Source organism: Pontibacter amylolyticus (genome assembly GCF_014638845.1).
Classification (GTDB): Bacteria; Bacteroidota; Bacteroidia; order Cytophagales; family Hymenobacteraceae; genus Pontibacter; species Pontibacter amylolyticus.
The window spans coordinates 402,357-506,535 of sequence record NZ_BMFP01000004.1; the positions used below are offsets into that span (position 1 = coordinate 402,357).

At 52.7% G+C, this 104,179-nt stretch carries 88 protein-coding genes (1 of these 88 running past the window's edge); 51 read left to right on the forward strand and 37 right to left on the reverse strand.

What is annotated here, in order from left to right:
* From trmD to IEV97_RS12385, 7 genes are all read right to left on the reverse strand, one after another.
* A protein-coding gene (gene trmD, locus IEV97_RS12355) for a tRNA (guanosine(37)-N1)-methyltransferase TrmD (protein WP_188501781.1) crosses the window boundary here: on the reverse strand, nucleotides 1–440 show its 5' portion. 238 nt of this gene lie to the left of the window's left edge; 440 of the gene's 678 nt are visible here — the first part of the coding sequence; it begins with the start codon at nucleotides 438–440; its stop codon lies off the left edge, out of view.
* A gap of 12 nt (nucleotides 441–452) precedes the next feature.
* Entirely contained in the window at nucleotides 453–1,016 is a 564-nt protein-coding gene (gene rimM / locus IEV97_RS12360) for a ribosome maturation factor RimM (protein WP_188501782.1), read from the reverse strand.
* A 12-nt stretch (nucleotides 1,017–1,028) separates the two neighbouring features.
* Entirely contained in the window at nucleotides 1,029–1,577 is a 549-nt protein-coding gene (locus IEV97_RS12365) for a 30S ribosomal protein S16 (RefSeq protein ID WP_188501783.1), read from the reverse strand.
* 284 nt (nucleotides 1,578–1,861) lie between these two features.
* A complete protein-coding gene (locus IEV97_RS12370; protein WP_188501784.1) occupies nucleotides 1,862–2,632 on the reverse strand; it encodes an acyl-CoA desaturase in 771 nt (256 codons plus the stop codon).
* Between the two features lie 346 nt (nucleotides 2,633–2,978).
* Complete coding sequence (locus IEV97_RS12375; protein ID WP_229733925.1) at nucleotides 2,979–3,656, reverse strand: RluA family pseudouridine synthase; 678 nt, start codon at nucleotides 3,654–3,656, stop codon at nucleotides 2,979–2,981.
* A 157-nt stretch (nucleotides 3,657–3,813) separates the two neighbouring features.
* The gene (gene panB / locus IEV97_RS12380; protein WP_188501785.1) at nucleotides 3,814–4,632 is read right to left on the reverse strand and encodes a 3-methyl-2-oxobutanoate hydroxymethyltransferase; all 819 of its coding nucleotides are present in this window, start codon (nucleotides 4,630–4,632) and stop codon (nucleotides 3,814–3,816) included.
* An 83-nt stretch (nucleotides 4,633–4,715) separates the two neighbouring features.
* A complete protein-coding gene (locus IEV97_RS12385; protein WP_188501786.1) occupies nucleotides 4,716–7,424 on the reverse strand; it encodes a putative LPS assembly protein LptD in 2,709 nt (902 codons plus the stop codon).
* Between the two features lie 72 nt (nucleotides 7,425–7,496).
* Between IEV97_RS12385 and IEV97_RS12390 the strand changes: the two genes are divergently transcribed.
* The 4 genes from IEV97_RS12390 to IEV97_RS12405 all read left to right on the forward strand — a co-directional run bounded on the left by IEV97_RS12390 (nucleotide 7,497) and on the right by IEV97_RS12405 (nucleotide 12,237).
* Nucleotides 7,497–8,279, forward strand: coding sequence for an N-acetylmuramoyl-L-alanine amidase family protein (locus tag IEV97_RS12390; RefSeq protein WP_188501787.1), 783 nt, complete (start codon nucleotides 7,497–7,499; stop codon nucleotides 8,277–8,279).
* Nucleotides 8,280–8,301: 22 nt separating this feature from the next.
* The gene (locus IEV97_RS12395) at nucleotides 8,302–9,357 is read left to right on the forward strand and encodes an MlaD family protein (protein ID WP_188501788.1); all 1,056 of its coding nucleotides are present in this window, start codon (nucleotides 8,302–8,304) and stop codon (nucleotides 9,355–9,357) included.
* Nucleotides 9,358–9,447: 90 nt separating this feature from the next.
* Entirely contained in the window at nucleotides 9,448–11,076 is a 1,629-nt protein-coding gene (locus IEV97_RS12400; RefSeq protein WP_188501789.1) for an acyl-CoA carboxylase subunit beta, read from the forward strand.
* A 312-nt stretch (nucleotides 11,077–11,388) separates the two neighbouring features.
* Complete coding sequence (locus IEV97_RS12405) at nucleotides 11,389–12,237, forward strand: transglutaminase-like domain-containing protein (RefSeq protein WP_188501790.1); 849 nt, start codon at nucleotides 11,389–11,391, stop codon at nucleotides 12,235–12,237.
* Between the two features lie 136 nt (nucleotides 12,238–12,373).
* Here IEV97_RS12405 and IEV97_RS12410 read toward each other — a convergent pair whose 3' ends face one another.
* The gene (locus IEV97_RS12410) at nucleotides 12,374–12,961 is read right to left on the reverse strand and encodes a thioredoxin family protein (RefSeq protein ID WP_188501791.1); all 588 of its coding nucleotides are present in this window, start codon (nucleotides 12,959–12,961) and stop codon (nucleotides 12,374–12,376) included.
* Nucleotides 12,962–12,991: 30 nt separating this feature from the next.
* Nucleotides 12,992–13,630, reverse strand: coding sequence for a 4'-phosphopantetheinyl transferase superfamily protein (locus IEV97_RS12415; RefSeq protein WP_188501792.1), 639 nt, complete (start codon nucleotides 13,628–13,630; stop codon nucleotides 12,992–12,994).
* Nucleotides 13,631–13,714: 84 nt separating this feature from the next.
* On the opposite strand from IEV97_RS12415, the gene IEV97_RS12420 reads away from it, so the two are divergent.
* From IEV97_RS12420 to folB, 3 genes are read left to right on the forward strand one after another with little or no spacing between them, the layout of a single operon-like run.
* On the forward strand, nucleotides 13,715–14,683 hold the full coding sequence (locus tag IEV97_RS12420; RefSeq protein ID WP_188501793.1) for a WD40 repeat domain-containing protein: 969 nt from the start codon (nucleotides 13,715–13,717) through the stop codon (nucleotides 14,681–14,683).
* Nucleotides 14,643–15,623 (forward strand): DivIVA domain-containing protein, encoded by a 981-nt coding sequence (locus IEV97_RS12425; RefSeq protein WP_188501794.1) that lies wholly within the window; start codon nucleotides 14,643–14,645, stop codon nucleotides 15,621–15,623. Before IEV97_RS12420 ends, IEV97_RS12425 begins: the two co-directional genes overlap by 41 nt.
* 10 nt (nucleotides 15,624–15,633) lie before the next feature.
* Nucleotides 15,634–15,990, forward strand: coding sequence for a dihydroneopterin aldolase (gene folB, locus IEV97_RS12430; RefSeq protein WP_188501795.1), 357 nt, complete (start codon nucleotides 15,634–15,636; stop codon nucleotides 15,988–15,990).
* A 52-nt stretch (nucleotides 15,991–16,042) separates the two neighbouring features.
* Here folB and meaB read toward each other — a convergent pair whose 3' ends face one another.
* From meaB to IEV97_RS12480, 10 genes are all read right to left on the reverse strand, one after another.
* On the reverse strand, nucleotides 16,043–17,023 hold the full coding sequence (gene meaB / locus IEV97_RS12435) for a methylmalonyl Co-A mutase-associated GTPase MeaB (protein ID WP_188501796.1): 981 nt from the start codon (nucleotides 17,021–17,023) through the stop codon (nucleotides 16,043–16,045).
* Nucleotides 17,024–17,283: 260 nt separating this feature from the next.
* Complete coding sequence (locus IEV97_RS12440; RefSeq protein ID WP_188501797.1) at nucleotides 17,284–18,435, reverse strand: WD40 repeat domain-containing protein; 1,152 nt, start codon at nucleotides 18,433–18,435, stop codon at nucleotides 17,284–17,286.
* A 152-nt stretch (nucleotides 18,436–18,587) separates the two neighbouring features.
* Complete coding sequence (gene treF / locus IEV97_RS12445; protein WP_229733926.1) at nucleotides 18,588–20,168, reverse strand: alpha,alpha-trehalase TreF; 1,581 nt, start codon at nucleotides 20,166–20,168, stop codon at nucleotides 18,588–18,590.
* Nucleotides 20,169–20,514: 346 nt separating this feature from the next.
* Entirely contained in the window at nucleotides 20,515–21,063 is a 549-nt protein-coding gene (locus tag IEV97_RS12450) for a hypothetical protein (protein WP_188501799.1), read from the reverse strand.
* Nucleotides 21,064–21,204: 141 nt separating this feature from the next.
* A complete protein-coding gene (locus tag IEV97_RS12455) occupies nucleotides 21,205–21,612 on the reverse strand; it encodes a hypothetical protein (RefSeq protein WP_188501800.1) in 408 nt (135 codons plus the stop codon).
* 171 nt (nucleotides 21,613–21,783) lie between these two features.
* A complete protein-coding gene (gene scpA, locus IEV97_RS12460; RefSeq protein WP_188501801.1) occupies nucleotides 21,784–23,928 on the reverse strand; it encodes a methylmalonyl-CoA mutase in 2,145 nt (714 codons plus the stop codon).
* A 100-nt stretch (nucleotides 23,929–24,028) separates the two neighbouring features.
* Complete coding sequence (locus tag IEV97_RS12465) at nucleotides 24,029–24,520, reverse strand: GNAT family N-acetyltransferase (RefSeq protein WP_188501802.1); 492 nt, start codon at nucleotides 24,518–24,520, stop codon at nucleotides 24,029–24,031.
* Nucleotides 24,521–24,784: 264 nt separating this feature from the next.
* The gene (locus IEV97_RS12470; RefSeq protein ID WP_188501803.1) at nucleotides 24,785–25,255 is read right to left on the reverse strand and encodes a YybH family protein; all 471 of its coding nucleotides are present in this window, start codon (nucleotides 25,253–25,255) and stop codon (nucleotides 24,785–24,787) included.
* A complete protein-coding gene (locus tag IEV97_RS12475) occupies nucleotides 25,239–27,077 on the reverse strand; it encodes a methylmalonyl-CoA mutase family protein (RefSeq protein WP_188501804.1) in 1,839 nt (612 codons plus the stop codon). Before IEV97_RS12475 ends, IEV97_RS12470 begins: the two co-directional genes overlap by 17 nt.
* 91 nt (nucleotides 27,078–27,168) lie before the next feature.
* On the reverse strand, nucleotides 27,169–27,549 hold the full coding sequence (locus IEV97_RS12480) for a YkvA family protein (RefSeq protein WP_188501805.1): 381 nt from the start codon (nucleotides 27,547–27,549) through the stop codon (nucleotides 27,169–27,171).
* Between the two features lie 65 nt (nucleotides 27,550–27,614).
* On the opposite strand from IEV97_RS12480, the gene IEV97_RS12485 reads away from it, so the two are divergent.
* Nucleotides 27,615–28,946 (forward strand): amidohydrolase, encoded by a 1,332-nt coding sequence (locus tag IEV97_RS12485; protein WP_188501806.1) that lies wholly within the window; start codon nucleotides 27,615–27,617, stop codon nucleotides 28,944–28,946.
* Between the two features lie 57 nt (nucleotides 28,947–29,003).
* Here the strand turns inward: IEV97_RS12485 and IEV97_RS12490 are convergent, their stop codons facing one another.
* Both IEV97_RS12490 and IEV97_RS12495 read right to left on the reverse strand, forming a co-directional pair.
* A complete protein-coding gene (locus IEV97_RS12490; protein WP_188501807.1) occupies nucleotides 29,004–30,404 on the reverse strand; it encodes a T9SS type A sorting domain-containing protein in 1,401 nt (466 codons plus the stop codon).
* Between the two features lie 124 nt (nucleotides 30,405–30,528).
* Entirely contained in the window at nucleotides 30,529–32,271 is a 1,743-nt protein-coding gene (locus IEV97_RS12495) for a T9SS type A sorting domain-containing protein (protein WP_188501808.1), read from the reverse strand.
* Between the two features lie 161 nt (nucleotides 32,272–32,432).
* On the opposite strand from IEV97_RS12495, the gene IEV97_RS12500 reads away from it, so the two are divergent.
* The 3 genes from IEV97_RS12500 to dnaA all read left to right on the forward strand — a co-directional run bounded on the left by IEV97_RS12500 (nucleotide 32,433) and on the right by dnaA (nucleotide 35,667).
* A complete protein-coding gene (locus tag IEV97_RS12500) occupies nucleotides 32,433–33,188 on the forward strand; it encodes a 5'-nucleotidase C-terminal domain-containing protein (RefSeq protein WP_188501809.1) in 756 nt (251 codons plus the stop codon).
* Nucleotides 33,189–33,201: 13 nt separating this feature from the next.
* Nucleotides 33,202–34,137, forward strand: coding sequence for a bifunctional metallophosphatase/5'-nucleotidase (locus IEV97_RS12505; protein ID WP_188501810.1), 936 nt, complete (start codon nucleotides 33,202–33,204; stop codon nucleotides 34,135–34,137).
* Nucleotides 34,138–34,242: 105 nt separating this feature from the next.
* Entirely contained in the window at nucleotides 34,243–35,667 is a 1,425-nt protein-coding gene (dnaA, locus tag IEV97_RS12510) for a chromosomal replication initiator protein DnaA (RefSeq protein WP_188501906.1), read from the forward strand.
* Between the two features lie 343 nt (nucleotides 35,668–36,010).
* Here dnaA and IEV97_RS12515 read toward each other — a convergent pair whose 3' ends face one another.
* Together IEV97_RS12515 and IEV97_RS12520 are read right to left on the reverse strand one after the other, a co-directional pair.
* The gene (locus IEV97_RS12515; protein WP_229733927.1) at nucleotides 36,011–36,511 is read right to left on the reverse strand and encodes a hypothetical protein; all 501 of its coding nucleotides are present in this window, start codon (nucleotides 36,509–36,511) and stop codon (nucleotides 36,011–36,013) included.
* A 61-nt stretch (nucleotides 36,512–36,572) separates the two neighbouring features.
* Nucleotides 36,573–37,007, reverse strand: a complete 435-nt coding sequence (locus IEV97_RS12520) for an OsmC family peroxiredoxin (protein WP_188501811.1) — start codon at nucleotides 37,005–37,007, stop codon at nucleotides 36,573–36,575.
* A gap of 165 nt (nucleotides 37,008–37,172) precedes the next feature.
* Here IEV97_RS12520 and IEV97_RS12525 point away from each other — a divergent pair, with 165 nt between their 5' ends.
* The 4 genes from IEV97_RS12525 to IEV97_RS12540 all read left to right on the forward strand — a co-directional run bounded on the left by IEV97_RS12525 (nucleotide 37,173) and on the right by IEV97_RS12540 (nucleotide 42,512).
* Nucleotides 37,173–38,690, forward strand: coding sequence for a GH3 auxin-responsive promoter family protein (locus IEV97_RS12525; RefSeq protein WP_188501812.1), 1,518 nt, complete (start codon nucleotides 37,173–37,175; stop codon nucleotides 38,688–38,690).
* A complete protein-coding gene (locus IEV97_RS12530) occupies nucleotides 38,690–39,850 on the forward strand; it encodes a 1-deoxy-D-xylulose-5-phosphate reductoisomerase (RefSeq protein WP_188501813.1) in 1,161 nt (386 codons plus the stop codon). The genes IEV97_RS12525 and IEV97_RS12530 overlap by 1 nt, the downstream gene beginning before the upstream one ends.
* 62 nt (nucleotides 39,851–39,912) lie before the next feature.
* Nucleotides 39,913–41,226 (forward strand): RIP metalloprotease RseP, encoded by a 1,314-nt coding sequence (gene rseP, locus IEV97_RS12535; protein ID WP_188501814.1) that lies wholly within the window; start codon nucleotides 39,913–39,915, stop codon nucleotides 41,224–41,226.
* A 14-nt stretch (nucleotides 41,227–41,240) separates the two neighbouring features.
* Complete coding sequence (locus IEV97_RS12540; RefSeq protein ID WP_188501815.1) at nucleotides 41,241–42,512, forward strand: LysM peptidoglycan-binding domain-containing protein; 1,272 nt, start codon at nucleotides 41,241–41,243, stop codon at nucleotides 42,510–42,512.
* Between the two features lie 13 nt (nucleotides 42,513–42,525).
* On the opposite strand, the gene IEV97_RS12545 is transcribed toward IEV97_RS12540, so the two are convergent.
* Together IEV97_RS12545 and IEV97_RS12550 are read right to left on the reverse strand one after the other, a co-directional pair.
* Nucleotides 42,526–43,266: a DUF4184 family protein gene (locus tag IEV97_RS12545; protein WP_188501816.1), complete on the reverse strand. Its 741-nt coding sequence runs from the start codon at nucleotides 43,264–43,266 to the stop codon at nucleotides 42,526–42,528.
* A gap of 80 nt (nucleotides 43,267–43,346) precedes the next feature.
* Nucleotides 43,347–45,332, reverse strand: coding sequence for an OmpA family protein (locus IEV97_RS12550; RefSeq protein WP_188501817.1), 1,986 nt, complete (start codon nucleotides 45,330–45,332; stop codon nucleotides 43,347–43,349).
* 225 nt (nucleotides 45,333–45,557) lie between these two features.
* Here IEV97_RS12550 and lon point away from each other — a divergent pair, with 225 nt between their 5' ends.
* The 29 genes from lon to prfB all read left to right on the forward strand — a co-directional run bounded on the left by lon (nucleotide 45,558) and on the right by prfB (nucleotide 78,301).
* Nucleotides 45,558–48,047: an endopeptidase La gene (lon, locus tag IEV97_RS12555; RefSeq protein WP_188501818.1), complete on the forward strand. Its 2,490-nt coding sequence runs from the start codon at nucleotides 45,558–45,560 to the stop codon at nucleotides 48,045–48,047.
* Nucleotides 48,048–48,212: 165 nt separating this feature from the next.
* Nucleotides 48,213–48,380 carry a hypothetical protein gene (locus IEV97_RS12560; RefSeq protein WP_188501819.1) on the forward strand — a complete coding sequence of 56 codons (168 nt, stop codon included), beginning with the start codon at nucleotides 48,213–48,215 and terminating at the stop codon, nucleotides 48,378–48,380.
* A gap of 74 nt (nucleotides 48,381–48,454) precedes the next feature.
* Nucleotides 48,455–49,852: an ATP-dependent protease ATPase subunit HslU gene (gene hslU / locus IEV97_RS12565; RefSeq protein ID WP_188501820.1), complete on the forward strand. Its 1,398-nt coding sequence runs from the start codon at nucleotides 48,455–48,457 to the stop codon at nucleotides 49,850–49,852.
* Nucleotides 49,853–50,161: 309 nt separating this feature from the next.
* A complete protein-coding gene (locus IEV97_RS12570) occupies nucleotides 50,162–50,896 on the forward strand; it encodes an SDR family NAD(P)-dependent oxidoreductase (RefSeq protein ID WP_188501821.1) in 735 nt (244 codons plus the stop codon).
* Between the two features lie 258 nt (nucleotides 50,897–51,154).
* The gene (locus IEV97_RS12575) at nucleotides 51,155–51,574 is read left to right on the forward strand and encodes an IS1/IS1595 family N-terminal zinc-binding domain-containing protein (protein WP_188501822.1); all 420 of its coding nucleotides are present in this window, start codon (nucleotides 51,155–51,157) and stop codon (nucleotides 51,572–51,574) included.
* 772 nt (nucleotides 51,575–52,346) lie between these two features.
* Nucleotides 52,347–53,687, forward strand: a complete 1,341-nt coding sequence (locus IEV97_RS12580) for a hypothetical protein (protein ID WP_188501823.1) — start codon at nucleotides 52,347–52,349, stop codon at nucleotides 53,685–53,687.
* 30 nt (nucleotides 53,688–53,717) lie between these two features.
* A complete protein-coding gene (locus tag IEV97_RS12585) occupies nucleotides 53,718–53,981 on the forward strand; it encodes a DUF4212 domain-containing protein (protein ID WP_188501824.1) in 264 nt (87 codons plus the stop codon).
* 26 nt (nucleotides 53,982–54,007) lie between these two features.
* On the forward strand, nucleotides 54,008–55,696 hold the full coding sequence (locus IEV97_RS12590; RefSeq protein WP_188501825.1) for a sodium:solute symporter family protein: 1,689 nt from the start codon (nucleotides 54,008–54,010) through the stop codon (nucleotides 55,694–55,696).
* A 396-nt stretch (nucleotides 55,697–56,092) separates the two neighbouring features.
* The gene (locus tag IEV97_RS12595) at nucleotides 56,093–56,305 is read left to right on the forward strand and encodes a hypothetical protein (RefSeq protein ID WP_188501826.1); all 213 of its coding nucleotides are present in this window, start codon (nucleotides 56,093–56,095) and stop codon (nucleotides 56,303–56,305) included.
* 3 nt (nucleotides 56,306–56,308) lie between these two features.
* Nucleotides 56,309–59,035 (forward strand): ATP-binding protein, encoded by a 2,727-nt coding sequence (locus IEV97_RS12600; protein WP_188501827.1) that lies wholly within the window; start codon nucleotides 56,309–56,311, stop codon nucleotides 59,033–59,035.
* Nucleotides 59,036–59,039: 4 nt separating this feature from the next.
* On the forward strand, nucleotides 59,040–59,420 hold the full coding sequence (locus IEV97_RS12605) for a response regulator transcription factor (RefSeq protein WP_188501828.1): 381 nt from the start codon (nucleotides 59,040–59,042) through the stop codon (nucleotides 59,418–59,420).
* Nucleotides 59,421–59,444: 24 nt separating this feature from the next.
* Nucleotides 59,445–61,370 (forward strand): propionyl-CoA synthetase, encoded by a 1,926-nt coding sequence (locus IEV97_RS12610; protein ID WP_188501829.1) that lies wholly within the window; start codon nucleotides 59,445–59,447, stop codon nucleotides 61,368–61,370.
* 144 nt (nucleotides 61,371–61,514) lie between these two features.
* Nucleotides 61,515–63,413 (forward strand): acetate--CoA ligase, encoded by a 1,899-nt coding sequence (acs, locus tag IEV97_RS12615; RefSeq protein WP_188501830.1) that lies wholly within the window; start codon nucleotides 61,515–61,517, stop codon nucleotides 63,411–63,413.
* 177 nt (nucleotides 63,414–63,590) lie between these two features.
* Nucleotides 63,591–64,160 carry a hypothetical protein gene (locus IEV97_RS12620; RefSeq protein WP_188501831.1) on the forward strand — a complete coding sequence of 190 codons (570 nt, stop codon included), beginning with the start codon at nucleotides 63,591–63,593 and terminating at the stop codon, nucleotides 64,158–64,160.
* A gap of 113 nt (nucleotides 64,161–64,273) precedes the next feature.
* On the forward strand, nucleotides 64,274–66,211 hold the full coding sequence (locus tag IEV97_RS12625) for a DUF294 nucleotidyltransferase-like domain-containing protein (protein ID WP_188501832.1): 1,938 nt from the start codon (nucleotides 64,274–64,276) through the stop codon (nucleotides 66,209–66,211).
* Nucleotides 66,211–66,906, forward strand: coding sequence for a 3'-5' exonuclease (locus tag IEV97_RS12630; protein ID WP_188501833.1), 696 nt, complete (start codon nucleotides 66,211–66,213; stop codon nucleotides 66,904–66,906). Before IEV97_RS12625 ends, IEV97_RS12630 begins: the two co-directional genes overlap by 1 nt.
* A gap of 73 nt (nucleotides 66,907–66,979) precedes the next feature.
* Nucleotides 66,980–67,711 (forward strand): TraB/GumN family protein, encoded by a 732-nt coding sequence (locus tag IEV97_RS12635; protein ID WP_188501834.1) that lies wholly within the window; start codon nucleotides 66,980–66,982, stop codon nucleotides 67,709–67,711.
* Between the two features lie 65 nt (nucleotides 67,712–67,776).
* Nucleotides 67,777–68,598: an aspartyl protease family protein gene (locus IEV97_RS12640; RefSeq protein ID WP_188501835.1), complete on the forward strand. Its 822-nt coding sequence runs from the start codon at nucleotides 67,777–67,779 to the stop codon at nucleotides 68,596–68,598.
* Between the two features lie 74 nt (nucleotides 68,599–68,672).
* Entirely contained in the window at nucleotides 68,673–68,876 is a 204-nt protein-coding gene (locus tag IEV97_RS12645; protein ID WP_188501836.1) for a hypothetical protein, read from the forward strand.
* 13 nt (nucleotides 68,877–68,889) lie between these two features.
* Nucleotides 68,890–69,486 (forward strand): hypothetical protein, encoded by a 597-nt coding sequence (locus IEV97_RS12650; protein ID WP_188501837.1) that lies wholly within the window; start codon nucleotides 68,890–68,892, stop codon nucleotides 69,484–69,486.
* A gap of 152 nt (nucleotides 69,487–69,638) precedes the next feature.
* Nucleotides 69,639–70,019: a RidA family protein gene (locus IEV97_RS12655; protein WP_188501838.1), complete on the forward strand. Its 381-nt coding sequence runs from the start codon at nucleotides 69,639–69,641 to the stop codon at nucleotides 70,017–70,019.
* Between the two features lies 1 nt (nucleotide 70,020).
* The gene (locus IEV97_RS12660; RefSeq protein WP_188501839.1) at nucleotides 70,021–70,581 is read left to right on the forward strand and encodes an NUDIX domain-containing protein; all 561 of its coding nucleotides are present in this window, start codon (nucleotides 70,021–70,023) and stop codon (nucleotides 70,579–70,581) included.
* Between the two features lie 68 nt (nucleotides 70,582–70,649).
* Nucleotides 70,650–71,423, forward strand: coding sequence for a lysophospholipid acyltransferase family protein (locus tag IEV97_RS12665; protein WP_229733928.1), 774 nt, complete (start codon nucleotides 70,650–70,652; stop codon nucleotides 71,421–71,423).
* A complete protein-coding gene (gene gatC / locus IEV97_RS12670; RefSeq protein ID WP_188501840.1) occupies nucleotides 71,398–71,685 on the forward strand; it encodes an Asp-tRNA(Asn)/Glu-tRNA(Gln) amidotransferase subunit GatC in 288 nt (95 codons plus the stop codon). The genes IEV97_RS12665 and gatC overlap by 26 nt, the downstream gene beginning before the upstream one ends.
* Before the next feature lie 15 nt (nucleotides 71,686–71,700).
* Nucleotides 71,701–74,745, forward strand: a complete 3,045-nt coding sequence (locus IEV97_RS12675) for a tetratricopeptide repeat protein (protein WP_188501841.1) — start codon at nucleotides 71,701–71,703, stop codon at nucleotides 74,743–74,745.
* Nucleotides 74,746–74,755: 10 nt separating this feature from the next.
* Nucleotides 74,756–75,484 (forward strand): ABC transporter ATP-binding protein, encoded by a 729-nt coding sequence (locus tag IEV97_RS12680; protein ID WP_188501842.1) that lies wholly within the window; start codon nucleotides 74,756–74,758, stop codon nucleotides 75,482–75,484.
* Complete coding sequence (locus IEV97_RS12685; protein ID WP_188501843.1) at nucleotides 75,481–76,032, forward strand: cob(I)yrinic acid a,c-diamide adenosyltransferase; 552 nt, start codon at nucleotides 75,481–75,483, stop codon at nucleotides 76,030–76,032. Before IEV97_RS12680 ends, IEV97_RS12685 begins: the two co-directional genes overlap by 4 nt.
* Nucleotides 76,033–76,064: 32 nt before the next feature.
* Nucleotides 76,065–77,138 (forward strand): branched-chain amino acid aminotransferase, encoded by a 1,074-nt coding sequence (locus IEV97_RS12690; protein ID WP_188501844.1) that lies wholly within the window; start codon nucleotides 76,065–76,067, stop codon nucleotides 77,136–77,138.
* Nucleotides 77,139–77,223: 85 nt separating this feature from the next.
* A protein-coding gene (gene prfB / locus IEV97_RS12695) for a peptide chain release factor 2 (RefSeq protein WP_188501845.1) occupies nucleotides 77,224–78,301 on the forward strand; the annotation gives its coding sequence in 2 pieces (ribosomal slippage) (nucleotides 77,224–77,283 and nucleotides 77,285–78,301; 1,077 coding nt in all).
* Nucleotides 78,302–78,374: 73 nt separating this feature from the next.
* Here the strand turns inward: prfB and IEV97_RS12700 are convergent.
* The 3 genes from IEV97_RS12700 to IEV97_RS12710 are packed head-to-tail and all read right to left on the reverse strand — an operon-like array spanning nucleotide 78,375 to nucleotide 83,663.
* Nucleotides 78,375–79,010, reverse strand: a complete 636-nt coding sequence (locus tag IEV97_RS12700; RefSeq protein WP_188501846.1) for a hypothetical protein — start codon at nucleotides 79,008–79,010, stop codon at nucleotides 78,375–78,377.
* 27 nt (nucleotides 79,011–79,037) lie between these two features.
* A complete protein-coding gene (locus IEV97_RS12705; RefSeq protein ID WP_188501847.1) occupies nucleotides 79,038–80,537 on the reverse strand; it encodes a SusD/RagB family nutrient-binding outer membrane lipoprotein in 1,500 nt (499 codons plus the stop codon).
* 18 nt (nucleotides 80,538–80,555) lie between these two features.
* Nucleotides 80,556–83,663 (reverse strand): SusC/RagA family TonB-linked outer membrane protein, encoded by a 3,108-nt coding sequence (locus tag IEV97_RS12710; RefSeq protein WP_188501848.1) that lies wholly within the window; start codon nucleotides 83,661–83,663, stop codon nucleotides 80,556–80,558.
* A gap of 1,143 nt (nucleotides 83,664–84,806) precedes the next feature.
* On the opposite strand from IEV97_RS12710, the gene IEV97_RS12715 reads away from it, so the two are divergent.
* The 3 genes from IEV97_RS12715 to rnhB all read left to right on the forward strand — a co-directional run bounded on the left by IEV97_RS12715 (nucleotide 84,807) and on the right by rnhB (nucleotide 90,320).
* Entirely contained in the window at nucleotides 84,807–87,911 is a 3,105-nt protein-coding gene (locus IEV97_RS12715; RefSeq protein ID WP_188501849.1) for a SusC/RagA family TonB-linked outer membrane protein, read from the forward strand.
* Between the two features lie 22 nt (nucleotides 87,912–87,933).
* Nucleotides 87,934–89,541 carry a RagB/SusD family nutrient uptake outer membrane protein gene (locus IEV97_RS12720; protein ID WP_229733929.1) on the forward strand — a complete coding sequence of 536 codons (1,608 nt, stop codon included), beginning with the start codon at nucleotides 87,934–87,936 and terminating at the stop codon, nucleotides 89,539–89,541.
* A gap of 164 nt (nucleotides 89,542–89,705) precedes the next feature.
* Complete coding sequence (gene rnhB / locus IEV97_RS12725; protein ID WP_188501850.1) at nucleotides 89,706–90,320, forward strand: ribonuclease HII; 615 nt, start codon at nucleotides 89,706–89,708, stop codon at nucleotides 90,318–90,320.
* A gap of 3 nt (nucleotides 90,321–90,323) precedes the next feature.
* Here the strand turns inward: rnhB and IEV97_RS12730 are convergent, their stop codons facing one another.
* Together IEV97_RS12730 and IEV97_RS12735 are read right to left on the reverse strand one after the other, a co-directional pair.
* Entirely contained in the window at nucleotides 90,324–90,758 is a 435-nt protein-coding gene (locus tag IEV97_RS12730; RefSeq protein WP_188501851.1) for a response regulator, read from the reverse strand.
* A gap of 46 nt (nucleotides 90,759–90,804) precedes the next feature.
* Entirely contained in the window at nucleotides 90,805–92,274 is a 1,470-nt protein-coding gene (locus IEV97_RS12735) for a sensor histidine kinase (RefSeq protein ID WP_188501852.1), read from the reverse strand.
* Between the two features lie 402 nt (nucleotides 92,275–92,676).
* On the opposite strand from IEV97_RS12735, the gene gcvT reads away from it, so the two are divergent.
* Nucleotides 92,677–93,765 (forward strand): glycine cleavage system aminomethyltransferase GcvT, encoded by a 1,089-nt coding sequence (gene gcvT, locus IEV97_RS12740; protein WP_188501853.1) that lies wholly within the window; start codon nucleotides 92,677–92,679, stop codon nucleotides 93,763–93,765.
* A gap of 93 nt (nucleotides 93,766–93,858) precedes the next feature.
* Complete coding sequence (locus IEV97_RS12745) at nucleotides 93,859–94,590, forward strand: 2-phosphosulfolactate phosphatase (RefSeq protein ID WP_188501854.1); 732 nt, start codon at nucleotides 93,859–93,861, stop codon at nucleotides 94,588–94,590.
* Between the two features lie 224 nt (nucleotides 94,591–94,814).
* Here the strand turns inward: IEV97_RS12745 and IEV97_RS12750 are convergent, their stop codons facing one another.
* From IEV97_RS12750 to IEV97_RS12765, 4 genes are all read right to left on the reverse strand, one after another.
* Nucleotides 94,815–95,141 carry a nucleotide pyrophosphohydrolase gene (locus IEV97_RS12750; RefSeq protein ID WP_188501855.1) on the reverse strand — a complete coding sequence of 109 codons (327 nt, stop codon included), beginning with the start codon at nucleotides 95,139–95,141 and terminating at the stop codon, nucleotides 94,815–94,817.
* Nucleotides 95,142–95,158: 17 nt separating this feature from the next.
* Entirely contained in the window at nucleotides 95,159–96,085 is a 927-nt protein-coding gene (locus IEV97_RS12755; protein WP_188501856.1) for a hypothetical protein, read from the reverse strand.
* Nucleotides 96,086–96,179: 94 nt separating this feature from the next.
* Entirely contained in the window at nucleotides 96,180–96,632 is a 453-nt protein-coding gene (gene dtd, locus IEV97_RS12760) for a D-aminoacyl-tRNA deacylase (protein ID WP_188501857.1), read from the reverse strand.
* Between the two features lie 79 nt (nucleotides 96,633–96,711).
* Entirely contained in the window at nucleotides 96,712–97,362 is a 651-nt protein-coding gene (locus tag IEV97_RS12765) for a hypothetical protein (protein WP_188501858.1), read from the reverse strand.
* Between the two features lie 138 nt (nucleotides 97,363–97,500).
* Here IEV97_RS12765 and IEV97_RS12770 point away from each other — a divergent pair, with 138 nt between their 5' ends.
* Nucleotides 97,501–98,400 carry an ATP-grasp domain-containing protein gene (locus tag IEV97_RS12770; protein ID WP_229733930.1) on the forward strand — a complete coding sequence of 300 codons (900 nt, stop codon included), beginning with the start codon at nucleotides 97,501–97,503 and terminating at the stop codon, nucleotides 98,398–98,400.
* Nucleotide 98,401: 1 nt separating this feature from the next.
* Here the strand turns inward: IEV97_RS12770 and IEV97_RS12775 are convergent, their stop codons facing one another.
* Nucleotides 98,402–99,271 carry a universal stress protein gene (locus IEV97_RS12775; RefSeq protein WP_188501859.1) on the reverse strand — a complete coding sequence of 290 codons (870 nt, stop codon included), beginning with the start codon at nucleotides 99,269–99,271 and terminating at the stop codon, nucleotides 98,402–98,404.
* 175 nt (nucleotides 99,272–99,446) lie between these two features.
* Here IEV97_RS12775 and IEV97_RS12780 point away from each other — a divergent pair, with 175 nt between their 5' ends.
* On the forward strand, nucleotides 99,447–102,161 hold the full coding sequence (locus IEV97_RS12780) for a PQQ-like beta-propeller repeat protein (RefSeq protein ID WP_188501860.1): 2,715 nt from the start codon (nucleotides 99,447–99,449) through the stop codon (nucleotides 102,159–102,161).
* 103 nt (nucleotides 102,162–102,264) lie between these two features.
* Here IEV97_RS12780 and IEV97_RS12785 read toward each other — a convergent pair whose 3' ends face one another.
* Nucleotides 102,265–102,555 (reverse strand): GIY-YIG nuclease family protein, encoded by a 291-nt coding sequence (locus IEV97_RS12785; RefSeq protein WP_188501861.1) that lies wholly within the window; start codon nucleotides 102,553–102,555, stop codon nucleotides 102,265–102,267.
* 163 nt (nucleotides 102,556–102,718) lie between these two features.
* The gene (corA, locus tag IEV97_RS12790; RefSeq protein ID WP_188501862.1) at nucleotides 102,719–103,846 is read right to left on the reverse strand and encodes a magnesium/cobalt transporter CorA; all 1,128 of its coding nucleotides are present in this window, start codon (nucleotides 103,844–103,846) and stop codon (nucleotides 102,719–102,721) included.
* Nucleotides 103,847–104,179: the final 333 nt, after the last annotated feature.

Below are 104,179 nucleotides of genomic sequence, written 5' to 3' on the forward strand. Positions count from 1 at the left end.
AGTACAGCCGCACCTAGTTCGCCACCAGATAATACATAGTCGCCTATGCTGATTTCATGGGTCACGTAATGTTGCCGCACCCGCTCATCCACGCCCTTGTAATGGCCGCACAGGATGATCACATTGCGGAGGAGGGAGAACTGGTTGACTATTTTCTGGTTGAGCGTCTGTCCGTCAGGCGTCATGTAGATGACAGCGTCGTACTCCCGCTCCGCCTTCAGATCAGACAGCATCCTGTCAATCGGTTCGATCATCATCACCATACCTGCTCCTCCGCCAAAAGCATAGTCGTCTATCTGGCCATGCTTGTTGATGGCGTACTTACGAAGATCGTGTATGTGGATGTCTACCAGACCTTTTTGTTGGGCTCTTTTAACGATAGAATGGCTAAAAGGACTGTCCAGCAGGTCGGGCTGGCAACTGATGATGTCAAATCGCATGATAACAGGGGGCTACTCGTCGCGGTCGTCGGCGTCGTCAGGGGTGCCGGGCTGGGTGTACACCTCCAGCAGGCCTTCCGGCAGGTTCACGTGCAGTACCTTGGCTTCGTGGTCGGCGCGTACAAACACTTCGTCCAGCACAGGTACCAGCATCTCCTGCCCGTTGTAGTCCATGGCCATCAGCTGTTGCTGCGGCATGTCGTAAAAGTCTTTCACGGTGCCAAGCGGGCCGTGGTTCTGGTCCACCACCTGGTAGCCGATCACCTCATGGAAATAGAACTGTCCCTCTTCCAGCTCCGGGAGCTCGTCGAGCGGCAGGTATAGGCTGACGCTGCGGAGTTTCTCGGCTTGCTCGATCGTTTTGATATCCTCAAAGGTGATAATAAAACGGCCTTTCTGCACAGGCTCCATCTTGTCAATAAAAAAAGGAATCAGCCTTCCCTGTTGTTCAAGAAAGACTGATTCCAAATCATCATAATCTTCGGGGTAGTCCACGTCAAAAAACGCAACCACTTGTCCCTTGATGCCATGGGTCTTGACGATGTGTCCTAACAGAAAGCAGTCATCAATATGCATGGCCGATTAAATTTATGCTTGCTCTTCAGTAGACTCGCCTTCAGCAGCTGGTGCTTCAGGAGCTTCTTCCGCTTCAGCAGCAGGCGTAGCAGCAGCAACTTTGGCAGCTTCACGCTGACGGATAGCCTCTGCACGAGCTTCTTTCACTTTTGTTTCAGCATCAAGAGCAGCCTTACGCTTCGCCTCTTTCTCAGAGCCAAGGGTAGTACGCTTGCTTTCGATCTTCGCTTCTTTCTCTTTCTTCCACTCCTCGAAACGAGCGTCAGCTGTTTCCTGGGTGATAGCGCCTTTCACAACACCGATCTGCAGGTGCTTCTTGTACAGAATACCTCTGTAAGAAAGCATCGCCTTCACTGTGTCAGTTGGCTGAGCACCGTTCATCAACCACTGGAACGCCTTCTCCTCGCTGAAATCGATAGAAGCAGGGTTTGTGTTTGGGTTGTAGGTACCCAGTTTCTCGATAAACTTACCATCACGTGGTGATCGAGCGTCAGCTACTACGATGTCGTAGATAGCAGATTTTTTGCGGCCTCTACGGGCCAGTCTGATTTTAACAGCCATTGTTTATATAAATATGTAAGTCGGCGAAACCCGTCCGCCAGTTTTTAGAACCGCAAAGGTAATGATTTCGTGCCGATTAATGCAAGATATTTTGGGAATTGATTTCAGGAGCCGCATAACAACTCTCATCTCGACAGCATGGAGAGATCTGGGGAATTTCAGGATTACCGTAATATTTCAGATTTCTCACTTTGTTCGAAATGACAAAGGAATATTGATATTACAAGCACCGGTCAGGTAACACCAAACAAAAAGCCCTCCGTTTCCGAAGGGCTTTTTTATGATTAAGCGTTGGCTTTTGTTCTGGGTGGTCTGGCTGCCTTTACCTTCACGGGCTTCAGCTTGATGATGCTCAGCTTGTCCAGCGTCCAGATCACCGGCCAGGTTGGGTCCACTTCCCACCACTTCACACCGAAGTTCACGCGGTTAGGCAGTTTGTGGTGGTTGTTCTGGAACAGTTCGCCGCCTGTCAGGAAGTCGAAGAAAAGCGAGTTGCGCGACTTGTCGTTGTTGTCGAAGTTCTGGTAGCCGTACTTGTGACCGCTCCAGTTCACGATCGCACCGTGCACCGGGCCCATCAGGAAGTGTAGTGGCAATAGCAGGAACATCCACCACTGCGTAGCGAAAGCGATGTAGAACAGCACATAAGCCACGCCCCAGCCAATACGAGAAACCTTCGAATCCCCGATCTTCTCGAGTGCTGGCCAGTGTGGGTAGTCGCCATCAAAGCGGCGCTCGGGCTCCACGCGATGGTTGAGTACGTCATTGTAAATGTTCTTGGTTTTCCACATCATCGCAAATGCGTTGTTGGAGTAATGTGGCGAATGCGGGTCACGCTCCGTGTCGGAGAAGGCGTGGTGCATGCGGTGCAAAATAGCATAAGCGCGTGGTGACAGGAAGGAAGAGCCCTGCGCGATGTAGGTCAGCAGGTAAAAGGCCTTCTCCCAGAACGGGTTCATGGTGAACATCTTGTGCGCCGCATAGCGGTGCAGGAAGAACGTTTGCACAAACAAAGAGAGGTACCAGTGCAATACGAAGAAAATAAGTATGGCCATTAAGCAATTAGTATGTTGAAGTGATTAATTCTGATTCAGGTATAGCGGCGCTTAAAGCAGTCACTACGCCTCCGCAAAATTACGATCTGATTCTATAGAAAGAATAAAAACCGGCATAAAAGTTCAGAAAGATGATAAATGTCAGCTTTTAATAATGACGAATGAGGGATGAATAGTGAAAAATGAGGAATGAATAAGTAATAACGAATAATGAATAACGGTATAGCGCGATGGGTTGAGAACAATGATCAAGGAGTGCCAGACGTGGGAGGCCAGGCTTATAAGCTGAAGCAAGGTGTAAGCTGATCGTATACCTGTACCTTAATCATTACTAATTATTCATTCGTCATTGCTCATTAACAAAAGGTTTCCAGATCGGAGCAGCGGGAAGTGGGGCGGTCACGGTAATCATGGTCTTCAGGGTGGGATGCTCGAACTGCAGGCTTCGGGCGTGCAGCGCGATGCTCTTGTCCGGCAACGGTTTGCTGGCGCCATACCTTAGGTCGCCGGCAATGGGGCAGTTCATAGAGGCCAGTTGCACCCGGATCTGGTGCGGACGACCCGTCACTGGATTTACCTCCAGCAGGTAGAGGTTGTCATACTGCCCGACCAGACGGTAGCTCAGCTCGGAGCGGAGTCCGTTTTGGTTTTCGCGGGCGTAGGCTTTGGTCACGTTGCGGCTGCTGTCCTTGATGAGCCAGTGCACCAGGGTCTGCTCAGGTATAGCAGGTCGGTTAAGCACCACGGCCCAGTACGTTTTTACGGTCTTCTTGCTTCGGAAAAGCTCGTTGAGGCGCGTGAGGGCTTTGGAGGTTTTGGCAAGCACCACCACCCCGCTCACCGGTCGATCCAGGCGGTGCACTATCCCGATGTATACATTGCCCGGCTTGTTATACTTCTCTTTGATGTAGGCCTTTGCCACGTCAGCCATACACTCGTCGCCGGTTTCATCGCCGTGCACAAGCAGCCCCGCCGGCTTATTCACCACCAGCACATGGTTATCCTCAAAAAGAACGTCTAGCAATTTAGTTGAGAGTTAAAAGTGAAGAGTTATGAGTTAAAAGTGTTTTATCCAGAGGTGTCCAGTATCAAAGCTGGTATTAGCGTTAAGACTATAGCCGCGGACTCTAACGTACGCATACCTTTCACTCTTAACTTTTAACTCATAACTATAACTCAAATTAATACGCTTCCTTCTCGTTCGGAAAATCTTTGCTCTTCACGTCCTTCACGTAGTTCTGCACGGCGTCGGTCATGATGGTATGCAGGTCGGCGTAGCGACGCAGGAAGCGGGGTTTGAACTCCTTGTTGATGCCCAGCATATCGTGCACCACCAGCACCTGTCCGTCCACGTGCGGACCCGCGCCTATACCTATGATCGGAATTTCGAGCTTTTCGGCAACACGCTTGGCCAACTCCGAAGGAATCTTCTCCAGCACGATCGAGAAGCAGCCCAACTCCTGCAGCAGGAGGGCGTCGTCGATCAGCTTCTGCGCTTCGGCCTCTTCTTTGGCCCGCACGGTATAGGTGCCGAATTTATAAATAGACTGCGGGGTCAGGCCTAGGTGGCCCATCACCGGTACACCAGCACTCAGGATGCGCATAATAGATTCCTTTATCTCAGCACCACCCTCCAGCTTGATGCCATGTGCGCCCGATTCCTTCATGATGCGGATGGTAGAACGCAGCGCTTCGGAAGAATTGCCCTGGTAAGAGCCAAACGGCAGATCCACCACCACAAAAGCGCGGTTCACACCACGGATCACCGAAGAAGCGTGGTAGATCATCTGGTCCAGTGTGATGGGGAGCGTTGTCTCGTGGCCGGCCATTACGTTGGAGGCGGAGTCACCGACAAGCAGCACGTCTACGCCGGCTGCGTCCAGAATGGTGGCCATGGAGTAGTCGTACGCGGTGAGCATGGAGATCTTCTCGCCGCGCTCTTTCATATTCTGCAGCTGGTGCGTGGTAACTTTTTTTACGTCGCTTTTATGAACAGACATAGGATGCTGGTTTGAGTTTGATTCAAAAGTATGAAATTCAAAACAAAACAGCCACCCGATTTGGCAAGTGGCTGTCACAGGGGTTATCGGTTGAAGCCAGACCTGTTCCGGGAGAGCTTCAGGTCGCGCAGCAGGGCAGAGCGAGCATTGATCGTCACGTTATAGCCGCGCATCAAACCGAATGGTCGCCAGCCGATGCTCATCTCCCAGCAGTGCAAGTCGCGGTAAATGTCGAGGCTGGCGTTGGAAATGTTCTGGTTGGTAAAGTCATACCCGGCCATGTAGCCAAACTTCCACTTTTCGGTTAGGTTCAGGGTGCCTTGCATGCCAATGTTCTGCGTAACCTCACCCCGGTTCTGCTGTGTGCCTCCGGTATAGTAGATCGTATAGTCCAGGTTTAGCGTCCAGGGAATGTTGAAGTCCACGTAGTCCGGCAGGAACTGGTCGTTCGGGTTCAGCATACCCGGCAGGTTAGTCGGTGGTGGCGTGTTCGTAGACCGCGCTTCAGGGTTGAAGTTGGCCCGCACGCTCAGGTTGGCATTGGTCAGCCTGGCGAGCTTAAAACCGGGACCCTCCAGCATATAGCGGTCTATAGAACGGTTACCATCCGGACTGGCTTGGTATGGGTTGAGAGTAGATGTAAAGTTCACATCAAACACCTTGAACAGGCGTGTGTTCATGCTGATGTTAATGGGGGAGAGTCGCAGCGAGTCGGCAGCCAGGTTGTAGTTAGTGCTTATGTTCAGGTTATCGATTAGGCTCACTTTCTCCGATTTGGCGTCTGTGGAGTCGCTGCGGGAGCGCACTTTCATCTCTACCCGGTTATTGATCTGGATGCCCAGACTGCTTTGCAGACCTCCTGACGGTACGTTGCCGTTAAAGCGCGGCAGCGTCTGGAAGATCGGCTGGTTCGTCAGCGAGTCTATTGCCACCTGGGTGGTTTGGGAGAAGCCGAAGCGGCTCTCGTCGCCGAAGTTAGGACGGTAACCGTAGCTGATGCTCGGAATCATGGTATGGCGGATGGCCTCCACCCGCTTGCTCTTCGGGAACTGCACGGTACCGTACACGGTCGTGTTGAGGGAGGCGCCAGCACCGTACTCGTACACCCTGCCAAAACTCGCCGTGTCGATGCGCACTGCCTGCTGCTCCTCGTCGTAGGTATAGGTCAGTTTGTTGTCGAACCACGACTCCCGGTAGGTAACGTTCGGCGTCAGGTTGAAAAAGCGGAGCACCTTGTAGTTGCCCAGCCCGATGTTAAAGTTGTGGTCGGCACTCTTCCGGCCGTTGCGCCAGAGCTCCCCCAGGTTGTCAAAGTTAAGCGCAAAAGAAGTGTCTCTTTCTGTGCCGCCCACCACAGGTATGTTGCCCAGTCTGCGGGCAGGCACCTGGTTCGACACCTCGTTGCGGACCCGCACGTTGTAGCCGAAGGTGAAGTTTTCATACCACTGGCCGGTCGGCACGTTCTTCGAGAAAAGCTCGTACAAGCTCGTCTGTGTCATCGCGAAGTTAAGGTCAGGTAGCGTGAAGCGCATGATCGTTGGAGCAGGCCTTCTGTTCTCACCTTCTCCCACAAAGCCACCGTTGTTCTGGCCCTGGCTCAACGTAGCGGTATAGCTGAAAGGCGAGTTCTGTATGTTCTTCTGGTAAGTGATGGTTGAGTTGAAGGTCGGGGCCAGGTACGCGTTCGAGCTGTTGAAATTCACGCGGTTGTGCTGACTGCTACCGGCCCGCACGTTGGCTGAGAAGCGACCACGTCCCGGCTTCTGCACCGGGCTATGCGACCAGTTGATAAAAGCCGTGCGCTGGGTAGGCGGCAGACCGGCCAGGCTGTTCGTGGAACGGTTCGGGTCAGCCACATCCGCTTCGTCATTTTTAAAGAAGTCGTAGCTGATGTTGAGATTGCCACGGTATGAGTAGCGTTTGATATACGTGTTGTCCACGGTCACCTTATACCCGCCCAGCGAGTAGATGTCGCCGGTGATGCGGGTGCCAATGTAGTCGTTGAGGGCCAGGTAGTAGCCCCCGTTGCTCAGGTAAAAGCCCCGGGCACGCGACTCGCCGAAGGTCGGCACGATCACGCCCGATGAGCGTTTGTTCTTTGGAGTCGGGAAGAGGCCGAACAGAAATCCGAGCGGCGTAGGTATATCGGCGATCACGAGGTTAAACGGCCCCGACATGATCTTGTCGTTAGGTATAGCCTTGATCTTGCCGGCGCTGATGTAGAAGTGCGGATGCTCCAGGTTACAGGTCGTGTATTTGTTGTGCAGACCGAAAATTTCGTTTGCCTCATTTTTTTTCACCACCTCGGAATGTATATAGCCCTCGCCTTGTTGCGTTACTACTTCTGAGATCCTGCCGCGCTTGGTTTTGTAATTATAGGCAATGCGCTTGGCAGCGTAACTTTCCGCGCCGTCCTTAAACACCGGAGTACCAGTCTCCTGGCCTGCTGAGTCGGCAAGGGTGGTGGCCGTTAAGGTATTCAGGTCGTAGTCGATCTGGATGTAAGCCGCCGAAAGCTCCATGGTGCCGTAATCAATTTTGGCATCTCCGTACAGATGTACTACTTTGCGGTCTACCTCAAACCGAATGGAATCTCTGGCAGAGTAATTGATTGTGGTCTCGATGTCGCCCTGGGGTGCCGCCGTTACGAGCGAATCCTGGGGTGGAGAGATGTTGACAGTGTCTTTTGGCGAGGCTGTAGTGGTAGGACGGCGGACCCGTTGACCCAGTGCAGGCTGGGTAGAAAGCACGGCGAGCTGCACCAGCAGCAAAAAGATTAAAATGTAGCGCAACTTCTTCAGACTTCCCTAAAGTTTTATTTATTTTGTACAAAGTTATTGTTTAACTTTTAACTAACGAGCGTTGTGAGAAATATTGTTACTATTTCAATTCTGGCCCTAAGTTTACTTTTACTCTCTTCCAGCAAGCTCGAATACCGCAAGGCGTATAAACTGCGCACGGTAGTAATTGATGCGGGTCATGGTGGCAAAGACATAGGCTGTAACGGCAAAGTTTCGCATGAGGCTGATGTGGCCTTAAAGCTGGCCTTGCAGGTCGGTGCGTTAATTGAGAAGAACGTGCCCGATGTGAAAGTTGTTTACACCCGCAAAGACGATACGTTTGTGGAGTTGATCGACCGCGCAGGTATAGCCAACAAGAACAATGCGGACCTGTTCATCTCCATCCACCTTAATGCGGGCCCTCCTTCTGCTTTTGGCACCGAGACCTATACCATGGGCCTTCATACCTCCAACAACAACCTGGCCGTAGCCAAGCGCGAAAACGCCGTTATCTTGCAGGAAGACGACTACAAGGAAAAATACGGCGGCTTCGACCCGAACTCTCCGCAGAGCCACATCATGTTCGCGCTGCACCAGAGTGCTTACATCGACAACAGCCTCCGTTTTGCCCAGAAAGTAGAAAATGAGTTTAAACACCGGGTGGGGCGCACCAGCCGCGGCGTGAAGCAGGCGGGCTTTCTGGTGCTCTGGAAATCCTATATGCCGAGCGTGCTGATCGAGGCCGGCTTCCTGACCAATCCGGCTGAGGAAAAATTCCTTAACGATAAAACGGGTCAGACGTATATGGCATCAGGTATATATCGTGCCTTCAAGGAATACAAGCAAGAGCTTGAAGCCATGAACTAAAGCATAACGCAAACTCACCTACGTGAAAATATCAAAGGAAATTAAGGTTGCCCTGTTGGGCATAACAACCATTGTGATATTATATTTCGGGTATGAATTCCTGAAAGGCTCCTCACTCTTCTCTAAAACCAACTCTTATCATGTGGTATACGACAGCGTGGACGGTCTTACCATCTCAAATCCTGTCTTTCTGAACGGCATACAGGTTGGCCATGTGAAAGACCTGAAGCTGCTTACTGACCGCGCAAACATGGTACGTGTGGACATAGAAGTGCGGAAAGACCTGCAGATCGGGGACTCTACCATCGCCAGCCTCGGCAACTCGGACCTTTTGGGAAGCAAGGCCATTACGCTCTTCCTGAAAAACAATAAAAAGCAATACAACGGTGGAGAGGAGCTGATCGCCTTCAAAGAGACCAGCATCACCGACATGCTTTCTTCTAAGTCGGTGCCGGTCATCGATAAAGTAGATACGACCCTTGCTCGCGTCAACCGCCTGCTCGACAGTGAGGCCAAAGGCAACCTGCAACAGATACTGGCCAACTCCAACAAAACGACAGAGGCGGTAAACGAGATCATACGCGAAAACCAGCGCAACATCAACCAGATCACCAAAAATCTAAGCCAGCTCACCTCGGCCCTCAACCAGACTCAGCGCAACATCGACCGACTTACCTTGAATATGGTTGAGATCACGGATACCCTGAAGCAGGTAGAAGTGAAGAAACTTGTAGCCGATGCCAACTCAGCCGTGAACGAACTGGAAGCCACGATCGCCAAACTCAACTCGAATGAGGGCTCACTGGGTCGATTGATGAACGATGAACAGTTGTATAACAACATGAACCGCTCAACCGAGGCGCTCAATTTGCTGCTGCGCGACATCCAGGCCTATCCGAAGCGCTATGTGCAGTTCTCGCTTATTGGTCGCAAGGACAGGTATAAGGTGGATGCCACAGGGCGGGTGATCACGCTGGAGGAGGTAAAAGAGCTGCAGGACGAGAACCCCGATGAGTTCCGTCGTCCGGCGCCTGACTCGGTAAAGGTAGTGCCTGGTGACACCACAAAAAGGCAATAGTGCATCTTATAAAAATTGTATATTTGTGAAATCCGCCCTTAAAGCGGATTTTTCATTGTAAGTAGTCCCCTTATTTATAATCACCCTTTCATGGATATCGAATTCAATAAGAACGAAGACTCTCTCAAACAGCTGAGTTTCCAGCTGAAAAGCAAACTGAAGAAAGTACACCTGGGCGGCGGCGAGAAGCGCATCGCAAAAGAGCATGCCAAAGGTAAAATGACAGCCCGCGAACGCATCGACTACCTGCTCGACGAAGGCACCGAGTTTCTGGAAGTGGGCGCCTTTGCCGGCGAGGGCATGTACCAGGAGGTAGGCGGTTGCCCGAGCGGCGGCGTAGTGACAGGTATAGGCTACATCAAAGGCCGCCAGTGCGTGGTGGTCGCCAACGACGCGACCGTGAAGGCTGGTGCCTGGTTCCCGATCACGGCTAAGAAAAATCTTCGTGCGCAGGAAATTGCCATGGAGAACAAACTGCCGATCGTATACCTGGTAGACAGCGCCGGTGTGTTTCTGCCCATGCAGGACGAAATCTTCCCGGACAAAGAGCACTTCGGGCGCATGTTCCGCAATAACGCTGTGATGAGCTCGATGGGCATTGTGCAGATCGCTGCGATCATGGGCAGTTGTGTGGCCGGTGGCGCCTACCTGCCGATCATGAGCGACGAAGCCCTGATCGTGGAAGGCACGGGCTCTGTTTTTCTGGGCGGCTCATACCTGGTAAAGTCAGCCATTGGCGAGAGTATCGACAACGAGACGCTGGGTGGCGCTTCCACACACTGCGAGATATCCGGCGTAACCGACTACAAGTGCAAAGACGACAAAGAGGCGCTGGACCACATCCGCACCATCTTCGATAAGCTGGGCGAAAACCCAAAGGCTGGTTTCAGCCGTGTGGAGTCTGCCGCTCCAAAGCTCGACGAGAAGCAAATCTACGGCATGCTGCCAGCAGACCGCACCAAGCCCTACGACATGATGGACATCATCCATCGCCTGGTCGACAACTCTGAGTTCGAGCCATACAAAGAACTGTACGGGCAGACGCTGATCTGCGGATTGGGTCGTATCGATGGCTGGGCGGTGGGCATCGTGGCCAACCAGCGCAAGATCGTGAAGAGCAAAAAAGGCGAAATGCAGATGGGCGGCGTGATTTACTCCGACTCAGCTGACAAGGCGGCCCGCTTTATCATGAACTGCAACCAGAAGAAAATTCCGCTCGTGTTTTTGCACGACGTATCGGGCTTCATGGTGGGCAGCAAGGCCGAGCACGGCGGCATCATTAAGGATGGCGCCAAAATGGTGAATGCCATGGCCAACTCGGTGGTGCCGAAGTTCACGATCATCCTGGGCAACAGCTACGGCGCCGGCAACTACGCCATGTGCGGCAAAGCCTACGATCCACGCCTGATCTACGCCTGGCCATCGGCTCAACTGGCTGTGATGAGCGGTGCCGCGGCAGCCAATACCTTGCTGCAAATTCAGGTATCAGCCCTGAAAGCGAAAGGGGAGGAGATCACTCCGGAGGCGGAGAACGAGTTGCTCGAGCGTATCAAAGCAAAGTACAACGAGGAGCTTTCTCCATACTACGCGGCGGCCCGCCTGTGGATCGACGGCATCATCGACCCACAGGAGACCCGCAAGGTTATTTCGATGGGGATAGAAGCCGCCAACCACGCGCCCATTGAGAAGCCGTATAATGTGGGTGTGATTCAAACGTGATTTTGCAGGTATAGCGCTGGTGGTATAACCTATTGCCGTTCAGTGCTATACCTGTTAGAACCTCTGCCGGTTAATTCGGATTCAGGTTTAACCATTTCGCTGCTGTAGACTCCGATCACTCCATGTTGAAAGTTGACTGGAAAAGGAGGCCTTGGACAGTTAGCAGCAGGCTTAAGCAGAAATAAGTGAAATATTATTTTCCATTCTGAAATCTTCGGGAGGAATAAGTGGTTAGTTTTAAGAACAGTGTTATACGTTTTGTGGCGTTTGCACTATTCATTACTTATTACGCTTTAACTATTACGCATTATTTTGACAAAGAAGGAAATAAAGGCGATGATCTCGCTGTTGGATGATATAGATTATGAGGTCGCGTCGCACGTAGAGCAGAAGATTGTATCATTGGGTGAGAGCATTATTCCCTTTCTGGAAGAGGAATGGGAGGAAACCCTGAACTCGGACCTGCAGAAGCGAATAGAGGACCTGATCCACAGTTTGCAATTTGACGGCCTGTTGCAGCGCCTCAAAAACTGGAAAGAGCGTGGAGGACAGGACCTGGTAGAGGGTATGTGGCTGGTGAATACCTACCTGTACCCGGACGTGGAACTGGCTACCTTGTCGAGAGGGCTCGATCAGCTGTACTATGACGCCTGGACGAACATGAAGGACAATATGCACCCTTATGACCAGGTGAAGTCGCTGAATAACTCGCTTTTCCGTGACAAGAAGTTTTCGGCCAACACCAAGAACTTTCACTCCCCGTCGAACTCCATGATGCACCTGGCGCTGGAGACGAAACGCGGAAACCCGCTGACGCTTTGCGTGATCTACATGACCGTTGCGCAGCGATTGGGTATGCCTGTGTACGGTGTGAACCTGCCCAATCTCTTTATCCTGACCTATAAACTGGGCGAAGTGCAGTTCTACATCAACGTGTACAACAAAGGCCTGATGCTCTCCAAAGCGGATATCGACAACTACATCGTGCAGCTCAACCTGAACCCGGTTGATATTTTCTACGAGCCGTGCTCCAATATCGAGATCGTGAAAAGGGCCTTGCGCAACCTGGCCTTCTCGTTCGAGAAGACCAACGACCTGGAAAAGGCAGCTGAGGTAACCAGGCTGCTGACGGCAATCACGGACGAGGACCCAACGGTATAAGCGCAGCAGCTTTCAGGTATAAAACGAAAAGGCCGGCTCTCAGAAGAGCCGGCCTTTTCGTTTTTATCTAATACAGGTATAGCGCTACCTTACAGTTCCAGGAAAATGGCAGGTATAGGTGCCGCTATTCATTTGATTAATATCGTTTGATCATACAGCCCGTGGCACGCTTGTCGGCTGTGCTGATGTTTTTATTGGCCAACACGTCGTCAATCACGGTTTTAAGGTAATTGTTGCGCACCCCGCTTTCCACCTGCGGGCTGTCATCGATCGCGCCCTTGTACTTCAACACAAACTCACCGCCCATGTTGTGCAGCACAAACACTTCCGGGGTCTTCGTAGCCCCGAATTTTTGACTGATGCGCTGCCCTTCGTCTGCCAGATAAGGGAAGCTGTAGTTTTTGGTTACCAGGTCCTCCATGGTATCGCTGCCCTCGCCCACACCTACACCCGGGTTGATGAAGATAAACTGCACACCCCGCGACGCATAAGTGCTGGACAAAGTAACCAGTCGGTTTTCGTAGAGCTTCGCGTATGGGCATTTGTTATCAGTAAACACCAGCACCACTGTTTTGCTATCGGCAAAATTGCTAAGCGACACAGCCTTGCCCTGGCCGTCTTTGAGCGAGAAGTCAGCCACTTTGCTACCAAGTTGGTAGCTGCCCTGCGCAAATACACTGGCCGTGACCAGGAATGCTACGACAAAAGAAGCCAGATATTTCATGTTTGTTTGTTTAGGTGCGTGTAAGTTGTATCAGCGATCAACACTATAGGTTAGTACGTGGTTGTGAAGCACTTCGTGATGGATCTGATACAATTTAGAAAAATTATCCGTAATAACGTGACCCTGCAATAAGTTGTTTTCAGGGTTCTGCGAAGGTTCCACCAGCAAGTTCTCCTTAAAAATAAGTCGTTTTTGGCTGTACATCTTGTACAAAGTTTCTTTGGCGCTCCAGTACAGACAAGTCTGCTGTTCATCGTCGGCGGTAAAAGCCTTCTCCTGGTCAGTCAGGAACTTGTCAGCTACCCGCAGCGCCTTCGCGCTTAGTAGTTCAATATCTATGCCAACATCATATTTTTCGGAAAGTATAACGGCGGCCAGTTGAGGAGAGTGGGTGATGGAAAGCTGAAACGGAGCTCCCGCAAACACGGGCTTGCCCGCGGCGTCGCGCAGCAGGGGCAGGGGTTCATCGGTGAAGCGCTGCAAAAGCTGGTAAGCGAGCGCCCTGCTGGCCAGCCATTCGCGCTGCCGTCTGGGGTGTGCGAGTAGCAGGCCCTCGTCAGGTATAAGGTGTGTCGGTAGCAGCGTGCGCAGTGCATCCGGCGTTTCGTCTAGCAGCCATACCCCCAGCAAGGTATGGGCGTCAAGTTCGCGGATATGGAGCAGGGGCATAGCGGTAATTTTGGATTGTCGGCGAGGGGTTCGCGGCATTTGTCGTAAATTTAGCTAAATTTAAGTACATCAGACCAAGTAGAGATGGCTAGCAAGATACAAGTACAGAAAGTCGCCACCCTGACAGGCCACCGCGATTGTGTGTATACCCTGGAGAACGGCGCCTCACCTACCACTGTTTATTCAGCGGGCAGCGACGGAATGGTGGCTTCCTGGGACCTGAACCAGCCGGATACCGGCGAACTGGTCGCGAAGGTCACCACATCGGTTTACGCCCTGCGGTTCGTGCCGGAGCGTAACCTGTTGCTAATTGGGCAGAACCAGGAAGGCTTGCAGGTAATCGACCTGCACAGCAAGGCCATTCATAAATCTGTTGCGTTGCCCAAAGTGGCGATCTTCGACATTGCCTACGTGCCGGAAACAGGACAGGTATATGTGGGGCTAGGCAACGGAGGTATAGCCGTGATCGGGGCCGAGGACTTTGAGCTGCGCAGCATGGTGCGCAAATCGGACAAGAGCGTGCGCTGCCTGGCCTACAACAAAACCACCAATGAGCTGGCCGCCGGGTATAGCGACCACACCGTGCGTATTTTCGACGCCACCAGTATGGAGCTGAAGCATGAACTGCCCGCGCATACCAACTCTGTGTTCACGGTCGTTTACTCTCCGGATGGCACGCAGTTGCTCACCGCAGGACGCGATGCTCACCTACGGGTTTGGGAGGTACAGGAAAAATACAAGGAGCGCGGCTATGTGATCGCCCACATGTATACCGTCAATCACATCACCTACAGCCCCGACGGACGCCATTTCGCGACCTGCAGCATGGATAAGTCCATTAAAGTGTGGGATGCGCAGACCTTCAAATTACTCAAGGTTATTGATAAAGTCCGAAACGCGAGCCACGGCACCTCTGTCAATAAATTATTTTGGTCGGCTCACCAGAATCAGTTAGTTTCGTGTAGTGATGACCGCACCATTTCGGTGTGGGATATAAAATTCAGTTTGGATCATGAAGATTACACCCTTAGAAATCAGGCAAAAGACATTTGAGAAGGCATTTAGAGGGCTGGACAAGGATGAAGTAAATGCTTTTTTGCTGACTTTATCGCAGCAGTGGGAAAAGCTGCTCGACGAGAACAAAGACCTGCGCAACAAGCTGGAGGCGGCTCACCGCGAGACGCAGAAGCTGCGCGAGGTGGAATCTTCATTATACAAAACACTTAAAACCGCCGAGGACACCGGCAACTCTATTCTGGAGCAGGCCAACAAATCGTCGGAGCTGAAGATCCGCGAGGCGCAGCTGCAGGCCGACCAGTTGCTGAACACAGCCCGCAACCAGGCTCGTGTGGTACTGGAGGACAGCCAGAAGCAGGCTGAGCGCATGGTGAGCGAAATGCAGCAGGAGGTAAAAGCCCTGGAGCAGGACTACCAGCGCATGGAGTCGTACCTGGAGAGCATGGTGCGTGACCTGCGCAACCTGGCCAACGAGGCGCTGGAGAAAGCCGAAAAGACAAAGTCAAAACCTAAAACCAGTACTGCCAGTATTCTTTCAAGAGCGGCCGAACTTCGGGTAGAACAGCCCGAGCTGCTGCGTAACATGAAAGATATGGAAACGACAACGAATAGAACGATACAACTGCCGGAGGCTACGGCCACTGCAGCAACTGCTATACCTGCTCTTGCCATTAGCAATGGCTACGAACCACTTGGCGATCCGGCCCCGGACGTGACACAGCCGCACCCGGAGATTCCGAACCCGGTAACGCCGGTGCCCAATGTACCATCGCCTGAGATCGAGCAGCCGAAGCCGGACTACCCGGGTACTATACCTGCCCCTGAGATTGAGCAGCCTATACCTGAGATTCAGCCGATCACACCGGATAAGCCTGAAGTGCAGCCTCCGATGACGGAGCCATCGCGCAATAGCCTGTCTGACTGGGCACAGCGCCAGCCGAAGCCTGCGGGCTCTTTCTTCGACGAGATAGGCTAGTTCGAAACGGATGGGACAGATTGCACTGGAAGGAATGGAGTTCTTCGCCTTCCACGGTTTTTACGACGAGGAGCAGAAGATCGGTAACAAGTACGGCATTGACCTGTTCATTGAAACCGATCTGAGACGCGCCGCCGAAAGCGACGACCTGGGGGAAACCGTGAACTACGAAGTGCTGTATGCGCTGGCGCTGGAAGAGATGAGAGTCCCGGCCCGCCTGCTGGAGCACCTGGGCCACCGGATCATTGATAAGATCTATGAGCGGTTCCCGTTTGTGCAGTCCGTCAAAATAAATGTATACAAGTTTAACCCTCCGCTTGGGGGCATTTGCAAGTGGGCCAAAGTGACGTTAGCAGAGGCCCGATAAGTTTACTTATTGATGAAGAGCAGCCGGTGCAGCGATGTGCCGGCTGTTTTTTTTATACTAGCCTGAGCAACTCCGCCGCTGCCGCAAACGCCGACTTTCTGCCTTCCTTTACTTCATCGGCTATACCTGGCAATAGGTCTTTCACTTGCTTATGCGCAAAGAAATTGTCCTCCAGTCCCTGGCGTATGGCTTCGTACATCCACTGCAGGTTTTGGTCGTGGCGCTTCTTCTCAAAAAATCCGTTCTGCTGTGTAAGCTCCAGGTATGCCGCTATGGTTTGCCAGATGGTATCAAGGCCGGTTTGCTCTAATGCTGAACACACAGAAACCTTCGGGAGCCAACCGGAGGCCGCCATGGGGTATAGGTGCAGGGCGTTCTGGTATTCGGCGCGTGCGGCCTTGGCTTTCATGGCGTTCTCGCCGTCGGCTTTGGTAATGGCAATGGCGTCGGCCATCTCCATAATGCCGCGCTTTATACCTTGCAGTTCATCGCCGGCGCCCGCCAGCATCAGCAGCAGAAAAAAGTCGACCATAGCGTGCACGGCCGTTTCCGATTGTCCTACGCCCACCGTCTCCACAATAATGGCATCAAAACCGGCCGCTTCGCAGAGGATGATCGACTCGCGGGTGCTGCGGGTAACGCCACCCAGTGATTTGCCGGCGGGGGAGGGACGAATATAAGCCTGCGGATTGACGGAGAGCGATTCCATGCGCGTCTTGTCGCCGAGTATGCTGCCTCCTGTGCGTTGTGAGGTCGGGTCGATGGCCAGCACGGCCAACTTCTTGCCCTGCGCCTGAATCAGGTAATTGCCGAAAGACTCAATAAACGTACTCTTGCCCACGCCTGGCACGCCTGTTATACCTATCCGCACCGATTTGCCGGCATGCGGCAGCACCTGGTTGATAACGTCCTGTGCCAGATCCAGGTCAGAAGCCAGCCGACTCTCCACCAGCGTAATGGCACGACTCAGCATGACACGGTCGCCGGCCAGGATGCCCTCTACATACTTATCAGCACTGAAACGTTTTGCCAAGGCGGTATAGCGTTAGGTATAGAATCGATTGCCTTACAAATTTAGAATTTATGCGTTACCGAGCCAGCATTCTTTTATGAATCACGACACACGTATCACGACTTCTTCAGTGAGAACCCGACAAAGGATTATTTGACAAAGGACAAAAGATTTTTTTGTCGGCTATACCTGTAAGTGAAAGTCTTTTGTCACAATGTCTATTGTCTTTTGTCCAGGAGAAGTCGTGCTTCGTGATACATATGTCGTTATACGTTAAAGGACTACCTTACATTAGCAGACCTTCCGCCGCCCGACTGTATACCTTGCGGGAAGTTGGGCAGGCCCAGGTCGCTCTTGCGACCACCCAGGTGAAAGCCCGCGTCTACATAGCCGCTTTCCTTGCCCAACGCATTCGGGTTGTTGATCACACCTAAGTGAATGTTATCCTGACGGGCTACATACATCTTGCCATCCGGACCGAGCTGTATGGCGCCTATACGCGGGCTGCCGGAAGTGCCCACTACCACGGCTGATTTGGCAATAGCCGCTTCGTCGCCGGCTTGCAGATCGAATTGGATGATCTGCGCCTTGCCGCCGCCCTTGCCGTTCGCGGTGCCATAAAGCTTGGTGCCATCCGGAGAAAAGCACACGCCATAAGCCTCTTCATAGCCTTTCAGCAAAACAGGATCCGACACCTCACCAGTACTGCGGTCGAAACGGAGCACTTCGAAATTGCTGTCGCTGTCCCAGAGGGCGGCGGCCAGGCGTGTGCCGTCAGGAGAAGGAACGAGGTAACCAATGGCTTTGCGGTGCGCGCCTCCATGTACGGTGCCCACGTTGCTCATCACAGGCTCCACGTTCACGCCCTCGGCCGTCACCAGATAGGCCATATAGGCATTGCTGTTCCAGCGGTGCGCAATCACCCACCAGTCGCGGTTGTTGCTGTGGCGTATGGCCGTAAGCTTTTCGGTGGCCGGCGCGATCAGGAACACGTTGCGGGCCGTAACGGCCCCGTTGCCTTCGTCTTTGTTTATGTTAACCACACTATAGCGCAAGCCGTTGGACTGCGCCTGTATGTCGGTCGTAAAGATGTAAAAGACGCTGTCAGCAGCAGGCTTGGGTACAATCAGGGCGGATTGGGTGGAGGACTTCATGCCCATCAGGCCGTTGCCGTTTGGCATCACGCGGTGGTGTTTGTTCCAGACCGTGATGCCGTTGGTATAGAACAGCAGGTTGCCCGCTTTGTCAGAAATGGTGGCGCTGCCTTCCTCGGTTTGCAGCCTGCTGTTGACTACTGCTGTTACCGTATCGCCCCTGAAGATGAGGCCGGCTCCCTTGCCGAAGTACCAGTTGGAGGTTTCGCCCTGGGCAAAAGCTGTGAATGAGCCCAGGAGCAAGGCAATTGCCGCTATCGTATGTTTAAACTGAATCATGGCCTGTTTTTCTGTATAACGCTCCTATTACAAACTGAGTGCCAGTTTCTGAATCAATCTATGGAGCAGGTATAGCACGTGTCCTGTATACCTGAACTATGAACGAAACTCCTGCCTTATACTTGCCATGCCGTCGTAAATCAGGTATAGCTTTAGTGGTCTTGCATCAGGACAGGCTCTTTCTCCGTTACCGGCCGAAGCTCAGGGTATAGCGTGATCAGTTTAAGGAACACGCCGTTGGTCCATCCGAAGCCATCCTGGTTGGGGTACTCCCCACCGCCCGCTTCGAGTTCGAGGTTTTCTACGTTATACTTTTCCACCATTTTACCGGTGTTTTCATGCACCTGGGTGCCCAGTGTGATCCAGCGGGTGGCAATGGTGCGGGCCAAATCTTCGTGACCATAATTGCGCAGTGCCTGTATGCTCATCCACTGCAGGGGAGCCCAGCCATTTGGGGCGTCCCATTGCTGGTCGGTGTGGACAAGGGTCGTCGCCAGTCCGCCGGCCTTCAGGAAATCGTTTCGCAGACGTCCGGCTACGGCCGCTGCCTGGCGTCGCTTGGCCATGCAAAAGTAAAGCGGGAAAACGGCAGCCAGCGTAGGGATGTTGGTGGTAGTTCCTTTCACGAAATCATAATCGTAAAAGAAGCCGTCTCCATCGTGCCACATGTGTTGCAGTATGGCTTTGCGACGGGCTTTGGCCTTCTGTCGGAACAGCCGGGCCTCTGCCGGGTCGCGCTCCAGTTCAGCCATCTCAGCGAGCGTCAGTTCCATGTGGAAAAGGAGCGAGTTGAGGTCCACGGGCAGGATGTCGGTGGTGTGGATCGTACTTAGGTTTTGCTTGTCGGCGAACCAGCGGCTGCTAAAGTCCCAACCCGACTCGGCCGCCGCCCTAATGTGGCGGTATACCTCCTCGTGGTCTCGTCCGGACTCCTGCGCGATGTGCACATCTTCTTTGTAAGACTCCGGACGCGGAGCCGGCTGGTCGTCCCAGTAGCGGTTGAGGATGCTGCCATCCGGTAACAGCACCACCCGGCGGTGCATTGGGTTGGCAGAGGTAAGCTGTTCGGCCCCATTCATCCAGAAAGCATACTCCCTGCGCAGTGCGGGGGCATACTTGAGTAATACATCACGGCCTAACTCTTGTGTGAGCAGGTGCAACATAAGCGCAAAAAATGGCGGTTGCGAACGACTCAGGTAATAGCTGCGGTTGCCGTTCGGTATATGGCCGGTGGTGTGGATCAGGTGTGTGAAGTTATCGACCATGTGCTGGATCAGCGCCTTTTCGCCGCTTACCTGCAGCCCCAGCATGGTGAAAAAGCTGTCCCAGTAGTAGATTTCCTGAAAGCGGCCACCCGGCACCACATAAGCATGAGGGAGAGGCAGCAGCGATCCGCCGCCATCGTCCGGCATGCGGGTAAGCACGGGCCAGAGGCGCCGTATATGCGCTGTTACAGGTAGGCTGGTGTCGGTCGTGAAGTTGGAGGATGGCTGTGTTGGCAGCAGAAAATGCTCCAGCACAAATGCTTTTAGATCAAAACTAGGACGCTGGCGTTGCTCCCGGTAGGCCTGCAGAATAAACGCTGGCTCCTGCAGGGGCACACAGTCTGCAAAGGTCTTGGAGTCCGGGAACACGGGCAACAACTGCACATCGCGGAAAAGCTCCTGCAAATCGGTCTCCGGTCGGTATTGCGCCTGTACCGGCGATGGAGCGTAAATATAGGATAGAAGCAAAAGAACCAGATTTAGTAAGAAGTATGATTTTTTTGATTTGCCTTGCTTCATAGTCAGCGCCTATTATATGAATGTGTATTCATACGAATTAACGAAGCATGGGGTCAAGTATACTATTATGCAACCTGGTACACAAGCCCTCATCCTACATGATGGCCTGTTTCCTGAATACATGTAGGAAAATCTTGAAAAAATCAGGGATAACTGAAATGAGTGGAAGTGTTACTATGGTTATATAAAGAAAGCAGGGAGCCTGATTTACAAGCTCCCTGCTTTGCTAAACTTAACTGTATAGAGGGCGTACAGTCCCTCTGTTGCTGAATATCTACTTTTTAGTTCTGGAAGATTAATTGCCAGAAGTCGAACTCGTTGTAGAGCCTGTTGTGGTGCCGCCAGTTGTGGTCGTACCAGTTGTCGTGCCAGTGCCCGTCGTAGTTCCGGTCGTCGTACCTGTTGTCGTTCCGGTAGTTGTACCCGTTGTGGTACCAGTGGTCGTTCCGGTTGTAGTACCCGTCGTCGTGCCGGTAGTTGTTCCTGATGTAGTACCGGTAGTGGTACCAGTTGTTGTTCCGGTGGTAGTACCAGTTGTTGTTCCGGTGGTAGTACCGGTCGTGGTGCCCGTTGTTGTGCCTGTGGTGGAACCAGTGGTCGTGCCGCCGGTCGTGGTCATACCTCCAGTGGTGGTACCGGTTGTTGTCGTACCAGTAGTGCCGCCTGTGGTAGTGCCCTGCATGCCGGCGGTATCTTCCATCATGTCAGAGTCTTCCATCGTATTGTCTTCCATGGTGTCAGAAGGCCTGTCTGTGTTAGTGCCCTGGTCTCCGCTGCAGGAAGACAGTAAAAGTGCTGAACTTACAAAAAGAGAGGCCGCTGCCGTTTTCCAAATCATTTTCATAGCTTACTGGTTTTTAGTTTCACATCCTCTCTTTTACGGGTAATAAAAGGATGAGCCTGAAAATTTTAGTCGCAATTAGTGGGAGGTAATTACTTAATCGTCAGTAAGTATTAATGGATGGTAGACCTGATAACGGCTATGTTAGCGACTGAAGGGATGTCGCACAAAGGATATCTGCCCCATAGCGTCTTTTTCGTAGCGGGCCAGGGTATTGCCATTGTACTGCGCATCGAAGTTGGGCTGCTCGGGCACTACCTGGCTTGGAGCAGGTTGACTGTTCAGAAAGAAGTATACCCGTGTGGTGCCATACTTGGTATGCGGCATAAAATTGCCATAAGCTTCCATTTCCTCCCAAAGCGTGTCATTCACGGTTACAGCATAGATCCGCACAATCGGGCCGGTGTTATTCTCGTTGCGGTAAAAGGCCACTTCCTTAAAATCGCCGTTCAGGTCATCGACGCTGGGCAGGGAAAAGGAATCATAGATGAAGTAGATGATAAGGGCAGCTGTGAGGCTTACTAAGATGTATTTCGCTGGTTTTGATAACATAAGGCAATTGTATAATTGCCACAAAGGTACAGCTTTAAAAGGGCTATGGCAAAGCAGTGGTAAGCCGTATACCTGCCAGAAACCGGCGTGTGACCCGAGAACAGTGTTTACTGGAAATGAAAAAGCTGCAGCCGACCTTAGTCAACTGCAGCTTTCAACTCTTCAAGTTAATTATTCCTCCACTCTCCTGATCAGCTTCTCCAGAATGTTCTGGGCAGCTACGGAAATGATGGTACCCGGACCGAACACGCCTTCAGCGCCGGCCTTGAACAGGAAGTCGTAGTCCTGGGCAGGTATAACGCCACCCACGATCACCATAATGTCTTCGCGGTCGAGCTTGCGGAGTTCTTCGATCAGCTGCGGCACCAGCGTTTTGTGGCCGGCTGCCAGCGAGGACACCCCCACTACGTGCACGTCGTTTTCAGCAGCCTGCATGGCTACCTCGGCCGGCGTCTGGAACAGCGGACCGATGTCTACGTCAAAGCCAAGGTCGGCGAAGGAAGTGGCAATGACCTTAGAGCCGCGGTCGTGACCGTCTTGTCCCATTTTGGCGACCATAATGCGCGGTCGGCGGCCTTCCAGTTCCTCGAATTGGTCTGCCAACACTTTGGCCCGCTCGAAGTTCTCGTCGTCGGAGAGTTCGGCAGAGTAGATGCCTGAAATGGATCGTATCACAGCTTTGTGTCTTCCGTAAATTTTCTCTAATGCGTCAGAAATCTCGCCCAGCGTGGCACGCAGACGGGCGGCGTTCACAGCCAACTCCAGCAGATTGCCTTCACCGGATTCAGCGGCCACCGTCAATGCTTGGAGGGCTTCTTCAACCGCCTGGGTGTAGCGGTTGTCTTTTACCTGGGCCAGTCGGCGGAGCTGCGATTCGCGCACGGCCGTGTTGTCGATGTCGAGGATGTCGATTTCCTGGATCTGGTCCGGGCGGTACTTGTTCACCCCCACGATCACGTCCTTGCCGGAATCGATGCGGGCCTGCTTGCGGGCAGCGGCTTCCTCGATGCGCATTTTCGGCAGACCGGTTTCAATGGCCTTGGCCATACCTCCCAGCTCTTCCACTTCCTGAATCAAAGCCCAGGCTTTGTGGGCAATCTCGTGCGTGAGGGCCTCCACATAATAAGAGCCTCCCCATGGGTCCACCACTTTGGTGATGTTGGTTTCCTGCTGCAAGTAAATCTGCGTGTTACGGGCAATGCGTGCAGAGAAATCGGTTGGCAACGCAATGGCCTCGTCGAGTGCATTGGTGTGCAAGCTTTGGGTTCCGCCAAGAGCGGCTGCCAGGGCCTCCACGCAGGTGCGGGCCACGTTGTTGAAGGGGTCCTGCTCGGTCAGACTCCAGCCAGAGGTTTGGCAGTGTGTGCGCAGCGCGAGCGATTTCGGGTTCTTCGGGCTGAACTGTTGGATCAGCTTGGCCCACAGCATACGGGCGGCGCGCATTTTGGCGATCTCCATGAAATGGTTCATGCCGATGGCCCAGAAAAAGGAGAGGCGTGGAGCGAACACATCAATGTCCATACCTGCCTTCAGACCGGTGCGCACATACTCCAGGCCGTCGGCCAGGGTATAGGCCAGCTCGATGTCGGCGGTGGCGCCGGCTTCCTGCATGTGGTAGCCCGAAATGGAAATCGAGTTAAAGCGCGGCATGTGCTGCGAGGTATACTCAAAGATATCCGCGATGATCTTCATGCTCGGCTCTGGCGGGTAGATGTAGGTGTTGCGCACCATGAACTCCTTCAGGATGTCGTTCTGGATCGTGCCGCTCAGCTGCTCCGGCGTCACGCCCTGCTCTTCGGCAGCCACAATGTAAAAGGCCATGATCGGCAGCACTGCCCCGTTCATCGTCATCGACACCGACATCTCGTTCAACGGAATCTGGTCGAAGAGGATCTTCATGTCCTCCACCGAGTCGATAGCCACACCGGCCTTGCCCACGTCGCCTTCTACGCGTGGGTGGTCGGAGTCGTAGCCGCGGTGCGTGGCCAGGTCAAAGGCTACCGAAAGGCCTTTCTGTCCGCCGGCCAAATTGCGGCGGTAAAAAGCGTTGGATTCCTCGGCGGTGGAGAATCCGGCATATTGGCGGATGGTCCAGGGCTTCTGCACATACATGGTGCTGTAGGGGCCGCGCAGGTAGGGCGGCAGACCAGCGGCAAAGTCCAGGTGCTCGAAGTGTTGAACGTCCTCGGAGGTATAGTAGCTCTTGAGCGGAATCTGCTCGGCCGTCTTCCAGTTCTTCGGTGGCATTGGGTCTTTGGGACCATGCTCCACCGAAGCAACTTTGTTGATATTTATGTTCGAAAAGTCAGGTTTCATATTTCATTTTTGAATGAGTGAATGAGTGATTGTGTGAATAAATCTACTCCTAAATCGTCTCATCTCTCTGATATTAACATCTTATAACAGGTTAATAGGTTTATGAAATCAGATCATACCGTTGTTCTGTCAGTGCTTTGCCAAAGGCAGTGGAAGGTTTCTCTTCCGTCAGCTTAAAACCATAGCGTTTATACAAAGCGATGGCGCCTTCCTGTTCATGGGTCGTCCAGAGGAAGGCGGAGGTATAGCCCTTCTCCCTGTAGAAATCCATGAACAGGTCCATCAGTTTTCTGCCCAGCCCAATGCCTCTGAATTCCGGCTCGATCAGGAAGCACCTTAACTGGGCCGCATTCCCAGGGCGGTGCATCAGGAGGAGCGATCCAACGATCCTGCCTTCATGCTCGGCTAGCCATGCCCGGTCTTTGTTTGGGTCGTACTGGCTGAAAAATTCGTGCAGCCCCTGGGCCACGTAGCTTTCAAACTCGATCCCATAGTTGCACTCGTTACTGTAAAGGGCACCGTGGCGGAACGTAATGTAGCCAAGGTCTCCTGGTTTTAGCTCCGTTCTGATGGTAAGGTCACTCAGTTGCATGATTTAATTTATTGAGTGAATTAGTGATTGAGTGCATGAGTGATTTTATTAAGACATCCTGCACTTCATCGTAATTCAAATTATTGCCTCATGTTTAGTGCGTTAGTGAATGCGTTATTGAATGATTTTTATCCATTTAGGGAGTGTCGGATGAATGATTGGGCAAGTGAAATTTGTAAACTTCAAATAATTCCCAATTCACAAATTTACTTAACCTTCAATCATTAACTCACTCAACCACTCATTCACTAACTCAGTCATTGTCTAACTCGCGTGCTCAGCGGTAATCACCCAGCGGCCATTCACTTTCCTCCAGAGCTGCGACGATACTCCGCCCATCAGTTTTTTGCCCTGCAGGTCGATCTTCCAGCGGTACACGTAGTACACAGCCTCCGGGCCTACCTGCTCAATGTGCAAGGGTTCGTAGGAATAGGCGCCCATTTTGCTGCGGTCCGTGAAGTCGGTCTTGAACATGTCCAGCACTTGTTGCCAGCCTTGCTCGGTGCCGTTGCGGCTGATCCAGAGCATGTCCGGCGACTCCCAGTAAAAGTCCATCGCCTTCTCCAATTCGCCCTTGTTCCAGGCAGCTACCTGCCCGTCGAGGGCCTGTTTTACTTCGGTGATCGCGTCGCTCATAGTCGCTGTTTTGTTGTTTTTGAATGTAAAGGCTGTCGCGATAAACAGCAGTATACCTGCTGCCAGGTATAGCACCCTGTTTTTATTGCTTACCACCATTGTTCTCTTCGCGCTCCAGGCGCTTCTGCACCAACTCGAGTATGGTGGACATGTCGCAGTCCTCGAAAATAAACTCGTCGTAGCCGTGGGCTACCAGTTCGTCTTTCATGTGCTGCGGATCGTCGGCCATGATGATGGTCGGTTTGGCTTTGTGCTGGCTGATCTTGGGACCGAACTCGCGGGCATAGGTTGCTTCCGAAGTGGAAACGACCACTACCTCAGCGGCTGCGTGCAATAGCCTGGTAACGGCGGTTTCCACGTCGTCGTACTGCTGTACCTCTGTCTCAAAGCCGGCACAGCTGAAGAACTCCTTCGCGAACGAGGCATTGATGTGGCGCTTGGCTGCCTGCCCGATCACGGCAACAATCGCTCTCGGACGGCGCTTGCGCTTGCGCAAATGCAGCTCGGTTGCCATGCGCATCACCTCTGTCGGGTAGGCGGCACGAGTCGTGTCGAACTCGGCGCGTTGGATCAGCTCCTCCGGGTCGAAGTCAATCTGCTCTTTCGGGTTCGGGTATTTGTTGGTGCCCACCAGCACCATGCGGCCCGTTGCGATGTCGCGGAACTTCTGGCGACTCACTTCGGTGATAGAGCTCAGGATAAAACCATTTTCGTAAGCGGCCTCAAAACCTCCCTGTGCTTCCACTTCTTTAAATAGCTCCCATGCTTTTGAGGCCAGTTCGTTGGTGAGCGACTCGAGGTAGTAGGAGCCGGCGGCAGGGTCCACGGCTTTGTCCAGGTAGGATTCCTCTTTGAGGATGATGGACACGTTGCGGGCGATGCGCTCCGAGAACTCGTCTGAATCCTTGAAGGTGCTGTCGAAAGGCAGCACGGTGAGCGAATCAGCGCCGGCGAGAACGGCCGACATGGCCTCCGTGGTCACGCGCAGCATGTTCACGTAGGGGTCGAGCGTGGTCTGGTACCAGCTGGAAGTCGTGCTGTGGATGCGCAGCTTGGCGGCCAGTGCCGGGTCAGCCTGGTAGGCCTCTGCCACAGCGGACCACAACAGGCGAAGCGCACGCAGCTTGGCGATCTCGAAAAAGTAATTGGTGCCGGCTCCCATGCAGAACAGCATGTTGCGCAGCACCGACTCCAGTGGCTCACCGGCTGTGGTAAGGCGATCGGTATAGGCCACGGCAGCACTCAGGGTATAGGCCACTTCCTGCGTGAGTGAAGCGCCGATGCTACTGAAATTGGTGCCGCAAACCGTCACGCCGTAGAAGTCAGGACTATCTTTGGTCAGGTCGAGCACCTGGGTGATGGTTTTGATCTCTTCTTCGCTGAGCTGGCCATTTCCAGACATCGGGTCGTAGTTCAGAAAGCCCTTCAGGTTGCGGTGCGAGGTGTTCTGCTCCGAAAGCGAGGTATAGAGCCTTTTGAGGAAGGCTGTCGGGTCACTGCCCAGGGTATAGCTGACAGACTGTGTGGTCAGGTCGAGCTGCCCGGTCAGGTAGGCGACATCAAAAGCCTGCGGATCTTCCACGATAAAGAGAACGCCGTCGGCGCCCCTGCCCAGGGCATCAGCCGCTTTGTCGATGGCAGGTATACCGTTGCCAAGCGCTTTTATTTTCTGGATGTTCTGCCAGCCGTTGTCACTGCCGGTGGTGCCGCGCAGAAAGGGAAAGTCGCCGGGTTTTTGCTGCGCAAAGGGCAGGTGCTGAATGTCTTCGCGGGTATAGTAGGGCTTGATCGTAATGCCTTCATAGGTATGCCAGTCCAGGCTTTCGAGTGGGGTCTCGCGCAGGTCCTTCTGCGCGCGCGCCGCCCAATCGGCTGCCGTGCCCGGCTTGAATTCTGAGAATAGCTTCTGCTCGTCAGTCATCGTGTAGGGGTGTTATTTCCTGTAAATATATACTTTCTCTTGCAGCTTATGAAAAGCGGGAAGAAGGTCTGGCCGTTTTACCACTTTGAATTTAGTCTACGTGAACCACAAAGCGCAGGTATAGCCAAAAACCCAATAAGAGCCAGACCAGGACAATGACAGCCGCCATGAAGTAGTTGGGCTTTCGTTCCAGAAGCTGTTGCCTGGCCTTTACGCGGTACTCCGCTACAACCTCCGCGGGCAGCAGCTTCAGGGAGAGCCAGATGCCGAGCGGGAGCAAGATCAGATCGTCGAGATAACCCAGCACAGGTATAAAGTCCGGTATCAGGTCGATCGGGCTGAAGGCATAGGCAACCGTGAGAATCAGTACTACCTTGGCAAAAAATGGCACGCGCGGGTCGCGGTAGGCCAGGTATAGGGTATAGATGTCCTCTTTGAGTTTGCGGACGGTGGCTTTCCATTGCTGCAGCATGGATTGTTGTACGGCTATTCCAAAAAATATGTAGCTTTAGAGGAAGCAAACACTTGATCTTAAAAATGATACAGCCTTATACCTTCTTTCAAAAAGCACTGCCCCTCTGCCTGGGGCTGCTCATGACTGTACCTGCCCTTGCGCAGGACTCCAAACTGCTGGCCAGGGCCAACACCATGGCCGATAAACTGGAGCCGAAAGTGATCGAGTGGCGACGCGACTTTCACCAATATCCGGAGCTGGGCAACCGCGAGACCAAGACAGCCGAAAAGATTGCAGACCACCTGCGCAAACTAGGTATAGAGGTACAAACGGGCGTGGCGCATACCGGTGTGGTGGGCATCCTGAAAGGTGGAAAGCCCGGCCCGGTCGTGGCCCTGCGCGCCGATATTGACGGTCTGCCGGTGACGGAGCGAACGGATGTGCCTTTTGCTTCCAAAGAGCGCAGCACTTACAACGGACAGGAGGTAGGGGTGATGCACGCCTGCGGCCACGACACGCACATCGCCATGCTGATGGGAGCGGCTGAGGTGCTGGCAGGTATGAAAAAAGACTTGAAAGGAACCGTGAAATTTATCTTTCAGCCAGCGGAGGAGGGATCTCCGGTAGGGGAAGAGGGCGGCGCCGCTCTGATGGTAAAAGAGGGCGTGCTCGACAAGGGGCCGAAACCGGAAGTGATCTTTGGACTGCACATCAACTCGCAGACGGAGGTGGGCACCATCAAGTATACGCCGGGCGGAACTATGGCGAGCGCCGACATTTTCCGCATCAAAGTAAAAGGCAAGCAGTCGCACGGCGCCTACCCCTGGTCAGGTATAGACCCGATCGTGGTGTCCGCTCAGATCATCAACGGCCTGCAAACGATCATCAGCCGACAGACGCAGTTGCCGGAAGGCGCCGCCGTGATCACGGTGGGCAGCATTCATGGCGGGGTGCGCAACAACATCATTCCGGAGGAGGTGCTGATGGAAGGCACCATCCGGGCGCTGGACGTGGACATGCAAAAGAAGCTGCACGAGAAGCTGAAGCTCACCGCCACCAAAATTGCAGAAGCCAGTGGAGCAGCTGCAGAAGTGGAGATCATCCCACAAACACCGGTTACCTACAACGACCCGGCCTTAACGGAGCGCATGCTCCCAACCCTGCACACCGTGGCAGGCCGCGACAAAGTAGTGCTGGCCAAGGCGGTGACCGGCGCCGAGGATTTTGCGTTCTACCAGGAGAAGATACCGGGCTTGTTCCTTTTCGTTGGCGGGATGTCAAAAGGCAAGAAGCCCGAAGAAGTAGCCCCGCACCACACACCGGATTTCTTTATAGATGAAAGCGGCCTGACGCTAGGCGTAAAAACCCTCACCAGCCTGACTTTGAACTACATGGAAGGAAAAGGCAAAAGGTAAACAGGTATAGAAAAGCCTCCCTCAACTAGTAATGAGGGAGGCTTTTTATTGAATAGTTTACTGCAGTACCAGCTTGCCTGTTTCGATGGGCGAGAGCTGGCTGGTTAAGGTATAGGTATAGAGCCCCGAGGCCAGTTTGGCCGGTCGGGCGAAATCGTTTCTGCCCGGCCTCAAGGTATAGCTCGCCACCACTTTGCCCGTCACGTCGCGCACCAGCAGGTGAAGGGCCGGCAGATCGGGGGCCTCTATGGTGAACTCGCCCCGTGCCGGGTTGGGGTATAGCTTCACCCTTTCAGTTGGGAAATCGTCGCCGGAGGAAAGCGGACGCCGCTGCTCCCCCACATAAATGTACGCGAAGGCCCAGGCGAATTCTATGTTCCTAAAATACTGGTGGTCTGGTAAATCGTATTGTGTCAAGCCTCGCAAGCCAATTAAGTATGGCTCTGTTCGCTCTAGTGCAGGAGTTGGGGTAAAGGTATAAGTAATGGCATAGCCGTTAGTTGTATCTCTGAACTGCAAGGATGTATCTGCTAATTTAAGTGTGTCAATTTCTCCGAACTGTCTGGCACTTAGAGGCAAGTCACTGGCCGGATTCTTTTGCAGGTAAAATTCCAGCTTGACCGGCTGTCCGGGCCAGGTCTGTACAGAGCCATCGTCATTCACTGTCAGCCGCTCTTTATTGATTAAGCTAAATTGAGGCTGATCCAGTCTTTCACCTACCATCAATGTCATTTCTACGACCGTAGATCCCAGTTGTATGCCATCCCTGAACTCTGTTATGCGCACATTAATGATGTACTGCCCCTTTGCTCCAGGATTTGGCCAGTGTAGTTCGCCAAACTCGTTTATCCTTAGTCCTTCTGGCTGCTGGTAGCTGGGTGCATTGGCTATCTCGTTTGCAGATTTTCTATATTTAGGGATCACCAGATCGTACATCAGGTAGTCGCCATCGGCATCGTAGGCCAGGAGGTTGTGTGTCCAGGGCTCATTGGGGAACACCTGTACTACTCCCGTACCGGCCAGTTTTACGCTGTTCAGGTTTTTCAGTGAACTGCCTGCTTTCACGTTGGTATAGATATAAAAGGCAAGTTGATCAGTTGGAGGTGCCAGATTCAGGATGAGAGCGTTCCTGTTCTCTCCGATCCAACTTACAATGTAGTCACCTGCCGAGGAATAGGTATGCGACCACCTGAAAACAGAGGTGTAAAAACTTTTACTGTACGTTGGTAAGGCAGCTCTTTCAACCATCACATTATTGCCATCTCCCATATTCATAAAAACAGCTGGGTCAGAAGCTGTTGATGCCGTGTAATTGTAAGTCGTCATCTCAAAATTGAGCTTTAGCGGGTTCTGTGGGTCGGTTGTATAACTGATGTAGCCGCTGTAAATGTGTGTTGCCTGTACTAGTACGGGTGCCAGAAACAGAACAAGTAAGCAGAGTAAAGGTTTGATATTCATAGGTATAGGCTTTAAGAATATAAATGTAACAATAGATTCTTAATACGCTAATATTGTAATAATATTGTGATTTTTTTGCCTAATATATATTGCCCTAAATTTCAGCTATACCTGTTTGGCAGCTTTACTGCATCACCAGCTTCCCGTTCCGAATTGGTTGCGCCTGGCTTGTCAAGGTATAGAAGTAGAGTCCCAGGCTAAGTGCGTCAGGTCTGCTGAGGAGATTGTGACCAGGCTGCAAGGTATAACCGGCCACCTTTTTGCCATTCACATCCCGCAGTTGCAGATATAGATCCGGCAGTTCGGGTGCCTCTACCATAAACTTGTCGGTGGCGGGGTTAGGGTAAAGCTTTATTTTTTCTGTTACCAGATCGTCTTCAATCGACAGGGGTATAGGTTCGGAGACGAGCACCTGCAACACCATTTCCTGGGTGGTGGAGGAAGAACTGTTGCTGGTGCGCAACTGCATGGAAGTGCTGCTGATCGTGATGGTATAGGGCTTGCTGCTGACTTGCGCCTGCGAGGGGTTAAAAACAAGCTCTCCCACCACACTGTCAGCCGAGTCGCGGGTGACGAAGCTGAAGTGCCCAGCCCCGGCTTTCAGGTTGCTGTCGATGGTTAAATCCACTGTGTTGCCCAGGCCATTGTAAGCAAACAGCATCACTTTTGTGTCCTGCCCTGGTATGCTGCTGATGTAGCCTTCCGGCGTGTATTTCAGGTTGCCAGATGCCAGCATACCCAGTTTTACCTCCTCAGGCTGCCAGATCAGAAGGGAGATTGGCAGCGTCGCGACGTATTCTCTGGGGATCGTAGGATGCTTGAACGTAAAATTAAAATTGACGCCGTAAGCCTGCCGTCGGCTGAGCGCCTTGGGGGCTGTAAACGTAAACTCGTGCTCAAAGCTGCTGATGCTTCGGAACGAGACATCCTTTAATTCCGGGTCCTGCAATTCACTTACCCAGGATGTGTAGACTACATGTGAGAACTGTGGAAAAAACAAACGAAGCGTCACCCTTTCTCCGGGCTTGACCAGCAGCCTGCCGTCTTTAAGGAAAGTAAGTTCCTCTCTGTTCTCAAGTTCTGCTTTAGGGAAATCGAAGTAAGGGCTGTCCATGAAAACAAGAAACTCCATGTCGAACAAGGTTGAGCCAACCGCCTGGCCTTTTCTGTATTGGGTAATCTGCACGGCAAAGTTGTAGGCACCCATCGTGGTGCTAGCGTTTTCCCAATAAATCTCGCCAAATCGGTTGATTCCCAAACCTTTGGGTACTTTGTAGCCTGGCACAGGCACGATTTGCCCCTGTACATTGCGGTAAAGCGGGTTGACTAGCTCGTAGCCTAAACTGTCGCCATCCAGGTCATAAGCTATCAGGTTGAAGCGCAGTGGCACATCAGGGTGTGCGATAACGGGAAGCGTTGTTTTGATATCCACGCCATGTTTGTTAGGAGAAATCTCATTTATTGTAAGGGTTGTCGTAAGCACCATGGTAAACTGATCGGATGGGGCGGCGAGGTTTAGGATTTGACCATTTCGATTTTCACTCATCCACGTAACGGTATAGGTGCCAGCGCTCGCAAAGGTATGTTCCCATGTATAGAGGGATAATGCAACATCATGTTTTACAGCTAAAACCGTGTCGAGCATCAGTTCTATATGTACACCATCGCCCATAGAAACAGAGATTAATGAGTCTCTTGCTGGAGAGCTTTCCTTAATATATACCTTCATGGTGAGGTAAGCCTTGCGCGGATTATCCTCATCCAAGGTGTAGGAAATGTACCCGCCCCGCAAATGGGTTGCCTCTGCTGGCGAACTGAAGTAAATGGCAAAAAGAAAGAAAAGGAAAGCGTAAAAGTTTATTTTCATACAGGATGTGTTATTAGACGACAGCAATATATGACAATTTGTATATAATTGGTCAAGAGCATCTAAAAGAGTCCCGTAGGAAATCTTCCAGTTTTATAGGCAGAACAGTTTTGCCAGGCCCCTCAATGTTGATAACTTTGGGGATAATTACAGCAGCACCCATGAAGCGCCCTTTCCTAAAATATACCTCCGGACTGGCCCTGGTCCTTAGTCTGGTCGCCTGCCAGCGGCCATTGCAACCCTCCGCCAACCTGAACGAGACAGACGTGGCCGTGGACCATACCATCGCGGCCGATCCGGCTGTGGAGGCGCTGGTGGCCCCGTACCGCCAGGAAGTGACCGTGAAAATGTCGGAGGTGGTGGGGACGGCGCCGGTGGCTTTGGGCAAAGGCGACTACGAGTCGCCGCTCGGCAACTTTGTGGTAGACCTGCAGCTGACCCAGAGCGAACCGGTCTACGGCAAACCCATCGACCTGTCCATCACTACCGAAGGCGGACTGCGCGTGCCGCTGCCTGCGGGCAATATCACCACAGGGCATATTTTTGAGCTGATGCCGTTCGAGAATGAGATGGTGGTGCTGACCCTGAGCGGCAAGGCTGTAAAGCAACTGTTCGATGATGCTGCGGCTCGCAAGATTACCTACATCGGCAACGCAACCTATACCGTAGCCAACGGCAAGGCACAGGATATCAAAATCAAAGGCCAGCCCCTGGACCCGAACAAAACATATACCCTGGTTACCTCCGACTACCTGGCCGGAGGCGGCGATAAACTCGACATGCTGAAGAACCTGCTGAAATATGAGAAGCTGGGGCTTTTGCTGCGTGATGCCATTCACCAGCACATACAGCAGCTCACGGCGGCCGGCAAGCAGGTGACTGCCCCAGCGGAAAAACGTGTGACCATCCTTCCTTAAGCTATACCTGACCATGAAGAGAAGAGACTTTTTGAAGCACACTGCCCTCGGCGCGGCAGGTATCAGCATGCTGGGGCTGCCTTTTTCGGCCGAAGCCGCCCGCGATGGCATCCGGCTGACCATTCTGCACACCAACGACCAGCACTCGCGCATCGACCCCTTTCCGGACGATGGGCGCAAGTACGGCGGCATGGGCGGCATGGCCCGCCGTGCTACGCTCATCGAGCGCATCCGGCAACAGGAGCCCAACGTGCTCTTGCTCGACTCCGGCGACATCTGGCAGGGCACGCCCTACTTCAATTTCTTTGAGGGGGAGCTCGAGTACAAGCTCATGACCCAGATGCAATACGACGCCGCCACGCTCGGCAACCACGATTTCGATATCGGGTTGGAAGGGCTGCAGAAACAGCTACCTTTGGCTGGTTTCCCGTTCCTCACGGCCAACTACGACTTCTCCAACACGATTCTGAAAGGCCGCTTTCAGCCTTACAAAGTGTTCGAAAAGCAAGGGATACGGGTGGGTATATTTGGGCTGGGTATCGAGCTCGACGGCCTGGTGAGCAAAAACATGTACGGCGAGACCGTATACCTGGACCCGCTGGAGGAATCCCGCAAAATGGTGCAGGCGCTGCGCGAAAAAGAGAAGTGTCACTACGTTATCTGCCTATCGCACCTTGGCTATAGTTACGACACCGAAAAAATAGACGACCGCAAGCTGGCCACGCAGGTCAGCGGCATCGACTTGATATTGGGCGGCCATACCCATACCTTCATGGAAAAACCGGAAGTGCTGCGACACGAAAGCGGGCACGAAACCATGATCAATCAAGTTGGCTGGTCGGGCTTGTTTTTGGGCAGAATAGATGTTACATTCAGCAGAAAATCAAAGCGTAGGACCGACACAAGGACCGCTGTGTTGGCTGTGGATAACCCTGTATTAACTTCGTGAATAAATAATTTTTTGTTTAGAATAAATTGGTCAAATTTGTAACCCCCCTGCCGTCAAGGTGAGGTTTGTTACACCCAACGGATCTTTTGTGTTTTGGAAAATTGGATGATAAAAGACTGTTCAACAGTATGGAGTAACTGTCTACAGGTAATTAAGGAAAATATTGGCGAGCAGAGCTTTAAGACCTGGTTCGAACCGATCAAGCCTTTGTCCCTGCGCGACAACGTGCTGACTATACAGGTGCCCAGCCAGTTCTTTTACGAATGGCTGGAGGAGCACTATGTAAGCCTGCTGAAGAAAGTGATCTACCAGGAGCTGGGCAGTGAGGGGCGCCTGGAGTACTCGATTATCGTGGACCGTGGCAATGAGGCCAACAAGCCGCAGACGGTCAACATTCCGACCAAAAAGATTCCGACCGCCGTGGTGAACTCCTACCGGCCGGAGCAGAACTTCATCAAGAGCCCGTTCGAGTCCAAGACCATTGACCGCAACTTCCTGAACTCGCAGCTGAACGGGGCCTATACCTTTGAGAACTACATAGAGGGGGACTGTAACCGCCTGGCGCGCTCGGCCGGTTATGCCGTGGCCAACAAGCCGGGCACCACTTCGTTCAATCCGCTGATGGTGTACGGCGGCGTGGGACTGGGCAAGACGCACTTGGTTCAGGCCATCGGCAACCACATCAAAAACAGCAACCCGGAAAAGTTCGTGCTCTACGTGTCTTCCGAGAAATTCGTGAACCAGTTCATCGAGTCGCTCAAGACCAACAACGTGCAGGACTTCGCCAACTTCTACCTGCTGGTGGACATCCTGATCATCGACGACGTGCAGTTCCTGAGCGGCAAGGAGAAGACGCAGGAAATGTTCTTCCACATCTTCAACCACCTGCACCAGTCCGGCAAGCAGATCGTGATGACCTCCGACTGTCCGCCGCGCGACCTGAAGGGCCTGGAGGAGCGTCTGTTGTCCCGCTTCAAGTGGGGCCTCACCGCCGACCTGCAGAGCCCGGACTTCGAGACGCGTATGGCCATTATCCAGAAAAAGATGCAGGGCGACGGGATTGACATTCCGGACAACGTGGTGGAGTACCTGGCCTACAGCGTGGATACCAACGTGCGTGAGCTCGAAGGCGTGCTGATCTCGCTGATCGCGCAGTCATCGCTGAACAGAAAAGAAATTGACCTGGAGCTTGCCAAGCAGGCCCTCAAGCATATCATCGAGGATGTGGAGACCGAGGTGAACCTCGACTTCATCCAGAAAACGGTGGCTGAGTACTTCCAGGTGAGCCTGGATTCGCTGAAGGCCAAGACCCGCAAGAAAGAGATTGTGACGGCGCGCCAGGTGGCCATGTACTTTGCCAAGGAGTTCACCAGCCATTCGCTTAAGTCGATCGGTTACCACTTCGGTGGCCGCGACCACAGTACGGTGATCCACTCCGTGCAGACTGTTTCTGATCTGATCGATACCGACAAGAAATTCAAGGTGAGCATACAGGAGCTTCAGAAGAAGTTCAAATCGAAGGCGGGCTAAGCTATACCTGACCGAGCGCTATACCTATCAACACGAAACCGCCGCTACTATACCTGAGTAGCGGCGGTTTCCGTTTGTGCTATACCTGGTAAGCATGTCAAAAGAGAGAGGGCTATACCTGCGCAGGTATAGCCCTCTCTCTTGGTGCTTATTGCAGCACTCCTTTATCGTTTCCTAGACTTTTGCAGAATGCGCACGCCTAACATCCTCACAGGTATAATTCCAGCGAGCAGCACAAAATAGGCTTGCGGGCTGGCATTCGTACTAAACTTCAGGTATAGGGCAGCGCCTAACAAAATGCCGATGCCCAGGCAAAACGCAATAGTTCGGCTGCGCCTATACCTTAGGCCAGGTTCGCTTCCGTTACGTCGAAGTTGTGCTGGCGGCTCAAATCGCGTATTCTGCTTTTCACCTTCTCGATGTCACGCTTTTTGCGGATCTGCTTCAGGTCGAGGTATACCTTGTTGCCGTCGCGCTGGGTGATGCGCAGGGCCATAGGCGATACATGCACCGATTCGATGTCAGGTATAGCCGTGATCATCTTGGTCCGAAACACCCCATTTTTCTGAACGATGTACTCCTGTGTCACTTCAATGTAAGACTGCACGCCAAATACAGAAGTGTTCTGCAGGATCACGTAGCCCAGAAAAACGACAGCCAAACCGAAAAAGATGTAGTACAGGTAATTCTGGTCATCAGTCGGGTTTTCGCTTACAAGCAGCATGGTGGCCCAGGCCAGCCAGAAAAGGGTGAGCACCAGTTGCACCGTAAAAGAAAGCTTAGCATTGCGCGAAGGGCTTAACTGTACTAAAAGCGACGATCTTGCATTACCGGCTGTAGGCATATAAGGATGTTAAAGTGAAACGAACGCGCACAGTTTATGTGCAAGCTGCAATATAGCAAATTTATTTTTTGAGAGAAGCGGTTAAAATGATCTCCGGCACGGCACCCAGCGCCTTCGAAATAGGGCACTTGGCCTTTGACTCTTCGGCCAGCTTCTGAAATTCATCGTCGCTTATACCTGCCACGCTCGCCTCGGTGTTCAGTTCGATCTTCATCACATGCGGTCCGCCGTCTTTCTCGCCCAGGTGCACCGTAGCGGTTGACTGCACCGACTGCGGCTCGTATTTGGCCTTCTCGAGCAGGGAGCTCAGAAACATGGAGTAGCAGCCGGCCAGGGCCGCACCGATCAGCTCTTCGGGGTTGGTGGCCGAGGTGTCGTTTTCGAAGCGGGAGGCGAAGGTATAGCCTGCCTTAAAGTTACCGGTGCCGGACTCTACCTCGCCGTTGCCGTTTTTCAGGCCTTTGTTCCATTGGGCCTTTGCTGTGCTTTTTTTCATAAGTCTTACTGTTAGTGGGTTTTGAGATAAATACAATACCTATAAACTACGGAGGTGCGTTTTTTGTTAGCCCTAAAAAACAGGAGAGCGGTAAAACATGGCGAACGACTAGGACAAAACCCGTTTATCTGGCTATATTTACCCCTCTAAAAAAAGAAAAACCATATGGGTGTGAAAGCATGGCTCAGTAAGCCGCTAGCTGCTTACGTGCACAAAAAACACCAGTCCTGGATACAAAACCCGGTAGAGGCGCAACAGAGTGTTTTTGAAAGTATCATCAAAACAGCGCAGCACACCGCCTTTGGCCGTGACCATCATTTTTCTGAAATAAAGACCCACGCCGACTTTGTGGAAGCCGTACCCGTACGCGACTACGAGGGCCTTGTCGCATACTTCAACCGCGTAAAAGAAGGGGAGCAGAACATCCTGTGGCCGGGCAAACCGCTCTACCTGGCCAAAACATCCGGCACCACTTCCGGTACCAAGTACATCCCCATTACCAAAGACTCCATCCCCAACCACATCAACGGCGCGAAAGACGCGCTGCTTTCCTACATTCACGAGACGGGCAACTCCAGCTTTCTGGATGGGAAGATGATCTTCCTGTCGGGTAGTCCGGTGCTGGAGCAGGTGGGGGGCATCCACACCGGCCGCTTGTCGGGCATCGCCAACCACCACGTGCCAGGCTACCTGCGCACCAACCAGCTGCCCAGCTACGAGACCAACTGCATCGAAGACTGGGAGACCAAGCTCGACCAGATCATCGAGGAGACGATCGACGAAAACATGACGCTCATCTCGGGTATACCGCCCTGGGTGCAGATGTACTTCGACAAACTGATGCAGCAGACGGGCAAGCAGATCAAGGATATTTTCCCGAATTTTTCCCTGTTTGTGTATGGTGGCGTGAATTTTGAGCCTTACCGCAAAAAACTGTTCGAGTCGATCGGGCGCGAAGTAGATTCCGTTGAAACATTTCCGGCCTCTGAAGGGTTTTTCGCCTACCAGAACGAGCAGCACGACAGGGGCCTGTTGCTCTTGCTGAACTCGGGTATCTTCTTTGAGTTTATACCTACAGACGAGTACTTCAACGAGAAGCCGACCCGCCTGACAATTGGCGAAGTGGAGGTTGGTGTGAACTATGCGCTGGTCGTTAGCAGCAATGCCGGGCTATGGGGCTATTCTATTGGCGACACCGTGAAGTTTACATCCGTGAAGCCTTACAAGCTGATCGTGAGCGGTCGCATCAAGCATTACATTTCTGCCTTTGGCGAGCACGTGATAGGCGAGGAGGTGGAAAAGGCGATGCAGCGCACCATGCAGAAGTACCCGATGGTGGAACTGGTGGAGTTTACGGTGGCCCCCTACGTGAGTCAGGACAAGGGGCAGTCTTTCCATGAGTGGCTGGTGGAGTTTTCCATAGCGCCCGCCAACGAGGAGGCATTTGCAAAAGAACTGAACGCGCAACTGCAGAAATTGAATACCTATTACGACGACCTGATCACAGGCCGCATTTTGGCCGACCTGAAGATCAGGGCGCTGCCGCAGGGCACGTTCCGCCACTACATGAAGTCGCAGGGCAAGCTGGGAGGACAGAACAAAGTGCCGCGCCTGAGCAACGACCGCAAACTGGCCGAAGGCCTGATCGAGTCGGCAGACGCACTTAACACTAACAAGAATTAATGAAACGAATTGCTATACTTGGCTCCACAGGCTCCATCGGCACACAGGCCCTGGAAGTGATCGGGGCCAATCCCGATAGTTTTGAGTTGGAGGTGATCACCGCCAACCACAACGCCGATCTGCTGATCGCGCAGGCGCTGGCTTTTAAGCCGAATGCGGTCGTGATCGCCAACGAGGCGCTGTACGAACAGGTGCGCGATGCCCTGCAGCACGAGGCCATCAAGGTATACGCCGGAGCAAACGCGCTCAACTCGGTGGTAGAGATGGGCACTGTGGACATGGTGCTGACTGCCATGGTCGGCTACGCCGGACTGCAACCCACCATCCGCGCCATCAAAGCCGGTAAGGAGATTGCCCTTGCTAACAAAGAAACCCTGGTGGTGGCCGGACAGCTGGTTACCGAACTGGCCCGGCAGCAGGGCGTGAACATCTACCCGGTGGACTCCGAGCACAGCGCTATTTTCCAGTGTCTGGCCGGTGAGTTTCACAACCCGATTGAGAAGATCATCCTCACCGCTTCAGGTGGTCCCTTCCGAGGCCGCAAAGCGGACGAACTGCGCCAGGTGACCCGGGCACAGGCGCTCAAGCACCCGAACTGGGAAATGGGCGCCAAGATCACCATCGACTCGGCTTCGCTCATGAACAAAGGTCTGGAGGTGATCGAGGCCAAGTGGCTTTTCGGTCTGAAGAACAACCAGATCGAAGTGGTGGTGCATCCGCAATCCATCGTTCACTCGCTGGTGCAGTTCGAGGACGGCTCCATCAAGGCGCAGCTTGGCTTGCCGGACATGAAACTGCCGATCCAGTATGCGCTGGGCTACCCGAACCGACTCAAGTCCGACTATCCGCGCTTCAACTTTATGGACTACCCGCAGCTCACTTTCGAGCAGCCCGACCTGGAGACTTTCCGCAATCTGCAGCTGGCCTTTGATGCCATGGAGCGGGGCGGCAATATGCCCTGCATCCTCAATGCGGCCAACGAAGTAGCCGTAGCCGCCTTCCTGCGCGAGGAGGTGGGCTTCCTGGAGATGTCCGATATCATCGAATACAGTATGGCGAAAGTTGCGTATATTGCGAATCCTTCTTATGAGGATTATGTTACAACAGACAGAGAGACACGCGATTACGCCGCAAGAATGGCTGGCAAGCTAAGCCTCTAAGTGTTGCCATCGGGCGTTAATTTTTTTGTCAAGATCATCGATTCTAAATTTATTTCTTTTAAATGGATATTTTAATAATGGTGGGCCAGCTCATATTGGGCCTGACAATACTAGTTGGATTGCACGAGCTGGGACACATGTTGACTGCCAAATGGTTTGGCATGCGGGTAGAGAAGTATGCGATTGGATTTCCCCCCAAGATATTTAGCAAGAAGATAGGCGAGACAGAGTACATGCTTGGCCTGATTCCGCTTGGTGGTTTCGTGAAGATATCAGGCATGGTGGACGAGTCGCTGGACACGGAGGCGCTTCAGAAAGATCCGGAGCCTTATGAGTTTAGGGCCAAGCCAGCCTGGCAGCGCCTGATCGTGATGATGGGCGGCATTATCGTGAACGTGATCACAGGCATCGTGATTTTTATCGCCCTCAACTACCACTACGGCGAAACATACCTGCCGGCCAGCGAAGTGAAGTATGGCGTGCAGCCAAACGAAATGGGCCAGGACCTGGGCTTTCAGGCTGGTGACAAAATCGTAGCCCTCAATGGCAAACCGCTTGAGAAGTTTGAAGACGTGTACTCGATGGATATGCTCCTGGGCCGCGACTCATACTACACAGTAGAGCGCAACGGCGAGCAGGTTAATATCCCTATTCCGGTGGACTTTATGGACCGCATGGCCGACAACAAAGAGCGTATGCTGTTTGTGCAGCCGCGGGTTCCTTTTGTAGTGGGTGAGGTTGCACCCAACAGTCCGGCCTCAAAAGCTGGCCTGCAGGCCGGAGACTACATCCGGACGGTTAATGGCGAAAGCATCAAGTTCTTCAATGATATTCAGGCTGTTTTGCAGAAGTATGCCGGCAAGCCGGTAACCATAGGGGTGGAGCGCGATAACGAACTGGTGACCCTGAACGCTACTGTAAACGAAGACGCAACGCTTGGCTTTTACCAGAAGCCGCTTTTAGAGTATGCCACCCGCGACTACAGCCTGGGCGAATCCATACCTCTGGGCACCAACCAGGCCTTTGGCGTGATCACGGCGAACCTCAAGGGTTTTGGTAAAATATTCAGAGGCGAGGTGTCGGCTTCTAAGTCGTTGAGCGGACCAATCGGTATCGCCCAGATTTTCGGCGACACCTTCAACTGGTACAAGTTCTGGTCAATCACCGGAATGCTGTCGATGGTGCTGGCCTTTATGAACTTCCTGCCGATTCCGGCGCTGGATGGCGGCCATGTGGTATTTTTAACATACGAAATGATCAGCGGGCGCAAGCCATCTGATAACTTTTTAGAGAACGCCCAAAAAGTGGGCATGGTTTTATTGTTAGGCTTAATGGCTTTTGCTATATTTAACGATGTATTCAAGATAATCTTCTAACCAAAGATTCGTTTATGAGAGCCGTCGTGAAGTGCGCCTTAACTGTAGCCATTCTATTTGTTTTATTTGCATTTAATCAAGCCGGTGCTACACCAGTAGCATCGGCTTTTTCTATACCTGGGCAGTCCGCCGCAGCTGACACTACCTACCTGGTGCAGCAAGGCGATACCTATTACAGCCTGTCGCGCCGGTTCAGCATTCCGCTCGATTCACTGCAGAAGTGGAACGGCACGCAGTTGCAAATGGGTCAGACGCTATACCTGACGCGCCGTGGCGCCAAGGGAAATGCTGTAGCTGCCAAGACGGCTGCAGCCACAGGGCAGCAAACCAGCGCAGCCAAAACACCGGCTGCTGTCTCAAAACAACCAGCGGGCACCACGGCTCAAACACCGGCTAAGCAAACTACCCCAGCCAAGCAACCTGCCACAGCAAAGGCTGAACCTCAAACTGCCAGACCAGCTACCACACCACCTGCACAATCAGCGAAAGCTGTCAGTGCAACCAACACAACGGGACCGGCCCGCACACAGGTCAGTACCTCGGCTGCAGCCTCTACACTGCCCACGCTGGAGAGTAAGGAAAAGCAGCGCATCCTGGTGGTGCCCTTCGACCCATACCTGTACTTTTCTGACGCTGACGACGAAATAGCCCGTCATTCCAAAATACCGCGCCAGAACGTGCGCCATGTGTTCCGCGGCAGACTGAACGCCCTGCTGGCACCGGAAGGCTACGAGACCATCAACCTGTTGGGCGGCGTCTACCGCGACAGCGTGAGCGAGCTGAGCACCTTATACCGATCGCTGAGCTACGGCTATCAGGACAACAAGCAGTCGCGCTACAACCACCAGCCTACCATAAAATCCAAGGAGCGTGAAAACGCACTGGACTGGGTGAAACGAAAAAAGAACGACCTGAACATCAAAGGCGGACAACCGGCCACCGTACCTGTAGCGCAGGACGAGAACAAGCACTTCGGCGTGAAGGTGAAGGACCCCAAATTCTTCTCGCACTTCAACGGCCAGTACGGCATCGACTACTACGTGTTCATCAACCAGTTTGAGGTAAAGACAAATTACGAAAACTGCCTGGACCGCGCGACCTGGAACTACGAGCGCGACTTCCTGGTGCACTACTCTATCTACAACAGCCAGGGCGAGCTGGTGTCGGGCAACAAGGTGAAGGTGCCATACCAGTCGAACATGAACGACGTGCAGCGCATTGTGAGCGACAACATGCCGAACATGGCCAAGCGTGTGCTGGCCGACCTGCCGCAAGCCCAGAAGTAAACGATCCTTAATTTTATTTCCTGAGCCAGCTTAGCTTTAAAGCTGTGCTCACGGCAATGGTCCCCATCATAGAGCCAGTCAGGAACGAGACGACTATTCCCATCGGGGAGCGCATAAAGGAGCTCGCATACAGGGCGTAGCCCATAAAGGTTATACCTGCTATACCTATACATGCCCAGAAGAATAGCTTTTGCTGCGTGGGTATAGAATCGGGTACAGACACAGTTGGCTGGCGCCAGGTATAGGCCAGTATTAGTAGAAAACCCACTAAGGTGCTGCTGTGCTGTAGGGCGCGGCAGAGCATGATTTCATATCCCATCACGTGCACCATACTTTCGAGCACAGACCACTGCTGCACAAAATAGCCTGATTCGTGCATGAAGGAATCCCAAAAGATATGTGTGAAAGCGCCCAGGATGACGGAGAAGGCAAAGGCCAGCCAACGTTTTTTTAGGTAGGCCAGCCAGTTGAGTTGCGGCACTGCCAAAGCACGGCTTTTAAACCAATCCGGTAGGTGGTCTACAGCAGGTCGACGGACGAGCAGGTGAAAAACGGTTGCGATGACCAGCGCAACAGGCAGGTTAAAGTACAGCAAACCCGACAGGGTATGGCCACTTTGGTCGAGAAAAGGGAAAAGTAGGAAATACTGGAAATCCGGCGCTATACTGCCCGCAACCAAGCCGGTGGCCGAAAACCAGCGCCTGTTGCGCAGCAGGGGCAATATAGCGGCAGGGTGGGCGGCTGTAAACGGCATGGAGTAGGTATAAGTAGTCTTTTGTCCTTTGTCAAAATTTCCTTTGTCCTGACACTGTCTACGCTGTCTGGAACAGGAGCCTATCTTCCTATACCTCGCCCTTGCAGTACTGGTTTTATCAATCTGAATTCCACGCGGCGGTTAATGCGGCGGTCTTCTTCTGTCTTTTCTTCACGCAGTGGTTTGCTGCTTCCGTAGCCATAGGCATCGATGCGGCCATCCTCTAACCGCACTTTGTGCTGGATGTACTGTAGGATGGCATCGGCGCGGTCTTTCGACAGGATCTGGTTAAACTCAGGGTCGCCGGCACTGTCGGTATGGCCCGCAATCTCCAGCCGAAATCCCGGATTTTCCACCAGGAAGTAAGCTACTTCGTCCAGAACCGGGTGCATCTCTTCCGTAATATTCGACTCATTCGGCTCAAACTCAATGTTACTGAACACGATCGGTATGTTGTGGTCAATTACCCGGGTCATGATCTGCAGCGACGTGTCCTGCTGCAGCGCCAGTTCCCGCTCAATCGTGAAGAAGTCCGGACTTTGAATGATCATCATGTAGCGGGCGTTGTCGATCAGGTGAAAGGCAAACGAGCCGTCCGGCCGGATGTACTTGGACGAGATCTCGATGCCATTGTCCAGGTCGATGATGGAGATGATGCCTGAAAGCGGTTTGTTGGATACCGAGTCGCGCAAGATGCCTTCCACTTTGGTGACGGCCAGCGGGTGGGCTTCCATCGGTAGTGGGAAAGAGAAGAGGTCCAGGTTTTTGAGGTCGCTTTCTTCGGAGCGGGCGTAATACAGGTTCTGCGATTGCGAATCGATGGTGAAATAGTACTCGCTGCCCCGCCCGTTCACGAGCGGACCGATGTTGCGCGGCTCCTGCCACTTGTTGCCCACCAGGTAAGTCTTGTAGATGTCAAAATCACCGAAATTGAACAGCTGCCCGCGGGAACTGAAGTAAAGTACCTTGTACTTGGGGTGGTAGAAAGGGCTCACCTCACTCTGACGGGTGTTGATGATCGGACCCATGTTCTGCGCTTTCGCCCACTGTCCGTTCTTCAGTTTGTGCGTGTAATAGATATCAGACAAGCCGAAGCCACCCAGACGGTCGGAGGCGAAGTAGAGCGTGTCCTCGTTAGGCGAAAGGGTCGGCTGTGAGTCCCAGGACGGGCTGTTCACATTCGGACCCAGGTTCTCGATCTCGTGCCAGCTGCCGTCGGGCTGCAGGCTTGCCTTGTACAGGTCACAGTTGCCAAAGCCGTCCGGCGATTCGCAGCGGGCGAAGAAGAGCGTCTTGCCGTCGCGGGTGAGGGTGGCAGAGCCTTCGTTGTAAATGCTGTTGATGGGCTTGCCAAACGACTGCGCCTCGGTCCAGTAGCCGTTGCTGTTATGGGAGTAGTACAGATCCTCGTTCGGCTTGCTCTCTATACCTTGAAAAGTGCGCTTGGAGGTGAATATAAGCGTACTGTTGTCGGCGTTGAGGGTAGGGCCGTAGTCTTCGTAAATAGAGTTGATGGTGTTGCCCATGTTCAGGTATACCCCGCGCGGCGGCTGGTAGGTCGAGATGGACTTGCGGTACTCCACCAGTTCGTAGTAGTAGCTCAGCGGCACATAGTAATCCTTGGTGTTCTGCTCCAGCGAGTCGTAGTAGGACTGTACCTGGCGGATGTCGGAGCGGTGGTGCTTGAGTACGAGGCGGTATACCTCCATGGCCTGGTTCATCATGCCCTGGCGCTCATACAGCTGGCCCAGCCTCCATAGCAGGTTGGTGTCTTTATAGAAGTTCTGTATGCCGAAATTGCGCACGTAGCCCTCCAGCAGCTTAAGGGCCTGCCCGTACTGTTTGCGTCTTTCCAGGCGCTGAATCTCCGACAGTTTCTTGGAGTCCTTGTAATGTGCGATCCGGTTCAGGTTCGGGAAGTCCAGGTGCATTTCCTGGTTCGGAGCCTTTTTCTTCACCTTCACGTCAGGCCCGTCCTGCAGGGGTGTATGCTTCAGCTGACCCAGGCACAGGAGCGGGGCCAGCAAGAGCAGCAGGAAGATAACAGGGGCGTTAAGTCGTTTCATCGGCACAGAGCATGATACCTGAAACCAAAGATATTATTTTTTAGCCTATGTTCTGAAACGATTTATTAATAATCCCTTATATTTTGGGAAGAAGTGCCAATGCTGCTGTTGGTGCGACAATTTAGGCAGGCTGCAGCACTTGGCACAAGTCTTGACAATAATACACTCCACAGACATAAAGCAGTTTTCCGTTATCTTTATGTCAATTTGGCACTGATACAATCTATGAACTATACACTGGAGAACTTTCTCAACCATCTTTTAATCGGAAACATGTCGGTAGATGATAGCGACGATCTGATTCCGGTAATCACCACAGACCCTGACGAAGAAATGCTTCCGGAAGACATGCCGGACGAACTGCCTCTGCTGGCGGTGCGCAACACAGTATTGTTTCCGGGTGTGGTATTGCCTATTACCGTTAGCCGCAAAAAATCAGTGCGCCTCGTGCGCAAAGCCCATAAAGGCGACAAGATCGTCGGGGTGGTGGCGCAGCGCAACACCAACAGCGACGACCCGTCTGCCGAGGACCTTTACAGCATTGGCACCATGGCCAAGATCCTGAAAATGCTGGTACTGCCCGATGGCAACACCACCATCATCATTCAGGGGCAGAGCCGTTTCCAGATTGACGAAGTAACGCAGGAAGAGCCCTACCTGTCGGCGAAGGTGAGTTACTGCAAAGACACTTTCCCGAACAAAAAGAGCAAAGAGGTAAAGGCCCTGGTGCACTCGCTGAAAGACGCGGCCGCCAAGATGCTGAAGCTTAACCCTGAAATACCACAGGAGGCGCAAGTTGCCCTTGATAACATTGACAGCCCGAGTTTCCTGACGCACTTTCTGTCCAGCAACCTGAACGTGGATGTGGCGCAGAAACAGAAGCTGCTGGAAGTGAACGACGGCGTGGAGCGCGGCACACAACTGCTTGAGATCATGCTGCGCGAGATCCAGTTGCTGGAGCTCAAGCAGGAGATACACACCAAAGTACACACCGACATCGACCAGCAGCAGCGCGACTACTTTTTGCGCCAGCAGATCAAGGTGTTGCAGGATGAACTGGGACAGGAGGGACCCGATCAGGAGATCGAGCGATTCCGCGAGCGTGCCATGAAAAAGAAGTGGCCGGAGCAGGTTGCCAAGCATTTCAACAAAGAAATCGAGCGACTGGCCCGTCTTAATCCGCAGGCAGCCGAGTACCCGGTGGCGGTCAACTACCTGGAGTTTCTGCTCGATTTGCCCTGGAACGAAACCACCAAGGATAACTTCAACCTGAAGCGCACCAAAAAGATACTCGACGCCGACCATTACGGTCTGGAGAAGGTAAAGGAGCGCATCATCGAGTACCTGGCCGTGCTCAAGCTGAAAAAGGACATGAAAGCGCCGATTCTGTGCCTCTATGGCCCTCCGGGTGTGGGTAAAACTTCACTGGGGCGCTCCATTGCCACGGCGTTGGGTCGTAAATATGTCAGAATGTCACTGGGAGGCGTGCGCGACGAAGCCGAGATCCGCGGGCACCGCCGTACCTATGTGGGCGCCATGCCGGGCAAGATCATCAGCCAGATCAAAAAAGTAGGCTCTTCCAACCCAGTCATTATCCTCGACGAGATCGACAAGCTGGCGTCCGACTTCCGTGGCGACCCTTCTTCGGCTTTGCTCGAGGTGCTGGACCCGGAGCAGAACCATACCTTCATGGACAATTATTTGGACGTGGAATACGACCTCTCGAAGGTGCTCTTCATTGCCACGGCTAACTCGCTGGATACCATTCAGCCTGCCCTGCGCGACCGAATGGAGATCATCGAGCTGACCGGCTATACCTTGGAAGAAAAGACCGAGATCGCGAAGCGACACCTCGTGCCGAAGCAGGTGAGCGAGCACGGTTTGGAGGAAGAAGACGTGAAAATGTCGAAGGCCACGCTGCAGAAAGTAATCGACGACTATACCCGCGAGTCGGGTGTGCGCAGTCTGGAGCGTAAGATCGGGCAACTGGTGCGCAACACGGCCAAGCAGAAGGCGATGGAGGAGAAGTATACCCCGTCCATCAAACCGGAAGACGTCGTAAAAATTCTCGGACCAGAGACGTTCGACAAGGAAATCTACCAGGACATCGACACAGCCGGTGTGGTGACAGGCCTGGCCTGGACCTCGGTGGGCGGCGATATCTTGTTTATTGAGTCCATCCTGAGCAAAGGCAAAGGCAAACTGACGCTATCGGGCCAGTTGGGCGATGTGATGAAAGAGTCAGCGATGACGGCCATCTCATACCTGAAAGCCCACGCCGAGTTGTTGGACATCGACTACCGCCTGTTCGACCAGTACGACCTGCACATCCACTTTCCGGAGGGCGCTGTGCCGAAAGACGGGCCGTCGGCAGGTATAGCCATCTTTACCTCCATCGCTTCGGTGTTCACGCAACGCAAAGTGAAGTCGCGCCTGGCCATGACGGGTGAGATCACGCTACGCGGCAAAGTGCTGCCGGTGGGCGGTATAAAAGAGAAGATCCTGGCCGCTAAGCGGGCAGGTATAACGGATGTGATTCTGTGCCAGAAGAACCGGAAAGACATCACCGAGATACCGGATCAGTACATCAAAGGCTTGCACATTCACTATGTAGACCGTGTGGATGACGTGGTGCAGATTGCTTTGCTCAAACAGAAGGTAAAGCACCCGCTTAATCTGACGGTGTCGGAGGATGTCAAAGGGATGAATATTTAAAAGCGAATCGGGTTGCCCCTGTTGCTTGCCTTGTTTCTGAGCTTTCAGTTCAAGCACAGGTATAGCTTTCAAAGCTATGGACGATCAGGTGCGCACCTTGGCGGGAGCCGGCTGGCAGCCCATGCCCTTTAAGGAGCAGTAGGCGCGAGCTACAGGGCAGCGCATATGCCGGATCGTTTGTCGCTTAAGGCACACCACCTGCACAATTTTGACGTTGTATACCTGGGTGCCAACGGCAACGAAGTAGAAGAGGAAAAGAAGCTCGATGAGAAGGTGACTTCCTTCGGTCGGGCGGCACGCATGATGTCAACCTCCGCACTGACACGTTTCTGAAACGTAGAAGTAAAGAATAAGGCAGTCTGTACTTTGTATGGAGTGGCCGGTTTTGTAAATTTTAAATATCGAAAATGTTAGATTCAATTGAGCATTTAACACCAGCCCAGATTGTGGCGGAGCTGGATAAATATATTATTGGGCAGCAGGACGCCAAGCGTAACGTGGCCATTGCGCTGCGCAACCGCTGGCGCCGCATGAATGCCGACGAAAGCATTCGCCGCGAGATCGTGCCCAATAACATCCTGATGATCGGTGCGACCGGCGTTGGTAAAACCGAGATCGCCCGCCGCCTGGCCAAGATTGCCGATGCCCCTTTCACCAAAGTGGAGGCTTCCAAATTTACGGAGGTAGGCTACGTGGGTCGCGATGTGGAAAGCATGGTGCGCGACCTGGTGGAGCAGTCGGTGAACATGGTGAAGACAAAGAAGAAAGAGGAGGTAAAGCAGAAAGCAGCTGAGGTGGTGGAAGACATCATTCTCGATGCGCTGATCCCGCCTATCCAGGGTGGCCGCGCAACGCCGAGTTTTTCGAGCACCTCCGAGCCAAACGGCATGCCCGACAACGATTACGAACTGAACGAGCGCACCCGCGAGAAATTCAGAGAGAAGATCCGCAACGGCGAGTTGGAGGATCGCAAAATCGAGATCCGGGTGCAGCAGAGCGCTATGCCGGGCATGGGCGTGATGGGGCCGGGCATGGACGAGGCTTCCATGATGAACATCCAGGAGATGATCAGCGGCATGATGCCAAAGAAAACCAAGAAACGCAAAGTGAGCATCGCCGAGGCCCGCAAAATCTTGCTGGAAGAGGAGGCTGCCAAGTTGATCGACATGGACGAGGTGAAGGAAGAGGCCATTTTTAAAGCCGAGAACTCCGGTGTTATTTTTATCGACGAGATTGACAAAGTAGCCAGCGCAAGCGGCAAAGGCGGCAGTGGTCCCGACGTGAGCCGCGAAGGTGTGCAGCGCGACCTTTTGCCCATTGTAGAAGGCTCTACCGTGAACACCAAGTATGGCGTCATCAACACCGATCACATCCTGTTCATCGCCGCCGGCGCGTTCCACGTGGCCAAGCCGTCGGATCTTATACCTGAATTGCAGGGCCGTTTCCCGATTCGTGTGGAGTTGCAGAGCCTGACCAAGGAGGACTTCTACCAGATTCTGAAGTTCCCGAAAAACGCCCTGACCAAGCAATACGAAGCACTCCTGAGAGCAGAGAACGTAGAGCTGAGTTTTGCCGACGAAGCCCTGGATGAAATTGCCTCCATCGCTTTTGAAGTAAATTCGGAAGTAGAGAACATCGGTGCCCGCCGTCTGCACACGGTCATGAGCCGCCTGCTCAACGACATCCTTTTCGACGTGCCGGACAAAATCGGCCCCAACGCCCACATCGTGATCAACCGCGAAATGGTGCTCGAAAGGCTGTCGGATATGGTGAAGAACCGGGATTTGAGCCAGTATATTCTTTAAGTTTAGGAGTTTAAGAGTTGAGGAGTTTGGGAAGTGTAGTTGGTAGGGACAGGTCGCGACTTGTCCGAATCGTGCGCCGGTCCTCGCAATAAAGGCGTAAGCGCTAAACCCTGACTGGTACATAAAAGCGAGTCTGTGACTCGAGAAAAGGAAAAGCTGGTGTTTCTGTAAAGGCAGAGGCATCAGCTTTTTGCTCTTAAAAACCACATCCAGTAGGTATAGGTATAACCAAATCTTATATCCCCTTCGTACTTTAGGAACGAAAAGTGTCACTTTCTAACTTCCAAACTTTTAAACTTTCTAACTACTGTGAACTACTACTTTATCACCGGAACGAGCAAAGGTATAGGCAAGGCCATTGCGGAGGAATTGCTGCAGGACAAGAACAACTTTGTGATTGGCGTATGCCGCAACAGCACTATCCAGCACAAAAACTACCGCCACCAGCCCCTCGACTTTTCGGATATACCTGCCGTGGAGCACAACCTGCATAAGGTATTTGTCCCTTACAACGACGCCGAAAAACTCGTGCTGATCAACAATGCCGGTGTGCTGGGTGAAATTGGCTATGTAGGCGAGGGCATGCCGAACGAGCGTTTTGAGTTTGTGTTCGACGTGAACGTGATTGTGCCGGCCATGCTGATGAACAGTTTTCTGCAGGTATACCGGCCGCTGCAAGTGCCCAAAGTGATTGTGAACGTGAGCTCAGGGGCGGGCAAATACCCGATCGACGGCTGGGCCAGCTACTGCGCTTCCAAGGCGGCGATTGATATGCTGTCGCAGACGGTGCAGCAGGAGCAGAACGTGCGTGCCTCAGGAGTGCGGGTATTCTCCTTATCGCCGGGCGTGGTGGACACTGCCATGCAGGAGCACATCCGGGAGAGCGACGCGCAGAAATTCAGTAACGTGCAGCGCTTCCGTGATTACAAAGAACAAGGGGAATTGGCCTCACCGGAAGAGGTGGGTCGCAAAATTGTCTGGTTCCTGAACAACACCGACGAATTTAACGAAGTAATGGTGTCGGTAAGAGATATAGAGGCATAAGTAGCCCTTGCAGCACAAACCTAATTATATCCAAATCATCAAAAAAGCCCTCCCATTCCAGGAGGGCTTTTTTGATTATCCATGCGCAGGTATGGCTATACCTAGAAGTGATTGTTATAAAATATAAAGAGACTTTTGCGATTTTGTTCTAACCGACTGATACTTAAAAATATATACTTTATGCATAATTTGCTAAATTAATATAGTTATGCTAAATTGGTATAGCTAATGCTGAAAGCCGCTATACCTTAGTATGTTATGAAGAATCCCCTGTGTCCGCGTTGCAGTGCTTTGGAGGTCGTGAAAAGCGGCATCATCAACGACAGGCAGCGTTATCGCTGTAAAAAGTGCAGCTATTACTTCACAGTGAACAAGCTCGGCAAGGGGATCGACAGCTATTACGTGACCAAAGCGCTGCAACTCTACATTGAGGGCATCAGCTACCGCGAGATTGAACGGATCCTGGGCGTAAGCCACGTTTCGATTATGAACTGGGTGCGCAAGTATAAAATAAAGGCGCCCGAGCAAACCGAGTACCACCCGACCTACAAGATCCTGAACCACGCCGAACTGGTCGAACACATGAAGAACAGCGCCAATCTGAAAGGGGCCGGCATGATGATCACGGAACTTGGTGACAAGTACATGATGATCAAATGGAAGCGGTTTAAGGATTGATTGGATTGTTAAATTGCTGAAGGTTAAATTGTTGGTTTTTTTGGTGTGATAAGTGCCATTATCCTCAATCTCGCTCGCTACTGGTGGGTGGGTCTAACAATCGGCTGGCGCCCCGCTGCTAGTGCACGATTAACACACCCCTGCTCCTCTCAAGAAGGGATTTTCTGCTGTCGTTTTAAGGTATAGTGTTGTAGTTTCAGTAGTTCCTTTGCAGTACCGGGTCCAACCACCCCTACTCCTCCTTATCCAAGGAGGGGAGCTTCTGCCACTACTACTTTACAGGTATAAGCTTCGTCGTTTCTGTCGCAGACCACTGACAGGTATAGCAAGACTAACTTGCCCCGCTGGCAATGAAACAAACAGCATCAGCCAAGTGCACTTTCGACGATTTTGTGTTTGAGCGGTCAGCGAGTTTAAAATCGTCTTGATTTTTTTGCTTACTTTTTTCATCAAGGAAAAAAGTAAGTGCCCGCCGCACAGGCGAAGCTATAGAACAGCACAGGTTGCTATATCTAAGAGGCTACCGCTACGCCTGCCCCCAACTATCCCTATGCAGAACCACAGCTGCGCTGACACCAAACCCTCTATCTTTAAAAAAAACAGGTATAGCCGTACCTCAGGATTCCCTGAAAAAGCCCATTTCTATACCTGTGTATACCAACTTACCAAATATATACACCTCTTTACCCTTTTTCATAAATCTTCCTTAAAATAGATAAAGAATTCGGGGAAACAGCTGACCTCTCTTCACCTTAACATTTAGTATTCCAAAATGAAAAAACTGTTACTATATGTAGCGGCAGGGCTGGTGCTTTGCTGCGCAGGAAGAGGTGCGTCTGCACAAGGCTCCACAGAGTATGGCGCGGGTATAAAAATACCTGTGAACGAAGACGGCTCCAAGTATATCCGTTTCATCACCTGGCACCAGGTGTGGGTCCGATACAACGAGCACAACTCGGGCACTATTCGCAACGGTGAACCCGTGGACAATACCCTCGACTTCGGTTTGCGCCGCTCCCGTTTCCTGACCTATTCGCAGATTTCCCCCCGTTTCCTGGTACTCCTGCACTTTGGTATCAATAACCAAAACGCGGTTAGTGGCGGTGTAAACCCGACTCTGGATGGCAAGAAGCCGCAGATCTTCATTCACGATGCCTGGACAGAATATAAGGTGTTCGACAAGGCACTTTCCATCGGGGCGGGCCTTCATTACTGGAACGGTATCTCGCGCAGTACCAACGCCAGTACGCTCAACTTCATGGCCATCGACGCACCGATCTTCAACTGGGCCACTATCGATGCCGCCGACCAGTTCGCCCGTATGCTGGGCGTGTATGCCAAAGGCAAGCTCGGCAAACTGGACTACCGCATGGCTGTGAATGATCCTTTCCTGACCAACACTGCACAGGCTATCGGCCCGGCAGCCAACTACAATCCACAGAACAACAATAAGGTATACCAGGGCTATTTTAACTGGCAGTTCCTGGAGCAGGAGTCGAACCTCTTGCCATTTATGGTGGGCACCTACCTGGGCAGCAAGCGCGTATTCAACATCGGGGCGGGCTTCCTGCACAACAAAGACGGCATGTGGCGCGAGCAGAATACCATCAATGGTTTCATTGTTGAAAAAGAAAACATCAACCTGTTTGGTGTGGATGCTTTTTTGGATCTGCCGCTTAATACCGAAACCAACACAGCCCTGACAGCCTACGGCGTGTACTACAACTACGACTTCGGTAGAGACAACGTGCGCAACATCGGTATCATGAATCCTGCACAGGGCGGTGGCGCACTGCGCGGCAATGCTTTCCCGACCATCGGTACCGGCGACATCCTCTACGGACAGGCGGGTTATCTGCTTCCTAAAGATTTAATCACTGAGAAAGCCCGTCTCCAGCCCTACGCCGCTTACAGCTATGGCAGCTTAGACGGCGTTCAGAACAGCCGTGGCGAGAAAGTGCCTGTGAAAGTGCTCGACCTGGGCGCCAACCTTTTTCTGGAAGGACATCACTCCAAACTCACGCTCAACTACCGCAACCGGCCAGACTTCACGAACCCGGACAACCTGAAGTACCGTCCGGAAATCACCTTGCAGGCCATGATCTACTTGTAACAGAACCTCAAAAAACAAATCGCTATACCCATGGAAAATAACAAGAACAGAATGCAGGAGTACTGGCAGCGCAATGTGCGCATCCTCCTGACGCTATTGGGCCTTTGGTTCACCGTGTCCTATGTCTTCGGCATTTTGCTCGTCGACGAGCTCAACCAGTTCCGACTGGGTGGCTTCAAGCTGGGCTTCTGGTTTGCGCAGCAGGGCTCTATTTATGTGTTTGTGATCATCATCTTTATCTATGTATGGCTGATGAACAAGCTCGACCGCGAATTTGACGTGCACGAAGATTAATCTCCCAAAAATAACACCTTAAGACAATGGATATCTTAACCTGGACATACATCATCGTGGGCCTGACCTTCGCCCTCTACATTGGCATCGCCATCTGGTCGCGGGCTGGTTCTACAAAAGAATTTTACGTGGCAGGCGGCGGCGTGAGCCCTCTGGCCAATGGTATGGCAACGGCCGCTGACTGGATGTCGGCTGCGTCGTTCATCTCCATGGCGGGCCTTATCTCGTTCATGGGCTACGACGGCTCGGTATACCTGATGGGCTGGACGGGTGGTTACGTGCTCTTGGCCCTGTTACTGGCGCCGTACCTGCGCAAATTTGGTAAGTTCACCGTCCCTGATTTCGTGGGCGACCGCTACTACTCCAAAACTGCCCGCCTGGTGGCGGTTGTCTGCGCCATTTTTATCTCCTTTACCTACGTGGCCGGACAGATGCGCGGGGTGGGCATCGTGTTCTCCCGCTTCCTCGAAGTGCAGATCGAAACCGGTGTGATCATCGGTATGATCATCGTGCTGTTCTACGCCGTGTTGGGCGGCATGAAAGGCATCACCTATACCCAGGTAGCCCAGTACTGTGTGCTGATCTTCGCCTACATGGTGCCGGCCATTTTTATCTCGATGATGCTGACAGGCAACCCGATTCCGCAGTTAGGGATGGGCAGCACGCTGGCCGACGGCACTTACCTGCTGGACAAACTGGACGGCCTTTTGCCGGAACTCGGCTTCACGGCCTATACCGATGGCAGCAAGGCTACGATTGACGTGTTCTTTATCACGGCGGCCCTGATGGTGGGTACGGCCGGTCTGCCGCACGTGATTGTGCGCTTCTTCACGGTGCCAAAAGTAAAGGATGCCCGTAAGTCGGCAGGTTATGCGCTGGTGTTTATCGCCATCCTCTACACAGCGGCTCCTGCGGTGGGTGCCTTCGGTATGTACAACATGCTGCAGACGACCAGTAACCAGCCCATCTCAGCGATGCCACAGTGGGTGAACAACTGGGAGAAGACAGGCCTGATTGGTGTGGACGATAAGAACGGTGACGGACGCATTCAGTATGTGAAAGATCCGGCCGTCAACGAGCTCAAGATCGACAAAGACATCATGGTGTTGGCGAACCCGGAAATCGCTCAGCTTCCGAACTGGGTGATTGCCCTGGTAGCGGCAGGTGGTCTGGCAGCGGCGCTTTCTACAGCGGCCGGTCTCTTGCTGGTAATCTCTACCTCCATCGCCCACGACTTGCTCAAAAAATCAGTGATGCCAGGTATATCAGAGAAGCAGGAACTGGTAGCAGCCCGTTTAGCGGCAACGTTCGCGGTAGTGGTGGCCGGTTATTTCGGTATCAATCCTCCGGGCTTTGTAGCCGAGGTAGTAGCTTTTGCCTTCGGTCTGGCCGCGGCGTCTTTCTTCCCTATCATCATCATGGGCATCTTCTCCAAGCGCATGAACAAGCAAGGCGCCATTTGGGGCATGATCTCAGGCTTGCTATTTACGATCAGCTACATCTCCTACTTCAAGTTCATCAACCCAGCCGCCAACCTGCCTGAGAACTGGTTCATGGAGATCTCTCCGGAAGGTATCGGTACTGTGGGTATGATCATCAACTTTGTTGTGTCGTTCCTCGTGTCCCGCTTCACACCTGCTCCTCCAGCCCACATCCAGGAACTGATCGAGGATATCCGTATCCCAAGAGGTGCTGGTGAGGCAGTGGCGCATTAAGGTTGGGTTGTTGATGGCTAAATGGTTAAATTGTTGGATGGTTGATTCGGTGGCTTTGCCATCGGTCAGCCATTCGACAGTTTGCTGGATTGGAAGATTGTTCGCAGAGATTGGTCATCCCCCTGCCCCCTTCAAAGGGGGACTTCCTACACGAGAATTCCCCTTTGGGGGAAGGGGCCCTCGACAAAGAGAGGGGTAGGGGTGTGTTTATTTAGTTAAAGCCGAACTGCATCCACTACAAGCTTATACTTAGGAAAAGTAGAGGCTAAAGTCCCCCTTTGAAGGGGGCAGGGGGATGACCAATCGTGCACAAGCAACTTTCTAACTTCTAACGTTCCAAACTTTCTAACTTAAAACAACTCTCAAACTCCTAAACTCTCTAAATCCCAAACTCCCATGCGTGACCGCTCTAAAGGCAGACGACTCTTTTTCATCAGCGCCCTGTTCATGGTGCTGTTGAATTTTCCGGTGCTTTCGATTTTCAACTCGGGAGCGACGGTGAGCGGGGTGCCCGTGCTATACCTGTACCTGACGGTGGTGTGGCTGTTTTGCATTGCGGCGATCGCGTTTTTCATTAACCGTCAGAACCCCAGAAAGGAGCGGAAATAACCCATGAACTCCTGGCTTGTCATCGGTGTGTCGTTTTGCTACCTGGCTTTGCTTTTCGCGCTGGCTTCGTGGGCCGAAAGGCGTTCGGCTGCGGGCAGGAGTCTCGTGGGAAACCCCTACATTTATGCGCTTTCCATGGCCGTGTACTGCACCGCCTGGACCTATTACGGGTCGGTGGGAAGGGCCGCCACAACGGGTTTGGGGTATTTGGCGATTTACATCGGTCCGACGCTGATGGCGCCGCTCTGGTGGGTGGTGCTGCGCAAGATCATCCGCATCTGCAAAGTGCAGCGCATTACCACCATCGCCGACTTTATCTCGTCGCGCTACGGCAAGAACATCACGCTGGGCAGCATTGTCACTATCATCTGCGTGCTCGGCATTATACCTTATATTTCCATCCAGCTCAAGGCGATAGCCAGTAGTCTGGACATCCTCACAGGGGCTAACGAAGTGGGCCGCAGCCCGCTGTTTGGCGACACGTCATTCTTCATTACACTGGGCTTGGGTCTGTTCACGATTGTATATGGCACGCGGCACGTGGAGGCTACTGAGCGGCACGAGGGTATGGTAACTGCCATCGCCTTTGAGTCGCTGTTCAAGTTGGTGATCTTTATCGTGGCGGGTGTTTTTGTGACCTACGGCGTTTTCAACGGCTTCGGCGACATCATGCAACAGGCCACGCAGCTGCCGGATTTTGAACGACTGATGACCTTCGACAACGACAGCGGCTTTTCGCAGTGGTTCTGGATGGTGGTGCTGTCTATGCTGGCGGTTCTTTTTTTGCCGCGCCAGTTTCAGGTGGCCGTGGTGGAGAATGTGAACGAACAGCACCTGAACAAAGCCATGTGGCTGTTTCCGCTATACCTGTTCGCCATCAACATCTTCGTGCTGCCCATCGCCTTTGGCGGCGATTTGCTGTTCGGCAGCGCAGGTATAGACGCTGATATGTTTGTGCTGGCGATCCCGTTGAGCGAGGGACAATCACTCCTCGCTTTGCTGGTATACCTGGGCGGCTACTCCGCTGCGACAAGTATGGTGATTGTAGCGACCATCGCCTTGAGCGTGATGGTGAGCAACAACCTGGTGATGCCGCTCCTGGTAGGTATACCTGCCATTAAAAACCGCTATCAGAATCAACTCACCAAACTCTTGCTTTTCAGCCGCCGACTCGGCATTCTGGTGATTTTGTTGCTGGCCTATTTGTATTACAAGGGCGTAGCGGAACATTACTCACTCGTGGAAGTCGGGCTGGTGTCGTTTGCGGCGGTGGCGCAGTTTGCACCCGCCATTATCGGGGGCATTTTCTGGAAAGAGGGCACCAAGAGCGGGGCGCTGGCAGGTATAGTGGTCGGGGCCGTGCTTTGGTTCTATACCCTGGTGGTGCCATCGATGGTGGGGGTGGGCATGTTGCCAAGTTCTATTCTGGAGAACGGTCCGCTAGGTATAGCCTTGCTAAAACCCTTTGAATTGTTCGGGTTGCAGGGGATGGACTACATCTCGCACGCCATGTTCTGGAGCATGTTTCTGAATGTGGGGCTTTACATCGGTGTGTCGCTTCTGAGCAAGCAGACGTCGCAGGAGCGCAACCAGGCCGAGGTGTTTGTGGACATTTTCAAGTACTCCACCGTGTTTGAGAGTTCCATCGTCTGGAAAGGCACAGCCTACATCCCGGACATCAAATCTTTGCTGGTGAACTTCCTGGGTGAGAAAAAAGCCGAGGTGGCCATGAAGGCTTACAAGCGCAAATACCCCGAGCCCGAAGACGAATCAGGCAAGGCCGACCCGAAACTGGTGACGTATGCCGAGAAGGTCCTGTCGGGTGTCATCGGGTCTTCCTCGGCCCGCATCATGGTGTCGTCGGTGGTAAAGGAGGAGGAAATCAGCATCGACGAGGTGCTCAACATCCTGAAAGAATCCCAGCAACTGATCTCGATCAACAACGAACTGCGCCGCAAATCTATGGAGCTGCGCCGCGCCACCGAGCAACTCCGGAGCGCCAACGAGCGGCTCAAGCAACTCGACGAACTCAAGGACGAGTTCCTATCCACGGTCACGCATGAGCTGCGCACACCGCTCACTTCTATTCGGGCCCTTTCCGAAATCCTGTACGACAACCCCGACATGGAGCGCGAAGACCAGGAGCATTTCCTGCAAACCATCGTGAAGGAATCGGAGCGGCTGACGCGACTGATTACGCATGTGCTAGATCTGGAGCGCTTCGAATCGGGCAAGCAAAAGCTCAACCTGGGGCCTGTGCAGATAGAGGAGGTAGTGCGCGAATCGGTGCAGGCGCTGGAGCAACTGGTGCAGGGGAAAAATGTAGAGCTGGTGGTGGATGTGCAACAAAACCTTCCTGTCATCAACGGCGACAGAGACCGCCTGATGCAGGTGATGGTCAACCTCGTGTCCAACGCCATCAAGTTCTGCCATCCGGAGCACGGCCGCATCATCGTTTCGGGCTACTACATCGACGGCGACATCAAAGTGAACGTGGTGGACAACGGCAAGGGCATCGATCCTGAGTTTCACAAACAAATATTCGACAAGTTTTACCAGGCGCAGAACCAGAACATCCGCAAACCCGAGGGCAGCGGACTGGGGCTGCCAATCAGCAAAAAGATTATTGAATCGCACCGGGGGCGCATCTGGGTGGAGAGCGAATTGGGCAAAGGGGCCAAGTTTTCGTTCGTGCTTCCGGTGAGAGTAAATGTGCCCGCAAACGTATAAAACTATGAGTGCCAAAGAGAAATTGAAGGTGTTGGTCGTGGATGATGAGCCGAGCATCCTGATGCCGTTGGAATTCCTGATGCGCAAGAACGGCTACCAGGTATACATTGCCCGCAACGGTACCGAGGCCATGGAGAGTGTAGACAAGGAGCGACCCGACGTGGTGTTACTCGACATCATGATGCCCGACGTGGATGGCTACGAGGTATGCCGCCACATCCGCGGGCAGGAAAATATGAACGGCGCGAAGGTGATCTTCATGAGCGCCAAGACCAAGGACGCCGACATCAAAAAAGGCTACGACGTGGGGGCAGACCTGTACATTCCGAAGCCCTTTTCGACGCGCTTCCTGATGGAGAAGATCAAGGAGCTGACACAGAGTTAATCGTAATAAAAAGACGCAGGAGATATGGAAACAGTAACCCACACCTACAGCTCGTACGCCGAGGCCTACGAAAGAAGCATACAGGACCCCGAGGGCTTCTGGGGCGAACAGGCGCGGCAGATTGCCTGGTTCGAGGAGCCGAAGCAGATCCTGACCACCGACGAGAACGGCTTCTACCGCTGGTTCGCGGGCGGCAAGCTTAACACGGCCTATCTGGCGCTGGACTACCATGTGGAGAACGGCCGCGCCGACCAAACCGCCCTGATCTACGACTCGCCCGTAACCAACACCATCCGCAAGTACAGCTACCGCGAGTTCCGCGACCTGGTGGCCCGCTTTGCCGGTGCACTGCGGGGTTTGGGCGTGGGCAAAGGCGATACGGTGGTGATCTACATGCCCGTTATACCCGAGGCCGTAGTCACCATGCTGGCTTGCGCCCGGCTGGGAGCCATTCACTCGGTGGTGTTCGGGGGCTTTGCGCCGCACGAGCTCACGGTGCGCATCGACGATGCCCGTCCGAAGGTGGTTATCTCCGCTTCCTGCGGCATTGAGTTCGATAAGTACATTCCGTATAAACCCTTGCTCGACAAAGCCCTGAGTGACAGCAAGCACAAACCCGAGCATACCATCATTTTGCAGCGGCCCTACGTGGAAGCCGACATGCAGCCAGGCCGTGACCTGGACTATATGGATGTGCTGCAGAAAGCACAGCCAGCCGACTGCGTACCCGTTGACGCGCACGACCCGCTTTACGTGCTCTATACCTCCGGCACCACCGGCAAACCCAAAGGCATCGTGCGCGATAACGGTGGCCATGCCGTGGCGCTCAAATTCAGCATGAAAGCCGTGTATGGCGTAGACCCGGGTGATGTATTCTGGGCCGCCTCGGATGTGGGGTGGGCTGTGGGGCACTCGTATCTGGTTTATGCCCCGCTGATCCATGGCTGCACCACGGTGCTGTTTGAAGGCAAACCGGTTCGTACCCCCGATGCCGGCACTTTCTGGCGCGTCATCATGCAACACGACGTGAAGGTGCTCTTCACGGCCCCAACCGCCATCCGCGCCATCAAAAAAGAAGACCCTGACGGGATTGAAAAAATCAAGTATGACCTGCCTTCGCTCAAGTACCTGTTCCTGGCCGGCGAGCGCTGCGACCCCGCCACCTACTACTGGGCAAAGGATCTGCTGCGCATACCTGTCATTGACCACTGGTGGCAAACCGAATCGGGCTGGCCGATGGTGGCCAACATGGTCGGCTATGGCCTGAAGCCAACCAGACCGGGCTCCGCGGGCCTGCCGGTGTGTGGGTACAAAGTAGAGATTCTGGGTGAAGAAGGACAGGAGCTTATACCTGCACAGGAAGGCTACGTGGCCGTGAAGCTGCCGCTACCTCCGGGCTGCCTACCTACCTTGTGGGAAGACAATGATCGCTTCTACAAATCCTATCTTGACCGCTTCCCGGGCTATTACATGACCGGCGATGGGGGATATATGGACGAAGAAGGCTATATTTATATCATGGGCCGCATAGACGATGTGATCAACGTGTCCGGTCACCGCCTCTCAACCGGAGAGATGGAAGAGATGGTCGCCTCGCATCCCGCCGTGGCCGAGTGCGCCGTGGTAGGTATAGCCGACGACCTGCGGGGGCAGCGCCCCATCGGTTTGGTCGTGCTCAAAGACGGACAGAGCATCAGCGAACAGCAAATCGAGCAGGAGCTGATCGCGTTGATTCGGGAGAAGATCGGAGCCGTGGCCTACTTTCGCAACGCCCTGATTGTAAAGAGACTGCCCAAGACCCGCTCTGGTAAGATACTCCGCAAAATATTGCGCAACATCGCTGACGGGGTGCACTACGCTATACCTTCCACCATCGACGACCCGGCTATTTTAACGGAGATTCACGATGACCTGAAGGAGCGGAAAATCGGGAATGCTTTTTTGGAGTGACCACACCCCAGCCCTCTACTAAGAAGGGGGTAGGGGGATGACAATCGTTCCCAAGAAACACTTGTAGGGACAGGTCGCGACCTGTCCGAATCGTGCACCAATTACCAATTGAATAAACCTTAATCACCATAACAAACCGATACCATGCCTAACATTCAAATCAAGACTTATCAGGAATACGAGGAGGCCTATAAGCGCAGCATTGATGACCCGGAAGGGTTCTGGTCCGATATAGCGAGCACCTTTACCTGGCGCAAGAAGTGGAACACCACACTGGAGTGGAACTTTGAGGAGCCGAACATCAAGTGGTTTAAGGGAGGCAGGCTGAACATCACCGAAAACTGCCTGGACCGTCACCTGAAAACCCGCGGCAACAAGTTGGCCCTGATCTGGGAGCCCAACGACCCGAAAGAGAGATTTGTACGCTATACCTACCGCGAACTGCATGAAAAGGTGTGCCAGTTCGCCAACGTGCTCAAAAAGAACGGCGTGAAGAAAGGCGACCGGGTATGCATTTACATGCCGATGATTCCGGAGCTGGCCTTTGCCACACTGGCATGCGCCCGCATCGGAGCCATTCACTCGGTCATCTTCGCCGGTTTTTCCGCCGTGGCCATGTCCGATCGCATCAACGACGCGCAGGCCAGTATCGTGCTGACCTCTGACGGTCTGAACAGAGGTGCCAAGCAAATTCCGGTGAAGCGCGTAGTAGACGAGGCGCTGGAGAAGTGCCCTTCTGTGAATAAGGTAATTGTGGTAGAGCGCCTGGGCTGGGCTGTGAACATGGTCGAAGGCCGCGATGTGTGGTACCACGACGAAGTGCAGGGCGTGAGCAAGGACTGTCCCGCCGAAGAAATGGACTCGGAGGATATGCTCTTTATCCTCTATACCTCCGGCTCAACGGGCAAACCCAAAGGCGTGGTGCACACCTGCGGTGGCTACATGGTCTACGCCCAGTATACCTTCAGCAACGTGTTCCAGGTACAGGAAAACGATATTTACTGGTGTACTGCCGACATCGGCTGGATCACCGGCCATACCTATCTGCTCTACGGTCCGCTCCTGTCAGGCTCTACTTCGCTGATGTTCGAAGGCGTGCCTAGTTACCCGGACATGGGCCGTTTCTGGCAGGTGGTCGATAAGTTTGGCGTGAACATTTTCTACACTGCGCCAACCGCCATCCGCTCCCTGATGGGTGGTGATATTGACGATGTGCTGTCCTACAGCCTCGACTCCCTCAAAGTGCTGGGCTCTGTGGGCGAACCGATTAACGAGGAGGCCTGGCACTGGTATCATACCCACGTGGGCAAGGAGCGTTGTCCGCTGGTAGATACCTGGTGGCAGACCGAAACCGGCGGCATCATGATCTCAACCATTGCAGGTATAACACCGATGAAACCTAGCCATGCTGCCTTGCCGCTGCCAGGTATACAGCCGATACTGGTTGACACCGAGGGCAATGAGATTACCGAGAACGAAGTGGAAGGCCACCTCTGCATGAAGTTCCCGTGGCCAGGCATCATCCGCACCACCTACGGCGACCATGAGCGCTGCCGCCTGAGCTACTTCTCCACTTACAAAGGCCTGTACTTCACCGGCGACGGCGCCAAGCGCGACAAAGACGGCCTGTACCGCATCATCGGCCGCGTGGATGACGTGATCAACGTGTCCGGTCACCGCTTCGGAACCGCCGAAATCGAAGATGCCATTAACCACAACGACCATGTGGTGGAGTCTGCGGTGGTAGGCTACCCGCACGATGTGAAAGGGCAGGGCATTTACGCTTTTGTAATCTGCAAAGAAGTGCCGGAGCGTGAAGATTACCTGCGTGCTGAGATCATTGAGACGGTGGTGGAGAAGATCGGTAAGATCGCCAAGCCGGACAAGATCCAGATCGTGAGTGGTTTGCCCAAGACCCGTTCCGGCAAGATCATGCGACGCATCCTGCGCAAAGTGGCCGAGGGCGATACGTCCAATCTGGGCGACACTTCTACCTTGCTCGATCCGGATGTAGTCGATGAGATCAAAGCGGGTGCTTTGTAAGTTTTTTAATTGATAAGTTTAGTTGAATGCGTAAAGTCCTGCGGCGTTTGTTGCAGGACTTTTGCTTTATCATTCAGAATATCGTTTAAAAGGATAGATGGATTATGAGCTGTTTTGTTAAATTGTAGGAGAATTACGATTAGTTGTGCTTCCATCCTTTTAAACTACTTTTTGCTTATGCGATTTATCTTTCTCGCTCTTTCACTTAGTATGTTTTTGGTTACAGCCCATGCACAGAAACCAAAGGAAATGGCCATACAGGAGATAGTCTTACAAGACACTTTTTTGGTGAAGCAAATAATCCAATTGATTGAGGAGCAAAAAAATGTACAAGATGGCCCTTTTCAAAAAGGCTTGGGCTATGTTAGAGTAACAGCGGAGCAAGTATCGCGAGGAGACACATTGCTGATCTATAATCTGAATACTGAGTTTAGCTCGCTGGATGGCCAGCGAGCTAAATTTCCCAATTATTATGCAACTGTAGCCAATAGATTGGTTTTTGTTTATGTACCGTTATTAGATATGTTAGGTACCTCAGTTTATAGCTCCAAAAGTAAAGACACATTAAAAGCAAAGCTTGAGCCGTTTTTGCCTAAAGCGGAGACATTGATTTGGAAAAACGAGAAAGGAAAAGTGGTACATGTCGACGAGAAATTCAGAAGCGGGGAGCTCATGCAAATGCATGGAGGTAAAACCATTTACATGCTCAAGGAAAAACCACCTGTTGTAGTTCGAAATATATATTAGCGTGACGGTTAGATACGTCAATTGCGTTAAAACTTGTGTTCGTTTAGCATATAGGTGTCAGTATATTTTCCCTGTCAAAATTTCACGTACTTCAACAGGTATAAGTCCACGCTATGAAGCCCTCGAACGTCATACAGGAACGTGTCCATGAGTTCCTGAATTTCTATCCACCCTTCAACCTGATTGACCCGGAAAAACTGCGTCAGCTGGCGAGGCAGGTACGGGTGCTATACCTGGAACCGGAGCAGGTGCTTTTCTCACAGGGTGATACGGCACACGAGTTTTTCTACGTCGTGCGGCAAGGATCAGTGCGTCTGGAACAGGCAACCGAAGGCGGCGACCCGAAGCTACTGGACGTGTGCGATGAGGGGGATGTGTTTGGGGTGCGGGCGCTGATCGCTAAAAAGAATTACTCTTCCACGGCTACCTCTGCGGAGGAGTCGCTGGTGTACGCTATACCTATCGCAGCCTTTGAGCCCATCCTAACCGAGAACCCGCAGGTAGCGCTGTACTTCGCAGCAGGTTTTGCGGCAGGGCAGCCGGTGCAGAACCCCACCTTGCGCGATGCGCAAAGAGCGCGGCTAGGACTGAGCACCATTGCGACTTCATCCATTCCGCTGCACCTCGAAGATGCCCTGAAGATCGATACGGCCAAAAGCATTGTCGCTTGTCCGCCCGATACATCCATCCGGCTGGCCGCCCAGATGATGAGCGACAAAGACTCGAGTTTTATGATGGTGATCGACGCCGAAGAGCGGCCCCTGGGTATTCTGACCGACACGGACCTGCGGCGGCAGGTAGTGGCGGGGCACGTGGCCATCGACGATCCGGTGAAGGTGATCATGTCATCGCCCGTCATCACGACCGTGCCCAATCCGCCGATGGCTGATGCGCTGATCAACATGATCCGCAACAAGGTGAAGCACCTGTGTGTGACGACCAATGGCACTGTGAACTCGAAAGCCTTGGGAGTGCTCACGGAGCACGATCTGTTGCTGGCGCAGGGCAACAACCCGGCCGTGCTGATTTCCGAGATCCGCCAGACCCGCGACATGGCCTCACTGCCAGGTATACGCGACCGTGCCGAGGAGCTTTTGCTGAAGTACCTGGAGCAGGAGGTGAGTATTTCGTTCATCGCCAACATCATCACCGAGATCAACGACGCCATCATTGTGCGGGCGCTGCAGCATGCCGAAAAGGAGCTGGGCGAGCCTCCCGTGCACTACTGTTGGTTGTCGCTGGGCAGCGAAGGGCGCGAAGAGCAGCTCCTGCGCACCGACCAGGACAACGCTTTGGTGTTCGAAGACAAGAACATCGCGCTGGAGAAGGAGTACCAGGAGTACTTTGTGAAACTGGCCGCTATCGTGCGCGACATCATGGTGCAATGCGGCTTCGAGAAGTGTCCCGCCGACATGATGGCCAGCAACCCGAAGTGGTGCCAGCCGCTCCATACCTGGAAGCAGTACTTCTACAACTGGATACACGAGCCGACTGAGGAGGCGCTGATGCATACCTCCATTTTCTACGATTACCGACCGGTGTACGGTGACTTCAACCTGAGTCGGCAGCTGACAGACTACATCTACGACAACATTCAGCAAGAGCGCATCTTCCTCCCTTTCCTGGCGAAGCATGCGCTGCAGAGTCCGCCGCCGCTGAGCTTTTTCCGCAACTTTATCGTGGAGCGGGGTGGGGAGCACAAAGACCAGTTCGACATCAAACTGCGGGCCATGACACCACTGGTGGACGCCGCCCGGGTGCTCACACTCGATAACCGCATCGCCGGTCAGAACAATACCTTCAAGCGTTTCGAGAAATTGGCCGAACTAGAGCCGCAGAATGCCGAGCTATACCGGGAGGCCGCCATGGCCTACGAGATCATGATGCGCTTCCGGGCACTCAACGGCTTGCGAAACAAAAACTCCGGCCGCTACCTCAACCCCAACCAACTCAACAAGCTGGAGCGGCAGACGCTGCGCAGCACCTTCAAACCCATCAGCGACATGCAGGAGCTCCTGCAGGTGCGCTTCCAACTTAACTACCTCGGCTAATGGAGTGGCTGAAAGAGCTCATACACCAGCTGCAACCAGTCGACAAGAACGCCCCTGCTTTCTGGCACAGGTATAGCGCTGCCCTGAAAGAGCAGGTACCGGGGAGCACCCCGCTTGACGAGGCTGAGTTTGTGGTGTTCGATACCGAGACAACCGGGCTCGACCCAGGCACTGACAAAGTACTCTCCATGGGAGCCATCAAGGTGCGCAATTTGCAGGTGCTCGTGTCCGATACGTTCGAATGTCTGGTACAGCAGGAGGGGGCGCCGTCCACCAAAAGCGCCGAGGTGCACGGCTTGCTCTCCAAGGAGCTTGATCAAGGTATAACGGAACGGGAAGCGGTAGAGGGTTTCATTGATTTCATCGGGAGTGCCACACTGGTCGGGCAGCATGTAGCCTTCGACATTGCCATGGTCAACCAGATGCTCAAGCGGCAAGGTATAAGAGGCAAGCTCCGCAACCGCTCTGTCGACACAGCGCACCTGGCCATCCGGTTGGAGCGCCGACATGCCGACAGCCATACCTTAAAAACGGGAGAGTATAGTTTAGACGCCCTTTGCGAAAGGTATAGCCTGCCCACCGATGACCGCCACACCGCCTCCGGCGATGCCTTTACGACGGCCCTATTGCTGCTCAAGCTGCTCTCGCTGGCGAAGAAGCGGGGCGTTATGACGGTGAGGGAATTGATCCGGTAAAAATCAATAATAGCATTAAATCTGACTCAGTGGAGAGAACAGTTACAATCTTGCTTAGACATAAACACACTAAATGAAGAAGACACTGCTTTACACATGCTGCCTACTCCTGCTGTTGAGTTCCTGTTCCGGAACCCAGGAACCAGCAGCAGGTCTGCTCTGGAAAATCACGACGACGGACGGCAGAGAAGCCTTCCTGTTCGGGACCATGCACGAGTACCCCTCAGACCAGATCGCAATAAGCGATGATGCCATGGCTGCGCTTGAGACGTGCAGTGTGCTGGCCACCGAGCTAAACCTGCGGGACAAAGAGGACCAGGCACTGTTTAGGAAACACAATAAGTTTCAGACGGGAGCAAAAACCCATCAGGTGCTGCTGAACAGATACGGCGCAAGCCTCAAAAGCATGGAAGGTACGTTGATGCAGGTAGCTGACAGGCACCAGATCCGAATAACCGGACTCGAAACGGCCATGGAAGTACTGGGAGTTTTGGAGCAGATTCCATTGCCGGTAGAGGGTCTCACGGATGAGCAGATACTGGCCCAGGCCGAACGCCTGATTGAACTTTACAAGGGCGGTGAGATAGATGTTGTAGCCAATGAAATGTTAGACAAAGAGCTGGGGCCTGATATAAGAAACCTGATAGTAGACCAACGCAATTTAAACTGGCTGGACGATATCGAAAACCTGATCCGGCATGAGCGGGCTTTTATCGCCGTAGGGATGGGGCATTTGGGAGGTGAGAAAGGGCTGATAAGTCTGCTCAGGCAGAAAGGTTACAGGGTAGAACAGTTCAGGAACTAAACAGTGGGACGCTTCCTGACGTTGATGCTAGAATGATTGATGTGTCAGCACGAAACCTGATCAGTATGAAAACACTCCTACTAAGCCTGCTGCTGAGTCTCGCGCTTGTCTCCGGAGCCAGCGCCCAGGAAACGATTCCGCTCAAAAACTACTTCCGGGAATTGAAACAGGTGGAAGTGACCATACAGGGGCAAACGTATAATTTTCTGTTCGACACCGGCGGCGGCGAAACCTTTGTGTCGCCCGAAGTGGCCCGGAAACTGGGCCGTACCGTGTATGGCCGTGGCACCGCTTACCGGATGAGGGGGGAGCAGTTCAACTATCAGAAAGCGGACTCTGTTGCATTGCAGGTGGGGAAGGTCTCCTTTTCTCCTGCAACGGTGGGTGTTTGGGACGTCATGAGCATTTTGCCGGAGGGACTTCCCAAAGTGGACGGGGTGCTCTCACTCAAAACCTTCCGGGACAAAGTGCTCACGATCGACTTAGCCGCCAGTCAGCTGACACTGCAGACACCAGCCTCACTCAAAAGGCAGCGCAGCAGACTTACGCCGCTAAAAAGCCGCTTTGCCAGCGGGTTGGACGGAAACGAGCTCACTGTTTTTCTGGAAATTCCGCGCCGGAAGCACTCTTACTGGTTCCTCTTCGACACAGGCAACATCAGCGAGTTGCTCCTGTCGCACCACACGGCCGCCGAATGGGGACTTCAGAACGACACCACTTCCCAGCGCATCGCCCTCAACCCCATTGCTTTACTGCTAGGTAATCGTAAATTGGTAAGCCAGGCGGCGGCCGAAAGCATCCTTTACGACGGGGTGCTTAACTATGGGCTGATCAGCCAGGCCAGATTCACGATCGACTTTACAACCAGAGAGGTATGGATGCACTAATACTGATTGTGTATATTGCCCAATTGCAGCATCTTCCTCATCATTTTAACTAACGAATACATAACCCTGAACTTATGAAAAAACACCTTCTTGTCTTCGCCCTTGGCGCTTTAATGCTTACAGGCTGCAACAGCACGCCCGACACCGAGGAAACAACCATCACCAAACCCGAAGCCGATACGGCGCCAGCCGATACAGCCGGTGCGGAAATAGACAATACCAGAGTTGAGATTGAAGAAGCTGCTGCCGAAGTAGATTCCTTGTTGAACGAAATTTAAAGGATAGCCTAGCATGAAAAAGCAGATCATCAGAACCATCGGACTGGGCATGGCGCTTGGCCTGACAATAGCCGTAACTCAATCGGCCGTGGCGCAACAAGGCAAAGGCAACGCCAACAGGCAAGCTAGGGAGTCCGGCGAAGAGCAGGAGGCCCGTGAGAAAAACCAGAACGCCAAAGGTAACAAGGATCACCAGAAAGAAAACAAGCGTGATGAAAAGCAGGAGAGAGTCCAGCGCGACCGTGCGCAGACCCAGGGAAAGAAAGGCCAGCAGCAAGATGAGGATACGGACAATGGCAATGCTTACGGCCAGGACAAAGGCGACATGAGCGGCCGTGAGTTTGGCCAGAACCGGGCGGCTGAGGCTCGTATGACGGGCGAGGAAAGAAAGGCCCGACTGCTTACGACAGTGGATGAAGGAGACAGTAAGGTTAAAGAAGCAAAAGGCCGGATTGCGAAAGCAAAAGACGAACTGGAAAAAAACAGAAGGTCCGGGCAAATGACCGATGCTGAAGTGGATGAGAGAAGAGTAGCCATTGAGCGGGCGGAAAATGCCGTGCGCGTGCTGGAGGAGCGGGTGAAAGCCGGCAGAGCTAGACTGCAGCGATAAAATAAATATTGCTATACCTGTAGGGCCTGCAACAGCTGCGCTTTTAACGCCTGGCTGTTGCAGGCTTTTGTGTAAGCGGGGCTGATTGTTTATAGATTAATTTTTCTATACCTTATCTTTGCTCGGAATCAGCGTTCAAACAAGCCAAACATATGTCCAGAAAAGCTTTTAATGCCGAAGGAGCGGTAGCCGTAGGCCCGTATTCGCATGCAGTGGAATCAGGAGAACTGGTTTTCCTGTCCGGCCAGACGCCCATTGACTCCAGCACCGGGAAGCTGGTACAGGGCGACATCGCCGCGCAAACAGAGCAGTGCTTCCAAAACCTGTTTCAGGTGCTGGCTTCAGCGGGTTTAACGCCCGACGATGTGGTAAAAGCAAATGTCTTCCTGACCGACATGGACAATTTTGAGGCGATGAACAAGGTATACGCGACTAAATTTGCCTCGCCATACCCTGCCCGTACCACCATCGGCGTGGCTTCGCTGCCGCTGGGTGCGCAAGTGGAGATAGAGATGATTGCCAGAAGGAAATAACATGATGATTGACGAAAAACACAACCCCTGGACCACCCTGTCCAGCAAAGAGATTTACCAGAACCCCTGGATAAAGGTGCGCGAAGACCAGGTGCTCAACCCCAATGGCGGCGAGGGCATCTACGGCGTGGTGAGCATGAACAACAAAGCAATCGGCATTATACCTGTTGATGACGAAGGCTATACCTACCTGGTGGGGCAGTACCGCTACCCGCTCAACGAATACAGTTGGGAAATACCGATGGGCGGCGGCCTGATCGAAAACGACATCCTGGCCTCGGCGAAGCGGGAACTGCAGGAGGAAACCGGTTTTACGGCCGAAAAGTGGACCAACATTGCCCGTCTGCATACCTCCAATTCCGTGACCGACGAAGAGGGTTTCGTTTTCCTGGCGCAGGAACTAAAGGCCGGCGAAACCGCTTTTGAAGAGACGGAGGTTATTCACATTCGGCGCGTGGCCTTTGAGGAGGCTGTGCGCATGGTCATGGACAACGAAATTACCGACGCCATCAGCGTGGCAGGTATACTCAAAGCGGCCATTTTGCTGCAGCAGGAAAAGTAAGCGGGCAAAGCCTGTTTGCCGGAGCGCCTCTGATTGATAACTGGTGGATTATTCTTACATTTGAAGGCATGAAAGCGCTTAAATACCTGTCCCATCGCCTCTATACAACCTGGTGTGTTACCTGGTTTGTGATGCCGTTTGTGGTCACGTATCCGTTTCAGGCCATACTAATCCGCAAGCAGCGCTGGCACCCGCACGTGCACGGCATCAACCGCTTCTGGTCCTCATCGGCCCTGCGCATGTTTCTGGCGCCGCTGCAGGTGGAGTGGCGCATGCGCTTCGACCGCAAAAAGCAGTATATTTTCACGCCGAACCACAGCTCATACCTCGATATTCCGCTGCTGCTGCATGCCGTCCCGGGATTTATTAACTTTGTCGGCAAGAGTTCGCTCACCAAAGTGCCGCTCTGGGGGAAGGTATACGAAAAGCTCTACATTGCCGTAGACCGAAAGAGCGCCATCAGCAGTGCCAAGAGCTACATACAGTCGGTGCGAACGCTGGAGCAGGGGCGCAACCTGGTGATCTTTCCGGAGGGCACGATTCCGCCCACGGCCGGAGAGGAGCTGCTGGCTTTTAAAGACGGTCCCTTCAGGTTAGCCATCGAGAAGCAGTTGCCGGTGGTGCCGGTTACCATGCCCTATAACCACAAGTTCCTGCCCGATCTGGACGGCAAGCTGAAAGTGCGCTGGCATCCGCTCAAGATCATCATACACGAGCCGATCGAAACCAAAGGCATGACGCTGCAGGACCTTCCTGCCCTGAAAGAACAAGTATTCAATATCATACAAGAAGAACTTAAGAAACATAATCCGATAGATGTCAACCGATATACAAACCATTAGAAAGATCGCGCACCTGGCCCGACTGGAGTTTAACGAGGAGAAAGAGCAGGAAATGCTGCAGGACCTGAACAAGATACTGAACTGGGTGGACCAGCTTCGCGAACTCGACACCGAAAACGTAGAGCCCCTCATTCACATGTCAGAGGAAGTGAACGTGATGCGCGAAGACCTGGCGCAGAACACCGTATCGCACGACGAAGCGCTGAAAAACGCACCAAGAAAAGACTCCGATTATTTCAGAGTGCCGAAAGTGCTCGAATAGTCCGTCGGTTTGTCTATGAACAAAATCAAGTTTTGGAACAGTTGGGATGCGGACACCAGGTATCCCTTTCTGTTTTTGCTGATTGTGGCCGCGCTGGCGCTCATGCTGGGGGTATACCATTACTTTACCGGTGAGAGCAATTTCCTGGCCTGGGACAAGCTGCCCGAACTGCAGGCAGTGCAGGTGCCGGTGCACGAGTTCTCTCGATTGCTGGAGTCCTTCACCCTGTATGCCGACGGCTACCTGCTCACAGAGCAGTATGATGTGGCGATGCCCGTCCTCAATAAACTCGCTGCAGTAGGCCTGATGCTGTTGATGGCCCTTTGCCTGGCCTTCTATGCCGCAGCGATCACCACCATGAAGCGCATCCCTTACTTTGCGGGAATGCTGTTACTCATGATGCTGCTGGCCTCTTTCAACCTGGATCTGCTCGGCGTGATCGGCAACAGCACCGGGCAGACCACGCTGCTCGTATCGATCGTGCTTTTTGCCTTGGCCAGCTATGCTTTTCAGGCATTTTATCAGCAGGTTTCCTTCAGTGTGCGTGTTATGGCGATGATTGCGCTGATCAGTTTGCTGGGGGCTTTCATTTACACGGAGTCGGACTTTACGCCACTGCTCACCACCATGCACCTGGCCAATTACAGCTCGCTGGCGCTCATGGTGGCTTCCCTGCTTTTTATGATCTGGGTGGGTTACGAAAACATCAATGCTTTGCTCTGGATCAACACACAGGCAGCCAAGCCGGAGCGTCGCTTCAGTGTATGGCAGTTTGCGTTGGTGAGCGTGCTATACCTGGTGAACCTGGTGCTGCTATACCTGCGCCACGTCGGCTATGTGAAAGGGGATTTTTTTTACATCAATGCTTTCGTTATCCTGCTTTTCTCAGCGATAGCCGGCTTTTGGGGCATGCGCCAGCGCGAGACCCTGTATGGCAGGCTTTTCCCTTTCAAGCCCACCGGGGGCATCATCTACCTGGTGTTTGCCACCATCACTTTCCTGAGCATCGGCTACGCTTATGCCACCGCCAACGATTCCGCTATTTCCGTCTTCCATAACCTGATCGTCTACACGCACCTGGCCTTTGGAGCCTTCTTTTTCCTGTATGTGATGGTAAACTTCGGGGGATTGATCAAGCAGCGGCTGGCTGTGTACAAGGTAGTCTACCAACCCAAGCGGTTGCCGGTGTACACCATTTACACGATGGGAGCTATTCTGCTGGCCATCCTGGTGATGCGCACGCAATTCAGGGTCTATTTCAATGCCTACGCCGGCTACTACAGCTACCTCGGTGACCTGTACAAGGGCTCTGAAAACGATATACTGGCAGAGCGTTTCTACAGGGAGAGCGATCTGTTTGATAACCACAACACGAAGGCGAGCTTTAGCCTGGCTGCCATGTACCGTGCGCAGAACGAGCGCAACAAAGAGATTCTAACGCTGCAGGAGGCGCTGGAACGGAGCCCGAACCCGAAGCTCTACATTCGTTTGGCTAACCTGTATGACCGCAAGCAGTACTTTTTCGAAAAGCTGTACGTGCTGCAGCAGGGGGCCGAGGCCTTTCCTAAGAATGGGGAGATCTACAACAACCTGGCCCTGCTATACGCGCAGACAAGCGTGCACGACAGTGTCGCCTATTATTTCGATCGGGCACAGCAGTATGCAGAGAATAAGGACGTAGTGCGCAGCAACCGGATGGCCTACTATACCCGCCAGGCCATGCCTGAAGAGGCCAAGGAACTGCTAGCCGAGATCCGCTCCACCAAATACAAGCCGCTTCGCAGCAACATGGCGGCTCTTAGCCAGCTGCTGGGGCGTACTTCCGATATCAAGGAAGATGACTTTGTGCCGGACTCGCTGGAGCAGGTGGAGGACCTGACCCTATTCTACAACAAAACCATTTCCAGTGTAAACAAAGGCGATACCTCGTTGTTGAAACCTATCAACCGCTACCTGGGCTCGCAGGAAAACAGGCTCTTTATGGAGGACCTGCTATACCTGAAAGGGATGGTGCACCACTACGACGGCAGGCCGAAAGAGGCGCGCAGCGTGGTGGAGAACCTGGCACTGGCTGCAGGCGAACGCAGCGGCTACTACTACAATGCCCTGGGGCACTGGATGATGGAGGAAGAAAACTACGGTATAGCCGCCCATTATTTCAAAGAGGCCAAAGACAGGGGCTTTACGCAGGCATTTCTGTCGCACGCCTACGCGCTGGCCCTCAACCACCAGTCGGATGAGGCGGTGGTGGCGCTGCGCGATGTTGCCTTTACGGAACTGGAGTCGGCGGTTGCGGTGGCACAGTCACTAGAGGAGGTGCTGGAGCAGGCGCCGTCTGCCATCATCACAAAGGCCCCGGACCGCGACAAAGTACAGTACCTGATCGCCTACCTGCCCGATCTGCTGCCAGCGGATGTGGACCGCATCGTGAAGAGTGTGCAGGAAAAAGACCTGCGTCGCGAGGCACTGGTGGCCAAAGTGGACTACTACATGGGAAGAAGGCAGTGGAAGCTGGCTAACGAGGCCATCAAAGAGGCCGCCGCCGAGCTGCAGCCGGAAGGAGAGCTCCGCTCCAGGCTCAACCTGCAGCAAATGCGCCTGTGGCTCAACACCAAGAACCAGGAGGTGCTGGTCAAGCGGATGGATAACTTATACCTGACACCGAAGGACAAACGGCACAAACTGTACTTCCGGGCCAAAATTGCCGAAATAAAAGGCCGTGACCGCGAAGCCGCCGAAAGGTATAGCCAGGCTCTGAAGATGCTGCTGTTCGATGAAAATGTGGTCGAGAATGCCGCCGCTTTCTTTGCCAGGTATAGCCCTGGCGAGATGCAGGCCTACGACATCCTGCTGGACGGAATCACCTATAATCCGTACTCTGTCAGACTGCACAAAGCCTATGCGCTGGAGAGCCTGAATAGGGGGCTTGTCAATTACGCAGACGAGGCGCTTGTTTCGCTGCGCAACTTGCTTCCTGCTTCGGAATATAGTACTTTTAAAGAGAAATTTGATAAACAGCGCCGAGCGAAAGAGGCAGAGGCGGACCAATGGCAACTCTAAAACGGATTCTATGAGCACCATCATCGAGACACACGATATTTCGAAGGTATACCGCATGGGTAGCGAAACCATTCATGCACTCAAGTCTGTGTCCATCAGGATCGAGCGGGGAGAGTATGTAGCATTTATGGGGCCGTCCGGTTCCGGAAAGTCAACGCTCATGAATATCATCGGCTGTCTGGATACCCCCACAGGAGGACAGTACATCCTGAACGGGAACGATGTGAGCAACATGACCGACAACGAGCTGGCAGAGGTACGCAACAAGGAGATCGGCTTCGTGTTCCAGACCTTTAACCTGCTGCCGCGCCAGAGCTCGCTCGAGAACGTGGCACTGCCGCTGATCTATGCCGGGTATAACAAATCGACGCGCGAGGAGAAAGCGCAGAAAGCGCTGGAGAGCGTAGGCCTGGGCAACCGCGGCAAGCACAAACCGAACGAACTGTCAGGCGGTCAGCGCCAGCGTGTGGCCATTGCCCGCGCGCTGATCAACAACCCCAGCATTATCCTGGCCGACGAACCGACCGGTAACCTTGACACCAAGACCTCTTACGAGATCATGGAGCTGTTCGAGAACCTGCACGCCAAAGGCAATACCATCATCATGGTGACGCACGAAGAGGACATTGCCAAATACGCCCACCGCATCGTGCGCCTCCGCGACGGATTAGTGGAAACAGACGAGTTGAACCTGGATATTACTTCGCATGCGAACATGAACGCAGCGCAAAGCTCATGAAAATATACACCAAGACAGGCGACAAAGGCACTACTTCTCTCATAGGAGGTACCCGTGTGGCCAAGTCGCACCTTCGCATTGAAGCCTACGGCACCGTAGACGAACTTAACTCTTACATCGGGCTGGTGCGTGACCAGGAAGTGAACAAGAGCCGGGCTGAGATCCTGAAAGAGATACAGGACCGCCTTTTCACCATCGGATCCACGCTGGCCACCGACCCCGACAAGAACACCAAGATGGTGACCCCGGACCTCCATGCCGAAGACGTCACCCTGCTGGAGCAGGAAATTGACAAGATGACAGCCGAAGTGCCTCCATTGCGCTCGTTTGTGCTTCCGGGCGGTCATCAGTCGGTTTCATTCGGGCATTTGGCCCGCTGCGTTTGCCGCCGCGCCGAGCGCCTGGCCATCCGCCTCCAGGAAGAATCGCCGGTAGAGGATCTGGTGATCGTATACCTCAACCGCCTGTCGGATTATCTGTTCGCTCTTTGCCGGAAAATGACGTATGAGTTACAGGCTGAGGAAATCGCCTGGAAGCCGCGCGTCTGATTGCATTGTCCAACTAATAATTCCCTTTATTTATGTCAGTTGATACCCTAACTATACCTACTCAGACGGTTTCGCAGAGCCGTATTGCCGAGGTAGACTTTAACAATATTGAGTTCGGGAAAATATTTGCCGACCACATGCTGGTAGCCGATTACAAAGACGGCGCCTGGCAGAATCCTGAAATCGTTCCTTACGGCAACATGCCGCTTAGCCCGGCCACCTCAGCCCTCCACTACGGGCAGGCCATTTTTGAAGGGATGAAAGCCTATAAGAATGCCGAGGGCGAAATCCTGCTGTTCAGACCGTTCGATAACTTCAGGCGACTGAACATTTCCGGAGACCGCATGTGTATACCTGAGCTGCCAGAGGAGATTTTCATGCAGGGCCTGGAACAGCTGTTGCGCCTGGATGCCGCCTGGGTACCGCCAACACCGGGTTGCGCCCTCTACATTCGTCCGTTCATCTTTGCCACCGACGATTTTATCGGGGTGCGTCCATCCTCCACCTACCGCTTTATGGTGTTCAGCTGCCCGGTGGGCGCCTATTATGGGCAGCCGCTGCGTGTTGCCATTGAGCCAAACTATGTGCGCTCAGCCGAAGGCGGAGCCGGTTTTGCCAAGGCAGCCGGCAACTACGGTGCTGCGTTATACCCTGCCCGCAAGATGCAGGAGCGCGGCTACCACCAGCTCATCTGGACCGATGCCCGTGAGCACAAGTATATTGAGGAATCCGGCACGATGAACGTGATGTTCGTGATCGATGGCAAGCTGGTGACTCCGGCCGTGAGCACCACCATCCTATCAGGCATCACCCGCGACAGCGTGCTCCAGATCGCCCGCGACAAAGGTATACCTGTAGAGGAGCGCAAAGTAGCCGTGAGTGAAATTATGGAGGCGCACAAAGCCGGCAAGCTACAGGAAGCATTTGGTACCGGAACAGCCGCTACCATCGCCCAGATCGCTACCATCCATCACAATGGCGAAGACATGGATCTGCCGGCACTGGAAGGGCGTGAGATTTCCAATAGCATCGCGGCGGAGCTGGATCGCATTAAAACCGGTCAGACACTAGATGCGCATAACTGGATCTATAAGATCAGCTTGTAGCGATAAAGTATAAGTGAATGCTGGATTGAAAGCGAATAGGGCTTGCGATCCAGCATTTTAGCGTTTTATAATCAAAATAGAAAGCATGACTTCAGAACAAATGAAGGAATTAAAGGCGCGCGTTGCTGCCTTGAGGAGGTACCTTTGACTACGATGCCAAGAAAGAGCAGATAGCGGAGACCGAGAAACAGACCCTGGCGCCTGACTTTTGGGACGACCCGAAAGGAGCCGAGAAAGTACTCAAAGAAGTGAAGTTGCTGAAGGTATGGACAGACCACTATGAGGAGGTGGAAAAGTCGCTGTCTGACCTGGAAGTACTCTTTGATTTCCACAAGGAAGGCGATGTGTCGGAAGAAGACATCAAAGAGGAGGCGAAAAAGACCGAGCAGGCCATCGAAGGACTGGAGTTCAAGCGCATGCTCAGTGGCGAAGAAGACCAGTTGAGTGCTATCCTGGAAATCAACCCGGGTGCGGGCGGTACCGAAAGCCAGGACTGGGCCGAAATGCTGATGCGCATGTACATCATGTGGGCTGAGTCGCATAATTTTGGGGTGCGGCAGGTCAACTACAATCCCGGCGACGGCGCAGGTATAAAATCAGCCACACTCGAGATCACCGGGGACTTTGCCTACGGTTACCTTAAATCGGAAATCGGGGTACACCGCCTGGTTCGCATTTCCCCCTTCGACTCAGGTGGTCGTCGCCATACCTCCTTTGCCTCCGTGTTCGCCTACCCGGTGGTGGACGACACCATCCACATCGAGGTGAACCCAAGCGACATAGAGTGGGACACTTTCCGGTCGGGTGGAGCCGGTGGCCAGAACGTGAACAAAGTGGAGACAGCTGTGCGCCTGAAGCACAAGCCAACCGGCATTGTGATCGAGTGCCAGATCGAGCGCTCGCAGCTGATGAACAAGGAACACGCCCTGCGCATGCTGCGGTCCCGCCTCTACCAGATTGAGATAGACAAGCGAAACGAGGAGCGTGACAGGGTAGAGAGCACTAAAAAACGCATCGACTTTGGCTCGCAGATCCGCAACTACGTGCTGCATCCTTATAAACTCGTAAAGGATATCCGGACAGGCGTGGAGCGGTCGGATGTGCAGAATGTGCTGGACGGAGACCTGGACGAATACATCAAAGCATACCTGATGCAGGCTTAAGAGCTAAGGTATAGACAGTAAAAAAGGCTTCCTGAAGAGGAAGCCTTTTTTGTGCTATGAGAAATCGATAAGCTTAGCCTGTAACGATTACCCGCACCTCCATGGCCCGATGCTCAATGCCATCTATCGTTACCCGGAAGAACATCCGGATCACGTCATTCACCTGCAGAGGACCCAATGGCGGGCCTGGTGCCAGTGTGCCATCGGGCTGTACGATGGTGGTATTGGATAGCACGTCAGGTATAGCATTGGCAGGTATAGTGAAGGTAACGGTGCTTCCGGGTGTAACAGCCTGATTGACTGCTACGTTTGGTGCCGTGTTCCTGGTTATGACAGCCGATGGGGCCCTCTTTACACGGTCAGCATTCGTCGTTCCTGTTGGCAGGGTGGGGCTGAGATTAGGAGGTGTGGCCGCGCCGTTGCGGAAACGCTGGGCGGCCACCGAAATAGCGGTGATCTGTTTGCCCTCGGGCACCCTGACATCCACGGATATACCGCCATTGGCGATCGCGCTCTGGTATATGATGAAGGCGCTTTCGTCGAGCAGAGGCTGGCCATTGGGCCCAACAGACTGTGGGAAGGTAATGGCGGCTTCGGGTACTGGATCGACATTGAGGAGTCCGTCAAACTCGTCTTTTTCACAACTGATCAATGTTAAGCACAGCGTGACAAGTGCCGTGTACTTAACTGTTAAATTCTGGATTTTCATTTTTAAATCGCTTTAAAGTCAAATACACTATTCACCCATCCACCAAACCGGTACCAGCAAGCCCGCAGGGTAATCCTGCAGTGGTACGTTCTCCGAGTTGCCCTGAATTTCTCCCAGAGCATATGGCCAGCGGACAGGAATTCTGGTGACGCCTACCTGCGGGTTCTGGGCAAGTTGGAGCTGAGGGTATCCCGTGCGCCTGTAATCGTTATAGGCCTCATAGGCGTTTCCGACCGAAGATGCCCATTTATCCCTGATGAGGATATTCAGTTTGCCCTCAGTAGAACCAGCCGCCTGAAAAGCCGCCACCCTCCTGGTAATGTAAGCTGTCGCGTCAGCCTCGAAGTTGGCCGGTAAGCTGCCGGCACTCACAAAGCCCCTGATATCGTCGAACTGAGCCTGGAGTGCCTGCCTGAAATACTCAGCCGGGTCGCCGGGGGTGCCAAGCGTGAGGGCCGCCTCGGCAAGCCAGAAGTTGACCATGGTATGGGTGATGAGGCGCATGGGCGCCGCACCGCCATTTTCTATGGTGCCGTTCGCAAGCTGCGTGCCGTTGCCGACCACATACACTCCCCAGCGGGACCTGTTAGGACTCGTGAAAGGCACGGATGTAAAGGCACCGTTGTCATAAGTGACATAGTTTCCACCGGTTCGGGTGAAGAATACAGGCAGCCTCGGGTCATTCAGGGCCGAGAGCGAGTCGTAGAAGCGCTGGCTCAGGATCATGTCGTTGATGCGCGTCTGGTGCTGATACATGTAGATCGGGTTGAACGAGCCGGATGATGAAAAATATCTGATATTGAAATTCTCAGCATTGGAAGAGATCAGGTTCCCTTCGTTTACCAGCTGTGTAATGGCGCTTGCAGAGTTCGGGTTCGTCTTGCGGCTTTGCAGGTATAGCTTTAGCTTGATCGAGTTGGCTGCCTTGCGCCATCTGTCGAGGTTGCCACCGTATACCTGATCCCCAAGTGAGGCAGCCGTAACTGTGGTCTTGTCCAGGTCGGCAAGGCCCTCATCCAGCAACTGCACCACCCCGGCGTATACCTGCTCCTGCGGATCGTAGACCGGTTTGGGGAATTCCGTAATGTTTAATGCTTGCGAGAAAGGTATATCGCCCCACAGGTCTGTAGCGACAAGGTATACATACGCCTGCTGTATACGGGCCATACCTGCGTAATGGAAGTTCCCTTCCTCACGCCCCTGCTGCACGATCTGTTCCAGATCATCCAGTAGTGTGGCATAGATAGCGTTCCACTCATTGTTTTCCGGAGAGACGTTATACCTGTCGTAAGGATCTGTTTGTGTACCCGTGCCGGCCATTTGCTGCATCCAGAGCGAAGTGATGATCTGGGCGGTGTTCCCTACAAAGAAGCCTGTGCCTATCTGTGCACCGGGGAGCAGGCTCTGCACCGAGGCGTTTTGCAGGTTGTTCGGGCTCACATTCACATCCAGGTAATCGTCGCAGGCGCCGGCGATCGCCATTATAAATGCCAACACCATACCTCTTATTATTGTTATCTTTTTCATATGCTTTGGTGTCTAGAATTAGAATGTGAAACGGAGGTTTACACCGTAGTTTCTAACAGTTGGAGGAGAGTTAAACTCAAAACCCCTGGTGTTGCCGCCGAGTTGGTTTGACTCTGGGTCGGCATGTGGCAGGTTAGGCGCATAGAAGAAGAGGTTGCGGCCGGAAACAGAGATGCTAGCCGCTCCAAACGGGGTGCGCTCCAGTATTTCGGCAGGCAGTTCATACCCCAGGCTTACTTCCCGCACCCTGAACACCGATGCGTCAAACACCGCGAATTCGTTGGCTGCGTTCAGAGCCACCCAATACTCCTGAGCAGAGATTTGGGTGGTGTTCGGCCTGGAGGTGCCGTCCGCGTTCAGGACAACGCCCTCAAACATATAGGGGCGCTCTCTGTCTGTTTGTTCTTCGAGTACTCCGCGCAAACGGGCAATCTGGGTCTGACGGGAGTAGAAGTCGCCTCCGTGTACGTACTGTAGCAGCACGTTCAGGTTAAACCCTTTAAAGCTGAAGGTGTTGCCCAGGCTACCCCACCAGTCCGCGTTCGGGTCTGCAATGATCTGTGGGTTCTGGTCTACCACCGGCACGCCTGTATTCGGGTTAATGATGAAGCGACCCTGTTCATCGCGCAGGAAGGCGGATGACTGGATCACACCGAAAGGCTGGCCAGGTATAAGTACCGGGCTGAGTCCTGTGAAGGCACCTGTTCCGGCACCAGTCAGCAGGGTAAACTGGTTGAGTCCGGGTGCCAGCGATACCACTTTCGACTGAATGTCTGTGAAGTTCACGTTGACATCCCAGCGGAAGCCGCCCTCAAAAGTAAATGGTGTACCTGTAGCGCTAATCTCCCAGCCTTTGTTCTGGATCTCACCGGCATTCTGGGTGAAAGTGGTAAAACCGGTTGAGCCCGGTACGTCCACGTTAAAGATCTGGTCGGTGGTTTTGTTGAAGAAGTAGTTGACATCAAACGAAGCCCTTCCGTCAAACAGCCCCAATTCAACACCGGCTTCGTAGGAAGTGGTGAACTCAGGGTTCAAATCTGGATTGCCCCGCCTGTTACCGCGTGATACTGCTGCCACTGTGCCATTGAATGGGAAACTGATCCCCGCCACGTTATTGCCGAAAGCTTGGTTTACAAACACCGTGTTGGTCAGGTATATGCCGGCGTCGTTACCAACGCGGGCGTAGCTGCCTCTTAGCTTACCATAGCTGAGAATAGGGTTGGCTATATCGAAGGCATCTGTGAATACGAAGCCAACGCTGGCGGCAGGATAGAAGTAGCTGTTATTGTCGAGCGCCAGAGTGGATGACCAGTCGTTGCGTCCCTGCAACTCCAGGAACAGCCAGTCTCTGTACGATAGGCCGAGCTGTGAATAAACCCCTACCAACCGACGCTGTGTCTCTGTGTTCGTCGGGAAGATGTTAGTATTGGTGTGGTTAAGCAGGTTGTAGAACTCCGGTGTGATCAGGTCTTCCGCTCTGATGTTTCTGTTGTCCGTTTTAATGGTGTTGATCTGGTTACCCACCAAGAAGCGCAGATTGATATCCTCGTTCAGGTCTTTGGTGTAGACACCGAATATATCCTGGTTGAACTGACTATAGAAAATGTCATCATAGATTTGGGAGCCTCGTCGGTTGAGGGCCGTATTACCATTCGAGTTGATCGAACCGAAGGCAATTGCCTCGCGGCGTTTGTCAGAGTACTGGTCCAGGCCGATGCGGTAGGTAAAAGTCAGGTCCTGGAAGAACTGAGGCTTCCAGTTGACAGTGGCACTGGTGATGGTTCTGTTCACCTCGCTTTCATAGAAGTTCTCGTTAACGCTCCAGCGTGGGTTGTCGCGGGCAAGCTGCGTGAACAGGGTGGGGGCCTGCTGGCCGGGGCCTATCTTATACGGCACATTGTTGACGTCGAAGCTTCTGGGTGTGAAAGGAAGGGTGAACCAGGGGCTTGTACCAGAGTTACCTTGCAAAGAGCCCTCCTGCTCCGTATTAGCATAGATGATAGAGGCGTCGAGTGAGATGCCATACGATAACTCCGCCGTACCGGCAGCACGCAGCGAGAAACGGTCAAGGCCGCTGTTGGGGATGATACCGGACTGGTTGGTGCTGTTGGCGCTGAAGATATACCGGGTGTTAGCACCCGCGCCGGCTAGTTGCAGACCATTGTCAAAGATGGTGCCCGTCTCGAAAAAGTCTTTCACGTTATCCGGGTAGGCTCTGTACTCCAGTGTCTCCTGGGGGTTGCCGGGCACGTTGGGCACGGTGGTTATACCTGGCGTGCCAAATCTGGGTCCCCAACTATCGGTCACGTTCGGGCTGTAGCGGAAGTTAGTGCCCTGGCCATAGTCGTTCTGGTACTCAGGCAAGCCATACACATTCTGCATGTTGAAAGAGGAGGTGACCGTCACCTCAAACTTCTTGTTGGCCTCTCCGGCCATCCCTTTCTTGGTGGTGATGATGATCGCGCCGTTCGCCGCTCTGGATCCGTAGAGTGCCGCAGCGGCAGGCCCTTTCAGCACGGTCATTGATTCGATATCGTTCGGGTTGATGTCAAGGCCACGGTTAGAGTAGGCAGCGCCACCCACGGTAGGGGCGGAGGTAAAGTTGGTGGAGTTATCGATCGGGATACCATCGACCACAAACAGCGGCTGGTTGTTGCCGGTGGCAGACGAGATACCCCTGATAAACACCTGTGTACCGGCACCGGGCAGACCGCTCGAGGAGATAATCTCCACACCCGCTACCTTGCCCTGCAAAGCGTTTACCACGTTTGGCTCAGAGCGCTGCGACAACTGATCACCTTCCACATTCTGCACGGCATAGCCGAGCGATCGCTCGGTGCGCTCTATACCTACGGCAGTTACTACCACTTCCTGCAACTGTCGTGTGTCCACACTCATGCTAACATTGATGGTGGTTTCATTGCCAATTTGGCGTGTAACGGTGGTGTAGCCAATAAAGCGGAAAGCAAGCGTGTTAGAGCCTGCCGGCACATTGATGGAGTACTCGCCATTGGCTCCTGTAGCGGTACCTACGCTGGTGCCTTGCACCAGTACGGCAACGCCGGGCAGTCCCTGCCCTGTTTCCTGATCTGTTACGGTACCCGTAACTGTTCTAGTCTGGGCCATACCCTGCTGAAAAAGGGCTAGAATCAGAATAAAACTTATTAGTAGTAGTTTGTTCATGTTCCCAAAATGTTTTTTGGCTTCATAAAGTGTGTTAAATCAGTCTGGAAAAGTGCCATGCGGTAGAGCACTTACTGGGGGGGTAGTAAGAAGAGCATTTTGGAAGTTGACGCTATCCGGTCAATCAAAAGCCCAGCATTAATAATGCGAATGTATCTATATTTTAATGATAAAGTTATATTACTTAATCATAACATTATACGTGTTAAATTCCAATTAGAGGTTGATTAATAGTATTTTAACTAAAAAAATATGCTATTATATCGAGTTCTGTTTATTTGTATATTTAAATTTTAGGATTTCGAACGGCGTAAGTGTGGCTTTGATAGGAAAGTGTGGATGAAAAACGGTATAACCTTCGGGAGAGGTGGAAGGAATCCTGTAAAGTGTATGCATCGCCTACAAAATAACATCGTGCACCCTTATGACAGGTATAAGTCGGTTAGGATTTTCTGCTCACCGCTGGGGAAAAAGGATAGGCGGAATAAGTTTGGCAGCAACCGTAGTGGAGGCACCCCAGCATACGTGGTACAGGGACACTCCACTTCCCTAGCCGGATAAAACTTTCCCCGCACGAGAGGGTGCTTTGCATAAAAATCCGGTAAGTGTTATAACATTGTATTAGAGTGACTTATGAATACCGGGTATTTGATTATTTTATTGGTATTGTGATTATATTGAGGGCGATTGAAATATTAATATATAAAATATTTTGATAGTCAGATAGTTATGTTTTTGATAAGACGTTTGGAGTGCTGTCTGATTTGGAATAACACAAGATAGATTCTTAAACAACTGGGAAATACAGAGATAGCCGCTAAGAATTTTAATTTTGAGTTTTGTATATATTAGAAAATTATGCTTAGTTTGGAGCAATCAAATAGTGTAAAAAGTTTATTTAAATGCTAAATAGGCTTGTTTTATTCCTATTCACTTGCTGGCATAAACATCGTGTTTCGGTTTTCAGAAGACCGTTGAGAGGCTTTCTGTTTATTTGCTGGCATTTTAACTAAGCTTATTGTAAATCTTACTTATTAAACCTTAAACCTTAACTACTATTTATCTTTCAACTCAATTAACAGACCAATGAAAAAACTACTACTATTGAGTTTTGCGCTGGTGTTCGCCCTGCTTCAGCAGGCAGTGGCGCAGGGCAGAACTGTTACGGGTACTGTAACAGACCAGTCGACTGGCCAAGGCCTTCCTGGTGTGGCAGTGCTTGTAAAGGGCACTAGCTCCGGTACAGCGACCGGTGCAGACGGTACTTATTCTATTAATGTGCCGGCAGACGGAAACACGCTTGTGTTCCGCTTCCTCGGTTACAAGACTACTGAGCGTGCTATCGGAACAGCATCTGCTGTTAACGTGGCTCTTGAAATCGACCAGAGACAACTTGATGAAGTTGTGGTGGTAGGTTACGGTACACAGCTTAAGAAAGATGTTACCAGTTCTATCGCCAAGGTAAAGGGAGACGAAATTGCCAACCTGGCAACTCCAAGCTTTGACCAGCAGTTAGCAGGTCGCGCGTCCGGTGTAGTTGTGCAGCAGCCTTCTGGTATCCTGGGAGCTCCTCCTGTGATCCGTATCCGTGGTACTAACTCTATTTCTGGAAGCAACTCTCCGCTTGTTGTAATTGACGGTATACCAGTTCTGACAGGCAACGTAGGTGCATATGCATCTTCTAACGCCCTTGCTGACATTAACCCGAACGACATCGAGTCTTTCGAGATTCTGAAAGACGGTGCAGCTACAGCGATTTACGGTTCACGTGCTTCTAACGGCGTTATATTGGTTACTACCAAGAAAGGTAAGCAAGGCCAGATGAAGGTGAACTACGATATGTATACTGGCTGGGCTAACCCAATAAAGTTGCATGACCTTTTGAATGCAGAGCAGTTTGTTGAAATTGCAAACGAAAAGTATACTAACGCAGGTAACGCTCCGCAGGCATTTATGGATGCGAATGGTACCAATACTGACTGGAATGACTACGTTTATAGAACAGGTTTCCAGCAGAACCACACGATCTCTGCCACCGCAGGTACCGAAAGAAGCAAGTATTACTTCTCTCTGGGTTATTCAGATCAGGAAGGTATAGCTGTAGCGAACGACCTAAAGCGTTATACACTACGCGCCAACCTGGATCAGAAAGTAACTGACCGTATCAATTTTGGTGTGAATGCAGGTCTATCTTACCAGCAAAACAATGGTGTGTCAACAGGTTCTAACAGCTTAAGTGGTAACACGTTTGCTGTGATCCGTATGTTGCCAAACGTGTCTGTGTATGATCCGGCTGACCCAACTGGTTACAACCTGGATGATAAGAACCCGGCTGCTCTGGGCAGAGGCGCTAACCTGATCCACATCAACAACAACACGCCTAACATTCTTTTCAGCTTAGACAATAACATCCGTAAGTCTACAACTTACCGTGCGAGCGGTAACACTTTCTTAGACTTTAAGATTATTAATGGTCTGAATTTCAGAACTGTATTAGGTGTTGACCTTTCCCTGCAGGATGACTACGGCTATATGGATCCACGCCACGGCGATGGCAGAGGCCTGAATGGTTATATCGACCAGATCTATTCTCCATACACTACCTGGAACTGGCAGAACATCTTATCTTATAACAAGTCATTCAATGACGTACATAACTTTGATGTAACAGCTGTTGCGGAATACAACAAGACGAAGACTTCTTTCTTCAACGCATTTGGCTCCGGTATTTCTGACCGCTTGTTCAGAGAGAATATGGTAACCGGTACACTGGCAAATAAAGACATCTCTGGTGGCATCGGCGAAAGTGGTCTTTCTTCTTACTTAGGCCGTTTGAACTACAACTACAAAGGAAAATACTATGTAGGTGGCTCACTCAGAGCGGATGGTCTTTCAAAGCTTTCTCCGGATAACCGTTGGGGTTATTTCCCTGGGGTTTCTGCCGCATGGCGTATATCTGAAGAAGAATTCTTCAAGAACTCAAGCGCTCTTAGCGTAATCACTGACTTCAGATTAAGAGGTAGCTACGCAGAAGTGGGTAACTCTTCTATTGTAGGTGGTAACTATCCATACCTGGGCTCTTTCGCTCCTCGTCCTTACGGTGGTTTGAGCGGTATAGCATTCAGCAACACCGGTAACGGTGACCTGAAGTGGGAAACGCAGGAAATCATTGACTTCGGTGCAGACTTTGGCCTGTTCAACGGTCGCCTGAACTTGGAAGTTGCTTACTGGCAGAAGAATAACAAGGACATGGTATTGGGTGCTCCAACACCTCCTTCACTTGGCTTGCCAGGCAACCTAATCTACCGTAACATTGGTACGATGAAGAATGATGGTATCGAGGTATCTTTGGGCGGTGCAGTGATAGAAAAGTCTAACTTCTCGTGGAATGCAAACCTAAACTTCTCTACTCAGAATAACGAAATCACAGCTCTTGTAGATGATCAGGATCAGGTATTCGACTACACCATACACAGAATCGGTGAGTCTTTCAACTCCCTTTACGGATTCATCTACGAAGGTGTAAACGTTGCCAACGGTAACCCTATCTATAGAAAGAAAGATGGAAGCCTGGTACAGGCAAGCCTTCAGACCGGAGTATCTGGCTACAAAGTGTACGATCCTGCCAATCCTAATGATATTTCAAAAGCTTCTACGCTTACCAATGACGATAAAGTGATCTTAGGAAGTGCTTTACCAAAGTGGTTTGGTGGTTTCGATAACAACTTTAAGTATGGTGACTTTGACATGAACGTGTTCTTCCGCTTCTCTGGTGGTAACAAGATCATGAACCGTACACGTCAGGATTTGTTGAACCAGACTTTTGAGAACAACGGTACTGAAATTCTTGGAAGATGGCAGAGCCCGGACAACCCAGGTGATGGTGTTACTCCTCGCTTGTACCAGGGAAGAGGTGCAGCTGCAAACAACGACGGACAGACTTCAACTCGCTTTGTTGAGAAAGGTGATTTCTTGAAACTGAGCAATATCGCTATCGGATATACACTACCGAAGTCTCTTTCAGGCAAAATCAATGTAGAGCGCCTAAGAGTGTATGGACAGCTTCAGAACGCATTCACAGTTACTGGTTACAAAGGATTAGATCCTGAGATCTTTACTTCTACTGGTGTTGACTTTAATGGTAACCCTCAGCAGCGTGTTGTTTCTGTAGGTCTGAACCTAGGATTTTAATTAATATTAAATTATTGATACAATGGAAAATAGAAATTTTCTTAAAAATAAATTGAGGCTGGTACTTATGGCTCCTGCGTTAGCACTGGCAGTTATGATGACCTCCTGCGAAAAGGAAACAATTGACCTGCTTCCTAAGGACAGAATTACCGAAGCGAGTGCATTCCAGGATCCTGAAAGAATTCAGCTGGCTATGCTGGGTGTTTATGATGCTGCACAGACTGGATTTTATTCCGGCGCTCAGCGTGGATATCCTTTTGGTGCTGCATCTACCTCACAGGCGGATATGAGGGGAGAGGACATGCTGAACGTGGCGGCCTTCTACGCCTTTACGTATGAGAGTACTTTTAACCCTACCACTTCACTTAACAACGTGTACATGTGGGAGACATTATATGGCATGATCAACAAGGCCAATATAATGATCGAGGGTGTGAAAACTGCCGCTGCAGCAGGAGTTATCACGCAAGAGCAGGCCAACTCGTACGAAGGAGAAGCAAGATTCCTGCGTGCACTGGCTCATCATGAACTGTTAATACATTTTGCGAGACCTTATAACGAGACGGCTGACGCATCTCACAGGGGAGTTCCTTACAGAAGAACAGCGATTAACGATCCTGCAAGTGTTGATGAAGCTAAAGCTTTGGGCAGACACTCCGTTAAGGAAAGTTATGCCTTCTTGTTAGAAGACCTGGACTTTGCTGAGAATAACATTACAATTAATCAGCTTACCAGAGCGTCAAAAGGTGCAGCCATAGCTTTTAAAACCAGAGTAAGGCTGCACATGAGAGACTGGAACGGTGTTATTTCAGAAGCTAATAAGATTGTTTCTGGAACTGAGACCTTCACCAGCCCTGTAGGAGGTTATGCTTTAACAGCTACACCTGACGGCCCATTTGTCGGTAACAAGGGAAATAAGGAGTCTATATTCTCTATCCTGAATTCTACGGATGATAACCCTGGTACAAATGCTGCTCTGCCAGTTATGTACTCTGGTGCGAATCGTGGACTTGTTGCTATCAGTCCAGTAATATGGAACCAGCCTTTCTGGCCTGTACAGGATTTGAGGAGAACTACACTAGCCGGTGATTTCTATGGTGGTGAGAAATATACTACTAAGTATAAAGATCTGACAGGCTGGTCAGACAATACACCAATCATCCGTTATGCTGAAGTACTCCTGAACCTTTCAGAGGCAATTGCAAGAACAGAGGGTGTAACTGACAAATCACTAGCTCTATTGAATAGCGTGCGTGGCAGAGCGACTTCTGAAGTGTATGTGAGATCAGGTGCTTCTGCGCCTTATCTGAACATCAGCAGCGCAAATGACCTCCTGCAGGCTATCATGAATGAGCGTAGAATTGAGTTCCTGGCAGAAGGTATGCGTTGGAGAGACATCCATAGAACTGCTAAGAATGGTGAGTTCGGTGTAACTGGTGTTCCTGCTAAAGTAGCATACGGTGCGGTTAAAACTACTGACTGGGTTGCAGCCAGTGGTCAATTGAGACCTGCTCTGTTCACCAGTATACCTGCTATACCTTATGCAGATGACCGCTTCCTGTGGCCAATACCAACTTCTGAAATCACTACTAACCCGGTTCTAGCCGATCAGCAGAACCCTGGTTTCTAGTCCGGAGGGAAAATAAATAGTAAAAAGCCTGCCAATGCTACATTGGCAGGCTTTTTCTTTTAGGTTATTTAGGAACCATAGGTGAATACTTGGCAAAGGTATAGAGCTTGCTTGTGTCAGCACCTTGTGATACCTTGCGGCTCAAGAATATTACTGTAAAGCATATGCTTCTCCCTAACTACAGTGGCTATACCTTTGAGGCAGGCATCGACGAGGCCGGCCGCGGCTGCCTGGCAGGCCCCGTGGTGGCCGCTGCTGTTATACTGCCGCCAGACTATAGCCACACCCTGCTGAACGACTCAAAGCAACTGAGCCACACGCAGAGGCTGCAACTACGCGTCGATATCGTGCGCGATGCAGTTGCCTGGGCCATAGGAGAGGCAAGTCCTGCCGAGATTGACCGGATCAACATCCTGCAGGCGACTTACCTGGCGATGCATCGGGCTATACAAGGGCTGAGGCGGGAGCCAGAGTACCTGGTGGTGGACGGAAACAGATTTAAGGTATACGAAGGGCTGCGCCATACCTGTATTGTAAAGGGGGACGGGAAATACCTGTCTATTGCGGCGGCCTCGGTGCTGGCCAAAACGCACCGCGACGAGCTGATGTGTGCGCTTGCAAAAGAACACAGCGCGTATGGCTGGGAGCGGAATGCAGGATACCCCACCAAAGAGCACCGCAATAGCATTGCGCAGTTTGGCACTACGCAACACCACCGCCAATCTTTCAGGTTGCTGTCAGAGGAGCAGTTGCTGCTGTTTCCCGATAAGGGGTGTTAGGGCTTATTTAAGCTTTATCAGGTCCAGGAACAGTGTAAAGTTGTCAAGCGAAGACTGGCTGGTCTCGAAGTTATCGAAGCTCATCGGCTTTACGATGTAGCCTGCCACGTTCAGCTTCTGGGCAGCCATGCGATCCGTCTCTTCGTTTGAGGTGGTCATGATGAAAACCGGAATGTGACTGAACTCCGGCTCATGGCGCAGTTCGGCTAGGAACTCCAGCCCGTTCATGCGTGGCATGTTGATATCGAGCAAAATGACGCTAGGGGCAGGGGATATTTTGGGCACACCAGTCCCGCGCAGCATATCGAGCGCCTCACGGCCATTACGGGCTACATGGGTCGGGTGTTTAATGCCTATTTTCTTAAGTTCACGTTCTACATTCATAATATCCAGGTAGTCATCTTCCACTAAAAGGATATTAACGTCTTTATTTATCATAGCACTTTTGGAAATTCAATGATCAAAGCTAATATAATTATTTCAATTATGCCTGATTTTTAGGCCAGGTAAAACTGAATGTTGCCCCTTGGCCAGGGCTCGAGGCCACCCAAATGTTGCCCCCGTGGTGCTCCACGATCTTTTTCACGATAGCCAGACCTACGCCCGTACTTTCTACCGCATCGCGCTCCTGCAGGGTCTGGAAAATCACGAAAATGCGCTCGTGGTACTGCGGTTCTATACCTGGCCCGTCGTCTGACACCGAGAAGGTGTAGAAGTTCTCTGACTCCTGGCAGGTGACGTCAACACGCCCGTCTTCACGGTCATGGTATTTGATGGCGTTTGAAATTAAATTGAGGAAAACCTGGTGCAAATGCACTCGCTGTGTGTAAATGTGCGGCATGCCAGACCCGATCTCAACGGTGAAATTCCTCGGCGGCGAGGTCATGTCCGTTACTTCGGCCAGTAGTTGCTGCACGTCCACCATCTCCTGCGCATAACTGTTGCGGTCCACGCGGGCAAAGGCCAGTATCCCATTGATCAGGTTTTCCATGCGGTGTACCCGCACGCGCATCATCACCAAGTACTCCTTGATATTGTCGGGCAGGTTCTGGCCCATGTCTTCCTCCACCCAACGCGACGCCACTTCTATACCTCTCAAAGGCGCCTTCAGGTCATGCGACACCACATAGGCGAACTGATCCAGTTCCTTGTTCTTGCGATCCAGTTCTGAGAAGGTCTCGTCGATCGTGGCTGACATCTTGTTCAGGGAGTACGATAGCTGGCTGAGTTCGTCATTGGAGGTGTCCACGATCTGGGTCTGGTAATCTCCCTTCGAAATCTTTTTGGCCAGCGTTACCATCTCCATGATACGGTTAGAGATGATGCGCGTGATGTAGAATGCCCAGCCCAGGCCCAGTAGCACCGACAGTATGGTAAGAACGATGGACACTTGCCTTGTAGTATTGATACTGGTGTTCAGGCGATCATTTCTTTCCCCCCGCAAGGTATATTCATGGGAGTTAAACACACGGAAGTCGCTTCGGATGGTGTCCATTAGTACTTTTTCGCCCAATACCAGCGTGTCGATTTTCATGTCGAAAGCCCGGGATGAGTATTCGAGCGTATCGCCTCTCTTCATTTGGATGAGCGGCTCCGCATACACCGCTATCCAGTTATCGTGCGTGCTAATGATTTTATTGAGTCTGTGTTGCTGGTTCTCGGAAGCGGTATAACTTCTGACATCCTCACGCAGCCTGGGCAGGATCCGTTTGGCCTCGTGGTAAGGCTCCAGGAATACTTCGTTTCCGTTGAGCAGGTAGCCCCGCAAACCGGCTTCCATGTCGATGATGTTACGCTGCAGAGAGGCGGAGTTGCGGACTACGATCTGAGAGCGCGTTACCCAGCGCATGTTTTCGATCACATCCTCCGACAACCTGAAGTTTACGATGGCAACGGTGGCGAAAAGCAGCGATATCAGGACGAACCCGATAAACAGCTTGGTTGATAGCTTCATGGAAAATTATCTGATGAGCGCCAGACTGAGCTTTTGATAAGACAGACGATATGCTGCTAAGTTAGTAAAAATGGCGCTAAGCGAGCCAAAGTGCGGGGCAAAACGCGTAGCGACTGGCGGCTCGGGCAAATAAAAGGCAGGCACACTTGTGCTGTGTGCTAAGCGGTAGAGAGAAGTAAAAGGCATTCCTTTTGGCTAAAAAAGTGTCGGGTGCATGTACGCACCGGTCTTTGCAAGGTTATGCACAAAGGTTGTGGATAATTGCCGGCGAGAGGGCGGGGGCAGGAAGTTTCCCCGAAAAATAGCGTTTAAGCTATGCTAATCTTGTTCCTGCATAAAATTTCGGAAGCGGTTTTATTTACTTAATTTTGGGCATCTACTTTATTAGCAATCAAATCTGATATGGAACTCAAGAAAATAGCTTTGAATGATGTGCACGAGTCGCTGGGAGCGAAGATGGTGCCTTTTGCAGGATACAACATGCCGGTGCGCTACTCGTCTGATCTGGAGGAGCACAACACAGTGCGCAACGCGGTCGGTATATTCGATGTGTCGCACATGGGCGAATTTATGGTGAAAGGACCGCACGCACTCGACCTGATCCAGCGCATTACCACCAACGACGCCTCTAAACTGACGCCCGGCAAGATCCAGTACTCCTGCTTCCCGAATGAGGAAGGCGGCATCGTGGACGACCTGCTGGTGTACTGCATGGCCGAAAACGAATACATGCTGGTGGTAAACGCCTCCAACATCGACAAAGACTGGGCCTGGGTGAACAAGTACAACACTAAAGGTGCTGAGTTAGAGAATATTTCAGATGAAATGTCGCTGTTTGCCGTGCAGGGACCTAAGACGGTAGAGGCGCTTTCCTCGCTCACGTCAGTAGACCTGGGCAGCATGGCTTACTATACCTTCGAGAAGGGACAGTTTGCCGGTGTGCCTGATGTTATACTCTCGGCCACAGGCTATACCGGTTCCGGCGGCTTTGAGATCTACGTGAAGAACGAAGACGCCAAAAAGGTATTCGACGCGATCATGGAAGCTGGCAAGGCATACGGTATCAAGCCGATCGGCCTGGGCGCGCGCGACACGCTCCGTCTCGAAATGGGCTTCTGCCTCTACGGCAACGACATCAGCGACACAACTTCTCCGCTGGAAGCCGGCCTGGGCTGGATCACCAAGTTCGACAAGGAGTTTGTGAACGCTGAGAACCTGAAAGAGCAGAAAGCAGCCGGTGTGCAGCGCAAGCTGGTAGGATTTGAGATGCTGGAGAAGGCTATACCTAGAGCGCACTACGAGATCGTGAACGCCGAAGGCGAAAAGATAGGAGAGGTGACATCAGGCACCATGTCACCATCGCTGGGCAAAGGCATCGGGATGGGCTACGTGCAGACCGAGTACAGCAAGCCGGGCACCGAAGTGTTCGTTCGCGTGCGCAACAAAGACATGAAAGGCCAGATCGTGAAGCCGCCGTTTGTGAAGAAGTAGATTAATTGTTGATGGTTAAATTGTTAAATGGTTGTTCGCATTACCGAGCATTTTTAACAATTTAACCATTTAACCATTTAGCAATTTAAATAAATGCCAAGTATAGATGTGTGCTACAGCCCGGAGCTGTTGCACTTGTATGAGTTGGAGGGGAAGGCAGTGGTGGCTGTGGATATTCTGCGCGCTACCTCTACGATGGTGACAGCCTTTGCGCATGGTGCCACCGACATTATACCTGTAATGCAGCTGGAGGAGTGCCGCGCCTTTGCGGAGCAGGGCTGCCTGACAGCGGCCGAGCGCAACGGCATTAAGGCCGAAGGCTTCGATCTGGGCAATTCTCCTTTCGCTTACATGAACGGACAGGTACAGGGCCGCACTGTGGCCATCACGACCACCAACGGTACCCGTGCCATCCGTTTATCAGAGGCCGCCGAGGAGATTGTAGTAGGGGCGTTCCTGAACCTGGAGGCTGTAGCAGAGCATCTTCGGGAGTTGCAACTGGATGTGCTGGTGGTATGTGCCGGCTGGAAAGGCAAGTTCAACCTCGAGGACACCCTATTTGCCGGTGCGTTGGCTGAGCGCCTGCAGGGTGAGTTTGCCTTTGAGAACGACGCCACGCTTGCCTCGCTATACCTGTACCACGCTGCTAAAGACGACATGGTCACGTTTCTACGCCAGTCCTCCCACGTGCGCCGCCTCGAAAACCTCGAGATCCATAAAGACATCGAGTTCTGCCTCCAGCACGATACCTACACCGTATTGCCGGTTTGGAAAGGCGACAGGCTGGTCAATATTAGTTTAGAAGTTAGAAAGGTAGAAAGGTAGAAAGTTGTTTAGGAGATATCTCCCTTACTAGTTACCATCACAATTAAAAGCATCGAGCGCCAGTTTACGAAACTGGCGCTCGATGCTTTTATATGCTTTCTATGCGAGTTATGTAATTTAATACCCCATTATATAACTTCTAAAGCCAATTTTCTACCCTTTTCACTTCCTGACTTTCTAAGCTAGGATAACTTTCTAACTTTTTACCTTTTCAACTTTCTAACTTACCGCAGTTTTTCATTCTGCTTGTGCCTATCGCTGTCGCGGGAGGTTTTCTTTTCCAGGTTTTTCCGGAGGGCTTCGGTGAGGTCTATACCTGTCTGGTTGGCGATGCAGATGAGCACGAACAGCACGTCGGCCAACTCATCTGACAGTTGTTTGCCTTCATCGCTTTTCTTGAATGACTGCTCGCCGTACTGCCGGGACATGATGCGGGCCACCTCGCCCACCTCCTCCGCCAGGATAGCCATGTTGGTGAGTTCGTTGAAATAGCGGACCCCGTTCTCTTTGATCCAGTTGTCAACGATGGTTTGGGCTTCGGCGATGGTCATAGGTATAGGGCCTTTGGTTATTTGCCAAATTTAATCACAAAATCCACGTAAGGCACACCGATCGCGATAGATTCCGCAATGTCACCGTTGTTGATAAAAGCCAGGTCGACTGTCAGGCGCTCGCCCATGAACCGCACGCCGTAGGAGATCAGACCGTAGTAGCCGTCGCTGGGCACCAGCCAGTTCTCTGACACCAATCCCACCCGACGGCTTATCCGCTTCATGCCACTCAGGTTGAGCACGGGCCTTTTCGAGAACTCATCATCCACAAAGCCATAGCCCACGCCCAGCGTCACGTTGTCATCTGTGTTGCCATAGGTCACAATGCCGTAGCCTATACCTAGCCCGGAGAAATCTTCCTCCAGCCCGATCACATTCATGTAAAGCAGGCCGCCGCCAGCCCGCCATTTGTTGTTGATCTCAAACGTGGCCTTTGGGGTGAGGTAAAAGGCAGGTGTGCCGGAGAAGGTGGAGATCAGCTCGAAGCCACCGCCTAGGGTGATGTTGTCGGTAATGCCATAGTTGAAAGAGTTGAGCACCAGATAGGTGTTCTGGTAGTAGGCTTCGCCTCTTTTGAGGCTGAAGGCAGACGGGGAGAACAGGTAGCGGGTTGCGTTGGGGTTTTCAAACCAATACTCGCCATTGCGCATGCGGCTGTCGTCAACGATTTTGGTGCTTTTGATCTGGGTATGCGGAATCACCACTTCGCCGGCGCTGTCGGTTTGCAGGCGGATGCCGCCATCCGTTTGCCCCAAAAAGACACCCTGAATCACAGAGCCGTCGCGGGTCTCCACGATCCAGCGCTTGCCTACCACGCTTTTGGTAAGTGTGGTGTCGGTCTGGGCTTGAGCTGCGGTTGCTATACCTGTTACAAATAAGGCGCACAGCAGCAGCCGGCCCAGGAGTTGCGGCAGCCGTGCTGCCAGATAAGGTATAGCCTTCATATAAACCGTCCGGTAAGGTATAGCTGATTCAGGTAGAAATATATAGATAATTCCTGTTACTTCTCCAGCCTGCCTCAGAAATAATCAGAGCGGTTTATTCCCGGTTTTTAGAGTCGATGGTGATGGTAACCGGACCGTCGTTGAGGAGGGCTACTTTCATATCGGCACCGAATTCGCCGGTTTGTACTTTCCTACCCAATGCCTCTTCCAAAAGCGCGACAAAGCGCTCATACAAAGGTATGGCCACAGCCGGTGGAGCGGCCTGGATGTAGGAGGGACGGTTGCCTTTTTTGGTGAGGGCATGGAGCGTAAACTGACTGATCACCAGCAGGTCGCCCTGCACGTCCTGCACACTTAGGTTCATCTTGTCTTCTGCATCACTAAAAATGCGGAGCTGCACCACTTTGTTGGCCATCCATTTCAGATCCTCTTCGGTGTCGTCGTGGGTGAAGCCGGCAAGCAGTAGCAAACCGAGGCTGATCTCGCCCTTTACCTGGTTGTTGATGGTGACAGATGCCTGGGTAACGCGTTGGACAACGATGCGCATAAGGTATACCTTTGGTTCAGCTGGCAAAGGTACGGCTTCTGATCTATTTATACCTGGCTATACCTTAACCGGTGGGTGTTTAGTCGACGTAGCCCTCATACCGGATGCGGTTCACTTTGCCGTTCTTCAGGAAAAAGCGCAGCGAAATAGGGGCTCCCTCCACAGTGGTCGCTACCACCTCGGAGTTGGTCTGCAGGATGCGCACGTCGAAGTTCTTGAGTTTGGTCATCAGTTCGGGCTGGCTCATGCCTACCTTCATGTTGTTGCGAAGCGCTATACCTGCGTTGCGGATGTCGGCTACCTGCAGCAGCAGCTCGCCGGTTTGCGTAGGGGCATAGAGTTCTATCACCGACTCGCCAAACCGGATGGTATAGATCGTGTCCGTGATGGCCGGGCGGTGCATGTTCTCCACCGGGTCGGCATCCAGCGTGAAGTCGGTACCGATGCGGGCAAAGTAGGCGTCCAGCTTTTTGCTCTGGCGATAATCCGACAGGAAGGGGTTGCCCAGGAAATCGATGGTGGCCGGTGGGCCCGCTGGCTGGCGTCGGGCCAACAAGGTATCAGGCTCAGCTTGTTGCTGGTTGCGCTCCAGTGGTTCTTCTTTTTGCTCTTCCAGTGTGTCCTCCGGACGGCAGGCGCCCGCGGTGGTGCTGATCAGCAACAGCAGGACCAGCAGGCGTACAGAGAGGCTGTACCTGTGTCGTAGGCTGAGGCTGAAAAGATGTAACATGGTGGTAGTTAAAAAGCGGGAAAGCAGATTATACTTTTCATACGAGAACAGACGTTCTTAAAGTTTTGTTTAATTGGAAATTTATTCTGTAGATTCTGCGAGGGATAAAGTATAATTTTGCGGCAAATATCCGCATTTATGTCATTACAACAAATAGCAATAGTCACTTGCCGGAGCCTGGGCGATTATACCGCCAACGCCGATAGCGAAGATGAGCGCCTATACCGTTTTTTGGCCGAAAAAGGCCACAAAATTTCTTTTCAGGTATGGGACGATGAACAGGTGGACTGGACCGCATTTGATGCCCTCATCATCAAATCGCCCTGGGATTACTTCGATAAAATAAACGCCTTTTATACCTGGCTCGACAAGCTGGAGGCACTGGGCTGCCGGGTGCTCAACCCCGTGAGAACGCTGCGCTGGAATGCTGATAAGCAGTACTTTAAAGACATGCAGACGCAAGGTGTTACGATTGTGCCCACCGTGTGGCTGGAGCAGGGCAGCACGTTCGATCCTGACAGCATGTTTGAGGCGATCGGGCGGGAGAAGATCATTGTGAAGCCGCGCGTCAGCGGAGCTGCCAAGAACACCCTGGCCATCAGCCGGGCCGAGGCGGGCGACTATACAGCACGCATCAATACTTTGCTGCAGGACGAGCCTTTTCTGGCGCAGCCTTTCCTAGAGGAGATCAAAACACAGGGCGAGTGGTCTTTTATTTTCTTCAACGGCAGGTATAGCCACTCTGTGCTCAAAAAGGCCAGGCCGGGCGACTTCCGGGTGCAGCACTTCTTCGGAGGTAGCGTGCATACCCCAACACCGCCTGCCGGTATGCTGCAGACCGCTTCTGAAATTGTAGGGAAGTTCGCACAGGGCTGCCTGTACGCCCGCGTGGATGGGGTGGAGCTGAACGGCGAACTGGTGCTGATGGAGCTTGAACTTATCGAGCCCTTCCTGTTTCTAAGCACGAGCGAGGGTGCCCTGGAGCGCTACTACCAGGCGCTGCTGGATCTGACACCGCAGCCTGCCGCCAGGGCATAGCCTATGCCTTGCCCTGGAACACGAGCACGGGCAGCGGCGCGTGTAGCACCATCTTCTTGGCCAGGCTGGGGTTGAAGAGTGAGTCGAACGTGCCGCGCCCCTGGGTAGTAAGGGCCAGCAGGTCGATGTTTTCGCTACGGGCAAAGTCCTGCAGGGCCTCGGCGACATCTTCACCTTCGAGCAAGGCATAGCGTATGTCGTTTTCGGGAGCGCCGTGCTGTAGGTTTTGCTGCAGCACCAGCAGTTTTTCCCGGTCCTGCTCCGGATCGTCCGAAATGTGCACGCAGTAGATCATGGGCTGCAGATGGCCGAACAACTGCCGGACACGATCGATGTCGGCCACGTCCGTCTTGCCGAAGTCAGTAGCGTAGAGGATGCGGCCAGGTATAGCGCCATCGTATTGATTCGGCACTGTCAGCACAGGCACGCGTGCTTCGTCGATCACCTTGGTCGAGACGGTGCCGAACACAACCCGCCCGAAGCTCGACTCGCCTTTGGTGTTCATGATGACCACGGCAGGGCGGAAGCGCTCTGCCTGTTCGGGTATTTCCTCTTCCGGCAGGCCGTGGGTAAAGGTCCGATCGATGTGCAGACTGCTGCCCATGCTGCGGGCTTTCTGCTTTAACTTTTCGTAGAGCACCTCAAGTTGCTCCAGCGCTTCGGTTTCGTTGCGGTGCAGCACACGCTCCGCCAGCTCTTCCGAGGGGTTCAGGTTGGCAGCGCTGGCAGGCACGGCATCAGCCAGGTAATCCTGGAAGCAGTGGAGGAGGAGCAGTTTAGCCCCGGGAACGCCGGCCGCCAGCTGCATCGCGTAGTGGCAGGCCTTGTTGGAGCCTTCCGAGAAATCGACAGGTGTGAGTATCCGAAACATGGTGAGCAGGTTTGAGTTGGCCCCTTTATACGCAGCCAGGCAAGTGCAGGTGCAGCCGCTGGCCGCTAAACAGGTATAGAATCTGGATATTTACGGCATGAATTGGGACTGTAGCCGCTATACTCGGGGGATTTCTAATTTTTTCGGTTAATTTGTAGCTTCATACACCCCCACTATGCCGAAACGCATTGTCTTTTTCTTCATCGCATTTGTAGCACTGGCCTCCCTGGCCTATTATGGCTTTAGCAGGTGGCAGGACTCCCAGCAGAAGGTGGACCTCTGGACGCTGGTGCCCGAAACGGCAGCTTTTGTGGTGGAAACCAACAACCACAGCGACCTGAAAAAGCACCTGGAGGAGACCGACCTGTGGGAAAGTTTCTCGGTGCTTCCGGTGGCGCAGCGCTTTCAGGAGAACATGGCCATGCTCGACAGTGTGGCACCCGGCAACCAGCGCCTCGAACGATTCCTGGACAAAAAACACATCCTCACCTCTGTGCACGTGCTCGGCAAGACCGATGTGGAGTTTGTGTACTACATTCCCGTGGTATCTGTGGGCGAGCATCGCTTTCTGCGCACGCTCAGCGAGAATATCATCAAAGACCCGCTCTTCAAAGAAGAGATCCGCGAGTACCAGGGCATGCTGCTCACCGATGTGACCAATACCCAGCTGGGTAACAGCTTTACCTATTTCTCTTTTCATAACAACATCATTCTGAGCGCCTCGCCCGTGCTGGTGGAGGAGATCGTGCGCCGCATCAATCGCGGTAAACTCAACTCCATTGCCGCTGACTACAAAAAGGTGAATTACCTGAGCCAGGAGGATGTGTACGCCAACGTGTTTGTAAACTACCGCGCCCTGCCTGACTTGTTTGGCCTTTTCCTGCAGGAGGATCTGATGCCGCAGGTACGCTACCTGAGCAGCTTTTGCCGCAACGCCATGCTGGAGCTCAAACTCGACCAGAACAAGGTTTTCCTGAACGGCTTTTCGAACCCCGAAACGCTGGAGGGCTCTTTCCAGACGCAGCTTCGTCCATCTAAGCCCCGGCCGCTCGACATCAAGCAACTACTGCCTACGCGGACGGCCATCCTGATGCACTTCGGGGTGAGGGAGGTGGCGCGCCTGCGCGATGGCAAGGCTCCCAACGATGCCTACAGCCCCACCATCGACAGCCTCGCCCGTTCTTATAGCCAGGAAATTGCGCTCGCTTACATGGAGTCGTACAACATGAACACGAGCCCCGACAAAATGGTGATTGCCCGCATGGAAAGCAGTGGCAAGACCGGGACCCGCTTTCAGGCCCTGGCAGAACAGGTGAGCAAAGCGCAGAACGAGAAGATCTATACCGAGAAGTACGGCAACTATACCTTGCAGCTGCTGGACCTGGAAGAACTGCCTGCCCGTTTGTTTGGCAGTCTGTTCGCTGGTTTTGAGCAGAGCTACGTGCTGCAGATCGACAACTACATGGTGTTTTCGCCGGACATAGCCAGCCTGCGCGCGCTGATTGACGATATCAACGCGGGTGAGGTATGGGGACGCTCCGTGGCGCAGAAAGCCTTTTTGGAGGAAACCCTGCACGAGGGTAACTTCAGCTTATACCTGAACACCGTGAACGCCTGGTATATTCTGAACCGCTATTTGCAGGAAGAGAACCGGGAGGACCTGCTGCAAAACTCCAGCCTGATCCGAAGGTTTAACCAGGTGAGCGTGCAGTTTGCCCGCGCTGAAAACCAGTACTACACCAGTGTGCTGTTCAGGAGGCAGGAACGCCATGCCGACGGTGTGCAGGGAGGTTATGAAGAGGAATTCACCATTCCATTTGCGAGCCGTCTCATCTCGCCACCCTACCCGATCCAGAATGCCATCGACCGAAGTCGTGAAGTGGTGGTGCAGGACTCTATGCTGGTGCTTCATAACATTACCTCCACCGGCACCCGTGGCTGGACCGATTCGGTTCAGGCCCAGGTCATCGGCGGCCTGCAGCAAGTCGAGTTGGGCAGCGAAAAGCGCTTGCGCTACGTGTTTGCCACGGGCACCCGCATCCATGCCATCGACCACCTGGGGCGCGACCTGGAGCATTTCCCGTTCAACGTGAGCGATACCCTGCGCCTGCAGCGCCTGGCCGTGTTCGACTTCGAGAAAAACCGTGATTACCGCTTTTTGGTGGATGACGCCCTGGGCAACCTGTACATGTTCGACACACGCGGCAACGCCATACCTGGCTGGCAGCCCCGCCGCATGGATTATCGCCTGGCAGCCACACCGCAGCACGTGCGTGTAGGCGGCCGCGACGTCATCCTGGTACTGCTCGAAAACGGCTACGTATACGCCCTCAACGCCAAAGGCGAAACCTACCCGGGCTTCCCGTTCAGTTTGCGGGTGCCGATCACGTCCGAAGGCGTCATCCGGGCAGGTGCCGACTTGCGCCGCTCGGTGGTGACGGTGGTGTCGCGCTACGGTGAGGTGGTGGAGTTCAACCTGCAGGGCCAGGTAAAGGCCCGGGAACAGCTGCCGCGGCCAAGCAAGAGCGCCATGTTCGACCTCGTGCCCGACGCCGGTGGCCGCTCCTACATCATTGTGCGGCAGGACCAGGGCAAGGTAGCCGCCTTCGACCAGGACCTCAAAGAGCTGTTTGAGAAGCGATACGTTACCTCGGCGCCCAAGATTGTGCAGTACTTTAACTTCGGAGGCGGCAACCAGGTATACGGCATCACCGAAAACGGACCGCAAAAGACCTACCTCTACGGTCCGGATGCCCGCCTGATTGGGGGCAGGTCGCTGGAAAGCAACCAGCCCGTGAGCATCCACTACAACGAGGTAGGCAACAACTACTCCGTCTTCAAAGTGTTCCGAAACGAACTGCAGAAGCTGAGTTTCAAGCTGCCGGATTAATTAGGACAGTTCATTACTCCTCACAGTATTTTATTGGACAGAGTCACTCTACTTTATTTGTCATCCTGGAAGGATCTTGGTAGCTAGGGTTAGTAACTGTTATTCAGGGCTCGGATTTCAGGAATCGCAGGAATGGATCCTCACTTTTAATAAGTTCTATCTTCCTTTCACGATTCCAACTCTTTAGCTCCTTTTCTCTATCGATGGCGTGCTGCACATAGGTATAGCGTTCATTGTAGAGCAGCTTGTAGTAACGGCCTGCAAAAGTTTCAGGTTTGCCTCGGTTTTCCTTGTGTTGCTCAAGCCGATACACCAAATCATTTGTCACTCCCACATAAAGCACCGTTCTGCTCGGGTTAGTCGTAATGTAGACAAAGTAATTGTGACTTTTCATAGCTGCGGCTTAACCTCCCGGGGGTAGGGGCCCTCTATTTCTACCTGGTTTCTTTCAGAATGACATAATATTTGGGTTCCGTTTTGAAAATTGTCGCTCCTGCCTAAGGTATAACTGGTACAGAAAGTAACCAGTTTAGGAATAGGAAGACGTAATAAAAATTCTAAAAACTCTTAAACCAGCCTTTCTTGTAGAACAGGTATAGCTGCACCATGACCAGCGTAGTCATCAGGATGATCAGGGTCGGGTAACTGTAGGGCAGGTATAGCTCGGGCATGCTTAGTCGGAACACCTCACCTGTTTCAGGGTCCTGGCGCGAGAAGTTCATGCCGTACAACCCGGCGATAAAGCTCAGCGGGATAAAAATACTCGAGATAATGGTGAGTACTTTCATGATCTCGTTCATGCGGTTGTTCACCGTGGACATGTACAACTCCACCAGACTGGTCGACATTTCCTTGTGGCTGTCGATCAGGTCGATGAGTTGGACGGAGTGATCGTAGGCGTCGCGGAAGTATACCTTCAGATTGTCAGGTATAATGGCTTCGTCCATGCGCAGCAGTTCGTTCATTTTGTCCCGCTCCGGCCAGGCAATGCGGCGCAGCTTGATCAGTTCGTTCTTTAGGTCCAGGATCTCCCGCAACGCCTGCTTCGACGGATTGTCCAGAATCTTCTGCTCCAACTCCTCAATATAAGACCCGATGGACCCCATCACCGGGAAATAGTAATCCAGTACCACGTCCAGAATAGCATACACCAGGTACATCGGTGGTCGTTGCCGGATGATGCCTTTTCCTACCCGGATGCGCTCGCGGAGTGGATTCAGGCAATCTTCGTAGTCGCTCTGCAGGGTGAGCACATAGTTGGGGCCCGAGAAAACAGAGAGTTGAACGTCATCCAGGGTATGATGCTCTTCCTTCCAGCGGAGCATGCGGGTGATGATGAAGAGCCGGTCGTCGAGCTCATCGACTTTAGGGCGCTGGTAATCGTTGATCACGTCCTCCATCTGCAGGGAGTGGATGTCGAAGTCCTGCTTGAGCAGCTCCAGCATGGTGAGGTCAGCGTATCCCCGTATGTCGATCCAGTGCGTCGCCTCTGGCTGCGACTTTACCTGCTGCACCAGTTCGGCGTAAGAAACCAACTCCTGTTCTTTGAACATTTGCTCGTTGAAGGACATCAGGAAGTAGCGTGGGGCATGTGCTTCAAAAGGGATAAAGAGGGAGCCCGGACTGATGCCGATCTTACGGTCCAGGATTTTGTGTCGGGAGCGGTGTCGTTTCTTTTTAGCCATGGCGGTGTTAGTGTATGCTGCAGCTGTACAAGGTAGCAAAAATTAGGTTTCACCTGATGATTGTGGTAGTGCTAAGGCTAAGGCGGTGCAGCCGCAGGTTAAGGCACAACATAACTTGATGGCGCGAGCGTCCACGCTCGTGTCTGCTATGGTGGGGCCTCTGGCCCAGGTAGAGGTATAGGTGTATTATTGCTAATGCCTTTTGCAGGTATAGCAAATGATATTGTTTTATAGCTTCGCCTGTGCGGCGGGCACTCACTTTTTTCCTTGATGAAAAAGTAAGCAAAAAAATCAAGACGATTTTAAACTCGCTGACCGCTCAAACACAAAATC

Bases quoted from the DNA above. Each gene is read 5' to 3' on its own strand.
- IEV97_RS12550 (WP_188501817.1), bottom strand. From the start codon at position 45,332: ATGAAACGACTTAACGCCCCTGTTATCTTCCTGCTGCTCTTGCTGGCC.
- IEV97_RS12455 (WP_188501800.1), bottom strand. From the start codon at position 21,612: ATGTTATCAAAACCAGCGAAATACATCTTAGTAAGCCTCACAGCTGCC.
- IEV97_RS12665 (WP_229733928.1), top strand. From the start codon at position 70,650: ATGAAAGCGCTTAAATACCTGTCCCATCGCCTCTATACAACCTGGTGT.
- IEV97_RS12720 (WP_229733929.1), top strand. From the start codon at position 87,934: ATGGAAAATAGAAATTTTCTTAAAAATAAATTGAGGCTGGTACTTATG.
- IEV97_RS12780 (WP_188501860.1), top strand. From the start codon at position 99,447: ATGCCGAAACGCATTGTCTTTTTCTTCATCGCATTTGTAGCACTGGCC.
- hslU (WP_188501820.1), top strand. From the start codon at position 48,455: ATGTTAGATTCAATTGAGCATTTAACACCAGCCCAGATTGTGGCGGAG.
- folB (WP_188501795.1), top strand. From the start codon at position 15,634: ATGGGACAGATTGCACTGGAAGGAATGGAGTTCTTCGCCTTCCACGGT.
- IEV97_RS12540 (WP_188501815.1), top strand. From the start codon at position 41,241: ATGAGAGCCGTCGTGAAGTGCGCCTTAACTGTAGCCATTCTATTTGTT.
- corA (WP_188501862.1), bottom strand. From the start codon at position 103,846: ATGGCTAAAAAGAAACGACACCGCTCCCGACACAAAATCCTGGACCGT.
- IEV97_RS12620 (WP_188501831.1), top strand. From the start codon at position 63,591: ATGCGATTTATCTTTCTCGCTCTTTCACTTAGTATGTTTTTGGTTACA.
- IEV97_RS12370 (WP_188501784.1), bottom strand. From the start codon at position 2,632: ATGGCCATACTTATTTTCTTCGTATTGCACTGGTACCTCTCTTTGTTT.
- IEV97_RS12645 (WP_188501836.1), top strand. From the start codon at position 68,673: ATGAAAAAACACCTTCTTGTCTTCGCCCTTGGCGCTTTAATGCTTACA.
- IEV97_RS12640 (WP_188501835.1), top strand. From the start codon at position 67,777: ATGAAAACACTCCTACTAAGCCTGCTGCTGAGTCTCGCGCTTGTCTCC.
- IEV97_RS12675 (WP_188501841.1), top strand. From the start codon at position 71,701: ATGAACAAAATCAAGTTTTGGAACAGTTGGGATGCGGACACCAGGTAT.
- IEV97_RS12705 (WP_188501847.1), bottom strand. From the start codon at position 80,537: ATGAAAAAGATAACAATAATAAGAGGTATGGTGTTGGCATTTATAATG.
- IEV97_RS12775 (WP_188501859.1), bottom strand. From the start codon at position 99,271: ATGTTTCGGATACTCACACCTGTCGATTTCTCGGAAGGCTCCAACAAG.
- gatC (WP_188501840.1), top strand. From the start codon at position 71,398: ATGTCAACCGATATACAAACCATTAGAAAGATCGCGCACCTGGCCCGA.
- dnaA (WP_188501906.1), top strand. From the start codon at position 34,243: ATGATAAAAGACTGTTCAACAGTATGGAGTAACTGTCTACAGGTAATT.
- IEV97_RS12575 (WP_188501822.1), top strand. From the start codon at position 51,155: ATGAAGAATCCCCTGTGTCCGCGTTGCAGTGCTTTGGAGGTCGTGAAA.
- IEV97_RS12410 (WP_188501791.1), bottom strand. From the start codon at position 12,961: ATGAAATATCTGGCTTCTTTTGTCGTAGCATTCCTGGTCACGGCCAGT.
- IEV97_RS12420 (WP_188501793.1), top strand. From the start codon at position 13,715: ATGGCTAGCAAGATACAAGTACAGAAAGTCGCCACCCTGACAGGCCAC.
- IEV97_RS12560 (WP_188501819.1), top strand. From the start codon at position 48,213: ATGCCGGATCGTTTGTCGCTTAAGGCACACCACCTGCACAATTTTGAC.
- IEV97_RS12595 (WP_188501826.1), top strand. From the start codon at position 56,093: ATGCGTGACCGCTCTAAAGGCAGACGACTCTTTTTCATCAGCGCCCTG.
- IEV97_RS12625 (WP_188501832.1), top strand. From the start codon at position 64,274: ATGAAGCCCTCGAACGTCATACAGGAACGTGTCCATGAGTTCCTGAAT.
- IEV97_RS12365 (WP_188501783.1), bottom strand. From the start codon at position 1,577: ATGGCTGTTAAAATCAGACTGGCCCGTAGAGGCCGCAAAAAATCTGCT.
- IEV97_RS12610 (WP_188501829.1), top strand. From the start codon at position 59,445: ATGGAAACAGTAACCCACACCTACAGCTCGTACGCCGAGGCCTACGAA.
- IEV97_RS12735 (WP_188501852.1), bottom strand. From the start codon at position 92,274: ATGAAGCTATCAACCAAGCTGTTTATCGGGTTCGTCCTGATATCGCTG.
- lon (WP_188501818.1), top strand. From the start codon at position 45,558: ATGAACTATACACTGGAGAACTTTCTCAACCATCTTTTAATCGGAAAC.
- IEV97_RS12470 (WP_188501803.1), bottom strand. From the start codon at position 25,255: ATGGTGGTAAGCAATAAAAACAGGGTGCTATACCTGGCAGCAGGTATA.
- IEV97_RS12545 (WP_188501816.1), bottom strand. From the start codon at position 43,266: ATGCCGTTTACAGCCGCCCACCCTGCCGCTATATTGCCCCTGCTGCGC.
- IEV97_RS12650 (WP_188501837.1), top strand. From the start codon at position 68,890: ATGAAAAAGCAGATCATCAGAACCATCGGACTGGGCATGGCGCTTGGC.
- rimM (WP_188501782.1), bottom strand. From the start codon at position 1,016: ATGCATATTGATGACTGCTTTCTGTTAGGACACATCGTCAAGACCCAT.
- IEV97_RS12750 (WP_188501855.1), bottom strand. From the start codon at position 95,141: ATGACCATCGCCGAAGCCCAAACCATCGTTGACAACTGGATCAAAGAG.
- IEV97_RS12580 (WP_188501823.1), top strand. From the start codon at position 52,347: ATGAAAAAACTGTTACTATATGTAGCGGCAGGGCTGGTGCTTTGCTGC.
- IEV97_RS12745 (WP_188501854.1), top strand. From the start codon at position 93,859: ATGCCAAGTATAGATGTGTGCTACAGCCCGGAGCTGTTGCACTTGTAT.
- IEV97_RS12630 (WP_188501833.1), top strand. From the start codon at position 66,211: ATGGAGTGGCTGAAAGAGCTCATACACCAGCTGCAACCAGTCGACAAG.
- IEV97_RS12600 (WP_188501827.1), top strand. From the start codon at position 56,309: ATGAACTCCTGGCTTGTCATCGGTGTGTCGTTTTGCTACCTGGCTTTG.
- IEV97_RS12530 (WP_188501813.1), top strand. From the start codon at position 38,690: ATGAAACGAATTGCTATACTTGGCTCCACAGGCTCCATCGGCACACAG.
- IEV97_RS12505 (WP_188501810.1), top strand. From the start codon at position 33,202: ATGAAGAGAAGAGACTTTTTGAAGCACACTGCCCTCGGCGCGGCAGGT.
- IEV97_RS12680 (WP_188501842.1), top strand. From the start codon at position 74,756: ATGAGCACCATCATCGAGACACACGATATTTCGAAGGTATACCGCATG.
- panB (WP_188501785.1), bottom strand. From the start codon at position 4,632: ATGTCTGTTCATAAAAGCGACGTAAAAAAAGTTACCACGCACCAGCTG.
- IEV97_RS12440 (WP_188501797.1), bottom strand. From the start codon at position 18,435: ATGATTCAGTTTAAACATACGATAGCGGCAATTGCCTTGCTCCTGGGC.
- IEV97_RS12500 (WP_188501809.1), top strand. From the start codon at position 32,433: ATGAAGCGCCCTTTCCTAAAATATACCTCCGGACTGGCCCTGGTCCTT.
- IEV97_RS12415 (WP_188501792.1), bottom strand. From the start codon at position 13,630: ATGCCCCTGCTCCATATCCGCGAACTTGACGCCCATACCTTGCTGGGG.
- IEV97_RS12715 (WP_188501849.1), top strand. From the start codon at position 84,807: ATGAAAAAACTACTACTATTGAGTTTTGCGCTGGTGTTCGCCCTGCTT.
- IEV97_RS12765 (WP_188501858.1), bottom strand. From the start codon at position 97,362: ATGTTACATCTTTTCAGCCTCAGCCTACGACACAGGTACAGCCTCTCT.
- IEV97_RS12590 (WP_188501825.1), top strand. From the start codon at position 54,008: ATGGATATCTTAACCTGGACATACATCATCGTGGGCCTGACCTTCGCC.
- scpA (WP_188501801.1), bottom strand. From the start codon at position 23,928: ATGAAACCTGACTTTTCGAACATAAATATCAACAAAGTTGCTTCGGTG.
- IEV97_RS12700 (WP_188501846.1), bottom strand. From the start codon at position 79,010: ATGAAAATCCAGAATTTAACAGTTAAGTACACGGCACTTGTCACGCTG.
- IEV97_RS12495 (WP_188501808.1), bottom strand. From the start codon at position 32,271: ATGAAAATAAACTTTTACGCTTTCCTTTTCTTTCTTTTTGCCATTTAC.
- IEV97_RS12660 (WP_188501839.1), top strand. From the start codon at position 70,021: ATGATGATTGACGAAAAACACAACCCCTGGACCACCCTGTCCAGCAAA.
- IEV97_RS12690 (WP_188501844.1), top strand. From the start codon at position 76,065: ATGTCAGTTGATACCCTAACTATACCTACTCAGACGGTTTCGCAGAGC.
- IEV97_RS12525 (WP_188501812.1), top strand. From the start codon at position 37,173: ATGGGTGTGAAAGCATGGCTCAGTAAGCCGCTAGCTGCTTACGTGCAC.
- rseP (WP_188501814.1), top strand. From the start codon at position 39,913: ATGGATATTTTAATAATGGTGGGCCAGCTCATATTGGGCCTGACAATA.
- IEV97_RS12480 (WP_188501805.1), bottom strand. From the start codon at position 27,549: ATGCTGCAGCAATGGAAAGCCACCGTCCGCAAACTCAAAGAGGACATC.
- IEV97_RS12710 (WP_188501848.1), bottom strand. From the start codon at position 83,663: ATGGCCCAGACTAGAACAGTTACGGGTACCGTAACAGATCAGGAAACA.
- IEV97_RS12400 (WP_188501789.1), top strand. From the start codon at position 9,448: ATGGATATCGAATTCAATAAGAACGAAGACTCTCTCAAACAGCTGAGT.
- IEV97_RS12585 (WP_188501824.1), top strand. From the start codon at position 53,718: ATGGAAAATAACAAGAACAGAATGCAGGAGTACTGGCAGCGCAATGTG.
- IEV97_RS12755 (WP_188501856.1), bottom strand. From the start codon at position 96,085: ATGAAGGCTATACCTTATCTGGCAGCACGGCTGCCGCAACTCCTGGGC.
- IEV97_RS12475 (WP_188501804.1), bottom strand. From the start codon at position 27,077: ATGACTGACGAGCAGAAGCTATTCTCAGAATTCAAGCCGGGCACGGCA.
- IEV97_RS12785 (WP_188501861.1), bottom strand. From the start codon at position 102,555: ATGAAAAGTCACAATTACTTTGTCTACATTACGACTAACCCGAGCAGA.
- IEV97_RS12730 (WP_188501851.1), bottom strand. From the start codon at position 90,758: ATGATAAATAAAGACGTTAATATCCTTTTAGTGGAAGATGACTACCTG.
- IEV97_RS12465 (WP_188501802.1), bottom strand. From the start codon at position 24,520: ATGCAACTGAGTGACCTTACCATCAGAACGGAGCTAAAACCAGGAGAC.
- acs (WP_188501830.1), top strand. From the start codon at position 61,515: ATGCCTAACATTCAAATCAAGACTTATCAGGAATACGAGGAGGCCTAT.
- IEV97_RS12485 (WP_188501806.1), top strand. From the start codon at position 27,615: ATGATACAGCCTTATACCTTCTTTCAAAAAGCACTGCCCCTCTGCCTG.
- gcvT (WP_188501853.1), top strand. From the start codon at position 92,677: ATGGAACTCAAGAAAATAGCTTTGAATGATGTGCACGAGTCGCTGGGA.
- IEV97_RS12635 (WP_188501834.1), top strand. From the start codon at position 66,980: ATGAAGAAGACACTGCTTTACACATGCTGCCTACTCCTGCTGTTGAGT.
- IEV97_RS12605 (WP_188501828.1), top strand. From the start codon at position 59,040: ATGAGTGCCAAAGAGAAATTGAAGGTGTTGGTCGTGGATGATGAGCCG.
- IEV97_RS12515 (WP_229733927.1), bottom strand. From the start codon at position 36,511: ATGCCTACAGCCGGTAATGCAAGATCGTCGCTTTTAGTACAGTTAAGC.
- IEV97_RS12520 (WP_188501811.1), bottom strand. From the start codon at position 37,007: ATGAAAAAAAGCACAGCAAAGGCCCAATGGAACAAAGGCCTGAAAAAC.
- IEV97_RS12770 (WP_229733930.1), top strand. From the start codon at position 97,501: ATGTCATTACAACAAATAGCAATAGTCACTTGCCGGAGCCTGGGCGAT.
- rnhB (WP_188501850.1), top strand. From the start codon at position 89,706: ATGCTTCTCCCTAACTACAGTGGCTATACCTTTGAGGCAGGCATCGAC.
- IEV97_RS12685 (WP_188501843.1), top strand. From the start codon at position 75,481: ATGAAAATATACACCAAGACAGGCGACAAAGGCACTACTTCTCTCATA.
- IEV97_RS12425 (WP_188501794.1), top strand. From the start codon at position 14,643: ATGAAGATTACACCCTTAGAAATCAGGCAAAAGACATTTGAGAAGGCA.
- IEV97_RS12655 (WP_188501838.1), top strand. From the start codon at position 69,639: ATGTCCAGAAAAGCTTTTAATGCCGAAGGAGCGGTAGCCGTAGGCCCG.
- dtd (WP_188501857.1), bottom strand. From the start codon at position 96,632: ATGCGCATCGTTGTCCAACGCGTTACCCAGGCATCTGTCACCATCAAC.
- IEV97_RS12450 (WP_188501799.1), bottom strand. From the start codon at position 21,063: ATGAAAATGATTTGGAAAACGGCAGCGGCCTCTCTTTTTGTAAGTTCA.
- IEV97_RS12490 (WP_188501807.1), bottom strand. From the start codon at position 30,404: ATGAATATCAAACCTTTACTCTGCTTACTTGTTCTGTTTCTGGCACCC.